Genomic DNA, 113,889 nt, shown 5'->3' on the forward strand with positions numbered 1-113,889 from the left:
CAAACGCAAAATGCCCAAATGGCACGTCAAGCGCGCCCATCACGCATCCTGGCCTCAGCCACAGCACTCACCAGACATCACCGTCCGACCACCTTAACTGAACGGTATTGGGACTAGTTCCCCAGCGCTCCCAGGCAATTGACGTGGCGATTCGGGCCACCGTTGACACCAGTCCCACCTTGTCGCTGATGGCCATCTTCACGTGCCTCCTGCATTCATGTGATTGCGTAGTGATTCGCCGGGCCCGATGTGTCACAGGTGAGGGACCCGCGGGCAACCAGAAGGTCGAGGTGGGCTGCGACCTCGAGGATCGCGGTCATTCCGTGCACCGCCCCCAGCTCGTCGACGGTGCGCTCGTGGCGCGTCCACAGCATGCGCCGGGCAACGTCGTAGGCGGTGTAGGAGCCTGCCGCTACCAGCTGGTGGACGAGGTCGAGACGCTCCCGGTGATGATCGAGCAGCTCGTCGACCCGGGCCTTGACGCTTTGTGTCACCGCACCGTGGGCGGGAAGCATCCACGCGTCCGGTAAGTCGAGGAACAGCCGAAGCGAGGAAAGATAGGACCGAAGTGGCAGCTCTTCGGGCGTTCGCTCAAGGGCGATCGAGGGTGTGATACGCGGCAGGATGTGGTCACCGGTGAACGCCAGTCCGGACCCGCGATCCTCGTAAACCATGTGGCCACGTGTGTGCCCGGGTGTCGCGCGCGCGACGATCACCGTTCCGCCGCAGTCGATTTCATCACCGTCATCGAGCCAGATGTCGGGCGGCCCGTACGGAATGTCCCGTTCGAACGGTTCGAACTCCAAGTCGGCGATCGTCTGCGCGAGTGCGGGTGCGCCTGCCCGGCGCAGCAGCCCCGCTTGCATCGGATAGGCGCCGGTGGCCTCGTCGAATGCCTCGATCGAATGGTGCTCCTGACGGCCAATCATCACTGTGGTGCCATAGCGCCGCTGCCACAGAATGGCCCGGGTGAAGTGATCCCAATGGGCGTGGGTGACGACGATGCGCCGCACGTCGGTGGGAGCGAATCCGAGCCCGCGCAGCGCGTCGATGATGACGGATTCGCTTGGCTCGTCGGCCCAACCGGAGTCCACTAACGTCACCCCGTCGTCGCCCAGGATGGCGTAGACATTCACCACGCGCAGATCCGACAGTGGAAGCGGCAGCGGGATGCGTACGACGTGCGAGGCGACGCTTTCCGCCTCGCGATCAGTGGTCAGACGACGATCCAGCATTCCAATGAGTCCCTTCGCCTCCGACGACTGCGTGCAATTTAACACGGAGTAGAAATCTGGCCGAACCGGCCAAGGGTGGCGTTTGGGGCATCGGGGTGGCCGGTTGACTCCGATCCGATCACGGCATCGAGATCAACCAACGGCCGGGGCGAGCGTGCGAGCACCTGGGCCTAGTTGAAACGCCGAGGGACTTAGTTTAATATTGATTAGAAATTGATGCCTCACACGGTCGGAGTCTGCGTTGCCCATGACTGATCCACTGCTCGCTGACCGCGTCGCCGTCGTCACCGGGGCGGGGCAAGGCATCGGGCGCGAGATCGCTCGGTCGCTGCGCGCCTACGGCGCGAACGTGGTTCTGGTCGACATCGACGAAGCTGCGGCGGAGTCTGCTGCCGCGGATGTCGACGGAATGGGGCTGGCCTGCGACGTGACGTCGGAGGAGCAGATGCGCGCGGTCGTCGCGGACACGATGGGTCAGTTCGGTCGGCTGGACGTCTTCGTCAACAATGCGGGAATCACCAGGGACGCGTCGCTGAAGAAGATGACCGTCGAGCAGTTCGACACCGTCGTGACGGTGCATCTGCGGGGGACCTGGCTAGGTGTGCGCGAGGCCTCCGCGGTGATGCGCGAGGCGAAATCAGGCAGCATCGTGAACATTTCGTCTCTGTCGGGAAAGTCCGGGAATCCCGGCCAAACCAACTACAGTGCCGCCAAGGCGGGCATCGTCGGCCTGACCAAGGCCGCCGCCAAGGAACTGGCGCATCACAACGTCAGGGTCAATGCCGTTCAGCCAGGCCTCATTCGCACCCCGATGACCGCAGCCATGCCACCCGAGGTCTTCGCCGAGCGCGAGGCGGCCGTTCCCATGAAGCGTGCCGGTGAGCCGGCCGAGGTCGCGGGCGCGGTGGTGTTCTTGGCGTCGGACTTGGCCAGCTACATCACTGGAACGGTTATCGAGGTCGGCGGGGGCCGGTACATATGACGCCGGTATCGGTCAACGCGGCTGACGGGATCGGTCGGATCACCCTCGATCGACCGGAGCAGATGAACGCCGTCAACGTCGAGATGTGCGTCGAACTCGAGCGCGCGATCCTGACACTCGGATCGGACCCGGCGGTCAACGCGATCCTCGTCCGGGGAGCGGCTGGAAACTTCTGTGCCGGCGGCGATTTCGACGAAGTCGAAAGACTACGCGCGCAGGGGCCAATCGCATTGCGAACGCTGTTCGCCGCCTTCCGGCGCGCCTGCGATGCCATCGCCGCGGTCGACGTACCCGTGGTGGCCGCAGTCGAAGGAGTCGCCGCAGCGGGTGGGTTCGAACTCATGCAGGCCGCGGACATCGTGCTCGTCAGCGACGATGCGCGGATCTCGGACAATCACATCAGGTTCGGCATGATCCCGGGTGGGGGCAGCACTCAGAGGTTGCCTCGGCTGATCGGTCGCCAACAGGCGATGGGAGTCCTGCTCAGCGGAGAGCGGCTTTCGGGCGCAGACGCCGCTCGGCTGGGTCTGGCGTACCACAGCTTTCCGCGAGCTCAGTTCGATGACGCGGTCGAGGCGTTCATGTCCGCAATGGCAGGTCGCGACCGGAGCGCACTCACGGCCATCAAGAAACTGGTGGGCTCTGGGTTGCAGCAGCCCGCTGCAGCGGGTCTCGACGACGAAATCACCGAGGTAGTACGCCACATCAGCGAGGGGGCCGGACGCAACGGCGCGTCGGCCTTCAGCGAGCGAGGAGGAAAGCGGTGACGACGATCGGATCGGCAACGCCTGTCGCACTCGACGTGGAGGGTGGGCTCGCCCGCCTTCGGCTCAACCGGCCGGAGGTCTCCAACGGGTTGAACGTGGAACTGCTCAAGGCCCTGCACGAAGCGATCCTGGCCTGTCACGCCGACCCGAGCGTGAGGGTCGTGTTGTTGACCGGGGAGGGGCGCAACTTCTGCGCAGGCGGTGACATCCACACGTTCGAGTCAAAGGGTGCAGCGCTACCGGATTACCTGCGCGAGGCGACCGCCTGGCTACAGCTGGCGTCTGCTGCGTTGATTCAGCTACGGGTCCCGGTAGTGACGGCGGTGCAGGGCTTCGCAGCCGGTGGTGGCGGTCTGGGGTTGGTGTGTGCGTCAGACATCGTGATCGCCGGCGAATCCGCGAAGTTCTTCTCCGGCGCCGTGCGTGTCGGGATGGCCCCCGATGGCGGGGTGTCGGTGACGCTGACCCAGTTGGTTGGGCTACGGCAGGCGCTGCGGATCGTGCTGACCAACCCGACGCTCACATCCGCTGAAGCGCTGAGCATCGGGCTGATCACCGAGGTAGCAGCAGACGACGAACTGCAAAGTCGCGCAGAGGAGCTGGCTCTTCAGCTTGTCGAACTACCCACGCAGGCGTTGTCGGCGACCAAGCGTTTGGTGTGGAGCGGAATCGGAGCGTCCGTAGAACAGCGGTTGGCCGAGGAGGCGCGGACGGTCTCCGAACTCTCCGGCACCGCCGATGCCCTCGAAGGCCTGCGTGCCGTCATCGAACGACGGCCGCCGAGGTTCCAGCGATGACGACGTCTGCTCAGGAGTTCCGGTCCCGGGCCACCGGCCCAGTGCTCGCCGAGAAGATCGGCGCGGTCGCGGTGGTGACCCTGAATCGCCCCGACAAGCTCAACGCGATCGACATGCCCTTGCGGTTGGCGCTCGCCGACGCCATCGAAGCCGCCGACTGCGACACGTCGGTCAGGGCCATCGTGCTGACCGGAGCAGGCAAGGCCTTCTGCTCTGGCGGCGACATCAGCTCGATGGAGCGAATGGCTCCGCAGCAAGCGCTGGAGCGAGCACAGCTGGCGCAGCGTGTGATTCGGGCGATCTGGAGCACGGAAAAGCCCGTGATCGCTGCGGTCGAGGGGGCGGCCTACGGCGCGGGCGCTGCTCTGGCCGCCGCATGTGACCGCGTGGTCGCAGCGCGCGACGCCCGGTTCGCGACCACGTTCACCGCGGTCGGGCTTGCCGGTGACATGGGAGCCTACGTCTCGTTGCCGACCCGCGTCGGCGTGGCCCGGGCCCGCCAGATGTTGATGCTGCCCAAGCCGATTCCAGCGGAGGAAGCGCTGAGCATTGGACTCGTCGATGCGCTCGCCGAGCCGGGAGCGGCGCTTGACGCTGCGCTGCAGGACGCCAGCCGGCTCGCGGCGGCGCCAGCCCAGGCGCTCGGAGTGATCAAGTCGCTACTCGCAGTGGCGCCCGGGTTGTCCCCGTTCAACGTGCTCGACCGGGAAGCCGCCCATCAGGCCGCCCTCTTCGGCAGCGACGATTTCGTCGAAGGCGTCACCGCGTTTCGAGAGAAGCGGCCCGCAGTCTTCGGCGCCACGAAAGGAGTTCGAGAATGACATCGGTCAAGCCGCCCGATCTCGGCGTCGATGGCGCAAGCCGAGTCGCACCCCTGATCAAGCAAGACAAGGTGCACGGCTCGCTGTACACCGATCCGGCCATCTTCGCCGAAGAACTTCAGAAGATCTGGTACCGCACATGGGTATTCGTCGGCCACGAAAGCGAAGTCAGCCAGCCGGGTGACTACGTGCGCAAGCGGCTCGGTCTGCAAGACGTCATCATGACCCGCGATCGCGACGGCGGTATTCACCTTCTCCTGAACAGGTGTGCTCATCGCGGAAATCAAGTCTGCGATGCCGCCAAGGGCAACTCCGCGACGTTCCGGTGTCCCCTCCACGGGTGGACGTACCGGAACACCGGCGAACTCATCGGCTTCCCGTTCTTCAAGGGCTACGGCGGCCGCAAACTTGACCTCGCGATGGGACGGGTGACACGCGTCGAGTCATACGAGGGCTTCGTGTTCGGCAGTTTCGCCGAGGAGGGACCCTCACTCGTGGAGCATCTCGGAGCCGCCGCTGGCGAGATCGACCGGCTGGTGCGGCTGTCCCCGCAGGGGCGGGTGGAACTGTCGGCGGGGTGGCTTCAGCACGAGACGAGCGCCAACTGGAAGCTGCTGGCGGAGAACGAGACCGACGGCTATCACCCTCAGTTCGTGCACGGTTCGATCTTCGGGGTGACCGGCAGCACGATCGGACCGCTCTACAGCGACGCCTCCACGGCGGTGACGCGAAACCTAGGAAACGGTCACAGCGAGAACGACCTGCGCCCGGAGTTCCGCAAGTTCGCGGAACCGATGCGGTGGTTCGGCACCACCGAACAACGGGTGCCGGACTACGTCGCGGCGATGCGCGAACGGCACGGGGAGGCCGCCGATCAGTTTCTGATCGAGGGTGCACCGCACGTGATGATCTTCCCCAACCTGTTCATCGCCGAGATCCAGGTCTTCAACATCCAGCCAGTCTCGGTCAACCAGTGCGTTCAATACTCCACGGCGGTCCAGCTCGTGGGCGCACCTGAGCTGAACAAGCGAATGGTGTCCCAGTGTGTCGGGTCGGTGGGTCCGGCCGGCATGTTGCTGGCCGACGACACCGAGATGTACGAACGCAATCAGCTGGGTATCGAGGCGCGACAGCCCGAATGGCTGGATATTCGTCGGGGCTTGCAGCGCGAGCGTACCGACGACAACGGCTTCACCATCGGGGGAGCGACCGACGAAACCGGCATGCGCGGCTTCTGGTCTCACTATGCGTCGCTGATGGAGGCAGAATGACCAGCACGATCGACAACACCGATGCGCTGACAGCGGTGCCCGACGGGTTCGACGTTCGCGACGTCGAGCAGTTCCTCTACCGCGAAGCGCGTTTCGCCGACGAAAGCGACTACGACTCGTGGGAGGCGTTGTGGACCGACGACGCGCTGTACTGGGTTCCCGCCGGGAACGACAGCGTCGACCCGATGGAATCGATGTCGGTGATCTACGACAACCGCAATCGAATCGCCACCCGACTCAAACAACTCCGCACCGGCAGGCGTTACGCCCAGGCGCCCCCGTCCAACCTGCGGCGGACGATTTCGAACGTCGAACTGCTCGGCGGCCGCGCCACCTCCGTAGGCGGCACTGACCTCGAGGTGGGCGCGAACTTCCTCGTGCTCGAGTCGCGCGCGCGAGGCAACCACCTGTGGGGTGGGCGTGTGACGTACCGGCTCCGTCGCGTGGAGGGGACGCTGCGGATGTCCTACAAGAAGGTCGTTCTGGTGGACAAGGACAAGCCCATCCCGACCATGGGGTTTCTGATCTGATGACCGTCGAATTCGGCGAGGGTGCACCCGTCAACGTGCCCGGCATCGGTCCGGTGGTCGAAAGCGAATTCGCGCAAGTCTCGGTCAACATCGACGACGAGGGCAACTCGCCGCGGCTGCGCCTGGAGGATCTGCGGACTGGTCGCGTGCGCTACCTCGACGCCCTCGAACTGGAGACCGTCATCTGGCTTCCCGCAGGCAAATTGGCTCAGCTCCTCGATCCGTCCGCAGACCGCTGGCGCGGTGACGAATGAGGCGCGCGGCAATCGTCGCCCCGGTGCGCACCGCGGTCGGCACGTTCGGAGGTAGCCTGCGGCCGTTACGCGCCGAAGATCTGGCGGCGAAGGTGGTGGCGGCGACGGTGCAGCGCAGCGGCGTCGATCCCGGCCGCATCGAGGACGTCGTCTTTGCACAGTCGTACGCGAACTCGGAAGCGCCGTGCATCGGACGCTGGGTCGCGTTGCACGCCGATCTCCCGGTTCAAGTACCCGGCTTGCAGATCGATCGCCGTTGCGGTGGGGGGCTGCAGGCCGTCATCACGGCGGCGATGACGGTGCAGACCGGCGCGGCCGACGTAGTGATCGCAGGCGGTGTCGAGTCGATGAGCAACATCGAGCACTACACGACGACCGCGCGTTGGGGTGCCAGGGCTGGCAATCAGACGCTCTACGACCGGCTCGATCGAGGTCGTGAAAGATCGCAACCCGCATGGCGTTTCGGCGAGATCAGCGGCATGATCGAAACGGCGGAGAACCTGGCCTCCGACTACGGCATCGACCGCGACGCTGCCGATGCCTTCGCCGCGCGCAGTCACCAACGGGCTGCCGCCGCCGTGCAGGCCGGGGCGTTCGACGACGAGATCGTGGCCGTCGAGGTACCCCAACGCCGAGCGGATCCGGTGATCGTCGACCGCGACGAGGGTGTGCGTCCTGACACCACGGCGGCCACGTTGGCGAAGCTGCGCACCGTGACGCCAGGTGGCACCGTCACGGCGGGTAACTCCAGTCAGCAGAACGATGCCGCTGCGGCCTGCCTGGTCGTGGCCGAGGACCGACTGGATGAGCTGGGACTGGTGCCCATCGGCTACCTCGAAGGCTGGGCCGCGGTCGGGTGCGAGCCATCGCGTATGGGAATCGGACCCGTCGGCGCGGTCGAGAAACTCTTCAGCAGAACTGGATTCGGGTTCGACGACCTGAGTCTCATCGAAATCAACGAAGCCTTCGCGGTGCAGGTACTCGCCGTCCTGTCCGGTTGGGGAGTAAAGCTCACCGACGTCGACGACCGGCTCAACGTCAACGGATCTGGAATCTCGCTCGGCCATCCCATCGGCGCCACCGGCGTTCGCATCCTCACCACGATGCTGCACGAATTGCGCAGACGGGGTGGGGGATTGGCGCTCGAGACCATGTGCATCGGCGGCGGGCAGGGCATCGCGGCAGTATTCCGGGGCGTCGCGGAATGACGGCGTCCCTGATCGCCTACGCGACGTACCTTCCCCGATATCGTCTGGCCGGGGGCGACGTCGGGCTGCGTCGCGGTGACCGGGTGGTCGCGTCCTACGACGAGGACAGCACCACCATGGCAGTCGCGGCGGCAGCACGCGCCCTCGAAGGACACCCGCTGCCCACCAACCTCTACTTCGCGACCAGCAGCCCCGCTTATGCCGACAAGACCAATGCGACGGCGATTCACGCTGCGCTCGAGCTGCCCCACGCCTCATTTGCGACGGATCTGTGCGGGACGGGGCGCAGCGGATTTGCGGCATGGCAGGCCGCTGCCGCCACCGGCGGGCTGGCGCTGACCGCGGACGTCCGGGTCGGCAGGCCCGGTTCTGCCGATGAACGCCTTGGCGGTGACGGGGCCGCAGCGCTGCTGTTCGGCGAGGGACCTGGGATCGCCGACGTCCTCGCCGCCACGTCGCACACGGCCGAATTCCTCGACCGTTGGCGATCACCCAGGTCGATCACGGGTGAGCAATGGGAAGAGCGCTTCGGTGCAGAGCGCTACGCGGCCCTGATCCGAACTGCCGTCGATCGGATACTCGACGAAACAGGGCTGGCCGAAGTCGATCACGTCGTGGTCGCGTGCCCCAACTCTGCCATCGTCAAACGCGTCGGCACGTTGGTGAAGGCGCTCAAGTCAACCCGCACTTCGCCCGTCGGGTTCTCCGGTGTCGCCGATACCGGCATCGCGCTGTCCGCAGTGCTCGACATCGCAGAGCCCGACGAGACCATCCTCGTCGTCTCGGCGTTCGACGGCTGTGATGCCGTTCTACTACGCACTACCGCCCAGTTGCCGCTCGCGCGCCAGTCAACCCCTGTCAGTCTTCAGCGGGCGGAGGGCAATGTGGTGACCCACCTGACCTATCTGTCGTGGCACGGGCTGGTCGAGCTCGAACCGCCACGTCGCCCCGAACCAGACCGACCTGCCGCGCCCCCGTCCGCACGCGCCGAGGAGTGGAAGTTCGGCTTCGCTGGGACACGTTGCCGCCAATGCGGATTCGTGCATCTGCCCCCGGTGCGGGTGTGTCGGAGCTGCGGGACCGAAGACGAGATGGACGCAGCGCCGGTTGCGACACTTCACGGCACCATCGTCACGCACACCGTGGACCACCTTGCGTATTCGCCGTCGCCGCCGATGATTCAGGCGGTCGTCGACGTCGATGGCGGCGGGCGATGCACCATCGAGGTCACCGATGCCGAACCCGAGCGTCTGCACGTCGGCGCGAGGGTCGCCTTTACCTTCCGTCGGCTGTTCACTGCCGGCGGCGTGCACGACTACTTCTGGAAGTCGCGTCTTCTGGACACCGGATCGGAGAACGATGGCAAGCCGCGGAATCACTGATCGGGTCGCGGTCGTCGGCATGGGATGTACCCGGTTCGGCGAGCGTTGGGACAGTTCCACCGAGGATCTGATCCTGGAGGCGTTCGCGGAATGCATCGGTTCGACGCCGAACATCGACAAGGGCGATATCGACGCGTACTGGCTCGGCACCCTGGGCTCGGGCCAGTCCGGCCTCACCCTGAGTCGTGCATTGGCCACCGACGACAAGCCCGTGACGCGCGTCGAGAATTATTGCGCCACAGGGTCGGAGGCCTTCCGCAACGCGTGCTACGGGGTGGCCGCAGGCGCCTACGACGTCGTGATGGCCGTGGGAGTGGAGAAGCTCAAGGATTCCGGATTCTCGGGTTTGATGCGTACCGATCCGCCGAGTGACGGAACGTCGCCGGAGTTGTCGATGACAGCGCCGGCTGCATTCTCGCTGCTCGACCCGGCGTACTGCGCCAAGCACGGGGTGCATCCCGACGAGATGCGCGAGGCCATGACCCACGTGGCGTGGAAGAACCACGACAACGGTTCGCGGAATCCCAAGGCGCAGTTCCGCTCACCCGTCTCACGCGAGACGATCGACAAGGCGGTCAAGGTCGCCGGTCGCCTCGGAGTGTTCGACTGCTCGGGCGTGTCCGACGGCGCGGCCTGCGCGCTGATCGTGCCCGCCGAGCGGGCGCTCGAGTACACCGATACTCCGATGTACGTCAAGGGACTATCCCTCGTCGCCGGATCGGCCCGGGGCTCAATGGATCCCGAGTTCGACTTCACCACCTTTCCGGAAGTGGTGAAGGCGGCGCGCGATGCCTACGGCCAGGCGGGAATCGACAACCCCAGCACGCAGTTGTCCCTTGCCGAGGTCCACGATTGCTTCACCCCGACTGAGATCGTGCTCATGGAAGATCTCGGTTTTTCGGAGGCTGGCCACGGGTGGAAGGACGTCCTCGGTGGGGACTTCGACGCGGACGGAAGGTTGCCGATCAATCCCGACGGAGGATTGAAGTCGTTCGGTCATCCGGTCGGTGCCAGTGGGCTGCGGATGCTCTACGAGGCCTGGTTGCAGTTCCGCGGCGCGGCCGGGGATCGTCAACTATCCGATCCGCACACGGCGTTGACACACAATCTGGGCGGGCGCCCGGGAGGCTGCGTGTCGTTCGTGTCGATCGTGGGGCGCGAACTCGGCCGCTGACGTCGACCTTGGGGCCCAACCCCGATTAAGCGCAGCAGCTGCCCGGTTAGTGTGAGCGGTCGAGGATGAGATCGACTGCGCGCAGCGCGATCATCATGGTGGGGGCGTTGGTGTTGCCAGAGGTGATAGCAGGTATCACTGAGGCATCGGCGACGCGCAGACCGTCGATTCCGTGCACGCGCAGATCCGGGCCGACGACCGACTGGTCATCGGTTCCCATGCGGCACGTGCCGACTGCGTGATAGATGCTGCCCTCGGCAGCTGACAGCCAATGACGCGCATCGTCTCCGGTCGGGGTCAGATTGGCACCGGTCACCCCGCGCATGGCCGGTTGAGATTCGATGAGTTCGCGGGTCAGCGCCGCGCCCGCCAACAGTTTTCGCACATCCTCGGGCCGGCCCAACCGGTCGAATTCGATATACGGTTTGGCGCCCCGGACGCTCACTCGACCGCGGCCCTCCGGATGCATCAGCACCGTGTAGGCCGTGAATGCGTCAGAGCGCTTCAAGATGGCTCGGCCGGTCACGGGATCAAGCTCGTAACGGACCGGGCTCACCGCGATCTGGAAGTCCTCGGTGAAGAGCTGAGCTTCGAATGGGGTGGTGGTCATCGGACCCTCACCGCGTGCGAAGAATTCGCGAAGCGCCTTGGCTGCGCTGACCGGACCCATGGTGTTTATCGTCGGCACCTTCGAGGCCCAGCACTGGGTGACGACGAGATGGTCGTGGAAGTTCTCGCCGACACCCGGCAGGTCGGCGACGCGCCCGCCGGCGGCGATGCCGGAGTTCATCAACAACGCGGCAGACCCAATGGTTCCGGCGCACAGCACGACTTCTTGCCGCGCCCGGATGACTTCGCCGCCGATTTCAATCCCGATAGCCCGTCCGCGCTCGACGACCACGCGAGTCACGGTCTTGCGCGTCACGACTTTTGGGCGTCGTTCACGGGGGAGGCGATGAAGGAATTCCCGGCCCGACGAACTGCGATAGCCCCGCCGCTGGTTGACCTGGCTGCGCGCCACCCCCAGTTGGTCGGCGCCGTTCGGATCCGGGTTGAGCCGATGGCCGGCGTCGGCGGCCGCCTGGATGAAGGCGTCGTCGATTTCGTGGTGATTGCCGCACCACGACACCGAAATGGGTCCGGACCCGCCGCGATGCTCGTCGGGACCTTCAACCCAACTCTCCAGCGCCTTGAAGTGCGGAAGTACGTCGCGGTAGGACCAGTCGGTTGCGCCGGCTTGCACCCATCCGTCGTAGTCGGCGCGCCGGCCTCGCACGTAGACCATTGCATTGATGGATCCGCTGCCCCCGATGATTCGCCCGCTGGCGAACGCACTCGCTTTTCCGTCCTTGCCGGGCTCGGGCGCAGTGGGGTATTTCCAGTTGGCTGTCAGGTAGAGCGTGGCGATCCCCAGCGGGAAGGCCACGTCGGGGCGTCGATCGGTGCCGCCCGCTTCCACGAGAATTACGCTCGCTCCGGCCGAAGCCAGACGACTCGCGATGATCGACCCGGCAGAACCTGCCCCGACCACGATGTAGTCCGCAACGTGAGGGTGTTTCACGTCGAACTGGCCTCCACACTTGAGTGCAGGCTCAACGAAGATGGTCGATCCTGCCAAGGGGTCGTATTGCCGGCATAACGGCGATTGTCGTTGCCTGGCATCGAAACTAAGCGGTCGCGCGTAGTTGAGCCACCATCTGGCCCGCATCCCAGAAGTCTCGGTGGTTGGTCAATTTTCCGTTCGTGCCGTAGTGGCACGCTGCGACGCCCGGGACGCTGAAGTTCTGCCCGTTGGACGGGATGACCGAGCCGTCGGCCAGGCGGAGCGCACCTTCGAAGGATCCACTCCACAGCCACTCCAGGTAGAGCACGCCGTCGCGAAGTGCCGGAGCGCAGAACTCGATGACGGAGTCCGGCGCGAACTTCAGCATCCACTGATGGAAACGCAGGATGCCGTCGTGGCCCTCGTAGGTGGTGCCCATGGCCATGTCGGTGTAGCTACCCGTCGGATCGAAGAAGTCGAGCAGGCCGACGGGATCCTTCGTCCACGCCGTGGAGTAGGCAGCGGCAAACGCGTCGAGGTCTTATGTCGGTTGGAGCGCGGTCATGATGGCGGTTGTCCTTTGGTCGGCGAGAGCGCGTTTATTCAAGATTAAAAAGAATCTAACTCACGCAACGATGGCGAACCACGCTGTTCCGTGAAATGCGTGGTCGGCGAATGCTTGTCTCGCTGTCATCGGTTCGCGAGGATCGCACTATTTCACACTAGAAAGTGAGGATCGAGCGAGTCGCAAAGTCGCTGGACTCATCACCATAGAGTGCTCTATGGTGATGGGCGTCACCAACGGCCAGATGGTCGCTTCGGCGGCAGTCATGTGAGCAAGGGAGAGTGCAATGGCAATCGATGTGGAACCTACGACCGGCGGTATCGCGCCGACTCGGGACGAAACCGTTCTGCGCGCAGACTTCCGGATGCTCCACGTGGCCACGTGGTCGGTTGTCGCTTACTGCGGGCTCGGGCTTGTCGGGTTCGCGGTGCTGGCCGGATTCTGGCCACCGCCAGCTGAGTACCTGGGCGCGGTCGACATCGCGGCCTACTTCCGCGAGCACGAGACCACCATTCGCATCGGCATGGTGATGATGGCGATGGGTGCGCCGTTCTACTTCGTGTGGAGTGCGGCCCTGTCGAAGATCATCGGCCGAATTGAGGGTCCGATGGGGGTGCTGTCCACCGTCGAACTGCTCGGCGGTCTGCTCACGGCCATCGTCACGCTTGTCCCGCCGACGATCTGGTTGACGGCGGCGCTGCGGGCGGACACGCGCACCGATGAGTCGATCCAGCTGTTTTATGACTTCGGCTGGATTTTCTTCGACCTCACGTTCATCTGCTCGGTCTTGCAGAGCGTCGCTCTGGGCTTGGCGATCCTGCGGGACCGTCGGCCAACCCCACTGTTCCCCCGGTGGGTCGCGTGGCTGGCCTTCCTCGTCGCGGCGACATACTTTCCGCTCGTCTTCGTTCCGTTCTTCCGGGATGGGCTGTTCGCGTGGCACGGGCTGATCAGTTTCTGGGCAGTGTTCGTCATGTTCTTCGTGCTAATCGCGGTCGTTACGCCGTACGCGCTCAAGGCATTACGCACCCTCGAAGCCGAGCTGACGGCGCCGCGCTGACCTGCACAGCCGCCGGTCAGGGCGGGGATGCGTAGCCGTGCACGAGGTCGATGAACTGACCGAGCAGCTCGTCGAGCCCGTGCGCGTCAAATGGAAGACTGAGTTGCTGCCAGCCGACGATGAGGCTCAGGCCGTGCCGTGCCAGGCGATCTGCCCGAACGTCGGCCACACCAGCGTTGGAGACAGCCTCGGCAATGATCGCCAACCGCTGAGTATCGACGTGACGCTGAGCGGTTGCCACCGTCGAATCTGTTGCGCTCCACATGCGCATCGCTGCCTCGGCGGCATGTGGAACAGACTTCGCAAGTAAGCGCAGGATCTCGAGGCGATCGAACGGGTCCGATGTCTGTTGAGCCTCTAGCGAGATCTCGGCGGTCTGCGTGATCCAGCTCTCCAGGAACTGCGCGACGAAGTCGTCCCAACCGGCGAAGAAGTGATAAAAGGACCCGCTGGACACCCCCAGCCGCCGATGCAGTGCGGTCATCGTCAAGTGACCGAACCCCTGGGCGGTCAAGATTTCCAGAGCGGCCGTGAAGTACCTCTCCCGGCTGGCGCTTTCCGGCACGGTGCTCCTCGACTCGAACCTGTAGACGAGGCCATCGTCGCATGCGCCGCGCGGACTCACTTTGAGGGCGGGCTCGAGTGAGGTTTCACGGTACGCCGAGCGTTGCCAGAAGTCGTAGACAGTGCTGACCAGATGTGGCCGGACGGGTCGTCCGGCGTGGAGATTGCGCACGTCGTCCTCCATGGCGCGGAAGATGATGCCCAGCAGAATCCGGGACTGTGTCTCTACCTCAGAGTGAGCGCAGTGCCGCGAAGCTGTCGTTGGCGGTGATCTGTGCGGCGACGCGTCGTGCCATCGCGCCGAACATGGCGTCGCCGCGGGCGGTGCTCTGCACGCCCATCGAAACCGGGATGGTCAACACCAGGCCGAACAGCGCATGCGCCCGATACTCCCGCCAGCACTCGTCGAACGAATAGTTCTCGACGCCGTGGGACGAGAGTTGCTGGTGGTACTCGGTCACCAAATTGCGTTCGTGCTTCTCCCGCTCCGCCTCGGTCATCGACGTGCCCAGGAAATAGGAGACGTCGATGACACCGGGCGCGGCGGCCACGCTTTGCCAGTCCACCACTGCCACCGGAACCTCGCCGCCGCGCGCGTCGAACAGTAGGTTGTCAAGTCGAAAATCCCCGTGCCACAACGTGCGATGACTTCCTAGTGTCTCCAACCACGTGCCGACCTCGACGGCCAGCCGGTTCACCGCGGAGACGTGTTCGGGGTTGAGGTATTCACCGAATCGGTCCAACCAGGGAGCTACGACCGCGGGGATGGCAGCGCCGAGCATGCCCCAGACCGACTCCGCCGGCAGCCACCGTTCCCGGAGATAGTCCTCCTGCCATGAGCTGCCATGCAGCGCAGCCGCCTGGCCCAATGCCAGCGACGCCTGATCGGCTGTGCAGCCGCCGATCTGTTCCAACGTCCTTGCTGGCCCAAGATCCTCCAGCAGGGCAACGAAACTGACGTCATTGTCGGCGATGTCGGCGTAGTAACAGTCCGGCGTGCGGGTCTGCACACGGTTGGCCAGTCGCTGGTAGAACAGCACTTCGCGACGGTAAGCGGCCGTGGCGGCCGCCATCTGTCGACTCGCCTCGTCGGTGCTGGACACCTTGGCGACCACGCTGGCCGGGGCACCGGGAACGGCTGTCGCATAACTGAGCTCGAGCCGGTAGCTGGCAGCCATCTGGCCGGTTCCGATCGGCGTCACCGTCACTTCCTCGACGGTTGCGTCGGCGAAACGGCCAGAGATCCGCAGCATTGAGGTAATGCTTTGGGGAGTCAACGACTCCACGGTGTTCTCGGCAGTGGGCAGCATGGTGTTCTCCTGGGAGCGAATCAGGGTGTCGGTATGTCGGTTTGATGCGGACTAGGCGTCCTGTGGGGCAAGATCCGGTAACTGGGCGCCCGGTGGCACGAAGATCGGGCTGGGCTCCCCGGCCGACCAGCCTCCATCGACGGCGAACTCTGCAGTTGCCTCCGACGCGGTCGGGGGACTCGAAGCAGTCGTATTCGACTCCGGGGCGTCGGCGAGGTTCTTCGCGGAGGTGAGGCCGCTGATGCCCGCACCGATGATGGCGGTCTTGGGTGTGGCGTGCATGACTCTCCATCGTTGTTGTGAGTGCGCTCACTTGGGGCGACCGTAGCAGCATTCTCTGACACGCGTCGACAATTTGACAGCAGATTTCTATCGGCGATTCATAAACAGAAAGTGCTCGTAGATGCGTGAAAATACTGCCTCTAAGGCGACTATCGGTGTGAAGGCGGCTTCATTTCGAATCATGATTCAGTTATCTTTGGTGAGGTCCGTCACGGCGTCGAGCCGACGAGGAGAACACGATGACAGCGGCATCAGCAGGGGGATTGGGCCTTCGACCCGCCCATCTGCCTGCGGACGACAGCGCAGTACTAGTCGATCTCACCGTCGGTCAGTTACTGGCGCAGCGGGCGCAGACTCACGCCGAGCAGACCGCGCTCGTCGGGGTCCGGCACGATGGCTCACCGGCCCGCCTGACCTATGCGCAGCTCTGCGACGAGGCCGCTCGGGTCGCAACGGCGTTGAGTGCGCTGACCGAGCGAGGCGGTTGCATTGCCCTGTGGGCCCCGAACGTGCTGGAGTGGAACATCATTCAGTACGGCTCTGCACTGGCCGGTATGGTGCTCGTAGCGTTGAATCCTGCCCTGAGGGCCGAGGAACTCCGCTACGCGCTCACGCACTCGCGGGCAGCGGTCCTTATCCATGCCGACACCAATCGTGACGACGACCTCGCCGCCGTTGTGGACAGCGTGGCGCCCGGACTACCGAGCCTGATCTGCATCTCGCTGTCGGAGCGAGACCGGTGGCAGGCCGCCGAGGTGAGCAGCGCCGTCCTCGACTCCGCGCCGACCGACCCCGACGATGCAATGATGTTGCAATACACCTCTGGCACAACCGGCCGGCCCAAGGGTGTCCTGCTCAAGCACAGGTCTTTGGTCAACGTCGCGAAGCTGACGCTGGAGGCGGTGGGGGTCGAGCACGGTTCGGTGTGCCTGAATCCGCTGCCGATGTTCCACACCGCGGGCTGCGTGATCGCGACCCTGGGCCCCCTGTGGATCGGCGGGACGGCGGTTGTCGTCGAACGCTTCCGGCCCGGCCCGGTACTGGAGACGCTGCGTCGCGAGCACGTATCCGTCTTGTTCTATGTGCCGACCATCCTCGGTGCGCTGCTGGAATGTCAACGCAGCTCGACCATTCTGGCGCCGACGTTGAAGGTGATCATGGGTGGTGCGTCGAACGTCCCGGCTTCGATGATCGAAGACGCTGAGAAGGTCTTCGGCGCTACCGTGCTGAACCTATTTGGTCAGACCGAACTCGCCCCCGTGCTGTCGGCGACCAGGCCCACAGACTCGCGTCAGGACCAATTGACCACAGTGGGCCGCCCTCTGCCCCACGTCGAATGCAAGATCGTCGATCCGTACTCCGGTGAAACCGTTGCCATCGGCCAACCGGGCGAGATCTGCGCGCGGGGGTATCAGCAATTCCTGGAGTACCTGCACGACCCCGATGCGACGGCCCGCACGGTTGACTCCGAGGGCTTCGTGCACACCGGCGATCTGGGCACCCTCGACGAGCGCGGATACCTCACCGTCACCGGGCGGCTCAAGGAACTGATCATCAGGGGCGGGGAGAACATCTCGCCAGCCGAGATCGAGACGGTCCTCGGCGGTCACGACGCAATCCTCGACGTGGCCGTCGTCGGTGTGCCCGACCATCGCTGGGGCGAGATCGTCGCCGCGGTGATCCGGGTCCACGACGAGGCACCGCAGCTCGACAAGGCTGAGGTCGCCGATTTCGTCGCCGCGCGCTTGGCGCCGTTCAAGGTGCCGGCTCGGTGGTTCGTCACCGACTCCTTGCCGACGACCCCGACGGGCAAGGTGCGCAAGTTCGCCTTGCGCGACGCCATTGCATGCGGACACCTGCGGGAGATCTGACATGCCCGAGCCGACGGTCGCGACGACCGAGACCATCTACCCCAGACGCCAGGCGCTGCGTGAGGCCTTCCCCGCGTGGACGCCCACCACACTGCACGGTCGGCTCGACTCCTGCGCCAGGCTTTACGGAAGTCGGCCGCTGGTCGTTGGCGACGATGCGACCCTGACCTACCGCGACGTGGCATTCGAATCACAGCGCCTGGCGGCGGGATTGCGCCAGCTGGGCATCGAGCGGGGTGATCGCGTCGGCCTGGTGATGGCCAACCATCTCGAGTTCGTGACGCTCAAATTCGCGATCTCGCGGGCGGGAGCCATCGCGGTGCCGTTCAACTTCCTCTACAAGCAAGACGAACTCGCGTACGTGCTGGGCGATTCGGGGTGCCGTGTCTTGGTGACGATGACGGGGTTCGACGGTCTGGACTACCAGGCAATGCTCGACGGGTTCGCGCCCGGTTGGGACACGACCGGTTTCGCGAACCGCCCGGGCGGGCGCAACGACGCGGTGCCCGAGCTGCGACACGTGGTGGTCCTGGACACCGACGGGCGCGCGCGCCCAGGTGTTCGGTCGGTTGCCGACTTGGCGGCACTGGGAACCCGGCATCAGGGCTACGGCCGCGGTGGCGCAGTATCGCCGGACGATCCGGCCGACATGCTGTACACCAGCGGGACTACCGGTAAGCCCAAGGGTGTGGTCACCTCCCATGACGCGGTGTTGCGGACCGCGTACGCGTCGGCTCTGACGCGCGCCTTCGAGGACGGGCGCCGAATCCTGTTCTCGCTGCCCAGTTATCACATGTTCGGGTACGTCGAAGGCCTGCTGTCCGTCCTCTACGTGGGGGGCGCGATCATTCCCCTCACCGGGTTCAGCGCCGAGCGATACTTCGCGGGTATCCAACGTCACGGCGCCACGGACATGTTGTGCGTGCCAACGATGGCCGTCGCCATGGTGGAGAGCCCGTTGAGGTCGTCCTACAACCTGTCCTCGCTCACGGCCCTGCTCTGCGGCTCCGCACCCGCACCAGTGTGGCTCTGGCCTCGTATCGCCGAGGAGTTCGGCGTCCACGAAATCGTCACCGGGTACGGAATGACGGAGTGCGGTGGCGCGATGACCCTCACGCGTCCAGAGGATCCGCTGCACCTGACCACCGAGACGGCGGGACGACCGAAAATGGCTGGCGCAGCGTCTCTTCTGGGATCCGACGCACTCGTCGTCTACAAGACGGTGGACCCGGTGACGGGGGCGGAGCTGCCGGCAGGTGAAGAAGGCGAGTTGGTCTCTCACGGGCCGACCGTGATGCGAGGCTACTGGAACCGGCCCGAGCAGACCGCGGCCGCGCTACGCGGTGAATGGCTGCACTCCGGCGACCTAGGAGTTGTGCGATCCGACGGGTACCTCCGAGTCACGGGTCGCAGCAAGGAGCTCTACAAGAGCGGTGGCGAGCTTGTGATGCCGAAGGAGATCGAGGACCTACTTGCCGGCCACGACGACATCAGCCAGGTGTTCGCCATCGGGTTGGTCGACGACCGGTGGGGTGAGATCGGCTGTGCTGTCGTGGTTCTCGTGCCTGGCGCCAGTATGACCGAGTCCGACGTCCTGGCGCTCTGCCGTGAGAACCTGGCCAAGTTCAAGGTGCCCAAACGGGTGGTGTTCTGCGCGGCCGAAGACCTGCCCAAGACACCGACGGGAAAGGTTCAGAAGTTCAAACTCGTCGAGCAGCTGGCAATCTGAGCCCGCAAGCTGCCGTCAGCCGGTGTGTTCCTTGAGCAGCGCGAGCTGTTCGACCCGCTCCGCGTGTGACTGTGCCAGCGGTTCGGCGATGAGGCAGGTGACGCCGGCCGCCCGGTAGGCCTGCACTCGCCGTTGGACGTGTTCGATCGGTCCTATGAGTGCGATCGACCGGACGAATTCGTCGGGTACGACGGCTGCAGCCTCCTGCTTCTCGCCCTGCAGATAGAGCTCCTGGATCGACTCGGCTTCATCGGCGTAGCCGTAACGGGTGAACAGGGTGTTGTAGAAGTTCTTGCCCTTGGCGCCCATCCCACCGACGTACAGCGCGACGTGGTTTCGCACGCCGTCCAACGCTGCGGCTTCGGCCTTGGCGTCGTCGGTGATCAGTAGAAAGGTCTGCACGGCGATGCCGAGCTCGTCCAACGCGGGATCGCGCTTGGCGCGACCTACCGCCAACGCCTCGCCGAAGGCGAGGTCAGCCAGTTCGGGATGGAACAGGAAGGGCTGCCACTCGTCGAAGAGTTCGGCGGCCAAGGCAACGTTCTTTGGGCCTATCGCAGCGAGCAGCATCGGAATGCGCGTAGTGGCTTATTCATCAACCGAAGTGGCTTGCCCAGTCCGCTTCCACCCGCTGCTGCAGGTAGGGGAAGCTGATAGTGCGCGCCGTGGTACTCGCTCTTGTCCCGCCGCCAGATGCTCCGACAGATTTCCACGTGCTCGCGCGCACGTCGAAGTGGGGCGTCGTACTTCACACCGTGGAAGCCCTCAACGACCTGCGGGCCGGACGCGCCCAAGCCGAGCACGCAGCGCCCGCCGCTGATGTAGTCCAGGCCGGCTGCTGTCATCGCCAGGTTGGTCGGGGTGCGTGAGTACATGGGCAGAATGCCGAATGCTAGCTCGAGCCGTTCGGTCATCGCTGCGGCGTAACCCATTTGGGTGACGGCGTCGAACCCGTACGCCTCGGGGATCATGACGCGATCGAGCCCGACCGCTTCGAAGTCGCGCAGGTTCCTGATCGTCTCGCGGAAGTCAGTCGCGTACGAGATGGGCATGCCGAGTTTCATTGCCACGCTCCTCAACCGTCGGGGCCAGCATTGGCCTCGAAATCTAACACATAATAGAAAATGTGATCATTGGGAGACCGAGCGGTCTTTGACGACGGTCGAAAATAGTCTAATCTAGATTAAATAGTGGCATCGGGTGGTGGCGTTCGTAGAAACAGGGAGGCGTGCAGTGTCGGCAGCGAGCAACCTGATGTGCGACGACACCGCAGCGGTCGCTGCATGGCTCCGAGCCCATGGAGAGGACCTCGAGGGCGGCGTGACCATCGCCCGAGTCGGTTTCGGGCAGTCCAACATCACCACCATCGTTTCCGCCGCGGACGGTCGGGAGTGGGTGTTGCGTGAGCCCCCGCCGGGCAACCACACTCAGTCAGCGCACGACGTCACGCGCGAGGCCCGCATCGTGTCGAACCTCGCGAACAGCGGTGTCCCCGTCCCACGGGTCATCGGTACGGGCGTCGCCCCAAGCGGTGCCGGATTCTTCGTGATGGAGCGAGTGCCGGGCTCGCCCCTCGAAAGCGAGGACGACGCCGCCGAGTTGAGTACGCAGCAGCGGCGCGAACTCGGCCTGCAGGTGATTCGCACGCTCGCCCGACTGCACACCCTCGATCCCGCTGCGGTCGGCCTGTCAGACCTCGGACGGCCGAGCTCCACGCCCTACCTAGAGCGGCAGCTCCGTCGGATGTCGGCTACGTGGGCTCGCGTCGGAATGGCGACCGGCCACGATGTCGTGTGGCACGAGGTGCGGACCCTGCTGGGCGACGGATTGCCCGCGCCCGCTGCGACGGTCATCATGCATGGCGACTTTCGGCTGTCGAACCTTCTGGTTGAAAGCGGTCTTATCACTGCCGTGCTGGACTGGGAACTGTGCACGCTCGGCGACCCGCTCGCCGATCTGGCCTGGCTGCTCGACGACTGGCGGCAGCCGAATGACGATGCGATCTCGATGCCGAGCCCGACGCGCGTGGGCGGCTTCCCGGACAGACCGGCAATGATCGATGAATATCGCCGGCTCACGGGATTCAGCGTCGACCGCATCACGTACTACCGCGGGTTCACGCAATGGCGAGCGGCAACTTTGTTGCAGGGCGTGGCAGCTCGTCGGCGCTCGGGCGCGCTGGGCAGCCACGGAAACCTGGATCTGGACAGTCTCGACGACTCCATCGCAACGCTCTTGGCCGCTGCCGCGTCAGACTTGGAGGTGGCGACGTGATCCTTTCCGCAACAGACGATTACACTCACCCGGTCGGTCCGGAGTCGAATTGGAATGAGTCCATGTACTTCCAGTTCCACGATCCGATCGCCGGACTGGGCGGCTTCCTGCGGCTCGCGAAACGCTTCAACGAGGGGCGGGGTGAGCGGACCGTCTGCCTCTACCTCCCCGATGGATCGGTGGCATTCGGATTCGCGCGGCCCCGTGCCGACGCCGACGAGTCGTTTCGCGGGGCCGGGCTCGGCGTCGAGGTCGTCGAACCGTTCGAACACGTGCGCGTGACCTTCGACGGGACCGTCAACCTCTTGCCCGATCCGGCTGCACTGGTCGATCCCAAGCAGGCCCTATCGAGCACAGCCGTCACGAACTGCACGGCGACCCTTGACTTCCGCGCCGCAGCAGCGCCGTACGCGGAGACCTTCGACGGTGACAACGAATCCTTCGCGCCTCATCACTACGAACAGCTGACGAAGGTCAGCGGTGCGCTTGCTCTCGGCGATGCCTCGATCGACGTCAACGGCTTCGGCTTGCGTGATCACTCGTGGGGCCCCCGGTCCTGGCAGGCGCCCTACTTCTATCGGTGGGTGCACGGATCCACCGGTGGGCTCGGGTTTATGGGCGCCTACTTCGGCGAAGCCGATGGTGCTGACCGATCGGGCGGATTCGTCTGGGATGGAGCGCATCTGCACGTATGCGACGACGTCGAGGTCTCGACCGAACGTGACGTCGAGTCCCAGCCGCGCTCGGTCACCGTCGCGTTGGCCGCAGCGCAGCGCCGTTGGGTGTTCCGCGGTGAAGTCGACGCCATCGTTCCGCTCCGTCATCGACGGGGTGATGACGACAGTGGGCTGAATGCCACGCGGATCGCCGAAGCCGCGACCGTGTGGACCGCCGAGGACGGAACGACCTTGCACGGGATGGCCGAGTACCTGGATCAAGTTCACGACGGCCAGCCGGTCGGACTGAGGGTTTGAGGAGTAGACGATGAGTACCCAGAGTGAGCACGAAACGTTGACGGTGTTCAGCGGGCTGGCGGAGTTCACGGCCGCCGAGGGCGCCGAACTGGGCCCGACCGACTGGCTGGTCATCGATCAGGCCAGGGTCGATCAGTTCGCGCAGGCGACGGATGACCACCAGTGGATTCACGTGGACCCCGAGCGGGCGGCGAGTGGCCCCTACGGCGGCACGATCGCGCACGGACTCCTGACGCTCTCGTTGCTACCGCACTTCATGCACGACCTCTATCGCGTCGACAACGTCGCGATGGCGATCAACTACGGCTTCAACAAGGTTCGGTTCATTTCTCCCGTGCCGGTGGGGTCGCGCCTGCGCGCCGCATCCAAGATCACCGCCGTCGCCGAGGTCAGTGGCGGAGTGCAGGCGACCCTGACCACGACCATCGAAGTCGAGGGGTCGGACAAGCCGGCGGCAGTCGTCGAGTCCATCGTCAGGTACGTGGCCTGACGTGAGCATTGAAACTCGGGGCGACGTCACATCGACGGCCAAGGCGCTCTATCAGGCGCTGGCGGCCGGTGACCGGGACGCGATCGCGACGCTGCTGAGCGAGGACTTCGTCGGCCACGCCGCGGAGGGATTGCCGTTGGGGATGGGTGGGGAGCATCGCGGTGCCGAGGCGATGCAGCGCAACCTCTGGTGGAAGATCGGCAAGCACTTCAAGGTGGAGGCACAACCCGACGAGTTTCGGGTTCTCGACGACGGCAGCCTCTTGGTGACCGGACACTATCGAGGTGTGGCGCGCCGCTCTGGACGACCGCTGGACGCCGAATTCACCCACGTGCTGGGATTCGACCACGACGGGCGCATCGCGTCATTGCGCCAACTGACCGACACCGCTGCCTGGATCGAGGCCCTCGGGGCCGACGCGCCCCTCGAGACCATCGAGTACTCGGTCGCCGACGGGGTCGCGACCATCTGCCTGAACAGGCCGGACGAACGCAACGCGATCGATCTGCGGATGGGGGAGGAGACTCTGATCGTCGCCCGCAGGATCGCGGCCGATGAGTCCGTCCGGGCCGTCCTCATCTGTGGAAACGGTCCCTCCCTGACCGTCGGCGGGGACATTACCTACTTCCTCGAGTCGCCAGCCGCCGAGTTCGGAAATCTATTCTCCCGCATGACGACTCCGTTTCACGAGGCGTTCCGGATTCTCAGTCGGATAGACGCACCCATCGTCACCGCTGCGCAAGGGCCGGTGGCCGGTGGCGGGCTGGGATACGTCTACGCCGCCGACATTGTGTTGGCGGCCGAAGGTACCAAGTTCGTCACGGCTTTCGCGGGCATCGGGCTCTCCGGAGACGGTGGCGGCACCTGGCATCTGCCTCGGCTGATCGGACCCGCCCGTGCCGCACGGGCCTACCTGGAGAACCGTCCGATCACAGCCGAGCAGGCGCTCGACTGGGGCATGATCAGCGAAATCGTGCCCGCCGCCGAGCTCCGTCAACGAGCCGCTGCACTGGCCGCGTCGCTTGCACAGGGCCCCACCCGTGCATTCGGCCGCATGCGCACGCTCTTGCGCGACACCTGGGACAACGATCTGTCCCAGCAACTGCTGGCAGAGACCGAGGGAATCAAGGCCACCGGCGACACCATCGACGCCGCCAATGCCATAGCCAGCTTCGCCGCGAGGCGCACACCCAAGTTCGAAGGAAGGTAAGAAATGCCGGGACTCGTTGAAGATACGCCTGAACACAAGGAGATTCGCCAAACCGTATCGGGCATCGTCTCGCGATACGGTCCGGAGTACTTCCTGGAACGTGGCCGCAGCGGCCAGGGCATCGAAGAGCTGTGGAAGGACCTGGGCGCCGCGGGTCTGCTGGGCGTACACCTGCCCGAGGAGTACGGCGGCGGGGGTGGCGGCATGGCGGAGGCCGTCATCGTCGTCGAGGAACTGGCGGCGCACGGGATGCCGATGCTGATCTGGGTGATCTCGCCGGCAATCTGCGGCAACATCCTGTCTCACCACGGCTCGGAACAGATGAAACGTGACTGGCTACCCGACCTGGCTGACGGTTCCAGGAAGATGGCCTTCGGGCTGACCGAGCCAGACGCCGGATCGAACAGCCACAAGGTCGCCACCACCGCGCGCCGTACCGCAACTGGGTGGACGCTCTCGGGTTCGAAGTACTACATCTCGGCCGTCGATCAGTGTGATGCCCTGCTCTTGGTCGCCAAGGATGTCGAGCACTCGACTCCGGAGAAGAGTGCGCTTTCGCTCTTCGTCGTTCCCACCGACAGTCCAGGCCTTCAGTTTCAGAAGATCGAGACCTCAATCGTGTCGCCCGACAGTCAGTTCACCGTGTTCCTCGATGACGTCGAGGTCGGTGACGATGCGCTGATCGGCGAGGCCGGAAACGGGCTTCGGCAGGTGTTCGCAGGCCTGAACCCCGAGCGCATCCTCGTCGGCGCCATCTGCGGCGGCGTCGGGCGCTACGCCATCGGCAAGGCCGCGGACTATGCAAAGCAGCGTCAGGTGTGGTCGACCCCGATCGGCGCCCATCAAGGAATCGCGCACCCGCTGGCCGAAGCGCACATCGCCGTCGAGTTGAGTCGGCTGGCCACCATGCGCAGTGCGGAGCTCTTCGATGCCGGCCAATCAGCCGGCGAGGCCGCCAACATCGCGAAGTTCGCCGCTTCCGAGGCCGCGCTCAAAGCGCTCGATCAGGCCATCCAGACGCACGGCGGCAACGGTCTGGCACACGAGTACGGGCTATCCGAGCTGTGGTTCATCACTCGACTGATGCGTACCGCCCCCGTCAGCCGGGAAATGGTGCTCAACTTCGTCGCCCAGACGTCGCTCGGCCTTCCGCGGTCGTACTAGTAGTAGTGAAACCTGAAGGGAAGCAATGTGACCGAGAACAAGACGCAGTTTGACGTCGTCGTCATCGGAGCCGGAGCGGGAGGGCTGTTCACCGCAGCCCGGCTCGCGCACCGCGGTTACCGAACCCTGGTCGTCGAACGCCTCGACAAGGTCGGCGGACGGGCCTCCACCGACGACATCGACGGATTCAAGGTGAACAACGGCGCCATCGTGATCGAGGTCGGTGGCATCACCCAGCAGACCTGTGAAGAAGTCGGAGCACCGTTCGACATCCGCGAACCCAGTCCGCCGATTCTGTATCGGATCGCCGGCAAGGACGTCGACGTCACCGGGGGAGGCTGGGGCTTTCTGCTCGGCAAGCTGACTCGTCAAGGCGCCAAGCTGGTCAAGGGTATCGGCGCGGCGCGGTCGGACTCCGGCCTGCCGGAGGACGAGATCACCACGGCCGAGTGGGTCTCCAAGTACACCAAGAACGAAGGCGTGCACGGGATCTTCCGCAACATGTGTGCATCGGTGTTCGCGGTCGGATCCGAGGATCTGCCGGCCCGGGTGTTCCTCACCTACTTCACCCGCAAGAGCGCGTTCAAGCGTTTCGGTTTTCATCCGAAGGGGACGATCGGCCTGTGGCAGGGGCTGGCCGACGTCGTGACCTCCCATGGTGGTGAGATCTGGTTGTCCACCGAAGTCGCGAAGATCGTCGTCGACGGCAGCAAGGTGACCGGGGTTCAGGTCGAACGTGACGGTGCGACAATCGAAATCACGTCGTCGATCGTCGTCAGCGATGTCGGCCCCGCGGCCACGGTGACTCTGATCGGCGCGGACCACGTGCCCGACGAATACAAGGAGACCGTCAGGCGGGGGGATCGTCCCACCGCGATGATATCGGTGAACTTTGCGAGCCAAGAGCGGCTCGTGGACGTGCCGGGCATGTTGAGCTTCGCCAAGTCGCGTCGCCTCGCCTACGTCGCCAACTTCACCGACATTTGCCCCGAGATGGCACCGCCCGGTTGGAACCTCTACGTAGGTACCGCCGTCCCGAAACCTTCCGTCGGCGAGTTCGACGAGCAGGCCGAGACCGAACTTCTGCTGGCCGACCTTCGGGAAGCGATCGACGGCTTCGACGAGCGCGCCAGGATCCTCAACATCGCGGTAACCCGAGATGGCTGGCCCCCCCAACGTGCCGTCGCCGGATTCGATCTGCCTCGCGAGACCCCCTTCGAGGGGCTATGGAACGTCGGTGACGCCGTCAAGGAATACGCCAACGGAGGTACCACGGCGTGCGCGGAGACGGCTCAACTGGTGGTCGACGAGATCGTGGCCACCTACGCGCTGACCAAGAGCGGATAGGTTCGGCCGCTCCGCCTCGGTCGTGCCCGTGTCATCCGCAACTTCCGCTGTTGACTGTGGTGCCCGTCATACGTACTATATTTTTTAATCAAGAATAAGTTTTGAGGCTGACGAACAAAGAGAGCGGGAACAATGGGGTTCAACAACTCTGAAGAGGTCACCAAGTACATCGGCGGAATCTTCGAAGATGCGTTCGGCGATCCGGAAATCGGGCCGAAACTGACCGAAACGGGCCTCGTCGTCGCTTTCGACTTCAGCGATCCCGCAGCGGTGGTGGTAGTCGACATGCCCAGCAAGAGGGTTAGCAGCGGGGGACCGGGTACGCCCGAGCCGTCAGCCACCATGACCATGACGGCTGATCTAGGCAACGCCTACTGGCAGGGAAAGGTCAACCTTCCGATGGCCATGGCCAAGCGAAAGGTCAAGGTCGACGGCAACGTCGCCAGCCTGCTCAAGCTTGCCCCGCTGGGCAAGAAGCTCTACGCCGGTTACATCCAGCGGCTCAAGGACGACGGCCGCGACGACCTGATCGTCTAGACACCGCCATGTATCCAGGAACCCACGCCGCGACCGCGCCCCACCGCCCCGCCGTGATCATGGCCGGGTCGGACCGCACGGTGACTTATGCCGAACTCGAGGACAACTCGGCCCGCCTCGCGGCCGCGCTGCACAAACTGGGTCTGCGGACCGGCGACGTGGTGGCAGTGCTATCCGACAACGTGCCAGAGGCCTTCGAAATCTATTGGGCGGCAATACGGTCCGGCCTCTACGTCACCTTCGTGAACTGGCACCTTTCGCCGGCCGAGGCTGCCTACATCGTGGAGGACAGCGCGGCGCGGGTGGTGCTTACCTCTGCGGGTGTCGCAGCTCTCGGCGCGGAGCTTGCCACCCTGGCACCGCAGGTCGAGCACTGGTACGCGTTTGGTGGAGCCGTTGAAGGGCACGACTCCTACGCCGAGCTGCTGGCGCAGGCGGGGCCTCGGTTGATCGATCAGCCCCGTGGATCCGAGCTGTTGTATTCCTCGGGCACGACCGGCAGACCCAAGGGCATCAAGCCGCGCCTGCTGCCCATTCAGGTCGACGAGCCGGGAGACAGCTTTACCGCCTTGCTGGCACATGGATTTGGAATCAACGCTAATGACGTCTACCTCTCACCGGCCCCCGTCTACCACGCGGCGCCGTTGAAGTGGTGCGCTACCGTGCACGCGCTCGGCGGAACGGTCGTGGTGATGGACCGATTCGACGCCGAAACCTCGCTTGCGGCCATCCAGCAGTACCAGGTCACCGCACTCCAGATGGTCCCCACCATGTTCGTGCGGCTGCTGCAACTGCCCGAGGAAGCCCGCGCGGCATATGACACCTCGTCGCTGCGGCTCGCAGTGCACGCGGCAGCGCCGTGCCCGCCCGACGTCAAGGACGCGATGATCGAGTGGTGGGGGCCGATCCTCACCGAGTACTACGGGGCCACCGAGGGGCATGGCATCACGCTGATAAGCACGCCGGAGTGGCGGACGAAGCGGGGATCGGTGGGTAAGGCCGCGCTCGGAGTCGTGCACATCTGCGCCGACGACGGCGCCGAATTGTCCAGCGGCCAGCCAGGTGTCATCTACTTCGAGCGTGACGAACCTGCATTCAGCTACCACAACGATCCCGAAAAGACCTCTGAATCAAGGCATCCCGGCCACAACAATTGGGCCACCGTCGGCGACATCGGCTATCTCGACGACGACGGTTATCTCTTCCTCACCGATCGCAAGGCGTTCATGATCATTTCTGGAGGAGTGAACATCTACCCTCAGGAAGTCGAAAACGTCCTGGCGATGCACCCGCAGATCTTCGACGTCGCCGTGATCGGAGTTCCGCACGCCGAAATGGGTCAGGAAGTGAAGGCCGTCGTGCAGATCCGCGATGGCGTGACACCGTCCGACGAGCTGGCCGCGGAGCTCATCGATTACGTCCGAGCGCGGCTTGCCCGCTTCAAGGCACCGCGCTCAGTGGACTTCATCGACGAACTGCCCCGGTCAGCCACCGGAAAGCTCGTCAAACGCAAACTGCAGGAACGATACGCGGAGGTAGCAACATGAGCGTGGAAGTGGGGCAACCTAGCCGCACCTATGATCCGGTCAGCATCTCGCCGCTGAGTTTCTGGTCCGATACCGCCGAGGGCCGGGAGAAGTCGTTCAAGATCCTGCGCGACGAGCGCCCGATCAGCTGGCACCCGCCGATAGCCGGCGCACTGATGGTCCCCGAGATCGACGGGATCTGGGCGGTGACGCGCCACGAGGACATCGCCTACGTGAGCAAGCATCCCGATCTGTTCTGTTCCGGCCAGGGTGTCCAAAGTGAAGCGGTTCCGGAGGAGATCCTCGACGCGGCCCAGTCTTTCCTCGGCATGGACGGTGCAAACCACTCGAGCTTGCGCAAGTTGGTCAGTTCGGTGTTCACTCCCCGGCAGATCGCCAAGATCGGAGACCAGGTCAAGAGCCAGGCGACCACGATCGTCGATGAACTGCTTGCCACCAAGGACGGTGATTTCGTCGAGCAAGTCTCCAAGCGCCTGCCCATGTGGACGATCTACGAAATGATGGGCCTCCCACCGGAGTTGCGAGACGAAGCGGCGCACAACGCCGACGGGATGGTGTCGTGGGCCGACGAGGACGTGGCCGCCGGGCGTGAGTCGGGCCAGGTGCTCAGCGATTCGCTCGTTGGTCTCCTCACGGCTGGTCTGGAGTTGGCCGAGCTGCGGCGCTCGCACCCGATGTCTGATCTGATGTCGCAGCTGGTGCAGGCCGAGATCGACGGCAGAAAGCTCACCGACGAAGAACTCGGCGCGTTCTTCGTGCTGTTGTCGGTAGCCGGCAACGACACGACGCGCAACACGATCAGCCTGACGACGCTGGCGCTGCAGCAGTTTCCCGAACAACGCGAACTGCTGGTACGTGACTTCGACAGTGTCATCAAACCGGCGATGGAGGAGTTCGTGCGCTGGGTGACCCCGGTGATGACCTTCCGCCGCACGGCAACCCGCGACACCATGCTGCGTGATCAGGAGATCAAGGAGGGCGAGTGGGTCATGCTGATGTACTCCTCGGCCAACCGCGACGATCGCGTGTTCACCGACCCCAACCTCTTCGACATCCAGCGAAAGCCCAACAACCACCTTGGCTTCGGTGGTGGTGGTCCGCACTTCTGCATGGGCAGCTTCCTGGCCAAGATGCAGTTGGAGGCCTTCTTCCGCGAGTTGATCTTCCGGGCGCCGAATCTGCGTGTCGGCGAACCGGAGTACCTCGTCGGCAACTTCGTGCGTGCCGTGAAGTCCCTGCCGTACACCCTCGATTAGGAGAACTGATGACTGCCTTCGAAGGAAAGCGCTTCGTCGTGACCGGTGCCGCGTCTGGCATCGGTAATGCCGTGGCCGAACGTCTCCTCGCCGCGGGCGCGGAAGTGGTCTCGTTGGACCGGAATACGCCCGTCGCGGCCGTGAGCCGCCACGTCGAAGTGGACCTCGCCAATCCCCGCAGCATCGACGCAGCCGTCGAGCAGCTCGACGGGCAGTTCGACGGCCTGATGAACGTCGCCGGGATTCCCGGCACCGCGCCGGCGGACCTGGTGCTAGCGGTCAACAGCCTCGCGGTCCGACACCTGACCGAGGCGTTCTTCGAACGGCTGAATCCCGGTGGTTCGGTGACGATCGTGTCCTCCACCGCAGGCTTCGGCTGGCCGACCCGGTTGGAGGCCATCCGCGACCTGCTTGCCACCGACACCTTCGAAGAAGGTGCGGCCTGGTTCAAGGCCAACCCGCAGCAGGGCAACGCCTACAACTTCTCCAAAGAGGTCACCACCGTCTACACGATGACGATGGGGCTGGCGGTGGTCGAGTTGGGACTGCGCATCAACGCGGTGCTTCCCGGTCCGGTCGAGACACCCATTCTCGCCGACTTTGAGGAGTCGATGGGCAAGGACAACCTCGACGGCGTCAAGGAGCTCCTGGGTCGACACGCCGATCCCGACGACATCGCCTCGGCACTGCTGTTCCTCGCCTCCGACGAGGCTCGGTGGATCAATGGCCACGCCCTGGTTGTCGACGGCGGGATCACCGGTGCCGTGCTCACCGGAGTCGTTCCGGCACCAGAGATCTGAGCCGGGACGTGACGATTCAAGCGCCCGCCGAGCATGCGGCGCAGCATGGCGATACGTCAGGGGCGTTCGACTTGGCGGAGCTTCGGCAGGTCTTCGGCACGGGTCGCACCCGTGAATTGAGTTGGCGGCTGGCGCAACTCGAGGCCATCGAGCGGCTGTGCGACGAGCGGGAAGCGGACATCGCGGCCGCCCTGCACGCCGATCTCGGCCGCCCAGCCGTCGAAGCCTGGCTCGGCGACATCGCCTCGACAAAGGGTGAGGCGACCTTTGCCCGCAAGCATCTGAAGTCATGGATGCGGCGGCGCAGACAACCGTTGCCCCTTTCTCAGCTGCCAGGGCGCAGCTGGGTGCAGTACGACCCGCTCGGCGTCGTCCTGATCATCGGGCCGTGGAACTACCCGGTCTATCTGAGCCTCGGCCCGCTGGTCGCCGCATTGGCGGCGGGCAATTGCGCCGTGCTGAAGCCATCGGAATTGGCGCCAGCCACTTCCGCGCTGCTGGCCACGTTGGTGCCGCTCTACCTGGATGCCGAGGCCATTCGCGTCGTCGAAGGGGACGGACAGACGACGCAGGATCTACTGGCACAGGGCTTCGATCACGCCCTCTTCACCGGTGGTACCGAGATCGGCAAGAAGATCATGGCCGCGGCCGCGCCCACGCTGACCCCGGTCACCCTGGAACTCGGCGGCAAGAGTCCGGTGATCGTCGCCGCCGACGCCGATCTCGACGTCACCGCCCGACGCATCGCGTGGGTCAAGCTGATGAACTCGGGCCAGACCTGCATCGCGCCGGACTACGTTCTGGCCGAGCGGTCGATCGCCAAGGATCTGACCGACAAGATCGTCGCGAACATCACGGCATTCCGGGCCGAGGACACCGGCGGGTTGCGAATCGTCAACGCCCGGCAGTTCGACCGGCTGGCCTCGCTGATCGATACCACCACCGGGAAGATCGTCGCCGGAGGTGGTTACTCGCGCGACACGTTGACTATCCAGCCGACCGTGATCCTCGATCCGGCTGCCGATGACCCCGTGATGGCGGACGAGATCTTTGGACCCGTGTTGCCGGTGATCACCGTCGAATCCACCGACGCTGCGATCGATTTCGTCAACCGCAGGCCAAAGCCGTTGGCGCTCTACGTCTTCACGGCCTCTCGGCGGTTGGCCACGGGTTTGGTGGACTCAATTCCGTCTGGGGGAGCGGTGGTGAACCACGTGGCGATGCACTGCCTCGTCCCGCAGCTGCCATTTGGCGGCGTGGGAGCCAGCGGCATGGGTGCCTATCACGGGCGGTGGGGCTTCGAGGCCTTGAGCCATCGTCGAGCGGTGTTGTCGAAGACCATCTGGCCCGACCCAATGGTGGTGTATCCGCCGTACACCGACCGGGCCATCAAGATCATGCGCAAGCTCTTCTAACGGCGCGTCAGAGCGAATGGCATTACCTCACAGCAGTTGTCAGCGAGTGACAACCTTCAAAGGGATGGGATAGAAGACATGGCAGGGCTAGACGGCAGGGTCGTCATCATCACCGGTGCGGGCGGCGGCCTGGGGCGCGAGTACGCACTGCTCGCGGCGGACGAGGGCGCCCGGATCGTGGTCAACGACCTCGGGGGAGCCCGCGACGGATCGGGAGCCGGGCAGGCGATGGCGGACACGGTCGTCGACGAGATTCGCCAGCGTGGCGGCACGGCGTTGGCCAACTACGACAACATCGCGACCCAAGACGGTGCGCAGTCGGTGGTCGATGCCGCCCTGGCGGAGTTCGGAACAGTCGACGGAATCGTCAACAATGCCGGCATCCTGCGCGACGGCGCGTTCCACAAGATGAGCTCGCAGAATTGGGACGCGGTCCTCAAGGTTCACCTCTACGGCGGTTACTACGTCACCCAGGCGGCCTGGCCGCACCTGCGCGAGAAGAAGTTCGGCAGGATCGTCATGGCCACCTCGACCAGCGGCCTGTTCGGCAATTTCGGGCAAGCCAACTACGGCGCCGCGAAACTGGGACTGGTCGGGTTGACCAACACCCTGGCCATCGAGGGCGCCAAGTACGGAATCCTGGTGAACGCCGTTGCACCGATGGCGGCCACGCGGATGACGACGGACGTCGCTCCGCCAGAGCTACTGGACAAACTGCCTGCGGCACAAGTGGCCCCCGTCGTTGGATACCTGCTGAGCGAGCAGTGCACCGATACGGCCAGTGTGTACGTCGTCGGTGGGGGCAACATCCAGCGGGTGGCGCAGTTCCAGAACAAGGGCGTGTCGTTCTCCGAGCCGCCGACCGTCGACGAACTCACCGCGCGCTGGTCGGAGATCTCCGATCTGTCGAACGTCGAACTGGGAACCAATCCAGTCGGCTAATCGGCCCACCCCACGATCGCAGGAGCGACATTGACCAAACGAATACTCACGCTTTGTGCTTGGGCCGGCCCGGCCACCGTTGTCGTCGCCCTTATCGGCTGGCTCATTGCCGGCGTGCTGCCGATACCGTTGGGCTCGGAGAGTTCGGTCGAGCAGGTCGTCGACTTCTATGGCCACACCCGAGTGCTAGTCGGATTGGTGATCTCGTCGGTTGGTATCTGTCTCGTCTTTCCCTTGATCGCCGTCATCGGCGTGCACATGGTGCGGATGGAGGGTCGGACGCCGATCCTGACGTTCCTCCAGCTGATCACGGGCGCGGCGACGGGCGTGCTCTTGCTCCTGCCGATGTTGTTGATGGCCGTGATCGCCTTTCGGCCGGACCGCAACCCGGAACTGACGGTGACGCTGAACGACATCGCATGGCTGTTGTTCATCACCCCGATCGCACCGTTCATGATTCAGAACGTTGCCATTGGGGTCGCCATCCTGAACGACAAACGCCAAACGCTGCCCCGGTGGGTGGGTTACGTCAACTTCTGGATCGCGTTCTCGTTCATACCCGACCCACTCGCGTTCTTCTTCCACAGCGGACCCTTCGCGTGGCGAGGCATCTTCATCTTCTGGTTGGCGCTGACCACGTACAGCATCTTCCTGGTCGTGATGGGTGTGATGCTGCACAAGACGGTCAAGGAGTCGGCCGATCCCGACCTCCCGGCGGTCGCGGTCTAAGCGGCATGACGCACTTGGAGGCCCGCGCGGATGCCGAGCTGCCTGAATTCCTCGGAGGCAGAAACGACGCCGATCACGTCGCAGTCCCGCTGCGGCCGGCGAAGGCTCGTCCTGGGCACATTCCAGGCGAAGCCGGGCTGTGGATATTCATCCTCGGCGACATGACGCTCTTTGCGGCGATCATGCTGGCATTCCTGTGGGATCGCCGGTCGAATCCGGGGGTCTTCAAAGACGCTGCACATCAACTGATTCAACCGATCGGCGCGGTCAACACCCTCGTTCTGCTGCTGAGCTCCTACCTGGTGGTGGGAGCGATGTGCGCGCACCGCGCCGCGCGGTACGGTCACGCGCGGCGACTGGTCGCAGGCGCGATGTGCTGTGCGGCAACGTTCGCCGGCCTGAAGGCCCTCGAGTACTACCTAGAGCTCTCCGCCGGCCACACACCGGCGTCGGGGAAGTTCTTCAACTTCTACTTCATTCTCACTGGATTGCACCTGCTGCACGTCATCGTCGGGACTGCACTCCTCACGGCGTGGCAGCTCATGTTGAAACGCCGGCGGGAATGGGCGGGCGCACAACGGGTCACCGAGGGGATCGCATCCTATTGGCACATGGTCGATTTGCTATGGGTGGCGATCTTCGCCCTGGTGTACCTGGTGAGTGCCGAGTGAATGGCGCCGTGCCTCGCCGGGCCACCGTGGTCTTCGTCGGCCTCGTCGTCGCGACGTGCATCACCTGGTGGCTGGGCAGCGAATCCTCGCTGACCGGAGGCGGTTTCGGCCTGGCCGCGACGCTCACGATTCTGATCGCCTTCGCGAAGGTCTACTTCATTGGCCGCGACTTCATGGAACTGCGGTCCGCACCAACGGGTTTGCGCACCGCATTCAATGTCTGGGTGGGCGCAGTGGCCGCCGCCGCGATCGCGCTCGTGGTCGTGTGATGGGAGCAGGAACTATGGAAGGGCAGGCCCGAGTGAAGGACCGTCGCATGGCCAGTCGCCATTACCCAGCAATGTTGGGCGTTTCACTGCTCGTTGTGCCGATCGCGTGGGCGGCTCCGGTCGCACACGCCGACAACAAGCGACTGAACGACGCTGTCGCGCAGAACGTGTACACGATTCAGCACCAAGCCGGCTGCACCACGGACTTGAAGATCAACCCTGCGCTGCAGCTCGCCGCCCAGTGGCACACCGACGACGTCCTCAACAACCGTAGCCTCGACGACGACCTCGGCTCCGATGCCTCGACACCACAGGATCGGGCCAATGCGGCGGGCTTTCACGGGAAGGTGGCCGAGACCGTGGCCATCAATCCCGCCTTGGCGATCAGCGGCGTCGAACTGATCAACCAGTGGTACTACAACCCCGCATACATGGCGATCATGCAGGACTGCGCCAACACCCTCATTGGCGTGTGGTCGGAAAGCGTTCTCGACCGGACCGTGGTCGTCGCTGTCTATGGCCAACCGGCCTGAGCTCAAGCGCGCGAAGCGATGTCGCGACCGATGATCTCTTTCATGATCTCGGTGGTGCCGCCGTAGATCGTCTGCACGCGGGTGTCGACGAACGCACGCGCGACCGGGTATTCCATCATGTAGCCGTACCCGCCGTGCAATTGAAGGCAGCGATCCACCACGCGCTTCTGCAGCTCGCTGACGAACCACTTTCCCTTGGCGGCGTCGACGTCGGTGAGTTCCCCGGCGTTGTAGGCCAGAACGGACTTGTCGACGTAGGCCTCGGCGATGTCGATCTCGGTGGCCATGTCCGCGAGTTCGAAGCGTACGTGCTGATTGGCCGCTAGCGGCTTGCCGAATGCGGTGCGGTCTCGGCAGTAGGCACAAGTCAGTTCGAAGATCGCCCTGGTAGTTGCCATGGCCTTCGCCGACACCCCCAACCGCTCCCGTGGGAGATGGCTCATCAGGTAGGGCAATCCGCGCCCCTCCTCCCCGAGGAGATTGGCCACGGGGACGACGGCGTCGTTGAAGAACAGCTCAGAGGTGTCCTGCCCCGGCAGGCCGATCTTCTCCAGCTGTCGGCCCCGCTCGAACCCCGGGGTGCCGCGTTCGACGACGAAGAGGCTGAAGCCCGCGGAGCCGCCCTCGACATTGGTGCGGGCAGCCACGACCACGAGGTCGGACATGATCCCGCTGGAGATGAACGTCTTCTGCCCGTTCAGGAGCCAGCGATCGCCGGCTTTGCGGGCCGTGGTGCGGATGCCCTTGAGGTCGCTGCCTGCGCCGGGCTCCGTCATCGCCAGTGCCCCGATGAGCTCGCCCGAGGCGAACCCGGGGAGCCAGCGTTGCTTCTGCTCGTCGTTGGTGAGGTCGAGGAGATAGTGCAGGACGAGATCGTCCTGCAGGCTGATCGTCAGCCCGAAGGAAAGTGCGTTGATGCGCGCGATCTCCTCGCTGACTACCATCCGGTAGCGATAGTCGGACTCGCCCGCTCCGCCGTACTGCTCACCGACCTGTAGCGCGTAGATGCCCGCCTTCGCTGCGCGGGCAAAGACTTCCCGGTCGATCCAATGCTGACGGTCCCACTCATCCTGGTGAGGAGCGACTTCGCGAGACAGGAACTCGCGCACCGTTTCCCGATACGCCTCGTGGTCGGGTCCGTACAGGGTGCGCTTCACGATTACAGCCGCTCGATGATCGTGACGTTGGCCTGGCCACCGCCTTCGCACATGGTCTGCAGGCCGTACCTGCCGCCCGTGCGTTCGAGTTCGTGCAGCAGTGACGTCATGAGCCGGGCGCCGGTGCAGCCGATGGGATGCCCGAGCGCGATGGCGCCACCGTTGGGGTTCACCCGCTTGGGATCCGCGCCCAGCTCAGCGAGCCATGCCAGCACCACAGGGGCGAAGGCCTCGTTGATCTCGACGGCGTCGATGTCGTCGATCGACAGACCCGTCCGCTTGAGGGCGTGCTGAGTGGCCGGTATCGGGGCGCTGAGCATCATCACCGGGTCGGCGCCGCGCACCGACATGTGATGGATCCGCGCCCGAGGAGTTAGACCGAATCGATCGACGGCGTCCTGCGATGCGATGAGCAGGGCCGCGGCTCCGTCCGAGATCTGACTCGCGACGGCAGCGGTGAGTACACCGCCTTCGGTCAGCGTTGCAAGTGTGGCCATCTTCTCCAGGGACGTGTTCGCGCGCGGCCCTTCGTCGGTGGAGATCCCTGCGTACGGCGAGATCTCGCGTTCGAAGTACCCGCTGGCGATGGCGGCGAGCGCGCGCCGGTGGCTCTCAAGGGCAAAACGTTCGTTGTCCTCGCGGCTGAGCATCCACTGGCTGGCGATCATCTCGGCACCGCGGAACTGAGAGATCTCCTGGTCCCCGAAGCGCTCCTGCCACCCGCGGCATCCCGTCCAGGGATCAGTGCTGCCGTATGGCTCGCCGGCCGCGAAGGCGCTCAGGATGGGGAACTGGCTCATCTTCTGCACGCCGCCGGCGACGATGAGGTCCGACGTCCCGCTCATGACCGCTTGCGCGGCGAAATGCACTGCCTGCTGGGCAGATCCGCACTGGCGATCGATCGTCACTCCGGGTACCGATTCTGGAAGGCCGGCAGCCAGCGCCGCGGTGCGGGCGATGTCGCCTGCTTGCGAGCCGATGTTGTCGAGACAACCGAGAATGACGTCATCGATGGCGGCGGGGTCCACGTCGTGTCGGCCGACGACGGTCTTGATGACGTGCGCGGCCATGTCGGCGGGATGTTCGGCGGCGAATCCGCCGTTTCGCTTGCCGACTGCCGTACGGACGGCGTCGACGATGAAGGCTTCAGGCATGTACTTAATTTAACATAAATTTGAAACCGGACCAAGACACTCAAACCGATCGTCGTGGTCCGTCAGACGCCCTCCGCAGGCAGATCGCCGTCGTAACCGACGGGTAGGAGCGCGCTCCGAATGAGTGTCTGTGCGGCGGACACGATTGCATCCAAGGGCGTGCGACTTGGGTCCCACCATTCAGCCGCCCAGTTGAGTGCTCCCATGACCAACATCTGGGCGATACGAGGATCGATGTCCGTGCGCAACGCGCCCGTCCGGACGGCATCATCGAAGAGTTGGCGCCAGATCGCACCGTAGCTGTTCCCCTCCTGGTCGGCGCGGATCCGCAGGCGCTCCGGAATCTGACCGCGATTGCGGATCGAAGCCGTTGTGTAATCGGAGATTTCCAGCTCATGGCGCAGATGCGTCTCGGCCGCCACCAGGATTCGGTCGATGGCAGCGGTGTCGGGCGGCAGTGCAGCCAACGTCGACTTGAGCTGCTCTCGCATATCGGCCAGGCCGCACGCCATGACCTCTTCGATCAGATCGTCGCGCGACGCGAAGTAGTAGTAGATCGCCGGGGTCTGGATGTCCGCGCGTTCGGCGACGTCGGAGAGTCGGGTGCCCGCATAGCCCTGTCGGCTCAGTACGTAAGCCGCCGCATCGAGTATCCGAGCGCGGGTACGGGCGTACTTGGTTCTGCTCTCGGTGGCTACCACTGCGTTGACCCGGGTGCTGTTGGTAGTCATTGGTCAGGAGCTCGACGCGAGAAGGGTGGGCAATTCACGGCATGGTGTATCCGCCGCTGACCGAGATCAGCTGGCCGGTCACCTGGCGTGCGGCCAGCGGCGAGGCGAACCAGAGCACCGAGCGGCCGACGTCGTCAGCGGTCGTGAGTCTGCGCATCGGAGTGTCCTTGAGCATGAATTCGATTTGTTTGGGGTTGAAGACTTCGCCTTCTCCGACAGCCCAAAGACTCGACGCGCCAATGGCATCGGGGCCGTCAGGTATGACGAGTCCCGGGCATACGACGTTCGAGCGAATGCCATGTCGGCCGTGCTCGCGAGCCGTCGTGCGCGCCAGCGCCACCATGGCGGCCTTGGATGCGCCGTAGATGCCCTGTCGGATTTGGCCGAAGGCTGCGTCGCTAGCGATGAACACGATGGATCCGCCGCCGGCATCCTTCATCGGGCCGATCGCGGACTGGGTCGCCGCGACCGCGGTGAAGAAGTTGATCTCGATGGTCCGCTGCCACTTGTCGCGGTCGGTATCGGTCGCAATGAACCCGGGCACCGACCACCCGGCGTTGTTCACCAGTACGTCGATTCCGCCCCACGAACTCACGGCCGCGCCGATCGCCTGGTCCGCCCCGTCGGAAGTGGTGAGGTCCGCGATGGCCAGTTCCACTGCAGCCGCGCCGCGTTCGAGTGCCTCGGCCCGCACCTTCTCGGCCTGGGGCTCGTCGATGTCACTGATGACAATTCGGGCACCCTCGCCCGCGAACTGGTGAACGATACCGCGCCCGATGTTGGAAGCGCCTCCGGTGACGACGACACGGGCGTTGGTCAGTCCCAGGTCCATTGGTCTTTCCTCTCGTGGCACGGAGCAACGTCGGATCCGCGTCGGGCGCTGTAAGCAATCCCTCAAAAGTTTAACGTATATTAGAAACATTGGGAATGACATTCGAGTCCCGGTGCGAGGATGGATGACCTTGACACCCATCGCGAGTTATTTTAATATCGATTAGATAATCGTAGACCGGTTCCGTGGCCGCTACGTATCCGGACTCTGGCCACCGGGGGGTTGGCTCAGCTCAAGCGAGGAGGGGCACATGAAGGTCATCGTCGATTTCGTCAAGTGCACGGGATTGGGCATCTGCGAGTCAATGGCGCCCGACATCTTCGAGGTCAATGACGACGGTGAACTCGTCCTGCTCAAGGAGGACATCACCGACGATGAACTGCAGTCCGTCGAAGAGGCGGTTGCAGGTTGTCCGACCGAAGCCCTGAGAATCGAGCGCTGAATGCGACGCCGCGGCCGGAGGAGTGGATGACCGTCCAACGGCTGGTCGTCGTCGGTGGCTCGTTGGCTGGGCTGCGTGCGGTGGAAGCCGCGCGCAAGGCGGGTTTCGAAGGGTCCATCACCCTGATCGGCGCCGAGCGGCACCTCCCATACGACCGCCCGCCGCTGTCCAAGGAGTTCCTCGACGTCACCGACCCCGGTGGCGAGGCGCCGATTCCCTTCTTCCGCGGTGACGACGTCTTCGCCGACGAACTCAGGGTCGAGTTGGTGCTCGGCGCTCCGGCAACGGGTCTGGACGTCCAGCGCAAGATCGTCTTCGTGGGCGGCCGGGAGATCGGCTACGACGCCCTGGTGATCGCGACCGGGTCGCAGCTTCGCACACTCCCAGACTCCGAACACCTCGACGGCGTCCATGGCCTACGCACGCTCGATGATTCGCTCGCCATCCGTTCGGCACTGGACTCCGGCGCACGAACTGTGGTGATCGGCGCCGGGTTCATCGGCTCGGAGGTGGCCTCGAGTGCACAGAAGCGCAGAGTCGACGTGACGGTCATCGAAGCCCTGCCGACTCCGTTGGTGCGTGCGACGGGCAACGTCATGGGTGCCGCCATCGCCTCGCTGCACGAACGCAACGGCACCACACTGCTATGCGGTACGGGAGTCAAGGCACTCGAGGGCGACGGCCACGTCGAACGCGTCGTTTTGAGCGACGACACCGTCCTTGACGCAGACCTCGTGGTGGTGGGCATCGGCGTGACTCCCTGTACGAGTTGGCTCGAGGGATCCGGGCTGACGCTCGACAACGGAATCGTCTGCGACGAGACGCTGTGGACCGGGGTGCCCGGCATCTACGCGGCAGGCGACGTCGCAAACTGGCTGAACCCGATGTTCGGCGTGCGCCAGCGCATGGAGAACTGGACCGCCGCAGCGGAACAGGGCGCAACAGCCGCGCGCAACGCATTGGACCCCGACAACGCCAAACCATACGAAACGGTGCCGTACTTCTGGTCGGATTGGTACGGGTCGAGAATCCAGTTCGTCGGGGTGCCGGAGTCAGAAGAAGTGCTCCTGGTGGATGGCGACGTCGACAACGACGACCGGTGGACCGCACTCTATCGGCAGGGCGGCCGTATCGTCGGCGCGCTCACGCTCAACGGTCAGACCGTGATCATGAAGTACCGCAGGATGATTGCGCAGAAGGCATCGTGGGGTGACGCTTTGGAGTTCGCCGAGAAGCGGAGGGCGTCGGCACTTGCCAAGGCCACCGCAAGCAATGAATAACGCCGAAGGTGATGCCTCCCTCTGAGCTGGGGTGGCCCTCGCGAGCTCACACCGGGTCGGTCACACACCGCCACGTGCGACGAGCTGGCCGGCTATGACGTTGCGCAGGATCTCATTGGTGCCTTCGCCGACGATCATCAGCGGGGCGTCGCGGAAGTAGCGTTCGACGTCGTACTCGGTGGAGTATCCGTATCCGCCGTGGATCCGGACGGCGTTGAGCGCGATCTCCATCGCAGTCTCAGAGGCGAATAGCTTGGCCATCCCGGCTTCCATGTCGCAGCGCTCTCCGCTGTCATATCGCTCGGCCGCATAGCGGGTGAGTTGCCGTGCGGCCGTGAGCTTGGTAGCCATGTCGGCCAGATAGTGGCCAACGGCCTGGTGCTTCCAAATCGGCTGACCGAAACTCTCCCGGTCTTGGGCGTAGGCGAGCGCATCCTCCAGCGCCGCTGTCGCCACGCCGAGGGCGCGAGATGCCACCTGAATGCGGCCGGTCTCAAGCCCTTTCATCATCTGAGCGAAGCCCTTGCCTGGCTCGCCGCCGAGGATGGCGGAGGCTGGGACCCGGCAGTCGTCGAATGCCAGTTCGCAGCTCTCCACGCCCTTGTAGCCCAGCTTGGGGAGATCCCTCGATACGGTGAGGCCGTCGGTTCCCTGTTCGACGAGCAGTACCGAGATGCCGCGGAATTTGGGGCTGGCGTTTGGGTCTGTCTTACAGAGCAGTGCGATCAGCCCTGATCGCCGGGCGTTGCTGATCCAGGTCTTGGCGCCGTTGATCACCAACTCGTTGCCGTCGGCGCGGGCGATCGTGGTCATGCTCTGCAGGTCCGAACCGCCGCCGGGTTCGGTCAGAGCCATCGTCGCGCGCACTTCGCCCGTGGCCATCCTCGGCAGGTACGCCCGCTTCTGCTGTTCGGTACCGAAGAGCGTGATCAGCTTCGCCACCACGGTGTGCCCGCCCATCGCGCCGGCGAGGCTCATCCAACCCCGAGACAACTCCTGGGTGACCTCGACATAGCAGGGCATCGAGACCGGAGTGCCGCCGTACTCCTCGGGGATTGCAAGCCCGTAGATGCCGATGCGCTTCATCTGCTCGATCCACGCTTCGGGGTATTCGTTGGCGTGCTCGACCTCGCGCACGGTCGGCTTGACGTCTCGATCGACGAATGCGCGCACCGTCTCGACCAGCAGGGCTTCCTCGACGTCCAAAGCTGCAGTCATGTCGGCCTTTCCTGTGCGTCTACATCGGGCACGTTGGTCTGCCGAAAGCAGTAGTGCTACGTCGAAGCGCGACGGAGCGCGGAAGGCGGCACGACCATGCGTTGATCGTTTTTAACACAAATTAAAGAACGCATCAATTCGCGGCCGCGCCGCGTCGCGCCCCGAGGGAAGCAGACCTCCGGGCTACCTGCGCCTGCTGGGTCGGACTTCGGTGAGCCCGTGGCGCACCAAGGACTGCGCGTTCGCCACCACGGCGTCGACCGATCCGCGTCGGGAATCCCACCATTCCACGGTCCAGTTCAACGCGCCAAGGACCAGCATCTGTGCGATGTAGAGGTCCAGGTCTGCGCGCAAGGCTCCAGATCGGGCCAAGTCGTTGACCAGCTTTCGCCAGATCTCGCCGTATCGCTCCTCTTCGAGAATCTGCCGCTGTCGTATCGCTTGCGGTACCTGGCCGGCATTGCGGATCGAAGCCGTTGTGTAGTCGGAGATCTCCAGCGCGTGGCGCAGGTGAGCCTCGACGGCGGCGAGAAGGCGATCGAGCGCCGACGACTTCGCCGGTAGTGCGTCGAGCACCTCGGCGACGTGCACGTTCATCTCGGCAATGCCGGCCCACATCACTTCTTCGATGAGGTCTTCGCGGGACGGAAAGTAGTAGTAGATCGCCGGAGCTTGAAGGTCGGCTTCCGCGGCTACATCGGTCAGTCGCAAACCGCCGTAGCCCTTCACGCTGAGCACGTGTGCTGCAGCGTCGAGGATGCGGCGTCGGGTCAACGCCGACTTCGAGTCGACCTCGACCTCGCCGACGGGCGAGACGGGAGTTGCGGAGATGTCTCGGGCCCGTGCCATGAACAGATGGTACCGAGCGGGCGCATGCAAGACCGTTAAGCGCGCTACGTGCGCGGTTACTTGCCGCGGCTGACGTGCCGCCGCGGTTGTGGTCCGACAGGCTGCGCACGGCGGTGCGTTCGGATACTGTCTGCGGCGTCGCCAGGTGTAGATGGTGGAAGAAATTTAACGCCGCCGCAGATCGCATATCGATCTTGAACTGGCTACTTGCCCCCAGAGATTTTTTAGTTTAATTTCAATTCTGACAAGTGGGCCACATCACGCGGGTGTCGTACGCGGGCAGAGCTCACACCAAGACGGAGGGACGGTCAGCTGTGAGATTCGCGACGTTCGTGGGCGAGGAGCAGTGACCACCAACCCCCCTGCGTCTGTCCTGCTGTCCCCGCAGCGGCGGCGAACCGTCACGGCGATGCGGAGGGCTAGGTAAGTGGTATCCACCGACGCCGTCATCAAGCCGCTCCGGGGGCTGGGTGGCTTCTTTGCGATGGCATTGGACACGTTCGTGTGCATGTTCCGGAGGCCGTTCGCGTGGCGTGAGTATCTGCTGCAGACGTGGTTCGTGGCCCGGGTGTCGTTGGTGCCGACACTGTTCTTGTCGATCCCGTTCACCGTGTTGACGGTGTTTACGTTCAACGTCCTGCTGGTCGAGTTCGGCGCGGCGGATTTCTCCGGGACCGGAGCCTCGTTGGGAACGGTCAACCAGACCGGTCCGATCGTGACGGTGTTGGTGGTCGCCGGCGCCGGGGCGACCGCGATGTGCGCCGATCTGGGGGCGCGCACGATCCGCGAGGAGCTCGATGCGTTGCGGGTGATGGGGATCAACCCGATTCAGTCGCTGGTCGTGCCGCGTGTGTTGGCGGCGACGACGGTCGCATTGTTGTTGTCCTCCTTGGTGATTCTGGTCGGGCTGGCCGGCGGTTTCGTCTTCTCCGTGTACTTTCAGCACGTCACTCCTGGTGCGTTCGTCGCGGGGATGACGCTGATCACCGGTTTGAGCGACGTCGTGGTTGCTCTGATCAAGGCAACCCTGTTCGGGCTGACCGCCGGGTTGATCGCCTGCTACATGGGAACCTCGGTGGGAGGCGGTCCGGCTGGCGTCGGCAACGCCGTCAACGAGACGGTGGTCTTCTCGTTCATTGCGTTGTTCGTGATCAACGTGATCGTGACCGCTGTGGGCTTCCAGGTGCAGCCGTGAGCGCCGCTGCCGCGCAGCGGTTTCCGCGCGTGACCAGACGGGTGCAGGTGGCGCTCGACGGCTGGTACCGGATCGGTGGGCAGGCCGAGTTCTACGGCAAGACCTTGGTGTCAGTTGGCGACGCAGTGACGCGTTACAAGGCCGAGTTGATCCGGCTGATCGCCGCGATGAGTCTGGGTACCGGCGCGTTGGTCATGATCGGCGGCACTACCGCGATCGTCGCGTTCTTGACCCTGTCCACCGGTGCTCTGGTCGCAGTGCAGGGGTACAACCAATTCTCCGACGTGGGCGTGGAAGCTCTGATCGGTTTCGCGTCGGCGTACTTCAACGTGCGACTGATCGCGCCGCTGACTGCTGGGATCGCGATGGCCGCGACGATCGGCGCCGGGGCGACCGCGCAGATCGGCGCGATGCGGATCAGCGAGGAGATCGACGCGCTCGAGGTGATGGGTATCCGCTCAGTGGCCTACCTGGCGTCGACCCGGGTGGCCGCCGGTGTGGTAGTCGTCGTCCCGGTCTACTGCGTGGCGGTGATGGCGTCGTTCTTCGCCGCGCGCTTCGGTACCACCTTCTTCTATGGGCAGTCCACCGGCGTTTACGACCATTACTTCTACACGTTCCTGTCCACGAAGGACATGTTGTGGTCGTTCTTGCTGGCGCTAGTGATGGCGGTCGTGATCATGCTGGTGCACACCTTCTACGGCTACACCGCAACGGGCGGGCCTGCAGGCGTGGGCGAGGCCGTCGGCCGGGCAGTGCGGACGTCGATGATCACATCGTCGGTGGTGGTTCTGTTCGTTTCGCTGGCCATCTACGGTCAGACCGGCCACTTCAACTTGGCGGGTTAGGGCGATGGCCAATCGAGGGCGCGAGAGCCGCGACCGCAGGGGATGGTGGGCGCTGGCGATGGTGTTGGCGGTCATCGTGTTCGTCTACGCCACCATGGGTGCGTTCAACAAGACGTTCACCACGTTCACGCCGGTGACTCTGAACTCCGATCGGGCTGGGCTGGTGATGGAGGTGGGCGCCAAGGTCAAGTTGCGGGGTGTGCAGGTCGGCGAGGTCGGCGCGGTCACTGGCGGCAAGGACCCGATTACCCTGAAGTTGAACATCTTTCGCGATCAGGCGAAGTTCATCCCGGCCAACGTGGGGGCCCGCATCGAGGCCACCACGATCTTCGGCGCGAAGTACGTGGAGCTGACGTACCCGAGCGACCCGAGCCCAAAGCGGCTGCAGGCCGGCGCGGTGCTGACGTCGGAAAACGTCAGCACCGAAGTGAACACGGTCTTCGAGAACCTGGTGGGTCTTCTCGAGCAGGTCGATCCCGCGAAGCTGAACGCGATCCTGTCCGCGCTGGCCGAAGGCGTGCGCGGCCAGGGTCAGCGGATCGGTGAGGCCACGACCGATTTGAACCAAGTGCTGTTGGAGCTGAACCCGCGCTCGGAGACCATCCGCGCCGACTTCCGCTCACTGAAGGGGTTCGCAGACGCGTATAGTGCTGCGGCGCAGAACATTCTGGCCACCCTCGATGCGGCCAGCACCACCAGCGACACCATCACCAGGCAGTCCAAACAGCTGGATTCCTTGCTGCTCAACGTGATGGGCTTCTCCAACAGTGGCGTGAATCTGTTGGCGCCCAACCAGGCTGACTTCGTCGCGGCCATCAACGACCTCGCGCCGACGACGGCACTGTTGGCGAAGTACAACCCGGAATACACATGTCTGCTGTTGGGCGCCAAGACGCTGCTCGACACCGGGTACCCCGAGATCACCGGTGGCGGCAACGGCAAGTCGCTGATCGTCGACGCCGCGCTGCTGTTCGGCAAGGACCAGTACCGCTACCCAGACAACCTGCCGATCGTCGCGGCCAAGGGCGGGACCGGCGGCAAGCCGAGCTGCGGGTCGCTGCCCGACGTGGCGAAGAACTTCCCGGTCCGCGCGCTGGTCACCGACACCGGGTGGGGCACCGGAATCGACTGGCGGCCCAACCCGGGTATCGGGCGCCCGTTCTACACCGACCTGTTCCCCGTTACCCGCGGGATACCCCAACCGCCAACGCTTCGAGGCCAGGACAGGGGCGCGGCACCCGGCCCGATTCCGTATCCGGGTGCACCGCCCTACGGAGCGCCGATGTACGCCCCCGACGGCACCCCGCTCTACCCGGGCGAACCGCCAGCGCCCGCCCCGATGTCACCGCGTGAACCCGGCCCGCCGCCGATCGGTTCCGAACCCTTCGTGGTGCCCAATCCGGCAGAGCTCCAGCCCAATCCGCCGGCTACGCCGGTGCCCGTGCCTGCGGCACCGTCGCCGTGACCGAACCGCAGCTCGCACCCCCACGACAGGAGAGGACACCGTGAGAGATAACTTGTCGGGCGCCGTCGCGCGACTGATCGTCTTCGTGGTGGTGTGCCTGCTGGGGATGTTCGCGCTGTTGGCGGTCTACGCCCAGTTCCGCTTCGACAAGGGCACGACCTATACGGCCGTCTTCAGTAACGTGAGCGGGCTGGAGAACGGCAACTTCGTGCGGGTCGCCGGTGTCGAAGTCGGCAAGGTCACCCACATCTCCGTCAACGCCGATGACACCGCGTCGGTCGAGTTCAGTGCCAATGACGCGGTAGTGCTGACCGAGGGCAGCAAGGCCGCCATCCGCTACGACAACTTGATCGGCGGGCGGTATCTGGAACTGCTGGAAGGCGCGGGCGGGACCAGGCGGCTCAACGCGGGCAGCACCATCGGATTGGATCGGACCGCCCCGGCATTGGACCTCGATGCGCTCATCGGCGGCTTCCGACCGCTGTTTCACGCGCTGGACCCCGATCAGGTCAATGCGCTGTCAGGCGAACTGATCTCGGCCTTCCAGGGCCAGGGTGACTCCATCGGATCGTTCTTGACCCAGACCGCGGCACTGACCAGCACCCTGGCCGACCGCGATCAGCTGATCGGTCAGGTCGTCGTCAACCTGAACACGGTCCTCGGCTCCCTGGCCGGGCAGGGCGACCAGTTCGCCAAGGCCGTCGACTCGTTGTCCTCACTGATAGCCGGACTGGAGAGCCGCAAGAAGGACATCAGCACCGGGCTGGCCTACGCCAACGCCGCCGCCGCGTCGGTCGGCGACCTGCTCGTCGCCGCCCGTCCTCCCCTGAAAACCACCGTGGCAGAAACCGATCGGGTGGCCTCCACCGTGCTGGCCGACCACGAGTACTTCGACGACTTGCTCAACACCTTGCCGGATGCGTACCGCGTGCTCGGACGTCAGGCGTTGACCGGGGACTACTTCAGCTTCTACATCTGCGACCTGGTGCTCAAGCTCAATGGAAAGGGCGGTCAGCCGGTGTACGTCAAGATGGCCGGTCAGGACTCGGGGAGGTGCACGCCGAAGTGAAGCCGTTCTCCGAACGAAACCCGGTCGTGCTCGGCCTGATCGGCGCCGTCGTACTGTCCGCCCTCGTCGTCGGCGCGCTGCAATTCAAGAGCCTGCCGTTCTTCTCTAGGGGAACGACGTACTCGGCGTACTTCGCCGACGCAGGCGGTCTGAAAACCGGTGCGGCGGTGCAGGTTGCGGGCTTCCGGGTCGGTGAGGTCAGCAGCATCGAGCTGCATGATTCGCATGCTCTGGTGACATTCGACGTCGCTGACGACATCCGCGTCGGAGACCGCTCCGAGGCCGCGATCAAGACCAAGGCGCTACTCGGATCCAAGGTCCTGGAGGTGACCCCGCGCGGCGACGGCCAGCAGGACGGCATCATCCCGCTGGAGCGGACTACCTCGCCGTATCAGCTGCCCGACGCCCTCGGCGATCTGTCGGCGACCATCAGCGGGCTGAATACCGACCAGCTTTCCAGTTCGCTGTCGGTACTGGCACAAACCTTCGCCGACACCCCGCCGCAGCTGCAGGCTGCCGTGGCGGGCGTGGCGCGGTTCTCCCAGACCCTCAACGAACGCGACGCCGAGCTGCGATCGCTGTTGAGCAACGCCAACAAGGCGACCGGGATTCTGGCGCAACGCAGCGACGAGGTCGTCAGCCTGATCACCAACACCAACGCACTGTTGATCCAGCTGGAAAGTCAAAGCAGCGCGCTTGACCAACTTTCCGGCAGCTTCTCGGTACTGGCGCAGCAGTTGAGGGGCCTGATCGCCGACAACCGCACGACGCTGAAACCCGCACTCGACCGGTTGAACGGCGTGCTGGCGATCGTCGACAACCGCAAGGCCAAGATCCAGGAGGCGCTCAAGGGGTTGCGGGACTACGCCACGTCGCTAGGGGAGTCGGTCGGTTCGGGACCCTTCTTCAAGGCCTACCTGGCCAACTTGTTGCCCGGCCAATTCGTGCAGCCGTTCGTCGACGCGGCGTTCTCCGACCTCGGACTGGACCCCAACACGCTGCTGCCCTCGCAGCGCGTCGATCCGCAGATCGGCCAGCCGGGGACGCCCCCACTGCCCGTGCCATACCCGCGCACCGGCCAAGGCGGCGAGCCGAATCTCACACTGCCCGACGCGATTACCGGCAACCCGGGTGACCCGGGTTGCGGACCGCCCGGATTGCCGTTGCCCGGTCCGACCGGCTGCTACCCATACCGCGAGCCCCTCCCGGCCCCGCCGCCTGGCGGCCCGCCGCCAGGTCCACCGGCGATCGTCCCGCCTGCCCCGACGCCCAGCCCGGTCTTCGAACCGGCCCCAGGTGAGGTACCGCCTGGACCTGCACCCACGGAGGCGGGCCAGTGAGAACACGCAACGGCCGGATCGTCATTGCCGCCGCCTTGGCGTTGGCGTTGATCGCCGGAATCGTGGTGGCGACCCGGAGTAGCGGCGTAGTCGGTCGCACCCACCTGGTCGCCTACTTCGACAACAGCAACGGGATCTTCGTGGGCGACGAGGTGCGCATCGTCGGCGTGCCGGTCGGCGGGATCGACAAGATCGAGCCCGAGCCGCAGCGGGTGAAGATCAGCTTCTGGCTCGACGACCAGTACAAGGTGCCCGCGGACGCAAAGGCCGTGATTCTGTCGCCCACCCTGGTGACGTCGCGGGCGATCCAACTGACGCCTGCCTACACGAGTGGGCCGGTGATGGCCGACAACACCGTCATCGGACAGGACCGCACCGCCGTTCCAATGGAATTCGACGACTTCCGCAACCAGCTCCAGAAACTCAACGACGCGCTACAACCCACCGAGCCGGGTGGGGTGAGCCCGCTCGGCGCGTTGGTCAACACCACCGCGGACAACCTGCGCGGCCAGGGCGCGACCATTCGCGACTCCATCATCAAACTCTCCCAGGCGATCTCGGCACTCGGCGACCACAGCAACGATCTGTTCACCACGCTGAAGAACCTGTCGATCCTGGTGTCGGCATTGCACGGCTCCTCGGACCTGCTGGCCCAGCTCAACCAGAATCTGGCCAACGTCACGCATCTGGTCGCCAACGATCCCAACGAGGTCGCCAACGCCGTACGTGACCTCGGCGACCTGACAGGGGAACTGAGCAGCTTCGTCAACGAGAATCGGGAATCGTTGGGCACCACGTCGGACAAGCTCGCATCGGTATCGGCGGCGCTCAAGGACAGCATCCCCGACATCAAGGAGGTCCTGCACGTCGCCCCGAGCACGCTGCAGAACTTCCTCAACATCTACCAGCCCGCCCAGGGCACGTTGACCGGCGCGTTGTCAGTCAACAACTTTCAGAATCCGATCACGTTCCTGTGCGGCGCGATTCAGGCCGCGTCACGGATGGGCGCGGAGCAATCAGCGAAGTTGTGCGTGCAGTACCTGGCGCCGATCATCAAGAACCGCCAGTACAACTTCCTCCCGCTGGGGCTCAACCCGCTCGTAGGGACCACCGCTCGGCCCAACGAGCTGACCTTCAGCGAAGACTGGATGCGTCCGGATTACATTCCGCCGCAACCGCCTGCGGCCGCCGATGCGCCGCCGGCGCCCGAAGGATCACCGACGCCGCTCGCCGCTGAGGCGCCCTTGCCGGCGGAGCAGGCCGCGGCGACCGACCCGGCCGAAGGTCTGCCCGGATTGATGGTTCCGCCAGGAGGTGGCCAATGACGATTCGAGGACTGCGACTTCGGGAGCTGCGCGGCATGATCGCCGTCGTACTCGCCCTGGTCGTGGTGGCCGGGCTGTCCGGGTGCGGCTGGCACGGCCTGAACACTCTGCCGCTACCCGGCACCGCCGGCGGCGGGCCTGGTTCCTTCACGATTCAGGCCCAGCTCCCCAATGTGACCAATTTGCAACCCAATTCACGTGTCCGGGTGAACGACGTGACGGTCGGCAACGTCACCAAGGTCGAGATGCAGGGCTGGCACGCACTGCTGACCATGACGCTCGACCGCGACGTCGACCTGCCGGCCAACTCGACGGTGAAGCTGGGCCAGACGAGCCTGTTCGGCTCGCTGCACGTCGAGCTGGCCCCACCGACCGACGCACCGCCGCAGGGCAAATTGCAGGACGGATCGCTGATCCCGCTGGCGGCCGCCGGCACCTACCCGAGCACCGAGCAGACCCTGGCGGCGATCTCGCTGGTCCTCAACGGCGGCGGGGTGGGCCAAGTGCAGGACATCACCGAAGCGCTCAGCACGGCGTTCGCCGGCCGCGCCGGCGACCTGCGCAGCCTGATCGTGCAGCTCGACAAATACGTCGGCTACCTCAATGACCAAAAAGACGACATCATCGCCGCCGCAGACAGTCTCAACAACCTCGTCGGTCAGATCGCCGCGCAGAAACCGGTCGTCGACAAGGCGCTCAAGACGATTCCGGATGCGCTGGCGGTCCTCAATGACCAACGCAAGACCATCTCCGACGCGATCACGCAGCTGGGCAAGTTCTCCGCGCTGACCGCCGATACGATCAACCAGACCAAGGGGGCGCTCGTCCAAGAGCTCACCGACGTCGGTCCGGTGCTGAAATCGTTGGCCGACGCCGGGCCCGCGTTGACCAAGGCGCTGGGTGTGCTGCCGACCTACCCGTTCCCGAAGGACACGCTCACCAAGTGGAATCGCGGCGACTACGCCAACCTCACCGCGGTCATCGACCTCACCTTGAGCCGGATCGACTCGTCGTTCTTCACCGGAACCCGGTGGGAGGGCGACCTCACCGAGCTCGAACTGCAATGGGGACGGACCATCGGGCAACTCCCCAGCCCCTACACCGTGGCGAATCCGTTGGTCGTGCCCTACACCTTCGATCAGGGGTCCTAGCATGCATCTGCCAAGGCGAGTCGTCTCGCAGATGGCGATCTTCACCGTCGGCACCCTGGTCGCGGTGTCGGTGATGGCGTTCCACTACATGCAGCTGCCGAACTACCTGTTCGGTGCTGGGCATTACCGCGTTACCTTGCAGCTGCCGACCGCTGCCGGTCTGTATTCCTCCGGCAACGTCACCTACCGCGGCACCGAAGTCGGCCGCGTCGAAAGCGTCGGGCTCACCGACAGCGGGGTCGAGGCGGTGCTGTCGCTGAACTCGGGGGTGGCCATCCCCGCCGACCTGGATGCCGAAGTGCACAGCCAGACCGCGGTCGGTGAACAGTTCGTGGCACTGCGCCCCCGCAGCGGGAACGGTCCGATGCTGAAGAACGGCGACGTCATCCCGGTCGACCGAGCATCGGTTCCCCCCGACATCAACTCGCTACTGGCGGCCACGAATCGGGGCATTCAGGCGATCCCGCACGACAACCTCAAGACCGTCATCGACGAGGGGTACACGGCCGTCGGCGGCCTGGGCCCCGAGCTGTCCCGATTGGTGAAGGGGTCGACTTCGCTGGCGATCGACGCCCGCAAGAACCTCGACTCGTTGATCACCCTGACCGACCAGTCCCAGCCGGTGCTGGATTCGCAGACCGAGACCGCAGGATCCATTGCGGCCTGGGCAGCGAACATCGCGACGGTTACCCGAGAACTCAAGACTCAGGACCCCGCCGCGTCGCGGGTGCTCGACGATGGTCCTGCAGCGGCCGACGAGACACGGGCGCTACTGGACCGGCTACAGCCGTCGCTGCCGATCCTGATGGCCAATCTGGCCAGTCTGGACCAAGTCGGCATCACCTACCGAAACGATCTCGAGCAACTCCTCGTCCTTCTGCCACCGGGCATCGCGATCCTCCAAGGTGCCGGGCTGGCCAACCGAAACACCAAGCAGGCCTACAAGGGTGGATACCTCAGCTTCAATCTGAACCTCAATCTGCCGCCGGCCTGCACTACCGGATTCCTGCCACCCCAGCAGCAGCGCGTGCCCACCGACGTGGACTACCCGCCGCGCCCGCCCGGCAACGTGTACTGCAGGGTGCCCCAGGACGCGCCGTTCAACGTCCGTGGCGCCCGCAACATCCCGTGTGAAACCAAACCCGGCAAGCGCGCCCCGAGTGCGGCGATGTGCGAAAGCGACGAGAACTACGTCCCGCTCAACGACGGGTACAACTGGAAGGGCGATTCGAACGCCACTCTGTCCGGCCAGGCCATCCCGCAATTGCCGCCGGGCACACCAGGTTCCACCGCATTACCGCCTGCGCCGCTCGCGGTAGCCGAGTATGACCCCGCCACCGGCACCTACATCGGTCCCGACGGCAAGACCTACACCCAGGCCAACCTGGCGCGCGATGCCGACCAACACCAATCCTGGCGGGACATGTTGCTGCCACCGAAGGGACAGTGACCCCTTTGCCGACCAACACCCGCCCAACGATTGGAGTTCGCACATGGATCCCAACCCCGACTACGACGCGAGCGACGAGCTCGAGTACTTCTTCAACTGGTTCCCGTGGGCGTTGCGGGGGGTCTACCCACCTCCCGCGTACCCGCCCGTCTAGTCCGCGGTGTCACCTAGCGCCATGAGCATGGTTCGCGTTCTTCGCACCCCAAGGATTCACCAATGAAGCTTGGCATCAACGTGTTACGCGTCGCGCTCGTCGCGTTATCGGGGATGTGCCTATGGACGGCAGCGGAGGCGCGGGGTGAGAGCATCGAGTACTTGGTGGTGCCGTTGGACGCGCTCAACGCCACGCCGGCAGATGATCCGTGCCCGCTGGCGATGTCGTTCCTGTGCGGGTTCTTGCCCATCGCGCCCGATCTGGATGGCGACGTCGATTTGACCAAGCAGCTTCCCCCGGCCGATCCCACCGCACCGGCGCCGGACTCGCTGCCACCGCCGATTTCTGCGCCGGCGGCTGTGTCTGGCAGAACCACCGAATGAAAGCATGATCGACGAGGGGATGACGCGTGGGCATCGGTATTCAGGTTGAGATTCCCGCTGGCGAGGTCAGCGTGCTGCTGGGCCCGATGTGACGACGCTGGCCGATGGCGTTGCGACGCCGGTGGACATCGAAGCCGAGTTCGACAGATTCGCGGCTGTCATGACTTCGTTGGCCACACGACAAGCGGATGGGCGTGGGCGCCGCGCTCCCAGCGATGGAACGCGACGCGGTCCTCAACCGTCGATCTCGGCGGAGACCATCTACGAGCACACGCTCGGGCTCCTTGATGCGGAGGGTGCACGGGCGGTGACCGTGCGACGTCTCGCCGCGGACCTCAAGATCTCGACACGGACTCTATACAAGCGGATCGGCAACCGCGACAATCTGATTCGTAACGTCGTCGAACTCCACTTGGCCAAGCTGAATCTGAACTTCCGTGAATGCGGCTCATGGGAGTCGACCGCGTCGAACTGGTGTCTTGGACTGCATGGGACGTTGTGTGCTCATCCCCACCTCACCGATCTGATGACCGATGACGACGTGCTGATCCTTGGCGACTATGTTCACGCCCTCATCAAAGCCACAGTTCAGGAAGGCATTTCACAAGATACCGCGGCCGAGTGCTGTCTTGCGCTGGCCAACGTCACCATCAGCGACGCCATCAGGGAGGTCCGCGCGACGCGTCACTCCAGTGGTGCCCCGCAGGCTGATTCGAAGGCGCTGGCGTCTTCGCGGAGCTTCCGTGAATCTGTCAGGCTGATACTCACCGGCGTCCGCGCAGAGGCATCAGATCGCTTCCACGGAACCGGTCGGTGAGCGCAGGCGTGCTTCAAGGCGTTCCGTCCATCGGGTGAGTTCAGCGGGCAGGTCGAAGCCGGGCTCGACGATCCACCAGTAGGCGTAACCGATGGCGGTCGAGAGGATCTCCCGGGTCTCGGTATCGGCGTCGAGTTCAGGGGCAATGCTCGCGTCGGACTGACCGGCTCGGACTGCCTCGACGATCCCGCCGAGGAACTGATCGAGCCATTGCCGGATGCGTGTGCGCAGCTGATTGTCGGCTTGGGCTGCTTCGAAATTCAGTACGAGCATGGCTCGAAGCAGCTGGCCGTCTTCCTCGGCGAAGCGACGCATCCTGGCGATTCGGCCGAGCACGCGGTCGAGCCCGGATTCGCTGGGGTCATCCGGGGTGTCGAGTCGGCTCTCGTACTGGGAGGTGAGGATCGTATCGACCAATGCCTCCTTGGTGCCGAACCGCACGCGGACCATGTCGCGGCTGTAGCCGGCGCGCAGCCCGATCTCCTGCGCGGTGGTCGCGGCATAGCCTTGCTCGGCGATCAGCGCGATCGCGGCTTCGGCCAGCCGGCGCGATGACTCCCCGACGCGTTCTCGCTGTGTGCGGCGCGGCTTATCGGTCACCAGAACACGATAGGCGCGCACTACCCGTCGGTGACGGAGAGCGCGCCGGTGTCCTCGATGATGGCGAACGCCCGCTCCATCAGCGCGTGCAGCAGTTCGCGCGCGCGGTCGGTGAGGGTGTCCCACGACAACATTGCCGAGAGCGGGAAGGTGATCTGGGCCAAGGCCGCGGCCCGGAACTGTGGCCAGGCTTCCGCGAAGGAGTAGCCGTGCACGCCGTGCGCGACAAGGGCATCGACGTAACGCTGCACGAGCTGTTTCTCGCGACCATCCCGCTCGGCCGGCGTCATGCCCTGCCCGACGAGGTAGGCGACGTCCCAGATCCCGGCGCCCCGCATCACGAGTTGAAAGTCGACCACCACCGGCTTGTCATCAGCATCGAAGAACAGGTTGTCCGCCCGTAGATCACCGTTGAGCAGCGTTGGCGGATCGCTCACCCCGGCGAGCAGGCGGGGGAGATGCCGAGGGAAGTCCGCCATGAATTCCGCGAGTCCCTCGGGGGCACAAGCCCTTCCATGAATCTGATGTGTGGACCAGCCAGCTGCCACACCCATCGTGTAGAGCCCGACCGTCACGGGATCGGCAAGCGCAGGGAACACCGACGCGCGCGTCGCATCGGGACGCAGGTTCCACGCCCAGGCGTGAAATTCCGCGAAGGCGTCGATGACCCGCTCGACCCGCTCGAAGGTCAGTCCGTCCAAGTGATCAGCCGCGTCGAGTGCGCCGAGGTCGTCGAGGAGCAGCACGAAATCAGTCGTCCCCTCCGTCTGTCGTGCGACGTGCGCCCGAGGGGCCGTCAACGGCGCAGTGGGTGCGACGTCGGCATAGAAACGCACCTCACGGCCGTACGCCCCAGTCTCTTCGGCAAGCAGACGATAGGCGGTATCGGTCGGAAGTTTGGCCACCAGCGTCGATGGCCCGGGCCCATCGAGATCGAGGTGAAGTCGGTAGACGTAGGACAAGAAGCCCACTCCTTCGGCGATCCGTTCGGCGCGTACCGCTCGGACGGACGTCGCCGCGTCGATGGTGGCGGAGTCTCGAAGCGCAACGGTCAGCCAGTCGGCGGTGAGCGCGTCCACGGTCGTCGGGATGGTCTGCGATGAAGCGGTCATGAACACTGATGCTACTTGTTTGTTTGGACACAAACAAGTAAAGTAGTGACCGTGCTCACGTCACTGCGGTTCGCCGCTTCTGCTTGGACCACCGGAGACGGCCAACGGCCAGGCCGGAGCGGATCATGAGGATTGCCGGCTCCCGAGTGCTCATCACCGGGGCGAGCCGCGGCATCGGTGCCGAGCTCGCCCGGGGCTTTCGCGCCGCTGGCGCCGAGGTCGCACTCGTCGCTCGCGGTGCCGATTCGTTACGCGCTCTCGCCGAGCAGATCGGTGGCCGGGCATATCCCACGGATCTCACCAACAGGGCGGAGCTCCGCGAGCTTCTCGACCGAGTCGAGGCGGACGGGCCGGTCGACATCGTCGTGAACAACGCAGGGGACGAGAAGATTGGGCCGTTCGCCGAGATGGACGCCGACACCCTTGAGTTCATCGTTGCGCTCAATGTCGTCGCCGTCGCCGAGCTTCAGCGCCAGGCGATACCACGGATGATCGCTCGCGGGCGGGGGCACATCGTGAACGTGTCGTCGTTCGCGGGTGTGATCTGCCCGCCGAACTTGGCCACCTACGCCGCGACGAAGGCGTTCATCACTCACCACACCGTCAACCTCGCCGAGGAGCTCAGGCACACTCCGGTGGGCTTCACGAAGGTCGAGATCGGCGAGGTCGCCGACACCGGCTTGATGGACAAGGGACGCACGGACCCGACCTTCTCGGCGCTGGTGCATCGCCTTTACCGCCTGCATCTGAGCAGACTCATCACGCCACAGGAGATCACCAAGCACACGCTCGCCGCGATCGAGCATGAACGTCTGTCGGTGCGTCTACCGCGACGCCTCGGGCTGAGTTCCTATCTCGTCGACGCTCCCCGCACCCTCAGCGCGCTTGCCGCGCGGGACTTGCGGCGGCGCGGCGCACGACAGGGGGTGGCGTGAGTATCACGCGGAACGTCGTCGAGCGGTACAACCTGGAACTCTGGAACCACCGCCGGTTCGAGCTAGGGCAGGAACTCCTGGGCGAACAGGTCATCCGTCACGGGCCCGCTGGGCGGGACGTACTCAGCCGGGAAGAAGCGATTTCGCGGGTTGAAAAGCTTTGGAGCACAGTCGAGCACGTCGAGTTCACGCTTGTGCACACCGTCGTCGACGGCGAATTCTGCGCCATCGTCTACCAGGCCGAGATGTGCTTGCCCGGGGGAGTCAACGACGCCATCGCATCCATCGAAGTGTTCCGCGTTGTCGACGGTCGGATCGTCGAGGTGTGGAACAACGAGCATCAGCATGGCCGATGGCCCGAACTGGACGAAGGAGTCTCGGAGTGAGCACCACCACGGAGTTGTCCGAGTTGGGCTTCTACACACTCGGAGGGCAGCCGGACCGGCCACGCGAACTGATCGATGAAGTGCGCCAGGCCGAGGCGATGGGTTTGGGGCACACCTTCATCTCGGAGCGCTTCAACACGAAGGAAGCCGCCACACTCTGCGGAGCAGCGGCTGCCGTCTCCGAGCGCATCGGCATCGCGACGGGCGCCACCAACCACAACACCCGCCACCCAATCCTCTCGGCCTCCTACGCGTTGACCATGCACCGCCTCACGGGTGGTCGTTTCACTCTTGGCATCGGCCGCGGCGTCCGGGTACTGCAGGACGCCTTCGGAATGGCTCCCGTTACGACCGCGCAGATGGAGGACTTCGCCGGAGTCATGCGGCGACTGTTCCGAGGCGAGACCATCGTTGGACATGACGGGCCGATTGGGCGGTATCCCGCGCTGAGGCTCGGCAAGGAATTTGCAGCGGACATTCCGCTGGGGCTGGTGGCGTTCGGGCCGGACTCGCTGGCGCTCGGTGGCCGGGCGTTCGACCAGATCGTGCTGCACACCTTCTTCACCGATGAGACGCTCGCGCGCTGCGTGCGCACGGTCAAACGCGCGGCCGAGCAGGCGGGTCGTGACCCGGCGCAGGTCAAGGTGTGGTCGTGTTTCGCAACCATTGGGGATCATCTGACCGAGGAGCTGCGGCTGCGAAAGACGGTTGGCCGACTCGCTACCTACCTTCAGGCATATGGCGACTTGATGGTGCGGACGAACGCTTGGGATCCCCAAGTGCTGCAACGGTTCCGGGCCGACGCAGTGGTGCAGAGTTTCCACCAGGGCGGATTGACCGTCATCGACAGTCCCCATACCACGGTCGATCAACTCGAGCACATCGCCACCCTGCTGCCCGACGAATGGTTGGCTCCGTCAGCCACTGGGACACCTGAGCAGTGCGCCGCGGCGGTTCACGGCCAGCTCGACCTTGGCGCGGATGGCGTCATCCTCCACGGTGCCACCCCCAACGAGTTGGTTCCGATCGTCGACGCGTACCGCCTGCAGTTGGCCGAACCTGGACTGCAATCATGAGCGCCGCGGTTTTCGATCGGTGGGTAATCGACGCCGACACGCTGGGCGCGAGCAAGCGCATGCAGACCGTCATGTCGGAAACCATGGTGCCCTACTCGGTCGACGAGCAGCCCGTCGAACGGATCCGCCGTTCGCCGTGCATCGTCCGGCGTGCCCAGTTCGATGGTCTGTCGATACTCGACTGCGATGTGCCGGACGTGTTTTCGGGGCAGACCCACCCGCCCGACGGAGCCAAGTCGGACCTGCTGGTCGTCACCTTGGTCACGGCCGGCCAGGAAGTCGTCGGACAGGATGGCCGCCAGGCGACCCTGGAACCCGGTGACATCTTCATCGTCGACGCGGCCCTGCCCGGCACGTGCCACATCCCCAGTCGCATCCACACCGTCACCCTGGTCGTCCCGAAGCCACTCGTATCGTTGCGTGGCCCGCTACCGGACAAGCTCCCGGCTCGGTCGCCGATGGCGCGATTGCTCGGCGACTACATGAGCCTGTTGGTGCGCGAACTCGCGACGTTGCCCGCTGCGGCGGTGAGCATTGCTGCCACGGCCACCTTGGAATTGGTCCAACTGATCACTGCAACCGACAGTCCGCCGCTCGACTCGACACCGCTACGTGTCGCCTTGCTGCCCCAGGTTCGTCGATATATCGAACGGTCTCTGCACGATCCCGAGTTGACGCCGTCGAGAATCGCTGAAGCCAACGCGATCTCGGTGCGGACACTTCACGCGATGTTCGCAGCCACCGGCGAATCGGTGAGCGACTACGTCCGGCGGCATCGGCTGGCGCGTAGCCGCGAGGCGCTCATCTCCGCGCCGGACGCGATCATCGATGTTTCGCGCCGCTGGGGATTCAAGAACGCGAGTCATTTCGCGCGAGCGTTCAAGGCCGAGTACGGGATGGCACCGCAGGACCTTCGTCGCGCGCTGAGCGACGCTGGGATCGGCGGCGATCACGCGCCGCCGACCTGAACCGCGTCATCTGTCGCCCAGTAGCGGGCCCGAAGACTGCGGCGAAGCACCTTGCCGAGAGCCGACTTCGGTAGCGCGTCGACGAAGTCGACGCGCGTGACCTTCTTGACCGATCCCACGGCTTGACGGGACACCTCGATGAGCTCGTCGGCGGTGGCGAGGCCGTCGGCGACGAGAACCACTACAGCGATCGGAGTTTCACCCCACCGGTCGTGCGGTGCTGCGACCACGCTCACCTCGGCAACGGCTGGATGCTGCAACAACGCCTGCTCGAGCTGTGCCGGCCAGATGTTGAAGCCACCCGAGATGATCATGTCGTCCTTGCGATCGACGACGAACAGGAAGCCCGCGTCGTCGAGGAAGCCGACGTCGCGGGTGAGCACGCTGCCGTCTGGTAGAAACCGGCTGGCCGTTCCTTCCGGGTCGTTCCACAACCCGAGCATTGCACTCGGCGAATGCGCTGCGATCTCGCCGATCTCGCCGCGCGGCAGCGCATTTCCATCGTCATCGACGATGGTGACTTGAGTGTTTGGCGTGGGCCTGCCCACCGATCGGGCTCGGCTGCGCTCGCCGTCCGTGCCGGTCGCTGCATGCTGATGCGGCAGGAGCATGGTGATGGGCACTACCTCGCTCTGCGCGTACATGTGGAACAAGGCGTCACCGAACACTTCAACCGCTCGGTCGAGGGTGGCGGGTGCGATGGGGGATGCCGCATAGTTCAGGCACCGCAGTGACGATAGGTCTCGCTTCGCCACGTCGGGATGGTCGACGAGCGCCTGAATCATCGTCGGAACTGCAAGTGTCACTGAGACTCTCTGCTGTTCGATGATCTCCAAGGTAAGGCCGGGCTCGAACGCGGGCATGATCACCACGCGCCCGCCGACTTGCAATATGGGCCAGAAGAACACGATCGCGGCGTGCGTCAGCTGACCTACCGCGAGATAGACGTCGCGATCGTCGAGCATTGGGGTGACCCAACGGTATTGATCGCCGATCGCCAGCCAACCGCCCACGGTGTGCACGATGCCCTTCGGGCGACCCGTCGTACCGGCGGAGAAGCGGATGACGTGGATGTCATCGGGGGACTGGACCAACATCGGGTCGGAGGCCGGTTGGGCTGGCAGCCAGTTCTCGTAGACGAGCGTCGACTGCACTGGGTCAGTTCCGCCGTAGACGATGACGTGCTCGAGACAGTCGATGTCATCGAGTGCGTGTGACAGCGATGCATAGGATTCGGCGTGGACGATGAGCACCCGCGCGCCAACGTGACCGATCAGATACGCATTCACTTCGGCTGACTCGTGTCCATACAAGCTGGCCCGGACGAATCCACCCAACGCAAGTCCCGCGATCTGCTCCGCGGTGTGAAAGTTGTTGGGTCCGAGCGTCGCAACACGGTCACCGGGTCTTAGCCCTAGGAAGTGAAGGCCCTGCGCGAGTTGACGGGCACGGCCATACAGTTCTGCATAGGTCTGCTCGCGTTCCTCACAGGACACTGCTACCGAGTCGGGGTGCGTTCGCGCAGCGTTGCGCAGAATCATTCCGAAGTCCACGAAACCAATTCCTTCCATTGTTCAGCCCAGTACGAACGGAATGCGCGTGTCACGCTGAGCTGATCCCGCCGTTGATGCTGATCGCTTGGCCGGTGATGCGGTGTCCATGGGGGCCCGCTAGGTAGACCATCAGTGCGGCCTGGTCATCCGGCGTGCTGACGCCGAGATTGGCCAGTGCGCGCGCCTTGCCGAAGAGACGGGCGCTGAATTCATCTGCGAACAGTCGTTCCGCGGTGCCGGTTCCTTCGACGAGCGACGGTGTCAGCACGTTGACTCTGACACCGTCGCGCTTGGCTTCCATAGCCGCTGTTCGAGAGAAGACGACGATCGCCGCCATGGCGGCGCCGATGACGGATTCGCCTGGGGTGGCCACCTTTGCAGCGTCGGAGGCGACGTTGATGATGCACCCCGAGGATTGCGCGCGCATCAATGGCAGCACGGCTCGCGTCATCAGGAGCGGGGGCAGAGCTATGTCGGTGAGGATTCCGGGGAGGGTTTCAATTGGGCTGTTGTGCAGCAGTGTGGGCAGGTGCGTGCCCGCCGCCGCGTTGATCAACACGTCGATCCGGTGCAGATGGCGCTGGGCCTCCGTCGCCACTAGTAGCGCACCTTCGACGTCTGTGACATCGGCGGCGACGAAGTGCACCTCACACTCTGACTGCGCGCTGAGCTCGTCGCGAACGGCCGCGCCCCGCTCGCGATCACGCCCAACCAGGACCAGTCGGGGCGCACCTTCGGCGATGAACGCCCGCGCAGCGGCGCGTCCGATACCGGATGTGCCGCCCACGATGAGCACCCCGGAGTCCGATATGGCCTGGGGGCGTTCAGATTGCACGGACGCCATAGCGAATCAGCCTATGGACGGTCGGCGACTGATCCCCACGATCTTGGACACCGTGCACGCGCTGGCAAGGGTTCGTGCGCGCTCAGATGCGCTCGGGGCCGCCCTCCAGCGTTAGCTTCGGAACACAGCCCTAGCACTATCTTGGAGGACGGACCGATGGCACCTAGAGACATCGCCGAGACGATCAGCGCCGCAGACAAACTACTTGAGACCACCGAGAACCCGCTTCATCGAGCGATCCTGGAGAACTATCGCCGTCACGCCATCCTCGAGATCTGCGGCGAGTGGGAAGGGATCTTCGCGCCCGACATGATGGTCGAGGAACCCGTCTACTACTTCAGCATTACCGGGTTCGATGGCGTGGTAGTCGACGGTGCGGATGCCGTGAAGGACGTCTACCGCAACCTTGCCGAAACCCTCACGTGTGTGATGTTGGTGGAGAACGAACATCTATGGGTCGACGACTGGGGATTCGCATCCGATTCCAACTTCGTCACCTATCAGCGTGGCCACAACCTGATCGAAAAGGGGTTTGAGGTCGAGGACCCGTCCGGCTATTACCGCGAGATCCAACACTTCGTCATGGTCTGGCCGTACGACGAGCGGGCCCGGCTGATCGGCGAGCGCGTCTATGAAGACAAGTCACTGCACCGCATCGAACAGATTGCACAGGAGGACTTCATCAGCATCGATGATGCGCGCGAACGCCTGTTACCCCTACTGCGGCCGCTTCCCGAACTCGCTTCCGCGGCAACCTCGTGACGACCACCGAAGATGCGGCGGTTGCCGTCGGGGACACACGACTCGACGGCCGAGTTGCCTTGGTCACCGGGGCGGCGGGCAATATCGGATCGACCATGATTAGAGCGCTCGCTGCGGCGGGAGCAGACGTCGCAGTCGCCTATCGCAGCGACCGTGAAGCCGCAGAACAGATCGCCGCGGACAGTCGCGCCGCGGGACGGCGGGCGATTGCAGTGCAGGCAGACCTAAGCGATCCAGGAGACGTCGAACGGCTTGTCGACACCGTCGTCGAAAACCTAGGAGCCGTCGACATTCTCGTCGCCAATGCTGGCACTGGTGTGGCTAGGTCGTGGGAGCAGGTCGGTGCTGCCGAGTTCGACGAGGCACTGGCTGTCAACCTGCGTGCTCCGTATCTGATGGCTAGACGTGCACTGCCGAAGATGATCGAACGATCGTGGGGCCGAATACTTTTCGTCTCGTCGTTGGCGGCGTGGGTGGGTGGGCCGTTCGGGCCGGACTATTCGGCAAGCAAGGCCGCCCTGCACGGCCTCACTCACTACTTTGCCGGACAGGTAGCCCGCCACGGGGTGACCGTCAACGTGCTTGCTCCGGCGCTGGTCGGCGAGCACAGCGTGGCGATGATGGATGAGGAAACGGCACGCGCCTACACCGCCGCGATTCCGGTCGGCCGCCTCGGAACCACTGACGAGTTGGCGGCTTTCGCCGTGTCGATCCTCGAAAACGGCTACCTAACAAACAAAGTATTGACGATCGATGGCGGCATGCTTCCGCGTTGACTCGACGCTAGTGCGTGATTTCGGCAAGTTGATTCGCGATTGAGAGGCGCTATTCATGAGTAGATTCTTCGGCGGTATCCGCCAGAACGGGTACGTCGTCGACGACCTTGATGCGGCCATCCGACACTGGACAACCGTTGTCGGAGTCGGACCGTTCTATCGAGTCGATCACGTTCCGCTGGAATACTTCTCCTACCAGGGCGAGCCGTCGGCTCCCGACCTCAACATCGCACTCGCGAACAGTGGTGACCTGCAGATCGAACTCATCCACCAGCTCAACGACGCACCGTCGCCGTATCGGAACTTTGCCCTGGCGAAAGGGGCGGGCCTGCACCACGTGTCAGGTTGGACGCAGACCTACGACTCCGACCTGAAGAAACTCGACGAATTGGGTTTCGTTCCCACATGTGAGGGCTCGATCGCGGGTGCGGCCCGCTTTGCTTACTACCGCGCAGACAACCTGGACGGCACGGCGATCGAGGTCGCCGATCTCGCATCGCCGGAGTTTCAACAGCTCTTCGCACACATCCACCGAACGGCGGCCACGTGGAACGGTGACGATCCCGTTCGCGACCTCTTTGGTGCGCTTGCCGAGCTACAGAACCAATGACAAACCCGCACATCGTCTATCACCCAGCCTGCGACACCAAAGGACTTTGACATGAAGCTTGACATCGGACTCAACGCCGCCGCACACGACCGGCTTTTGGAGACCCTCGACAACCCACGCCACCGTCGAATCGTGGCGAACTATCGCCGTCACGCGCTGCTCGAGGTCGCGGGCGAGTGGGAGCCCATCTTCGCACCCGACATGACGATCGAGATCCCCGTGTACATCCTCGAATTCGGAGGGACCGGTGGACAGATCCTTCGTGGCAATGAAGTCCGCGACATGTACCGCCAAATGAAGGCCGTGGGCGCCAACGTCATCGTCGTCACCGACGAGCAGATCGCAGTCAACGATTCAGGTTTCGGGCAGGAGGCATACTTCCATCAGTTCCTGCGCGGCGACGTCATGCGGGCAATGGGGGACGACGTCGACGACCTCGACGCGTGGTATCGGAAGACCACGATGGTGGCGAGCTTCTGGCCCTATGACGAGCGGGCTCGACTCATTGGCGAGCACGGCGGCAAGATCGGGCCGGTCGAAATCACGCAGATCCCGGAGAGCGAAGTCATCACCCAGGCGGAGGCCCGCGAGAAGCTGCTTCCGATCGTCAACCCCCTACCCGACTACGATCCCGCGCTTGCTCTCTGAGCTCGACCTTGCGCACCTTTCCGGTGACCGTCATAGGAAACTCGTCGACGACCTCGACATAGCGCGGCACCTTGAAATGGGCGATCTTGCCCGCGCAGAACGCCCGGATCGATTCCACGGTGGGTGCGTCGGCACCTGGCTTGATCCGGAGGAAGGCCATGAGTTCCTCGCCGTACCGAGCATCGGGGACCCCGATGACGGCAGCGTCGACGATGTCGGGATGTGAGTAGAGGAGCTCTTCGACCTCTCGTGGGTAGACGTTCTCACCACCGCGAATCACCATGTCCTTGATCCGCCCGGTGACACTGAGGTAGCCGTCGTGGTCCATGACCGCGATGTCTCCGGTGTGCATCCATCCCGCGTCGTCGATGGCTTCGGCCGTCTTCTCCGGTTGATTCCAGTAGCCCGTCATGACGCTGTAGCCACGGGTGCACAACTCGCCAGGGGTATCGCGTGGAACCTGCTCACCCGTGCTGGGATCGATGATCTGGACCTCCAGATGTGGCCCGACACGCCCCACCGTGCCGACCCTGCGCTCGAGTGAATCGTCGGGCTGGGTTTGAGTCGACACAGGCGACGTCTCGGTCATCCCGTAGCAGATGCCGACACCGGTCATATTCATGCGGTCGATGGCTGCGAGCATGACCTGCTCGGGGCAGGGCGAGCCCGCCATGATCCCGGTGCGCAGCGAGCTGAGGTCGAAGTCTTCGAAGTTGGGCAGCTCGAGCTCGGCGATGAACATGGTCGGCACGCCGTATAGCGATGTGCACCTGTGATTCTCGACGGCGCGTAGGGTCGCCTCCGGATCAAAGCCCTGCGCTGGGATGACCATCGTCGAGCCGTGGCTCGTGCATGCGAGATTGCCCATCACCATGCCGAAGCAGTGGTAGAACGGCACGGGTATGCACACTCGATCGTGTTCGGTGTATCCCAACCCCTGGCCGACGAAGTACCCGTTGTTGAGGATGTTGGTGTGGTTCAACGTCGCGCCTTTGGGCGATCCGGTGGTTCCCGACGTGTACTGAATGCACACCGGATCCGACGGCCTCAAACCGCTCGCGATGCGGCGCAAGGTCGCATGATCCGCGCGGGTGTCTGCGATTTCCTGCCAGCCGGCACCGCCGATGATGACGACTCCGCGCAGGGCCGGGCAGCGGTCTCGCACCTCGTCGAGCATGGCGACGTAGTTCGACGTCTTGAACGAGGACGCCGCGAAGACGTAGGAGATGCTGGACTGGGTCAGGGCGAATTCAAGTTCCTGAACGCGGTACGCCGGATTGATGGTGACCAGCATGGCGCCGATCTCGGCGGTCGCGTACTGAAGCAGCGTCCATTCCGGGGTATTTGGCGACCAGATGCCCACCCGGTCACCGGGCTCGATGCCGAGCTGGACGAGGGCCGACGCAATCGCATCGACATCGTCCTGGAATTCGGCGTAGGTCCACGTTCGCCCAGTGGGCGCATCGACGAGCGCTTGGCGATCGGCGAACCGAGATACCGTCCGCCGCAAATTCGCCTCGATCGTCTCGTCGAGCAGACCGGGCAGCGTGGGCCCGTGTGCATGCGACAGCGTCATGGCATCAGACATCCTTCCCTCGGCTCCGTCTTCGGTCGGTCAACTACACGGTCGAAGAGCTCGTCGAATGGAATATGGTGCGTCAGAACATCTTCCAGAGAGTTTCCTTCATCCGTGTAGGGACAAGTGGAACCTATCTGGGCGTGGCACTGCGGGCGCGCCTGCGCGCGCACCGAACGTTGCCCATACGTGCACGGTGGCGACGGCTACGCGACCGACCGACGCACCGTCAATCGGTTCATTCCCAGTGGCATCCGCGCAGTGTCAACGGCCCCAGTCCACATCGGACTCCGGCATGCTGATCAAACGGTAGATGGAGAGGTAGGCAAGGTGGCGCGAGTCAAGGATGATCCAAACGGATTTCAGTTGTTTCAGGTTGCGTTCAACACCTGCGATCTGGCAGCAGAACCTGTTTCGGCTGGCGAGGCAATTTTGCCGATTTACTGGTCGAGGAACATGACCGACATCGCGATGGCCTACCCGCGGGCCATCTTGACCCCGTTCGCCGGACGAATGGTCAAGCTGCACAGAACAACTGGGTGAGAAGTAGAGCGGGGCGTAGGACGTTTCGGCATCCGATAGCTGGCCGACAAACGCCGCGAGACTGACCTCTGACCAGTGATCGACGATCTCGCCACCGTCGACAACGTCGATAGAGATGGCAGTCGCCATGGCGGACCTTCCCTTTGGCGGGATGCCCATGAACTCAGCTTTCTGGTTGGCCGCCGTAAGGGTCCAGCGTGAAGCGACCTTGGGGCCCTCGCGTGCCTCGTCGTGCACTTCGATTAACGCAGGGTCGCACCAGCAGCCACCGCTGTGTTCGGACTGTAAAACTAGCCGGACTCGTTCACCGGTGAACCAGCCAAGTGCGCCCCTCAGACGTCACGGCGTACCGTGATGCGATGTCGACATCCTCGGCACAGACAGTGACCTTTTCCTTCGACGACGGCGTGCGGCAGTTGCGGCTGGGCGAGACCACGGCCGAAACGGCGGCCGAGCGGTTGATCGCGCAGTTGACTGACAAGGAACTGCTCTGGCTACTCGACGGTGATACCCCGATACGGGCCCTGCCATCGATGGTCAAGAAGATCAGCATCATGGCGCTGAGCGGGGGAGCGCTACCGCGGCTAGGCATCCCGGGCATTCGATTCAGCGACGGTCCACGTGGTGTCGTCATCGGCCATTCGACGGCCTTCCCCGTGACCATCGCCCGCGCCGCGACGTGGGAGCCCGACCTCGAAGAGCGCGTCGGGCAGGCGATGGGCGTCGAGGCTCGCGCTGCTGGGGCCAACTACTCGGGCGCGGTCTGCGTCAACCTGTTGAGGCATCCGGCCTGGGGGCGCGCGCAGGAGTGCTACGGCGAGGACCCGGTCCTGACCGGTCGGATGGGGGCGGGACTGACCCGCGGGTTGCGGCGCAACGTCATGGCGTGCGTCAAGCACTTCGCGCTGAACTCGATGGAGAACGCGCGTTTCACCGTCGACGTCACCGTCGACGACCAAGCGCTGCACGAGGTGTATCTGCCGCACTTCAAGACGGTGATCGAGGCAGGCGCCGACTCGGTGATGAGTTCCTACAACTCCGTCAACGGCGACTTCCTCGACGTCAACAAGATCCTGCTCACCGACGTCTTGCGCGACGAGTGGGGATTCGATGGATTCGTCAGCAGCGATTGGGTTTTCGGCATTCACGATGCGGTCAGGAGCCTGGAGGCGGGCATGGACGTGGAGATGCCATTGCGACTGTTGCGGGCCCGGGCACTGCCGGAAGCCTTCGCGCGCGGTCAGTTGGCTCGCGAAACGGTGCTGACGTCGGCGCGACGCATTCTGACCACCACCCTGCGGCACTACGCCATTCGCGACGAAGGCGAACCACCAGCATCGGTCATCGCCAAGGCGGAGCACCGGGTACTCGCCCGTCACGTAGCCGCACGCGGGTCGGTGCTACTGAAGAACGAACCCGTCGGCGGCGCCGCCGTGTTGCCGCTGGCCGCCACGATCCGCCGGCTCGCGGTGATCGGGGCGCTGGCCACCGAGGCGAACCTCGGCGACCACGGCTCGTCGCGAGTGCGCCCGCCCGCAGTGTCCTCGCCATTGGACGGGCTGCGCGAGGCGCTTCCGCACACTCAGATCATGCACCTCGACGGCAGCGACCCGGCCGCCGCGGCACGTGCGGCCACCGACGCCGACGTCGCCATCGTCGTGGCTGGCATGACGTGGGACGACGAAGGCGAATTCATCGCCAACACCGACATGGACAGTCTCAACGTGCTCGGCTTCCCCTTCAACTCAAGGGTTTTGCAGTTCATCGGAGGAAAGCTCGCGACATTTGGCAAGCAGTTCGCCAAGGGCGGTGACCGCGAGGTGTTGACCTTGCACGGTTCCGACGAGGCACTCATCTCCACCGTGGTCGCAGCCAACCCGCGGACCGCGGTCGTCGTGATCGGCGGTAGTGCGATCATCATGGAAGCTTGGCGGCATCAAGTCGCGGCCATTCTGATGGCGTGGTACCCGGGCATGGAAGGCGGCCGGGCCGTCGCCGATGTCCTCATCGGGGCGCAGGAGCCGGGTGGGCGGCTACCCGTGGCGATTCCCACCGATGCGCGTCATCTGCCCTTCTTCGACGCCCACGCGAAGTCGATCGTCTACGACTCCTGGTGGGGCCAGCGCAAACTCGACCGTGACGGGAACGCTGCCGCGTACCCGTTCGGCTTTGGACTGGGGTACACCACATTCGACATGGAGCTCATCGACCATGCAGTCTCTGACCAAGAGGCCGTTGCCACCGTCCGAGTCATGAACACGGGTCGACGCGCCGGCTCGACCGTCGCGCAGGTGTACGCCCTCAGCGACGCCGCCGACGCGGTGCCACAGCTGGTCGGGTTTCGCAGGGTCGAACTGCCCGCCGGTGGCGAGGAGACCGTCGAGATCAGCCTCGACCTGACTCCGACCAAGCAGCGCGACCCCGAGACCGGAACGTGGTCGCGGCGGCCGGGGGAGTGGGGCATCGTCGTATCATCTTGCAGCCCAACGACGCCAACGAACGTGCGACCACTCCTGGTGGACAGCGATGCGTGATGACGACTAGCCGTAGCGTTGCGCCAGTCGCTGCCGGTGTACGGCGGGGGAGTCGAACAGCGCGCGATTGAGCGCGGCTCGCTTGAGGTAGACGTGCACGCCGCTTTCCCAGGTGTAGCCGATGCCGCCGTGCAACTGCATCGCCTTGCCGACGACGTCCACTGCCGCCGCGCATGCGTACGACTTGGCCATCGACGCCGCGACCGACGAGTCGGTGCCATCGGCCACCTGCGCGACAGCTGCATCGACAAGCTGTCGTGCCACGGACGTCTGCACCAGCATGTCGGCGCACGCGTGCTTGACGGCCTGGAACGAGCCGATCGGGCGCCCGAATTGCTGGCGTACCTTCACGTAGTCGACGGTGGCCGCCAGCATCGCCTCGGCGACTCCGAGGCTGTCGCACGCGACCGCGACCGCCGCACGGTCGCGCAACGCTTCAGGAGCTGCTGCCAGTGGCCATGATTCGGCGACCGCGGCGCCATCGGCCGTCACGACCGCGAGGGTGCGGGTTTCGTCGAGCACGGGCTGCGCGGTGATGGACAACTCGGATGACGTGACGACGACGGGTGTGCCGTCCTCGTCGGCGAGCAAGAGCATGAGCTCGGCGCTGTTGGCGTCTGGCACGAACTCGGCGCGGCCCGACACCACGCCGTCGGTCACGGTGAAGCCCGACGCGAACGCGGCGGTCGCGCCGGAACCGATGCGCTCGAGCAGCGCGTCGCGGGAGTCATTGGGCGACAATGCCGTCAGCGCTCCGACGGCTAGCGTCGTGCCGAGGAATGGCGCCCGAGCCCCCGCCCGGCCCAACTCCTCGAGCACGATCGCAGTCTCGACGAACGACGCACCCGCACCGCCCAGTGGCTCCGGCACCTCGAGCCCTGGCCACCCCGCATCCGAGACCTGGCGCCAGTCGACGTCGTCGCCAGCCTTGCCGAGCAGGTCGCGCGCGACCGCCCGCATTTCGTCGTGGAACTCCCGCAACTCGGACATCACGCGGTCGCCGGTTCCCGCGGAAGGCCGAGCCCGCGCTCCCCAATGATGGTGCGCTGAATCTCGCTGGCCCCACCCGGAATCGTCCACTCCCAAGAGCCGATGAAGTCCAGCATCCAGGCGCCCGACTCCCATCCGCTCGACATCGGCTTGGTCAGCACGGTGTGCGCGGCCAAGCCAGTGACGTCGGTGCCGAAGTCCGTCATCCGTTGCAGGAGTTCGCTGTAGAACAACTTGACGATCGACGGATCCGCCGGACCGACGCCCCCGACCTCGTGGCCTTCGACGACGTTGCGGCACAGCCCGCGCAGCCCGGTGAGCTCGATCTCGAACTGCGCCAGCCGATCCCGCACCGACGCGTCGTCGAGCGGCCGGGTGCCGTCGGCGCGCACGCGGGCGCAGTCGTCGATCAACCAGCGAAATCCGGCGTTGCTCAGCCGCTCGGCCAACTCGAGCATCGTCATGCCGCGCTCGGCACCTAGCGTGGCCTGCGCGACCTGCCAACCCTGGTGCTCGGCGCCGATGAGGTTGGCGGCCGGGATCGCGACGTCATTGAGGAACACCTCGCAAAAGTGCGAGTCGCCGATGGCGTTGCGGATTGGGCGCACGTCGATGCCCGGCGTCGTCATGTCCATCAGGAAGTAGGAGATGCCCTTGCGCTTCGGTGCATCGGGATCGGTGCGCGCCAGCAGCAGGCACCAGTCGGCGTGCAATCCGCCACTGGCCCAGAGTTTCTGGCCGTTGACGATGAACTGATCGCCGTCGCGACGGGCCGTGGTGCGCAGCGAGGCCAGGTCGGAACCCGCCTCCGGCTCGGAGAAGCCCTGCACCCAGATCTCGCCGTCGAGAATGGCGGGCAGATGCCGCTGGCGCTGTTCATCGGTGCCCGCGACGAGCAACGTCGACGCGGCGTGGTGAATCCCCACGAATGCCAGCACGAGCCGGGGTGCGTCGTGGGCGGCCAACTCCTGATACAACACGATCTGCTCGCCGACCGACATGCCGCCACCCCACTCGCGCGGCCAGTGCGGCACGGCGAAGCCGGCCTGGTGAAGTTCGGCAAACCACGCCTTCTGGAACGCCACGAACTCGGCGTCGCTCACACCGGTCTGTGCGGCGCGCCAATCGGCGGGCACGTGGTCGGCGCACCACTGGCGTACGTGCGCCCGGAAATCGGCGAGTTCGGTCACGATACGACTGCCCGGTCGGCGCCGAACAACCCGGTGAGCCCGTCGCGGCCGATCCGGCGCGTCAGCACGTCGCGGGTGGCCGATAGCCCAAGGGGTAAGCGGCGCAACGGTTGGCTGTACCGCGACAGCCAGGACAGCGTGGTCTCGTCGCAGAATCCGACGGCGCCATGCAGCTGGTGCGTCACGCGGAACACCACCTCGGCGGCCTCCAGCGCTGCCATCCTGAGGGCGAGTGCGTCGTCGACGGCGTCGGCGTGACCTGCGCCTACGCTCCAGAGCGCGTACTTGGCCAGCATCTCCAGCCCGGCGCGCTCCACCTCGCCGTCGGTCAGCTGGAACTGCACGCTCTGGAATCCCGACAGCGGCTGCCCGAACTGATGCCGTGACTGAACGTGCGCAATGGTGAGTTCCATTGCGCGGTCGAGCATTCCGAGCAAGGTCCAGCACGGGAGTACCAGCGCCAGGGCTACGTCTGCGCGTCCGTCGCCGTCGATGGGGGTGAGGTCCAGCTGCGCGACGAACGCCGGTTCCTCGCCGACGAGTCCGGTCACCTCGCTGCGTCGCCCGTCCAACGTGACTGCCGCCCAACGGACGTCGATGCCCCGGATCGCTGCCGCCGGCCGGTTGTCGGCGACGACGAGCAAACCGTCGGCGTCGAGGTCCGTCGACCTGGACAGCCGCTCGGCGACGGGATAGGGCAACGCCCAGTAGCCTGCGCTGCGGCACAGCGCCGCGGCGGCCTCCAGCGAGTCGGGGTCCTCACGCGGTTCGAGATCCCAGGCGCCGAGATCGGCCAGCACCTGGCCAGCCAGGGCGTCGCGCGTCGTGGGGTCGGCCTCGGCGCGCTGCACCAACTCGTCGCCGCCGGCAGCTTCGAACGCCCGAAGTGCCTGCCGCCCAAACTCCTTGGCCTCCGCGGAGAGTTCGGTGATCATCGCGTCGCCAACATCGAACGCGACAGCAGGATGCGTTGCATCTCGATGCTGCCAGAGGACACGGTCGCGGCCTGCGAATAGCGCCAATGGTCGTCGACCTCCCTGCGGAACAACCCCGCGGTCGGCCCGGTGTCGGAGTCGGGGACCTCGGCGGCCAGTTCCATCAGCACCTCGGCACTGTCCTGGTCCAGCTTGGTGACGGCGATTCGATAGGCCGCGACGTCGGTGGGCTTCACCTGGCCCTCGCTCTGCAGTGAAACCAGCCGGTACGCGAGCAGCCGTGCGCGGCGGCAGTGCGTCAGCATCCGCGTCCAGCGCCCGCGAAGTTCGGTGGGCACGTCATCCCAGCGCTCGCCGAGCACGGTGGGCGCCATCTGAAGCAGTCGCTCACACCGCGCGTACCGGGCGATGCCAAGGCGCTCGAACGACAACACATCCGCAACGATCGACCACCCGTCGTCGACGGTGCCGAGCACGTCGGCCTCGGTCACGCGAAGGTCGTCGAAGAACACCTCGTTGAGATGATGCGGGCCCATCATGCAGCGGATCGGCCGCACGGTAATCGCGGGGTCGGACATCGGGACCAGGAAGATCGTCAGGCCCCGTTGCTTCTTCTCGCCCTTCGTGGTTCGGGCGAGCAGGAAGCACCACTGTGCCATCGTGGCGTAGGACGTCCAGATCTTCTGGCCGTTGATGAGCCAGCCGTCGTCGTCGCGGGTGGCCGTGGTGCGCAGCGACGCGAGGTCGGACCCGGCTTCCGGCTCACTGAACCCCTGACACCAGATCACCTCACCGCGGGCGATCGGCGGCAGGTGCATGCGCTGCTGTGCTTCGGTGCCGTGCCGCATGATCGTTGGGCCGACCCAGTTGACGCCCATGTACTGCGCGCCGCGCGGCTCGTGGTGCGCCCACATCTCCTCGCGCACGACGGTCTGTTCCCACACCGACGACCCGCGGCCACCGAACTCCTCCGGCCACGACATGCAGAGCAGGCCCTGTTCGGCGAGCAGTCGGCAGAACGACTGCGCCAACTCGAGGTCGGCCGGATTGTCGGTGAAGGCGCCTAGGAAGTCCTCGGGCACGTGCGTCTTCACCAGGTCGCGAAGTTCCTGGCGCAACGACGTGGCCTCTTTGCCCATCTCGAAGTCCACGGGGCAATCCTAGAACAATCCTTATAAGGATTGCTAGTATTCATTCATGACCGCGGGGCTGGGACGCACGCCGCAGCGCCGCATCGCCGAGACCGTCGCCGCCGAACTGCGTCAGCGCATCTTGGTGGGTCCCGCCATGGATCAACTGCCTACCCAGGACCAGCTGGTCCGCGAGTTCGGCGTCAGCTATCCGTCGGTCCGTGAAGCGCTGCGCATTCTGGAGACCGAGGGGCTGGTGACTGTGCGTCGCGGCAGTGTCGGCGGCGCGGCAGTGCACCGGCCCGATCGATCGTCGGGCGCGTACCACCTCGGCCTGGTGCTTCAAGGCGCGGGCGTCACGCTCGGCGACCTCGCCGAGGGGCTGCTCCAACTGGAACCGCTCTGCGCGGGCGAAGTGGCTCGCCGCGCCGACCGGATGACGGCCGTCGTCCCCGCGCTGACCGCCAACGTGGACTCCTCCTCCGAGGCGGTGTCCGACGGCGTCGAGTTCACGCGCATCGCTCGCGAGTTCCACGACCTCGTCGTCGGTTTCACCCCGAACGACACCATCCGGCACGTCGTGCGCAGCCTCGTCGCGCTCTGGTCGGCGCAGGAGCAGCAGTGGGCCGCGGCGGTCAGCAAGCGCGGGGAGTACCCGTCGGCCGCGGAGGCTCGGGGCTCGGTGCGCACCCACCGGCGGCTCGTCGACGAGATCGCAGCGGGCAACTCCGACGAGGCACACCGCATCGCACGGCGCCACCTCGCCGCCACGCAGGCCTTGCTGCTGGAACGCTTCACCGACGACGTGGTCAACGCCTCGTCCGCGCGGAACAGGCGTCCCCATAGCGCGATTTAGGTCCAACATCTGACTGAAGTTCTTGGCAGCCTTGGCTGCTTATAGGGGAGCCGCGTGGCTGACCGTGATTGGGGTGAGATGGCCCTAGTCAGGCGAGCCGAATTTGAGTAAGGCCGTGGTCGATACTCGTTTGTATTGAACACTAGGGTGGATTAACGCCAACCGGCTACGAGCGCCGAAGGGGGTTCGGTGTCAGATTGGGACTTCTTCGTTGCGCATAAAGACATCGACTCGCCTGTTGCAGAGTCGCTAGCCGCACTCATCGCACCTCAGGCGCGGGTTTTCGAGGACTCGATGCTCGCGCCAGGAGTCGATTGGGACGTTGTTGGGCGTTACCAACGTTCGTCGCGCATCACCGTCGTGTTGGTCACCGCGAGCAACCAGCCGGGGTTCTTTTATCGCGAAGAGATCGTAACGGGCGTGCGGCTCGCACAGAGGGATCCTGAAAATCATCGCGTCGTGCCAGTTGTCCTCGATGCGTTGACCGATGTCGACATGCCCTACGGGTTGATGATTAAGAACGCCGTTGTCGCTAAGAGGTCCGAGTTGGACGTCGTTGCTCGTCGACTGCTTCAGGCACTGGCTGACATGCCTTCGCCGCGGCAACCGGGTCCAGCCGAATCTGCCGCGGCGACAATCGAATTGCTCTCTGCTGTCGACGACCACTTCCAGGGCATTCGATCGGAGGTTGGGGATGTCGTCGAAACGTTACTCGCCGAACTCGGAGACGTGAATTTCCGGCGGCAATCAGAACGGCATGGGTTGAATCCGGCAGTGTTGCTGACCGCTTCCCGCGAACACCCAAACGCTCTTCGGCAATGGCAGCGTGGTGACGATGGTGCGGCATCAACGCACATCAGTCGGTTTTCGGAGCTACTGGCGACCGCAATCAGCGCAGGATTGACTGATGTACCCGGAGCGGTTGCGCCAGCGGTCGCGTCTGCACTCAGCGGACATCTCACTCCAGACATGCTGGAGAACCTCGACTTGATGCTTGTTCCCGCACGCTCGACGTCGCAGGAGGTCGTGGTGTTCGACAGACGAGGGTCAGGTGACGTTGCCGTCGGCAGTCGAACGTCGCTTGTCGCCCGACGGATGGCTAGCCTGCCCGTGATCGAACGGCGATTCGGCGGCCGTGACGGGATCCTGGGCGATCTGGTAGCGAGCGAGGTCATGTGGATTTCGGGCAGGCCCGGCGTGGGGAAGTCGGCACTGGCCGTGCACTGGGCGCATCGGGTCAAGTCGGAATATGACGAGGTCCTCTATATCGACATGCACGGGTTGAACCAATCCGCTCGACGAACCTCACGTGGCGCTGCACGCATATTGCTTGATGCGATGTATCATCCAATCGGATCGAATCTGAAGGACGATGACGCGCTGTTTGACCACTTGGCCGCGGTGCTAGCTCGCGCAAGATGTCTCTTGATTCTCGACAATGCTCGCGACGCCGAACAGGTTTCGCCAATCGTCAGGGCTGGAGGAGCGGCATGCATCGTAATCACGTCTCGTCAACGACTGCAATCGTTTACCGAAGCGTGTCTGGATGTCCCACCGCTGTCTCGAAGTGCATCCACTGATTTGCTGTCGCAGGACGCGCCGTCAGCTGACGGCGCAGTACTCGATCGAATCAGCGAGTTGTGCGATGACCTTCCCCTGGCGTTGCGCCTGGTGGCTGCGAGGCTGCGTCGCCAGGACATGCCCGCCACTGAGTTGGCACGGCTGCTCGACGCAGAGCACACTAGGTTGGATTATCTGGACGTCGGAGATCGCGCCGTTCGAAGCGCGGTCTTGACGAGTTACGACGACATGTCGGCATCGTCGCGGCACGCGGCCAGATACCTCTCGGTTGCATTCGGTGCGGCCGCGGATGCAGATGAGATGGCCGTCGGATTGGCAACTGACCGTCACACGACGGCGCTGGCCCTGCATCGACTGGTGGACGCAAGCTTTGCCCAGTGCGCGACTGCGGCGACTGCGGCCGGCCAGTTTGAGCTTGCTCCCCTCGTCAGACTGGTTGCAGCGGAGAGATCCGAGGCCGAGGACGATCCGGAATCAGTTGCAGAGTTCAGGCGGCGAATGGCGCGGAACCTTGCTGACCGACTGATATCGCCCAACAAGACGGGGGTTAGTGGATACGCAGAACTTGCGTTGGAGGTGGACCCCACGCGTGCAGAGGCCGCATTGAGCGCCGCTGTTGAAAGCCACTGGTGGGATATCGCCGAGGCCTTGGCGCCGGAGTTACGGGCGCTGTACTCGGTGCAATTCGACTTGGCCGCCATGGCAAACGTGGTTGACCTCCTTGTCACGACCTATCTGGAAACGAATCGACCGGATAGGGCCGTCCTCGCGGCCACGCAACTCGCAGACGACATGAAGGCAAGCGAACAATTCAGAGAGCCCGCGTTGGGTTGGTCACGTCGAGCGGTTCAGCTTGCGGACGACAATGACCTAGCCGAACTCGGCGTCAAGGCCGCAATGTTGAGCTCTGAGATAGCGGTGGACTTGGCGGACTTCGATGCGGCCATCGAGTCGTCACACAAAGCGGTCGCCCTTGCGGAGCGGAATCCACTGCCTGCCATCTTGATTCATCCTCTGCTGAATCTCGGTCGGCTCCTCGGCGAGAAGGCGAACTCTGCGGAGGCGCTGCCGTACCTAAAACGGGCGACTGAACTCGCTGACAAGTTCGGAGTGTTGGGAACGCGCGCGTTCGCGCATTCCTTCCTCGGGGATACGCTTGCCGAACTCGGCCGACTGCGAAAGGCGCGGAAGCAGCACGATCTTGCGGCTCAGCTGTTCGCGGCGGACTCTCAGCCACGAAACGCAGCGATTTGTACCGAGAATTCCGCTTATTGGTGCGAGTCCACCAAAGAGCAATTGACGGTACAACTCCGCGCGATCGACCACTGGAGTCGCGACGGTGATGAGCGTCAGCTCGCGCGGTCGCTTTGTGAGATGGCCACAACTCATCTCGTACTGGAACAGCCTGACGAGGCAATCGCGGCGTTCGACCGAGCCGAAGCCATCGTGGCGAGCGCTGCCGCGACGTTGCCCGCAGATCAGTCACCGCTAGTTGATCTGGAAGTACGTATTCGACGCGCAGCAGCGCGATCGTTGTTGCGACTTGACTTCGACGTCCCGGACCTCGGCGGTGCGACGATCGACGGTGTTCTCGGGATGGTGTCCGCGGAATTGAATCGAAACGAACGGGATGCACACCTCTTCATCAAGTTGCTCACGACGCGCTTCATCAATCGCGTTCCGGATCAATTCTGGCTGTTCAAAGAACCAGCGGACGCTGCCGTGGCAAAAGAACGTCTCAGCCGAGGTACGTCTGCACCTCTTGGCGTCTCCAGTTCAAAATGAAACCGCGAAGTCGTCAACGCCGTGTCCGCGTGAACCGGGCGGACACCTGGCGTGAGTTCTTTGGCGCGGAGGGACTTCGCGATGCGAGTGGGGCGACGTGCACCGTTGAGACGATGTAGGGCATTGCCGTCGCGTCGTACCAACACAGCCGCCACCTGGCGCGCTCGTCGACGTTCCGCTAGGTCCGAGATCTCGCTCAGATCTAGTCGCTAGCGGGAAGTGGCTTGGCTTCCTTGATCTGCAGTGGGATCGCCCCAATGGACAGGGAGCCCTTGCCGGCCTTGGTGACCAGGACTTCGGCGCCGGCGTCGTCGACGTAGCGCTTGCCCATCAGGGTGCCGCCGGAGTGTTCGGAGTCGAGTTCGAGACTCGCATCGACCCCGTCGCCGATGGGCACCATGGGTGCGCCGCCGGCACGCAGGTCATCGAGGGACTCGGCGCTGCGCACCACGATGACCTGGGTGTCGCAAACCTGGCTTTGCAGGCGGGTGCCGTTCTTGATCATGCTGACTCCTTTGCCGCGTTGAGTTCGTCGACGAGTTCGCGGCGCAGCACCTTGCCGGTCGCGTTGGTGGGCAGTTCGTCGCGGAACACCACCCGGTCGGGGGTGCGGGACCCACGCAGCTGTCCGCGCACGAAGCCACGGAGGTCTTCGGCGTCGGGGGCGGCGCCGGGTGCGGGTACGACGACGGCGACGATGATCTGGCCCCATTCGGGGTCGTCGGCTCCGACGACTGCGCAGTCGTGCACGTGCGGGTGTTCGACGAGTACGTCTTCGATCTCGGCCGGTGCGATGTTCTCGCCGCCGCGGATGATGGTGTCGTCCGAGCGGCCGCCGATGTAGAGGTAGCCCTCGTCGTCGAGGTAGGCCACGTCCTTGGTGGGGAACCAGCCGTGGGCGTCGAGTACCGACCCGATGCCTGTGTAGCGGCCCGAGACCTGCTCGCCGCGGACGAACAGTTCGCCGGTTTCGCCGGCGCCGAGCACGGTGCCGTCCTCGGCGCGGATCTGGACCTCGATGCTGGGCACCGGCTGGCCCACCGAGCCGAGCCGGCGGGCGACGGAGTCGTCGTCTGAGCCCAGCGCGATCCGGTGGTCGTCGGGGGTGAGCACGGCGATGGTGGAGCTGGTCTCGGTGAGCCCGTAGGCGTTGACGAACCCCACGTCGGGCAGCAGCGACAATGCCTTGCGCACCAACGGGAGTGCGACTTTCGAGCCGCCGTAGGCGAGCGTACGCAAGCTCGGCAGTGCGGCGGCCTGCTCTTCGAGCACCGTGACGATGCGGTCGAGCATCGTCGGTACGACGGTCGCCGAGGAGACGGCCTCGTCACCAACCAGCCGCACCCACTCGCGCGCGTCGAAGCTGGTCAGGTACACCATCTTTCGGCCCGCGTACAGGTTCGACAGCGCCGCGCCGACGCCGGCGATGTGATACGGCGGAACGCAGATCAGCGCGGCGTCGCCGGGGGCGGCGGAGTCGAACTCCACGGTGCCGGTGACGTAGCTGGTCAGATTGTTGTGCGTCAGCTCAACGGCTTTCGGCGCCGACGTGGTTCCGGAGGTGAACAGCACCACCGCCACCGCGTCCGGGTCGGCGAACTCCGCAGCGGGCTCGGCCGTCTTGGCCGCCTCGACGAACTCGCGGGAGCCGATGACTTGCTTGCCCGCGTCGCCCACCATGTCCCGGTATTCGTCGTCCACGACGACGAGGGGTTCGGGCAGTCGCTCGATCAGCGTGCGCAGTCCGTCGGCGCTCAACCGGTAGTTCAGCGGGGTGACCGCGACGTCGGCGCGCGCCGACGAGAACAGCAGCAGCGGTAACATCGCGCCGCCGGCGCCGACGTACGCGACATGCTTGGCACCCGACGCGGCGATGACGCCCGCCCCGCCGTCGGCCAGCGTGCTCAATTCGGCTGCGGAAAGCCGCAGCTCGCCGGACACGATGGCGGTGCGGTCGGGGTTGGCCGACGACGCCATTTCAAGAAGTAACGAGATGCTCATGATTTGTCGACGAAGATATCCCACATCGGGTCGTCGCCACCGCCGTAGCGCGACAGGTCGGTGACGCCCGCGGCGATCAGCACGTCGGAGTCGATGTAGGTCTGGCCGTTGGCCTCGGCGGCGGGCTTGGTCAGGATCTCGACCGCGGCGTCGGCCATGATGTCGGTGCTGCGCGACCTGGCCGCCAGCTCGTCACCGGCGGACAGGTTGGTCACCGCCGACGTCGCGATGTAGGTCTGCGGCCACAGGCAGCTGAATCCGATTCCGGCATCGGCGTACTCGGCGGCCCACCCGAGCGACAGCAGCGTCATCCCGTACTTGGACAACGTGTACGACGGGTGCGCGCCCAACCAGTAGGGGCTCAAGTTCAGCGGCGGGGCCAGGGTGACGACGTGTGCGTTGGGGGACTTGCGGAGGTACGGCAGCGCCGCCTTGGTGAGCAGGAACGTGCCGCGCACGTTGATGTCCATCATCAGGTCGAACTTCTTGGCCGACAGTTGCTCGGTCGGATCGGTCGAGATGGCGCTGGCGTTGTTCACGACGATGTCGACGCCGCCGAAGCGCTCGACGGCCGATTCGACCGCGCGTGCCACGTCCTCTTCCTTGCGGACGTCGCCGACGACCGCAAGGCCCTTGCCGCCCGCGGCCTCCACCTCGTCAACTGCGGTGTGCACGGTGCCGGGCAGCTTCGGGTGCGGCTCGCTGGTCTTGGCGAGCAGCACGACGTTGGCGCCGAGCTTGGCAGCGCCGAGCGCGATGGCGAGGCCGATGCCCCGGCTACCACCCGACACGACCATCGTCTGGTCGGCGAGCGACTGCTGCGTGGTCATGGGCCTCCTAGGTTCCGTGGCTGTCGATGGTAGCCCAGCGGTAGCGGCGTTCTCATTTTACGCGAACCTCATGCTCCCATACGCTGGCGGCGCCCTGGCATGGGGGAATGCCATCGGAGTCCGGCCACCCCCTGACGTGCAGCGGGGAGCCGTGCTCGTCCGGCATTTCCGCGTCGCGGTATTGGCATTCTCATTTTTTGCAAGTACGTTATCCTCGATGAGCGACCTCGTGCAGACCCCGTCGGGTATCCCGCTGGAACCGGTGTATGGACCGGGTGATCGGGCGGTTGATCCGCCTGCCCCTGGTGTGTACCCGTTCACGCGGGGCAACTTCGCGTCCGGCTATCGGGGCAAGACCTGGACCTTCCGCCAGTATTCGGGTTTCGGCACCGCCGAGGAGTCCAACCAGCGGTATCGGTATCTCCTGGGTCAGGGTGGCACCGGGCTCTCGGTGGCGCTGGATCTGCCCACCCAGTGCGGGTACGACTCCGACGACGCCGAGTTCGGCGAGGAGGTCGGCCGCGTCGGGGTGGCCGTGGACACGCTGGCCGACGCCGAGATCCTGTTCGACGGCATCCCGCTGGACAAGATCTCCACCAGCTTCACCATCAACGGCACCGCAGCGATTCTGCTCGCGCTCTACGTCGCCGCCGCCGAGAAGAAGGGCGTGCCGCGCGAGAAGCTCACCGGCACGATCCAGAACGACATCCTCAAGGAGTATGCGTCGCGCGGCACTTGGATCTGGCCGCCGGAGCCGTCGCTGCGGCTGATCGCCGACACCATCGAGTTCTGCGCCGCCGAGGTACCGCGGTTCAACGCGATCTCGGTGGCGGGTGCGCACTTCCGCGACGCTGGCGCCAATGCGGTTCAGGAGATGGCGTTCACGTTGGCCGACGGTGTCACGTACTGCGACACCGTCGTCGAACGCGGGCGGATGACCATCGACAAGTTCGCGCCGCAGATCTCCTTCTTCTTCTATACCCACGGCGACTTCTTCGAGGAGATCGCCAAGTACCGCGCCGGACGACGGCGCTGGGCCACCATCGTGCGGGAGCGCTACGGCGCCACCACCGACAAGGCGTCGATGTTCCGCTTCGGCTGCGTCGCGGGCGGCGCGTCGCTGTACGCGCCGCAGGCGCAGAACAACCTCGTTCGCGTCGCGTACGAGTCGCTGGCCGCGGTGCTCGGCGGCGTGCAGTCGATGTTCACCGCCGCATGGGACGAGCCGTTCGCCCTGCCCAGCGAGGAATCCGCGACGCTGGCACTGCGCACCCAGCAGATCCTCGCCTACGAGACCGGGGTGACCAAGGTGGCCGATCCGCTCGGAGGCTCGTACTTCGTGGAGGCGCTCACCGATGCCACCGAGGCCAAGATCATCGAGATCATGGATGACCTCGAGGCGCACGGCGGGATGGTGCGCTGCATCGAGGATGGCTACCTGCAGGGGCTCATTGCCGACGAGGCCTTCAAGATTCATCACGAGGTCGAGTCGGGTGAGCGGGCGGTGGTAGGGGTGAACAGGTTCGTCACCGACGAGCCGGCACCCGACATCGACACCTACGAACTGAACGCAGAAGGCCGCGATCTGCAGCTCAAGCGGCTGGCGAAGGTGAAGGCCGAGCGCGACCCGGTTGCGGTCAAGGAAGCTTTGGCGGCGCTCGCGAAATCAGCGGAGGGCACCGACAATCTCATGCACAAGCTGGTCGACTGCGCCAATGCGTACTGCACGGTGGGGGAGATGGTGTCCACGTTGAAGAACGTGTGGGGCGAGTTCCAGCAGCCGGTGGTGTTCTGATGAGCGCTTGCGCGAAGAAGCGAGGGCACTGATGGCGACTCGCGTACTGGTGGCCAAGCCCGGCCTCGACGGACATGACAAGGGTGCCAAGATCGTCGCGCGCACGTTGCGCGACGCAGGCTTCGAAGTGATCTACACCGGGATCCGTCAGCGCATCGAGGACATCGTGTCGATCGCGCTGCAGGAAGACGTTGCCCTGGTGGGACTTTCGATCCTTTCGGGCGCGCACGTCGCGCTGACGACCCGCACCGTGGACGCGTTGCGCGCCGCCGACGCCGGTGACATCGCCGTCGTCGTGGGCGGCACGATCCCCGAGTCCGACGTGCAGAAGCTCTTGGACGCCGGCGCGGCCGCGGTGTTCCCGACGGGCACCTCACTCGAGACGCTCGTCCGCGACGTGCGGGCACTCACCGACAAGGCAGGGGAGTCATGAGACTCGGCGTGATGATCGGGGCCGAGCGCGGCGACATGGCCCGCAAGGTCTCCAAGCTAGTGGCCGACGTCGAGTGGGCCGAGTCCGCGGGACTGCACACCGCGTGGATGCCGCAGGTGCCCGACGACTTCGACTGCCTGACCATGGTGGCGCTGATGGCGGCGCACTCCTCACGCATCGAGCTGGGTACCGCCGTAGTGCCGCTGCAGGCCCAGCATCCGATCGCCCTTGCCCGCCAAGCACTCTCGGTGCAGGCGATGGCCGAGGGTCGGTTGGCGCTTGGCGTCGGCCCGTCGCACCACTGGATCATCCAGGACATGCTCGGGCTGCCCTACGAGAAGCCGGCGGGCTACACGCGCGACTATCTCGAGGTGCTCAACGCCGCCATCGCGGGCCCCGGCCCGGTCGACGTGCAGAACCACTCGTTCACGGTGCACAACCCCACCGCACTCGGTGCCGCGTCGCCGATGCCGGTGCTGGTCGCCGCACTCGGCCCGGTGATGCTGCAGATCGCGGGCGAGCACGCCGACGGCACGGTGCTGTGGATGGCCGACGAGAAGGCGATCGGTGACCACATCGCCCCGAAGATCAACAAGGCCGCGGCCGAGGCGGGCCGGCCTGCGCCGCGCATCGTCGCGGGCATCCCGGTGTGCCTGTGTGCGAACTCCGAGATCGACGCCGCCAAGGACCGCGCCAACCGGATCCTGTCTGAGGCCGAGACGTCGCCCAACTACCAGCGGCTGCTGGACCGCGGCGACGCACGCAACGTCGGTGACCTGTGTGCCGCGGGCGACGAGGAGTCAATCCTGGCGCGGTTCAAGCAATTCGCCGATGCCGGTGTCACCGACCTGTCCGTGCGACTGCTGCCGATCGGCGACACCCGCGACGAACTCGTCGCGTCCAAGTACCGCACGCGCGAGGTGATTGCGGAGTTGGCCAAGGCCGTGCAGTGAAGGGTCCGCTGGACGGCATCCGCATCCTGGAGGTCGGCGTCATGCTCGCCGGCCCGTACGCGACGATGCTGCTGGCCGACCTCGGTGCCGAAGTGGTCAAGATCGAGCCGCCGGGCGGTGAGATCTCGCGTCAGGTCAGCGACAGCTACTTCGCGAGCCTGAACCGCAACAAGCGCAGCGTGTGCCTGGATCTGACCTCCGAGCAGGGGCGGGCGAAGCTAGGCGAGCTCGCCGCCAATTCGCATGCGCTGCTGGTGAACATGAAGCCGTCGGTGATCCGGAAACTCGGCCTCACCTACGAGGCGCTGTCCCGCTTCAACCCGCGGATCGTCTGCGTGGCGCTCACCGGCTACGGGCTCGACGGCGGCGACGACCCTGCGTTCGACTACGTGGTGCAGGCCGCCACCGGCGTCGCGGCGATGACCGGCGATCCGGAGGGCCCGCCGACACTGCCCGGGTACTCGTCGGCCGACAACTCGACGGGGCTCACCGCCGCACTCGGGTTGCTCGCCCAGATCGTGTCCGGCCGAGGCGGTCAAGTGGACGTGTCGCTGCGCGACGTGATGCTGTCGCAGTTGAACTACCGGGCCTCGGCCTGGCTCAACGACGGGACCGAGCCGCATCGGCACCCGTTCGGAGCGCACTCGTACTACGTTCCGGCACAGTTGTTTCCGACCGCCGACGGGTACCTGGCGCTCTTCATCACGCACGACGGCTTCTGGCGATCGTTCGCCGCGGAGGCGGGCGTTGGCGGGTTCGAGACCATGGCCGAGCGCGCCGCGCGCCGTGACGAGGTGCTTGATCTGGTGACAGCGGTGCTGGCGACGGACACGGCCAAGGGGTGGGAGGCGCGGTTGCGCCCACTCGGCATTCCGGCGGCCGCAGTGCGTTCGTTGCCGGACGCGCTGGAGGCCACGCCGGAGGCGATCGTGACCGCAGGAGACTTCCGACTCATCGGAGGGGCGATCAAGGTCGCGGGGTACTCGCCCGAGTACCGGCCCGCGCCCGCACTGGACGAGTTCTCCGAAGACGCTCAGTCGTCGTAGGAGACCTTGACGTTGGGCGTGTCCGGAATGGCCTGACACGTGAGCACGTAACCGTCGGCGACTTCGTCGTCCTCGAGGGCGTCGTTCACCCGCATCGTCGCCTTGCCTTCAATCAGCTTGGCCATGCAGGTGCCGCAGTTGCCGGCCTCGCAGGAGAACGGGGGACCCATGCCTGCTCGCCTGGCGGATTCCAGGAGGGTCTCGCCGGCCCTCATCGCCACGGACGCCGTCCTCCGATCGAGGACGATCGTCACCTCGCCACCGGCCTCCTCGGTCGGTACGGGGTCTGCGCTCATCTGGCTCGCTCCTGACATTGAGATTCTGTCTATCCGAGAATACCATTCTCTATAATCGATAGGATATTCTCAACCGCAATCGTACGACGATGACCAGCCGGGAGGGGCGTGACGTGACTGAGTCGGTCCTGCTCGCCTTCGGAGACCGTCAGTACACCCGATCCGAGCTAAATGCGCTGACCAGCGGCATGGCGGCGGTGCTCGAGCAGCGCGGCGTGCGCACCGGTGACCGCGTCGCGTTGATGTCCTCCAACCGCCCCGAGTTCGTCGTCGCGATGCGTGCGATCTGGAGTCTGGGCGGCGCCGTCGTCCTGCTGAGCCCGGCGTGGAAGCGGGCCGAGGTCGAGCACGCCCTTGCCCTGACCGCCCCGGCGCATGCGGTCGGCGACCATCCGGTGCTGGCCGAGGTGATGCCGATGCTGCACCTCGACGACGCCGTCGCGCCACGTGCGCGCGCACTCGCCACGCCCGACCCCGACACCGACGCACTGTTCGTGTTCAGTTCGGGCACGACGGGCATGCCGAAGGCCGCGCGGCACACTCACCGCGCCTTTGCCGTCGCCGTCGCGCACTGGCGGGCGGCCCTCGACCTGTCCTCGACCGACCGCATGCAGATCATGACGCCGCCGTCGCACATCCTCGGCCTGCTGAACATCGCGACGGCGCTCGACGCGGGCGCGTGGATCCGGCTGCATCCCCGGTTCGACGTCGACACGATGCTGCGCCACATCGAATCCGACCGGATCACCGTCGAAATGGCCGTCGCGCCCATCGCGCTGGCGATCGCGGCGCACCCCGACCTCGAGTCCCACGACCTCTCGTCGTTGCGCTACGTCATGTGGTGCGCCACCCCCGTCACGCAGAGCGTCGCCGAAGCGATAACGCAGCGAGTCGGGGTGCGGTGGGTAACCGCCTATGGGGCAAGCGAACTGCCCGTCATTTCGTGCAATCCGATCGAGGACGCACGGCTCGACACCGTGGGGCGGCCGGTGCCAGGAGTCGACGTGCGGGTGGTGTCGTTGGACGACGGAGCGCTACTGGGGCCAGGAGAAGACGGTGAGATCCAGGTCCGCTCCGGTTCGGCGATGGCCGGCTACCTACCCGACTCGGCGACGCCCGGCGCGTTCAGCGACGGCTACTACCGCACGGGCGATGTCGGCAACCTCGATGCCGACGGCTTCCTGCGGATCACCGATCGCTCCAAGGAGATGATCAAGGTGCGGGGGTTTCAGGTGGCGCCCGCCGAGGTCGAAGCCGTACTGCACGGGCATCCGGCCGTCGCGGACTGCGCGGTCTTCGGGGTGCCGGATGCGGCCGATGGCGAGGCGATCGTCGCCGCTGTGATGCGCTCGGGGGCCGTCGAGGCGGCCGAGTTGGTCGCGTTGATCGGGGCTCGGCTGGCGTCGTACAAACGGCCCAGTCGGGTCGTATTCGTGGAGGAGATCCCAAGGCTCCCTTCTGGAAAGGTGTTGCGTCGAGTGTTGAAGGAGCGGCTGTGGACGTCCGTCTAACCGCGGAACAACGAGAACTGCGAGAGGCCGCCGCCAAGCTGGCCGACGACCTCGGACCGGGGTCGGTCGCCGACCTGGACGACGACGGCCGCATCGCGCGGCTGGAGAAGACGGTCGAGGCCACCGGATTCCGGACGCTGCGCTCCGACGAGGCGTCGGGCGTCGAGGTGGCCATCGTCGCCGAGGAATTCGCCCGCGGGCTCGTCGACGTGCCGTTCCTCGGCCCGGTGCTCGCCGACGACCTTGCCCGCCGCATCGGCCGGACGGCGCCCGCGGTCGCTGAGCCAGACACCATCGACCTGACGCGTTGCCTTGCGGGAGTGGCCGAGTCACCTTCGGAGCTCGCCGAGCTCTCGGAGCAGGACGCGGGCCGCTGGTACGCACTGGCGCTCACCGCCACCACGGCCGACCTGGTCGGCTCGGCGCGGGGCACGTTGGCGCTGGCAGCGGAGTACGCCAAGGTGCGCGAGCAGTACGGCGCGACGATCGGCTCCTACCAGGCGGTCGGGCACCTGCTCGCGGAGAGCCTGGCGTTGATCGAGGGATGTATCAGCGTGCTGCGCCATGCGGCGTGGGCCGTCGACGAGCTTCCCGTCGTCGAAGCCGTCGAGGCGGCCCGGGTCGCCAAGATCTACTGTGCGCGTTCGGCACTGACCGTCTGCGAGACGTCGATCCAGGTGCACGGCGGCATCGGCAACACCTGGGAATGCCTTGCGCATGTCTACCTGCGTCGGGTACTGGCCGCCACCGAGCGCTGGCCGGTCAAGTTGGAGGAGTTGACCATTGGACTTTCGTGATTCCCCGGAGGAAGCCGCATTTCGGGACCGGCTGCGCGGCTGGCTGACCGAACAGAAGGGCAAGTTCCCCACCTCGGGTGACGAGTACTGGGCCAAGGCGGGTGAGTGGCACGTCGCGCTGTACGAGGCGGGTTTCTTCGGCACGTCGTGGCCGAAGGCGTACGGCGGACAGGAACTGCCGCCCGTGTACGACGTCATCGTGGACGAGGAGATCGCGAAGGCGGGTGCGCCCGCTCGACCCGGGCTGGGCTACCTCGTCGTCGGGTTGAGTCATCACGCCGACGAGGAACTGCGACAACGCTTTCTGCCCGGGATGATCAACGGCACCGAGCGCTGGTGCCAGGGCTTCAGCGAGCCCGGCGCTGGTTCCGACCTCGCGTCGCTGACCACCACCGCCACGCGCGAGGGCGACGAGTACGTCATCAGTGGCCACAAGATCTGGACCAGCTACTCCGACGTCGCCGACTGGTGCCTGGTGCTGGCCCGTACCGACAAGGACGTGCCCAAGCACAAGGGCATCTCGGCGTTCATCGTCTCGATGCACCAACCCGGAATCGTGCAGCGCCCGCTGAAGATGATCAGCGGCGTCACGAAGGAGTTCGGCCAGGTCGAGTTCGACGGGGCACGGGTTCCGGTCGAGAACATGGTTGGCGCGCCGGGCGACGGCTGGAAGCTTGCCATGACGGTGGTGAGCCACGAGCGCGAACCGTCCACGCTGGGTTTCTCGGCTCGGTACGGAAAACTGGTGCGCCAGTTGAACTCCCGGGTCGACGGCGACGCACCGGAGGAACTGTCCTGGGCCTGGGTGCAGACCGAGATGCTGCGGCTGCACGTGCGTAGGCGGCTGTCGGAACAGCTGGACGGCCTTACCCACGGCCCGCAGGGCTCGCTGGACAAGCTGCTGATGACGTGGGTCGAGCAGTCGGTCGGCCACGCCGCGTTGGCCACCGTCGGCACTTCCGATCCCGAACTGTTCGGGGCCTACATGTACAGCCGCGCGCAGAGCGTGATGGGCGGCACCTCACAGATTCAGAAGAACATCATCGCTCAGCGGATTCTTGGATTGGGGAACTGAAATGTATGACATGCCAGCCGAAATCGACGTCAAGGCCGACGGCGGTCTGCGCATCATCACGCTCAACCGGCCCGATGAGCTCAATGCGGTCAACGATGCGCTGCACGTGGGGCTGGCGAAGATCTGGGAAGCGCTCAACGAGGACGTCGGCGCGCGAGCGGCCGTGATCACCGGTGCGGGCCGGGCGTTTTCAGCCGGCGGCGACTTCAACTACCTCGACGAGTTGCGCAACGACGAAGCCCTGCGCCAGAAGACGATCAAGCACGGCCGTGACCTCGTCATCGGCATGGTGCGGTGCCGCATCCCGGTTGTCGCCGCGGTCAACGGTCCTGCCGTCGGGCTGGGCTGCAGCTTGGCGGCGCTCTCTGACATCGTCTACATGGCCGAGACCGCGTTCTTCGCCGACCCACACGTGTCGATCGGACTGGTGGCCGCGGACGGCGGCCCCCTGGTGTGGCCGTCGCAGATCAGCTTGTTGCAGGCGAAGGAGTTCGCGTTCACTGGCATCCGGATCAAGGCCGCGCGAGCGCTCGAACTAGGGATGGCCAATCACGTGGTGGCCGACCCGCTGGCCGAGGCCATCGTGTGCGCGAAGAAGATCATGGAACTGCCGCAACAGGCGCTCGAAGCCACCAAGCGGCTGATGAACATCCAACTCGAGAAGTCCGTGATGGCGTCGCTGGACTACGCCAACCTGTCCGAGTACGTGTCCTTCGGGACCGCCGACTTCAACAAGATCGTGGACGGCCTGATCGCCAAGAAGTAGCCCCTGCTCGCGCGAGAGAGCTTCGGTGCTCCCGCGCTACTCGTCGTCGGCCTTAGGTGCAGGCTTCGCAGAGTCGTCAGAGGCCGGCTTCGCGGCCGCTCCGGTGTCCGGCTTCGCCGCGGCGTCCTTGTCGGCCTCGTCGTCCTTGTCGTCGGGGGTCGCCGCCTTCTTCGGTGGCTCCGTCGGGTCCGCTGCTTCGTGTGCGACTTCGCTTAGCGGTGAAACCTCGGGCCCGGCAGGCGCTTCCGGTGGATCGGCCTCGGCGGTGGCCCCCACGTCGGTCACGCCGGTCGGCTCCTCCCGCTGCGCCGGGACTTCGTCGACGACGGGTGTGGGCGTGCCGTCGGCCTCGAGCGTGTCGGCACTAGAACCCCGCGCGAGGCTGAACGTGGTGTCGGTCGAGAGGGTGCGCATCGCTGAGACGTCCGCGACGAACGGCGACGGCGGTGGGGGTGTCGCCAGCGCCGTTGCGATGCCGAGCTGTGCGGCCTCGATCCCGGCGACGATCGCGCCGGCGCCGTCGCCGAGGGCGACGAAGAAGTTCCTCGTTCCGTCGACGGCCGCGTCGATGATGTTGCCGAGGTTCAAGGTGAGGATGGCGGCGACGAGGTCCTGCGTGCCCACGATCAGCGAGGTCGTGACGATGTTCCCCGCCTGCAGGAAGCCGTTGGTCACGTCGATGAACGCCTGCGGCGTCGCGGCGTACAGCGCGGTCTGCACCGCGGCGGCCTTCTGATTGCGCCAGATGATCGAATCGAGCAGCGGTTGTCCCACCGCAATCACCGAATCGCGAACCGCGGTGGTGAGGGTCTCGAAGGCGCCGACGAAGTTGAGTGCCAGCACCTCCTGGATGACCTCGACGGTCACGCCAGGGATCGACAGCAGCGACTGCGCCAGGCCGATGCCGGCTTGACCGAGCCCAGCCAGGTAGACCGCCCAGTTCTCGGCCCAGTTGCGAATCTGTTGCCGAACAATCGGCAACGTCAGGATGTACGGGATGTCGAGGGCGGTGAGGTCGAACTCAGCCGTAACAGCCGCGGCCGCGGCCCGCACGTCTGCCGCAGGCGACGACGGCGTGATCGGATTGATCGGTGCCATTGCAATGGCGCTGGCGCCGACGAGTGCAACTCCCGTGGTGAACCACGGTCGTAGTGAAGCCTCCATGTCATCCCCCGATCCTGAGCATTTACTGCGAATCAGGCGAACGCTAATCCGCACCGCGTCGGGGCGCTGAGATATGAGCAATTAATTATCCGCAGCGGCAATTAATGGCGTCGAAATTGGCCCCGTGTCCGACGGAATGCAATTTCGCGACAGGAGGCGACGAGCCGCTAGGACGGGCGGGTGAAACCTATGTCGTCGCGGATGACGGTGGCAGGACCGACGGGCAAGACTTCGGGGTCCGGCCCTGGGACGGGTACGACTTGCGCGTCAGCACCGCCAACCTTCACGAACTCCAGTTTGTCCCTCGAGGTCTTTCGAAGCAGATCCTCGAAGGCCATGATCGTGAGTTGCTCACCGGGGCAGCGTCGATAGCCAAAGCCGAAGGGGGCGAAACCGGCGTAGTCGCAAACCGGGAGCGGCTTGTCGTCGGCGACTCCGAACACCGTTCCGAACGCGCTGTTGTGCAGCGCTGCGTTACGCCCGTCCTTGACGTCGAACGTGGTCGGGGTGAACGGACAGTTCGCGAGTCCCATCTGCCGGATCTTTGCCTCATCGATGTCCTGGCTGGTGGGTGCGTGTTGGTATCGCGAAGGGTCGAAGTCGTCGGGATTCACCCACTGGACCGGGTCGTGGCTCGTCGAAGTGTGTGGGCTCATGATGTAGCCGTGCCGCTCGAAAGCGGGCGGCCGCGTTTCCTCCATCGCCGAGATACTTCCGCCGTTCGGCGAGATCGTGCGGAAGAGTTCCATCACCATGCGTTCGAGAGGCGGAAACGCTGAGCCGTCCGGAGCGTCGTAGGCGCCGGCCATCGTCTTGTTGAACCAATCCTTGGCTTGGACGTCACCGCCGTCCCTGCGCAACTTGGCCATCACGTTGTACAGGCTGTTGCCCCACTGACTGAAGGCCACGAAGTTGTGGAAGCACTCGAAGACCACGTCCTTGTGATTGAAGTATTCGCTGTCCGCACCGTTCTGAAGCCAATACCACGCGAAGGTCTTCTTGGGTTCCGGCGTCTTGCCGGACGTGATGTCCGCGAGTCTGTCGTCGATCCAGGACTTCAGGAATCCGAGGTTCTTCCTGACGGTCATGTAATTGTCGTACACGACCTTCTGGGTGGGGTCCGGAATGCGAGGACGGCGTTGAAGCTTGCGCCGATCTGTCGTACTTCTGCCGGAAGGTCGGGGCCCTTGACGCCAAGATGCAAATCCCAGTAGAGATCCCAGAAGGTATCCAGATAGATCCGCATCAGCGGCTTGCCCGCGTTTGCGGGGCTGAACAGCTGGTCGAAGAATCCGACGACCTTCGCCTGGTACATCTCCCGGTAGAGATCGGGCGTGACCGCCGACATGTAGATCCTCTTGCGACGGTTGTCCGGGCCGCGTTTCTCGAGACCTTGAAGGAAGACCGTGACACCGTCCTGCGGAGCGGGCTTCCAGCTCTCGCTGAGCAGTCCCCACAGGTGGTAGGGGAGGGCATTCTCCTTGGTCAGCGCGACGTCGATCATCGGTAATACGGGCCGCTGGCCGTCGAACATGCTGTTCATGAAACTGGGCACGATGACGTTGTCGACATATTCGGCATCGAAGTCAGCAACGTATTGTGCGCGAAGCTTCGCCACCGCTTCTGGTAGACCTTCAGTCGAAGCCGGTGGGCTGTCCACGGGTGAGGAGCAGGCAATCATCGATTGAGTGGACAAGGCCGCGACAGCGCCCGCTCCGCCAGCAAGAAAACTACGACGCCTCATTGGCAAACTCCTATTGTCCGAACGGGGTTGACCCATCCACATCGGAACCATACGAGGGAATGCGTTGGCGCCCGGCAGTATTGACTACTCTGCCTCCTTCGTGAGGAGGAGTGGCAGGGGCCGGCCGTGTCCTGGTCGATTGGTCATGCCAAGATCAGCGCCGAACAGCGTCAGGAGGCGAAGAGCTCTTCGGAGCGCTGGATCGTTCCGGTGATGCCACTTGCGTTCTGGCCGGCTAGTAGCACCGCGGCATTGCCCATCGCCTCGGGCGGCTCGACCAGCTCGGGCGGTATCTCGAAGCCGCCGCCACCGGCCTGCCAGCCTTCGGTGAGCACCACTCGCGACGGGCTGAGGCATTTGACGGCGACGTTGTCGGGCTTGAGGTCACCTTGCCCTGCTCGTCGGAGCGCGCGGCGACGGCAACGGCACACGACGGCGCTCATCCTTGAGGATCTCGATCGCGACTTCGGCTGACTTCCTCGGGGCCGACTGCGGTGCCCAACAACGCCAACTGCAGTTCGACCAGGTGGCTGTCGACGTCATGGCCGAGCGCGTTGCGAGCACGTTCCAGGCGGTAGCGCACCGTGTTCTTGTGGACGCCGAGAGCCGCGGCGGTGGCATCGCGGTTACGTCCGCACGCGATATACGTGCGAAGCGTCTCCCGCAGTCGTCCGGCCGTATCGTCGGCGGCGGTCAATCCGCTCAAGGTGCGCGACTGGAACGCGGCGTACGCCTGTGCGTCGGCTGTGACGAGATATTGCAGTTCGACGTCGCGGTAGCACGTGAACGATCCGGTGGGTTGGCTTGTTGTAGTGGAAATTTGGTATGCCGCGACGGCCTCGTGGTGACTGCGGATGAAGCCGGAGATTCTGTGCCCGGTGATGCCGATTCCGGCCCGTACACCGCGGACTTCACGGCTCTGGGCCAGAGCTCCCAGTTCTGCCAGCTCCAGCGGGCGGTCGCTTCCGAGCCACGCCCAAACGCCGTGCGCACCTGATTGCGTGGTCAGGACCGTCGATGCTCCGAGGTGGTCGCCTACCGTGTGAGCCAATGCGACCAGCCGGCGATCGATGTCGGTACCGGTGCGGTCGTCGGTGCTGATCACCACCGCGGTGTGATGGCCGCGCAGCGGATAACCCAATACCCCCGAGGCGGATTCGACGCTCACCGGTTCGCCGAGCAGTATCGAACGCACTACCTCGGCGCGGCGTGCGAGGACGCCGGCGAACAGCCGCTCCCGCTCCTCGCGGTAGGTCTGGGTCAGCACGTTCAGTGACGTACTCAGCCACGACAGCCCACGATCGATGAACAGCACGAGCAACGAGACTTGTTCTTCTCGCTCGGGTAGCCGACCGGTCTGCTCGATGAGGTAGCGCAGTTGTGCGTGTTGAGTCGCGCGATGAATCTCGGTAAGGACATCGGCATCGAGGCCCCGCCGGGCCAGCGTCTGTGCCAGGGCGTGGGCCTGCACCGGAATGACTGGTTCTCCAGCGGCGCCGTACGTCATCCAGACGATGAAGGCGCGCACCTGCGCGCGGGTGCTGGCGGTGAGGTCACGCGACAGTTCGGGATCCTCCGCCAACGCCGGCAGTGCATCTGTGATGGCGGCGAGGAACATGGCGGCCAGCTCGTCGATCTCCGCATCGCTGTTCGGCGTTATCCACGCCAGCGCCTCTTGTGGGGCTGATTCCATCCCACCCGCCCTCCACAACTTGTATCTGGAGCACAAAAATACCACTGAACTTGGCAATCCTGGCCAAGCGCTGCGCGGCGACCCCGCGACATGATCGCCGTGCCGCTCATCGATGAGCAGTGCAGTTTAGGAGGTCGGTGGCCGTGGACACCGCGCGAAGGTTGACCGCGGCGGCGCGCGAGCGGCGCCAAGTGCTGGCGGTCTGCGCCAACCTCGATGACCGCCAGTGGGATGCCCCCAGCCGTGCTGACGGCTGGCGCGTTCGCGATGTGATCGCGCACCTCGGCGCCACTACGGGGCTGATGCTCGGAGTGGGCGCCCATCAGATGTGGGGCAGGGGTGCCGAAGAACTCAACGACGTCCTCGTCGCGCGCCGTCGCTCCTGGACCCCGCCACGCGTCCTCGCCGAGTTCGAGCGGTACAGCGGCCGCGCGATGACCGCGCTCAAGATCGTCGCCCGAGCACCACTGGGCAGCCTGCGGCTTCCGGTCGCCGAACTCGGCCATTACCCGCTGCGGCTGACTCCGTCTCTGCTGCTGTTCGACTGGCACGTCCATCTGCGCCACGACATCGCACCCGCGATCGGCTTACCCGCCCCACCCACCGACGTGGACCGCATGAGCGGGGTACTGGAATGGATGTTGGCCGGAATGGAACAGATGAATCGCACGACCATGACGTGGATGGACCGCCCCCTCAATCTGCAGTTGACCGGTTTGGCCGGCGGCCGGTGGCACATCGCGCCGGGCACTGGCGGCCGGTTGCACGTTACTCAGCGTGCCAGCAGCTCCGCGCGGGCTGAAATCGTCGGCAGGACCGACGAATTCCCGTCCTGGGCGACCACGCGCACACCGTGGCGCGCCAGCGATGTTTCCCTGCGCGGCGACACCGACTATGCCGAGCGCTTCCTCGACGCCCTCAACATCATCTGAAAGGTCCATCGATGCAAGGCTTCAACAACAAGGTGGTCGCGATCACCGGCGCAGGCGCGGGAATCGGACGCGCGCTCGCCGAGAGTTTTGCCGTGCGCGGCGCGCGGCTGGCATTGTCGGACGTCGACGCTGAGGCCGCCAAGCAAACCGCCGTGTACTGCGCGGCACGTGGCGCCGAAGCGCAGGCGTATCAGCTCGACGTGTCGGACCGGTCTGCCTTCATGGCCCACGCCGAGGAGGTGACCGCCCACTTCGGGGGCATCAACGTCGCGATCAACAACGCCGGGGTCGCGCTCATCGGTGAGCTCACCGAAGTCACGTGGGACCAGCTCGATTGGATCAAAGGCATCAATATCGACGGAGTTCTCAACGGCAGCAAGATCTTTCTTCCGCATCTGATCGCCTCCGGTGACGGACACCTCGTCAACATGTCGAGCCTGTGGGGGCTGGTCGGCGCCCCGCTGGACTCGCACTACTGCGCTTCCAAATTCTTCGTTCGCGGTCTCACCGAGTCGTTGCGTCAGGAGATGCGCCGGGCAGGTCACCGAGTCGGTGTAACCGCGGTACATCCCGGATTCGTCAAGACGGACTTGGTGCGCTCGGGGCAGCACGCCGACAGCCGAGCTCATCAACTGTCCGTCAACTACGTGGAGCGCAAGGTCCGGGTCACCGCCAAGAAGGTTGCCGAAAAAGTCATCCACGGTGTCGCGAACGATCGTGCCCGTGTCCTCATCGGGGCCGATGCCTACGCCGGGGACATACTCGCCCGGGCCTTGGGGCCGCGGTACCAGCACATCATGCTGCGCTTCGCGGATCGACTCGGCTAGCCACCGTGCCAACCTCCCGTCGGCTGGTCTGTCGCAGCCGACTTCTTCTGTGACCACCTCGGGTGGCCTTCCATGTGGATCAACTAGGAGCAACATGAACAGCATTGCAGTGCAATCAATGTCGCCATCGACGCGGCGATCCAACCCAACGACAGGAGCGAACGGATTCGACACCGGCTACGGCAGCTACATCGGGCGCGTGGGAGTGCTTGCGGTGGCGCTGGGTATCGGTTTGGCGGTCACCCATAGTCCGGCGGTGGCCAACGCCGACACCACCGATTCGACGTCGTCGTCTGCCGATGCGTCGAGTGCCGCTGCGAAAACGGACTCGTCGTCACCGTCGGGGTCTGCCTCGACGTCCTCGAGTGGGGCTTCGGAGCCAGAGGCGAAGGTGTCGGCCTCGGGTGGCGCAAACACCTCCACTACTGGCACAACCACCACCGGCTCATCGTCATCGGGGTCGACGCCCACATCGTCTGGCGCGACTACCTCGAATACGGGCCTGACCACGGCCGGCTCATCGGCGTCGGAATCAACGCCAAGCACCGAATCACCTTCGGACACTGCAACTTCGGGTGCTTCGATCCTGCCGGATGAGGCGCCGGTAGAGTCTGCACCGACCACCTCGGCATCCACCGAAAAGAACGACAACCCGCCCGCGGCCGAGCAGACGACGGTGATGCCGGTTGGACACAACGCCAGCGCTCCCTGGGCAGCGTCGACGCCGACCTCGACCTCGGCATCGACCGCCGATGCGAGCGTGGCTCAAGCGAAGACCGCCACGCCGGCTACCGATGTGAGCGTGGCCGGACTGTCGAAGGCGGGCGCGTCGGCTCCGTCTTCGACAGCTGCTTCCTCCAGTAGTGTCGCGTCGGCGCTGGCCGCACCCGCCCCGGCTGCAGTGCCGACTCCGCCCGGCGGGCCGCTGTTCAATGTGGTGACCACGGTGCTGTCGTGGGTGGGGCTCAACCCGTATGCCACCAATTCGCCTGTGGTTCCGCCAGAGTCACCGACGTTGTGGGCGCTGTTGGGGTGGGCGCGCCGCCAGACGCAATACACATTCTTCAATAGAACGCCCACCACCCACTACAATTCGACGCTGACCTCCGAGACCTTCGGCGGGGCGATGTTGGGCAACCTCAACGCCAGCGACGCCGACGGCGATCAGCTGACCTATACGGTGACCAGCGGCCCCACCAAAGGCACCGTGGTGGTGGCCTCCGACGGCAGCTTCGTCTACACCCCGACCGACACCACCGCGGTGTACACCACCGGTCTGACAGACACGTTCACGGTCAAAGTCGATGACTCCGTTGGTAATCCGTTCCATCTGCATGGCTTGGCCACGCTGTTCTCCCCCGACGGCGGGGCAAGCACCCAAACCACGGTGTCGGTGACGGTCAAGCCGGTCAGCACCCTGGCCACCCCTGATCAGCTGCGGCTCGAACAGCTCGCGATGCAGATCGTCAATACCCCGGCTGTTCAGCAAGCCAAGGCCACCATCCGCGCCCAATGGATCACCCAGGCCCAACAGAGCTTCGGCCTCATCGGCGGCCCGGATGCGAAGAGCATGGCCCTGCTCGACCAAGCCGTCGACGAGTACGCCTACGCGCTGGCCCAGCAGGTCGCAATGAATGATCCGACCCGGCCGGCGGTGCTGGCGATGCTGATGCCTCCACATCAGTGGTTCGGCACCGACGTCGACGGAGGACGCTTCAACCCGGACAACCCCGACACCATCTACCGCGGTATCGCGGTCAACAGCGCGTCGTCCTATGTGATCACCGGCCAGTTCTACGGAGCCCGGCCGGTGGACGTGAACTTCGGCGTGTACGCCGACATCAGCGCGGCCGTACCGATCAGCAACCTGTCCGGCAACGATCTCGTGGTCAATCCCGATGGCAGCTTCACCATCACAGTGGACTCTCTGCCATCAGCCCCGGGGCAGACCAACCACCTGCAACTCACCGCCGGTGCCCAACAGATCTTCATCCGCGACACCATGTCGGACGTGACGACGCAGACCCCGGCGGCGCTGCAGGTCGTGCGGATCAGCGGCCCCACGCCCACCACCCCGCGAACCCTCGACGAAATGGCTGCCCAGACAGCCCAACTCACCGTCGCGGCAAGCAACGCGCTACATGTCTTGGGTACCAGACTGATGACGTTGAACCTGGCAACCGGGGCGCTCAAACCACCCAATACACTCACGCCCGCCCTGCAATTCCCGGGCGCCCTGCTGACCCAGAGGCAGAGCCTCGGGTACTTCAGCCTGACCGACGATCAGGCCATGGTCATCACCATCGATCCCGGCACCGCCAAGTACTTCATCGTTCCGGTCTCCAATATCTGGCTGACCACTGACAACTACTGGGATGCCCAAACCAGCCTGAACAACGCCGAAGCCACCCCCAACCCGGACGGCACGTACACCCTGGTGCTCTCTCCGACAGATCCCGGCGTCGCGAACTGGATCGACACCGGGGGCTTGAACCAAGGCGTATTGCCGATCCGGTTCCAAAACCTGGACCCCAACGCGACGACCCTGCCCACCTTGAGCTTCCAGACCGTCTCACTCGATCAGCTCACCAGCGTCTTGCCGGCCACCACCAAGTACGTGACCCCCGAAGAACGGGCCGCCCAACTCGCCGCACGCAACGACGCATACGAACGCCGCTACGACCCATTCCCGCAGGGCTAGCTAGAAGAGATCGGTCACCGATGACCGCTTTTGCTCGATCTACACTAATCTGGCGGAGTGACCAAGCCCGTCTCACGCGCTCGACGATCGCAGGTCAGTCGACGGGCTAGCAGCCACGCGCTGATCTTGGACGCAGCCGTTGAGCTTCTGGTCGAACGCGGCTACAGCGGCACGACGACGGTCGCGATCCAGGACCGTGCCGGTGTTACCCGCGGCAGGCTCCTGCATCACTTCCCTTCGCGTGAGGCCTTACTCGTCGCCGCGGCACACCATCTGGCGGACGAACGAATCTCCGACATGGAGCAGTGGTTTGAGCGCATTAAAGACTCCGCTCCTGGCGGAGGCGCCAGAGTGGATCGCGCTATCGCTCTGCTGTGGAGCACCTTTCGCCAACCCTACTTCTGGGCCGCCATGGAACTCTGGTCAGCTGCACGTACCGACGAGAAACTGCGTAGCGAACTTGCCGGGGCCGAACACCGTTTGGGCCGAGCCATCCAGCATGTCGTCGCCACGATGTTTGGCCCCGTCCATAGCAGCCACCCGGAGTTCGACGACCTACGCGAGTTGCTATTCAGCAGCATGCGCGGAGTGGCCCTCACTTACTCGATCATTTCGCGCGAACCGGAGACGGACCCGCATCTGACCATTTGGCGAACAGCCGCGCGTCGAACGCTGGGTGTTGCGCTTGATGGAGCATAAACCAGTCAAAACTGACTGGTATTGTGCAAAAATGTCTTCAGAACCGCCGATGACCATTGCTGACACCACCCGGGCGGCACCCGTCGTACCGCGGACTCAGGAGCGGATGACACACGACGTGTGGCTACCTGCAGAGATCGTTGAACTGCGCGCCCAGGCCCGTGCCGCCGTCGAGAGCCGACTCGTCCCATACGCGCGCGAGATCGGCCAGCGTGAGGAGTCCCTCGATAGCTTTCCCTGGGAAGCATTTCGAGGCCTCGCCGACGAGGGCCTGTTCGCCGTTCCCTTCGGCGCGGATTACGGTCGGGGACTAGAGCATCCGATGCTCGGCACGTGCACCGTCACCGAGGAGATCGCCTACCACTCGTCGTCGATGGCGGGCGTCTACGACGGACAGTGCATCCTCGTCCCTCAGACGCTGACTTTCGCCACCAAGGAGATGCGGGCCCGGCTCATTCCGGAGTTGATCAGCGGACGGACGGCATTCTCATTCGCCACCACCGAGCCGGATACCAGCTCTGATCTGACGGCAGAGCGCATGCAGACCATCGCAGAAGAGACGCCCGACGGCTTCGTGGTCAATGGGCGGAAGCGTTGGATCACCAACAGCGTTGTGGCTGGCTGGGTCTCGGTGTTGGTGCGCTCGGGCGCTGGTAGCAATCGGGCGACGATGCTGTTGGTCGACCTGTCTTCGCCGGGTGTCCGGATCGGCGCACCGGATCTGAAGATGGGGCATCGTGGACAGATCACCGCCGACATCGTGTTCACCGACGTCTTGGTTCCCCACGAAAATCTGTTGGGCACAGCGGGGAACGGCCTGAGCGTCGCCTTATCGGCGCTGGTACGCGGACGAGTCGGAATCGGCGCTGCCGGTGTGGGTGTCGCCCAGGCAGCCTTGGACCTCGCGGTCGAACGGTTGCGCACACGCCATGTCTTCGGCGGCCCCCTGGGTGCCATGCAGCACTGGCAGTTCACGATGGCGCAGCGGGCCACGGAGATCGAGTGTGCCCGAACCCTCTATCAGAAGGCCGCTACGTTGCTCGATCGTGGTGATCGCAGTGCAGAGCCCGAGGCGGCGATGGCCAAAGCGTATGGCACGCGGTTGGCGAATGACCTCGTACGCGAAGCCATCCAGATTCATGGCGCGCTGGGTTTCGCCCGTCAGGTGTCCGAAAGCGGCGAGTCGGTGAGGTTGGAAGAGATGTACCGCGATGCGAAGATCCTCGAGATCTTCGAAGGCGCCAATGAACTGCAGCAGTGGATCATCGCCCGCCAGCTGATCGGGCGCGACGTCACCGGGTAGCGCTCCAACACGAAGACATTGGATTGGATGTCGGCAATGCGCGACGAACGATTGGAGGTGTTGCGAGTATGCGCCGGTCGTAGCGACGACGACTGGATTGGCCCCATCTCTGCGAGTACCTGGCGGGTGGAAGACGGGTTGACTCACCCGGCACAGTCGCCGTCGACGATACTACGGATGTCTTCATTACATCACCTACCTTCGAACTCAACGGTCGATTAGTGCTGTCCCGCAAGGGCACTAGGTAGCGCGGCCCGCCAGCGGCGAATCGAGACCAGGACCGTCGGTGGGGAACGGCAAGGCGGTGACGGTGTCGTCGGCGCGAATCAGCAGCGGGTCGTAGCGGCGGTGGCTGATGAGCCACGTGCCCGCCTCCCGCACGTACTCGTCGTGGTACACACCCGAAACCGTCAAGTTGGCTCCTCCGGAGCGTTGGCCCGTCTCCTCGACGAACCAACGTCCTGTGGCGTGGTCGGGATCTGCCGCGTCCAGGACGACGACGCCCGACAGAAGCCCCTGGATGAATGCATTCCAGTCCTCGAGCATCGTGGTGAAAAAGGATGCGACCGCATCGCGTCCCTGGTGGTTGCCCATTGCAGGGGAATGCCATTCGCCGTCGGAGGTCAACGTGCTTGCGACGCCGGCGGGATCCCGACGCGACGACGCGTCGGCGTAGCGGTGCACGACGCCGCGGATCTCCATTTCATCGGCCAGCTGGTCGTGGGTCTGTCGCACGGCCTCCGTCATCGGTGATCCTCCTTCGTTGGGCCGGTCCTCGTGGCTGCGCGGTCCCATGCCGATTGCTCCGTGCAGAGCGTATCAGAGAAATAGTTGACTAGGTCGCCTGTCTGAGGTTAGCGTCTGCGCGGAACGCTGATTCGCGACGGAAGCGTCGAAGTGAGGATTTGAGACCATGAGACGAACCGACGGCGAGTTGATCCTGTTCTGGACCTTGCCCGCGATGGCGGCCATCTGGATCTCGGCGTTCTTCTTGTTCCCGGGCTTCGTCCATCCGATGTCACCGACGATGTCAGCGGAGGAAGTCGCTGCGTTCTATCGCGACAACACCGGGCGCATCCGCTTTTCCATGATCCTGTTCAACTGGTTCTGCGTCTGCCTCATCCCGGTGCTCATGCTGCTCGTGGTCCAGATGCGCAGGATGGCCCACCGCACACCGATCTTTTCCTACTGCATGCTTGCCTGCGCGGCCGGCGGCCCCACAATCTTTCTCCTCGCCAACCTCTTCTGGCTCCTGGCCGCCTTCCGGCCGGAACGCGCGCCAGCGCTGACTCAGATGTACAACGACCTCGCGTGGGTGACCTTCAGTATTCAGGTGCCGTACCTCATCATGCAGAGCGTCCTGCTCGCACTAGCGATCTACTGCGACCGCCAGGAACGCCCGGTATTCAAGCCGTGGGTCGCATATTTCAATCTTCTCGTCGCGGCCGCGCTGGCGCCCGCTGCCTTCACCGGACTCGCGTTGGGGGGACCCATGGCCTGGGACGGGTTACTGCCGTTCTGGGTCAAGAACATCACCATTGGCGTCTGGATCGCCGTCATGGGAGTGGTTATCGGCCAAACCATTCGGCGTCAGCGTGTCGAGGATGAGGTGACGGTATGAGCGCACCCTCGGCAGAATCGGTAGCACCACTCGAGCGGCCTTCGGGCTCGCCGATCGCGCGGTTCGGCTGGCATTGCCGCAACAATCCGAAGCGCGAGTTGTGGTTCGCCTGGTGGGCGACGGTCGTCTTCTACAACTTTTTCACCGTGTCGTTCTTCATCCTCAGCCGCACTCAGCCGCCGGCCAACCCCGCGTTGGACGCCGAGGGTGCTGCACAGTGGTTCCGCGACAACCACTACGGCATCCTCGTCGGCTTCGGCATCATGTTCCTGGTAACCGGCATGACGGCACCGCAGAACGCCCTCATCGCCTATTCGATGCGGCGCATGTCGATCACGCCGGCCTTCGGGTATTCGTATCTTGTGCTCTACGCGCTCAGCGCGGTTCCCGGCATGCTGCTGCTGTGCATCGTGCTCACCGTCGGCGCCATGCGGCCCAACCGCGATCCTGAGCTTCAACAGTGGCTGTTTGACCTGGCGTTCCTGTCCTACGTCGGGACCATGGGTGTGTTTCTTATCGGCTCACTGGTCTGGATGGTCGCCATCCTCATCGATAAGAATCGCGTATTCCCGAAGTGGTTTGGCTATCTCAACCTGTGCAATGCGCTCACGGAGGTCGTCGTTTCGCCGGCGTGGATCTTCCACAACGGCGTCTTCGCCTGGAACGGCCTAATCGCGTGGTGGATCGACATGGTCGTATTCGGTATCTACACAGGCGTTTTCATCACTCTGCTCAGACAAATGATCAGGCGCGAGGACTTCGGCACCGGACCGTTGCCAGATCTCGCGCCGAAACAGAAGGCCGATGAGATTCTGGCGGCGGCGCGATGACGAACCTTGCAGGTGCCGGCTCCACAGCACACCAAGTCGACGCGCAGCCCGCATCAACGGACGTGGAGAAAGCGGGCAAGTTCGTGCCGGGGCAACCCGACATGTGGGCCTTTGTTCTCTTCGAAACGCTCGTTTTCACAAGTTATTTCGTCGTCTACCTGCTCTTCCGCACTCACGACCACCAGGCGTTTCTGGAATCCCAGCAGGATCTGGACCTGCGGATCGGGGTGTTCAACACCATCGCTCTGCTCACCAGTTCCTGGGCGGTAGCCCGATGCGTCCAAGCGTCCCGTGAGGGGCGTTACCGGGCTGCCTTGACGAATGCCTTCCTCACCATGTTTTTCGGTGTCGTGTTCTTCGTGTCGAAGGTGCTCGAATGGGTCAACGAGATCCGAATGGGCAACGGATTCACCACAAGCGAGTTCTTCCAACACTATTTCTTCCTGACCTCGATCCACTGCCTGCACGTGTTGATCGGATTCGTCGTACTGGGTGTCGTCGTCTACCAGCTGTGGAGTCCCAAGCGGCGATCCCAGGAACTCGTCGAGACTGGGGCCACCTACTGGCACACCGTCGATTTTCTTTGGGTTCTCATCTTTGCACTGCTCTACGTCGTGAGGTGATTGTGAACGCCGCTGTCAACAAGAGACTGCTGATCGTGTGGGTGATCCTGTCGTCGATGACGCTCCTCTATCTGTGGCTGGACCGCTCTGTCGATCTCGACGGGGTACTGAGCCCAAGTGCGGCGGTTACGACCAGTGTGATCGTGATCGCGCTGATAAAGGTACGCATCATCTTTCGGGAGTTCATGGAGGTGAGGCACGCCCCCGCCTTGCTGTGTCGTCTCACCGACGCGTGGGTCGTCCTCATGGGCGCGTGCCTGCTGGGCGCCTACTTCATCGGTTTAGCAAGTTCTAGTTGAGTGTTAATCCCAGAAGGGTCAAGGAAACTCACAATGCCTGACAAGAACCAGGCTCCCGTGGCCGTCGTCACCGGCGCAAGCCGGGGAGTCGGTCGCGGAGTCGCGATTGCGCTGGGCAGCCACGGCTGCACGGTTTACATTACCGGTCGTTCGCAGAAGACAGGCCAGACCGAGAACCTCCCCGGCACCATCTACGAGACTGCGGAGGCGGTGACCGCTGCCGGCGGTATGGGAATCGCCATTGCCTGCGATCACGCCGACGACGCCCAGACTAAGGCCGTTTTCGACCAGGTTGAGCGAGAGCAAGGCCGACTCGACATCCTGGTGAACAATGCGGCCAAGGTGAGTGATCTCATCACCGAGCCGGGCGGGTTCTGGGAGAAGCCGCTGGATCTCGTCGACCTGCTCGATGTCGGCCTCCGCAGCGCCTACGTCTGCAGCTATTACGCCGCTCCGATGATGGTCCGTCAAAAGCACGGGCTGATGATTTTCACTGGAAGTCAGGGCGGTGTCTGCTATTTCATGGGGCCGGCCTACGGCGCACACAAGGCGGGCGAGGACAAGTTCGCCGCAGATATGGGGTATGAGCTCAAGGACCACGGCGTGGCGGCGATCTGCATCTGGTGCGGTGGAGTCCTCACCGACAGGCTGAAAAGGATCCTGGGCTCGGCCCCTGATGCCTTCGCAGGTGTTGCGGAGATGTGTGAGACGCCGGAGTTCACCGGGCATGTCATTTGGGCGCTCTACGACGACCCGAAACTCATGGAGCGAAGCGGTCAGTCGTGGATCGGCGCGGAGTTGGCCATGGAGTACGGCATCAAAGACGAGGGTGACCGTCAGCCACCGAACATGCGCGAGATGCTTGGTGTCGCGCCGCGCCAACAGCCGTGGCCTACGTCATGAGACTCAAGGACCGCGTCGCCGTCATCACCGGCGGTGCCAGCGGAATTGGATTCGCGTCAGCACTGCGTTTCCTTCAGGAAGACGCAGCTGTCGTCATCGCCGACTACAACGCCGCGACCGGTGAAGCTGCCGAATCCTTGGCGCGTCGCCAAGGATTCCATCGCGTTGACTTCATTCGCACGGACGTGTCGAAGGAAGCCGACGTTGAGGCGATGATCGCCAGAGCCGTGGATCACTTCGGTGGTGTCGACATCGTGTTCAACAATGCTGGCATCACGGGAGCGATCGGTCCACTGACCGAAACAACGGTCGAGGACTGGGATTTCACATTCGACATCATCGTCAAAGGTGTGTTCCTCGGCATCAAGCATGCCGCACGGGTCATGCGGGCTCGCGGCACCGGGGGCGTGATCATCAATACGTCGTCGATCGGTGGGTTCAGCGGAGACGCCGGTCCCTTGGCCTACTCCGCGGCGAAAGCCGCCGTTATCAATCTCACCCGATCCGCCGCGGTCGAGCTGGCACCCGATCGCATTCGCGTCAACGCGATCTGCCCTGGCTTCATCGCGACGCCGTTGGCGGCCGGCGGTGCCGATATCTCTACCGTCGAAGGTGAATTCGCTACCAAGCAGCCCTGGCCCGAGGCCGGCCTCGGCGATCACGTCGCCGGTGCTGCATTGTTTCTCGCAAGTGATGACGCCACATTCGTCACCGGAGAGAGCCTGGTCGTCGACGGTGGCCTGCTCGCCTCGGGCCCTGGTGTGTCTCGGGAGATTCCGGAGGTCGCTGGCAGGAATCTGAAAATTGCTGGCGTGCACAAGGGATCAATCGGCGAGGAACATGAACTGCGAGTGTTGGAAGCGTGAGGCTGCGTCGGGTCGACTCGGCGGTGAAGCGGACGTTGATGACTTTGGATCAGTAATCACTCGACCGGGCGCGGTTGGTAGCGCCGCATAACATCCTCTGTTGCCAGTCGAGCGCTCGTCACCGATGCTGGCGAACCAAACCAGCCGAGGGGTGCGGAGGTATCTCCCACCTGGTACAGCCCCTCAACGGGTGTCTTTAGCGGCAGGCCGTAGCCCGAGTGGGTTCCGTACTCGGGCCAATCGCCGTGAAACGTATCGACACGCAGAATCTCGGCACGCTCCTCGAAACCGGGGATGAAATCGGCCAGATCCTGCAAGCACAGTTTTATGTCGTCTTCGAAGTCAAAGGGCGGATAGGCGGACGCGGGGAAGGCGAATCCCGCCAGCAGGTGCTTCCCTTTCGGGGCGATATGCGGATTGTTGTTGCTGGGAGTCCAGACCAGAAGCATCCGGCGAGCCTCGGTCAGAAGCCGAACCTGCGAATTCTCCATCAAGGGTTCGTCGCTCGTAGCCGCGACGCGAATGATCGGCACGGACTTGAGGTCCTCCACCTCCTTGACATACCCCGTCGAAAGATTCTCCTTGCCTACCAGCTCTACGGTCTGCCGCGGTCCCGCATTACTGATGACGGCCTGGGCTTGAATCTCGCATTCTTTCCCGCGCCTCATGACAACCGCGCCTGTTGCTTTCCCGTTGTCGACGTTGATCCGGGCCGCCGGACAATTTCTCCACACCTCACCGCCACGCGCCCTGATGGCTTTCACCAAGGCATCGCTCACGGATCCGCCGCCGTGCACCGGAAATCCGCTCGTCTTCAGGCCTGCCTTCTCCGTCTCCGCGACCATGCGGAAATACGCTCCTGCGGGAATCTCACCGAGCCGCAATCCGAAGATCGACGTCACCAGACATTGGAAGACTGCCAGCAGGTCGGGGTTGTCCGTATATTGCAGGATCCAGTCGAGGAAGGACATCGAGCTCGATGGTTCAGCCCATGTGACGGCGTTCATCATCGCCTGAAAGACGCGACCCATTTCCGCCTCGTCTCGACTGGCTTCACTGATCAGCGCAACCATGCCTTCGGCACTGGCAAACGGATACTCCTTGCCCTTGTAATGGACCACGAGCAGCGGATCGACGGCACGGAACTCGAAGTCGACGCCGACTTCGCGGCACAAAGCGCCGTGAACTTCGTCCACCACTAGCGATACGCCGGTATCGATCTTGTAACCCTGAAAATCGAGCGTGGCGCATCTGCCACCGAAGAACGGCAGCTTCTCAGCGACAATGACGCGATAGCCCGCGTGGCTCAACAGGGCGCCTGCGGCAAGTCCCCCGATGCCACTGCCGATGATTGCCATATTGTACTTATATTGCTGCACTGTTAATTTCCATCGCTGCTGGGGATATGGCATTTACCGGACATCCGTGCACGCATTTCATGCAATCTATGCACGTGTCCGCGACCTGAATTTCGTTGAAGCCCGTGAGGCAATCATCCACAGGGCAAAGGCAAACGCAAATGCCACAGCCGACACACTTTTCTTCGCTGATTTCAATCATGTCCCGAGCGCACCTCGTTTCGGTTGGTCGTCGGCTAGGACGGTTCGAGGTCTGTCAGCCTGTTCAGCAGTCCGTGTATGCGAGTGTGGTGCGGAGGAACGAGTGTCGCGAGGTGGCGCTGAAGCGGACTGGGCGCGAAAGAAGTCGAGTAGAACGCGCTCAACGGTGCACTCTGAAGCCACAGGTATAAAATAGTTGACTAGGTCGAGTGTATCAACTGTTGGACAGATTCGGTGGGCATGGTGGGTGGAGCTCGCGACGACTTGCACGCCGCCTGGCCAACATCTACGCCGCCGGTGCACGCGGCCGATCGATCAACGTCGCGTAGGCCTACTGCGCGGAAGTCAATCCATCAGCTCCCGCAGCAGCCGTTGACCGAACTCCGAATCCTCCATGAGGGCGTTGACTTTCAAGCACTCTGCCCAGACTTCGCTTGCACGAGCGGAATCGTGTTCGGATGCGGCCACGACAAATTGAGCGAAGAGACGCTGAATCTTCCGATTGGTCTTGTGCACCCAAGGCAGGTCCTTCACGTCTGCGATGACGGCCGATTCAACACCGACACGTATCCAGTGCAGGATCTCGGCGATCACGGTGAGGGCTGGATTCCTGACGGCAGAAAAGGCCATGCCTTCGGCCTCCCGCCATGTCGTGACGAACCGCGGGGTGTCCTCAGTCGAGACGGCCAACTTAGCGTTCATGGCGTGCAGCGCGTCGAGCTGCTTCGCATTGATGCGGGAGGCGATCAATCCGATGATGGAGGGCTCGATCAGCCGCAGCGCGCGGAAACAGTCGGACACTGTGATTTTGCGAGATTCGAGGACGGTGCCAGACAACTGGGCGGCGATTTGAGTAGACGGCGTGCGGATGGAGGCTCCGCTCCGATCGCCAGTCCGGAGGTCGAGAAGAAATTCCATTTCCAGGATTCGCAGGGCTTCACGCAAGGTCGGTCGCGAGATGCCGAACTCGTCGGCCAGTTCCGGTAGCGGCGGCAGCCGGTCACCATCGTTCAGGCAGCCCTCGGCGATGCGTGCACGAATCTCGGCGGCGACAACCACTGCCCGTCGGGGTGCCGGCTCCGTGCCGGCCCGTCCGGCCTGTGCTCTCCAGAGCGGTGCCATGTCGATCGGTTTACGACTAATATTGCGGCTCACCAGCATCCGGCCTGTGGTGAAGAGGTAGTCGCTCCATGCCGTCTGAGCGAGGGAGGCATCGCCGCGCCGGGCGGCGTCCAGGAAAGCGCTGTGGCTGACGATCACTCGGCGGGCGATCTGCGCTGCCGACCCGTCCTCGTTCGCATCGATTGCCGCGTACACCTGTCCGGCGTAGATGTCACGGAAGACGCCGGCGATGACCGCGAGCGTCTGGTTGCCGGACAGCTCAGTGACGGCTTGATCGAACGCCGACATGGCAGTGACGAACGCGAACGGATCTTCCTGGGCGGCGCGCTCGGCGTCATGTAACTCGACGAGGATCTCCAGATCTTCGGAACTGACGCGTTTCGCGAGCTGTGCGGCGGCCGGAGGTTCGATCACCGATCGAACCTCTTCGAGGTGCGCCAGCGTGGTCTTGCGCAGCTGCAACAGCAGCGCAACATACCGACCGACCGCCTCCAAACCAGGTCGACGGACAACGGCGCCGCCGCCCCGCCCGCGCTTGATCTCGACGAGTTGCTGGGATTCGAGAATGCGCAGCGCTTCACGCAGCGTCTCGCGGGATATCTGCAGCTGTGCGGTCAGGTCCGCCTCTGGGGGCAACTGCTGGTCGGTGGCCAAATGACCGTCGAGAATCTGCCGTCGAAGGTCGGCCGCAAGCAGGTGCGAGACCTTCTGAGTGTTTCGGCGGGCGATAGGTCCCAGAACAAAGGAAGGTGGGTCGGCTTCAACGTTCGACTGCGTCACAGCCCTCCTTCAGCGGCGCGCCCACTACCTTATCTGGTGAGCTAGCCAGGCTTAGCCGATGACAGCACCGAACGTCGTTCGCTCCTGGAATTCCTCAAGCCCGACGACGACTACCACTTCTGAGTCCTGCCGACGGAGTTCACGCCTGCCGTCGTCAGGCGGGCGTGAACTCAATGTGCAGTTCCTTGAGCCCGCGGGCGAAGAAGGCCGGTTCATATGAGTAGCGGCGATCGCCGACCGGTCCGTGGTGCTTCTCGGAAATCCTGATGTCGGCGATCCGGGCCAGCACGCGTTCGATCGTGACGCGGCCTTCGACACGGGCCAACGACGCGCCGGGGCAGGAGTGGATGCCGCGCCCAAAGGCGACATGCTCGCGGATGCTTGGGCGGTCGATGCGAAACTCGTCCGGCTCGTCGAAACGGGCCGGGTCGCGGTTGAATGCCCCCAGCAGCAGCATGACCGTGCGGCCCGCGGGCATCGGCACGCCGCCGATGGTCGTGGTCTTGCTCGCCAGCCGGAATTGACTCTTGATCGGGCTTTCCATCCGAAGCGTTTCCTCGAGGAAATTCGGGATAAGGCTGGTGTCGTTGCGAAGCTGCTCCTGAAGCTGCGGGCGCTCGGCAAGTGCGCGCACTGCAAAGGCGAGCATGTGGGTGGTGGTTTCCTGTCCTGCGGCGAACAGGAAGGTGGCTAGGTGGACGACGTCAATGACCTCTGGAGTTGACTCGTCTGGATACTTCGCCTGGGCGAGTGAGGTCAGCACATCGTTGCGAGGGCTGCGTCGGCGGTCCTCGACGTAGTCGGCGAAGCTCTGTTCAAGGAATTCCAACGGATTGTGGGCAATCTCCTGGGCGTGCCCCGCTTCGCTACGCGACGCGGCAAGATTCTCACGGAACGTGTCGTGGTCCTCGGCCGGAACGCCGAGAAGGTCCGCGATGACGAGCATCGAGACGGATCTTGCGTACTCGCCCAGGAAGTCGCCTTTGCCGGGCGGAACGAACTGGTCCAATTGGCGGTCGGCGAGCGACCACATGAACTCCTCGTTCTCCTTCATGCGCCGCGGCGTCATCAGCCTGCTGAGCAAGCCGCGAACGTTGGTGTGGCGGGGAGGATCGAGGGTCGCCAGATAACCGCTGAAGGGCATCTCATCGCGGTGTTGCGCGATCTGCTTGGTGATGTCATCGCCGGTGGGTTCGAATGGAAGTGGAGTGAACGGGCCGAGCACCGTGTTGCAGGCCGAGAACCCGGCGACGTCCTTGTAGACCGACATCGCCGCCTCATAGCCGGTGACCGCCATGATGCCGCTCTCTGGGTCGACGCTCACCGGGCACTGTGAGCGTTGCGCGGCGTAATAGCCGTATGGGTCGTCGATCAGGGCTTCGTTGGTGAAGAAGTCACTGGAATCGAACTCGCTCACAGGAGTACCTCCGGGCTGTTACAAGAATCCGCTTAGCTGCGGAATCATTAAATAGTTGACTAGGTCCAGCATATCAGCTTGCACCTATCGGATAGGCCTGATGAGGTAGCCGATGCATCGAGGTAGTCATGCGAGGTGACGGCGTTCGGGCCCCCCTTCGTCGGCTGGGGCTAACGCCAGAGAAGCCTTTGCGAGTCTCGCAGTATCGACTGTGCCCAGCCGAGATCCCGCCGCGGCGACGATCGCGCTAAGGCGCAGAAGCGCGATCGTCGGTTATCGGCGGACTGCTCGCGCTTAGGAGACGAGCTCTTCTGAACGCTGGATGGTGCCGGTGATGCCGGAGCCATCCTGTTGGGCCAGCAAGACCGCAGCATTACCCATCGCCTCGGGTGGTTCGACCATCTCCGGCGGGATCTCGAAGCCACCGCCGCCGGCCTGCCAGCCCTCGGTGAGCACCACCCGCGACGGGCTGAGGCAGTTGACGGCGATGTTGTCGGGCCTGAGGTCGGCGGCCAGTCCGAGGTACAGCCGCTCGGCCGCGGCCTTGGACACCCAGTAGGCGTTGGCGCCTTGATCGGTCATCGTGACGCCGGTGGTGGTGATCGCCATCAGCGAGCCGCCGCCACGTGCTCGCACGTGGGGGATGACGGCCTTGGTTACTAGGAAGACGCCGGTGAGGTTCACGTCGAGGCACAGCTTCCAACGCTTGAGTGGCGTGGATTCGATTGGGCCGAGCCACAATACGCCGGCATTCGCGACGAGGATGTCGATGCCGCCGAACTCCGCGACCGTCGCCTCCACCGCGGCGTTGACGGAGTCCTCGCTGGTGACGTCGCACGGCACGGGGATGGCGCGCCCGCCCGCCGCGACGATCCCGTCGGCGACCGATCCGATGGTGCCAGGCAGCTTGCCCTGCTCTTCGGAGCGCGCGGCGACGGCGACGGCGGCACCCGCGGCGGCCAGTGACTTCGCGATCGTCGCGCCGATGCCACGGCTGGCACCGGCGACGAATGCCACCTTCCCGTCGAGTGGTCGAGTCACTTGGGAGGGAACCGCAGCGCGCCGTCGAGGCGGATGATCTCGCCGTTGAGGTAGTCGTTCTCGATGATGCTCTGCGCCAGTTGGGCGTATTCGCCTGAGCGGCCCATGCGCTTCGGGAACGGAACCTGCGGACCCCAGTACTGCTCGAGCTGATCGCCCGCCTTGCCGTACGCCGGGGTGTTGATGGTGCCGGGGGCGATGGTGACGACGCGGATGCCCAACGGCGACAGGTCGCGCGCCGCGACGAGGGTCATACCGAGCACGCCGCCCTTGGCTGCCGAGTAGGGGAGTTGGCCGATCTGCCCTTCGTATCCGGCGATCGACGCGGTGTTGACGATGACGCCGCGGGCGCCCTCCTCCAGCGGTTCGGACTTGGCGATGGCCGCCGCCGAAAGCCGCATCACGTTGAACACCGCGGTCAGGTAGAACTCGATGGTCTTCTTGAAGCCGTCGAGATCCAGTGGAGAGCCGTCCTTGCCGATCAGCCGACCGCCGCTGGCGGGGCCGCCGTGGGTGTCGACGGAAATGCGCAGCGGCGCAAGCGAAACCGCCTCCGCGATCGCGGCGTTGACGGACTCCTCGGACGTCGCGTCGGTGGGCACATAGCGCACGCCGAGCTCGCTCTCGAGAGCCTTGCCCTTCTCGTCGGCTAGGTCGGCGACGACGACCTTGGCACCTGCGTCGTGCAGGCGGCGCACGGTCGCCTCTCCCAAGCCGCCCGCGCCGCCGACGACGATCGCAGAACTCCCGGCGATTTGCATGTGGTTCCCCTTCTTGCAACTGACGCTCTCAAACTGAGAGAATAGCATTCTCATTCATGGTCGAAATGGAGTCCGCACATGCCTGAAGCTGTCATGGGTTCGGCGACCGTCATCGACGTGTCCGCTGCGTAGACTCACCCGCACCTGATGACCATCGAAGAGCTCATCGCAGCGGCGCGCAACGGTTCCACCAGGGCGGCCGGTCGGCTGCTGAGCCTGGTCGAGAGTGCGCGTCGCGACGAAGTACTGGCCGCCATCGGTCACCACACTGCGCGCGTCATCGGGATCACCGGCCCGCCGGGTGCCGGGAAGTCGACGACGATCGCCGTGCTGGTCGCCGCGTATCGCGCGCGGGGGCTGCGGGTCGCCGTGCTCGCCGTCGACCCGTCGTCGCCCTACAGCGGCGGCGCACTGCTCGGCGACCGCATCCGGATGGCTGCCCACATCAACGACAGCGACGTGCTCATCCGCTCGGTCGCGACCCGCGGTCACCTCGGAGGCTTGGCGGAGGCGGTACCCGCCGCGATCGGCGTGCTCGCGGCGCTGGCGTACGACCTGGTCGTAATCGAGACGGTCGGGGTGGGCCAGTCCGAGATCGAGGTCGCCGCGGTGGCCAATCCGACCGTCGTCGTGCTCAATCCCGGTGCGGGCGATGCGGTCCAAGCGGCCAAGGCGGGTCTGCTGGAGGTCGCCGACATCGTGGTGATCAACAAGGCGGATCGCGAGGGCGCCGATCAGACGGTGCGTGACCTGCACGCCGAGACCAGCGCGCCCATCTTGAAGATCGTCGCAGCCAAGAACGAGGGCATCGCCGAGTTGGTCGACGCCATCGACGCCCATCTCCGTTCCGACAGTCCCGAGCGTCGGGCGGCCCGCGCCCGCGCCCAGATCCTGTCGCTGGCGCAGAGCGCGCTGCGCAGGCGGCCCGAGTTGGACGCGCTCGCGGCCGAGGTCGCCGAGGGCCGGGTGGACGTCTACACGGCGGCGACATCGCTGTTCACCAGCGCAGATGCAGATGAGAATCAGCTTTCCACTATGCAGGAATGATGTTGTACGATTCCGTGAACGTATTCTTGCGCCCGATTTTCGTCCCGTGAGGAGCCCTACATGCAGAAGGCAATCGACCCCGGAATCTCCACGTGGCCGGAGGAGAACCCTCAGCTGATCGGCAGCGGGTGCGGCGCGTGCGGGGCCACGGTGTTCCCACGCCAGTCGCACTGCCCGAAGTGCAGCAAGGCCGACATGAGTGACGTGCTGTTGCCGCGCCGCGGCACGGTGATCGCGTGGACCACCCAGGGCTTCCCGCCAGGGGCCCCTTACGCCGGGCCCACCGGCAAGGACTTCGTCCCGTTCGGGGTCGGTCTCGTGCAACTGGGTGACGTGGTGCGCGTCGAGGGTCGGCTCACGGAGAACGACCCGGAGAAGCTGACGTTCGGCATGGAGGTCGAGTTGACCATGGTGCCCTTCGCCACCGACGCCGACGGCAACGAGATCGTCACCTTCGCGTTCCAGCCGGTCTAAGGGAGTACTGACATGACCAACGACGTAGCCATCATCGGGGTCGGACTTCACCCGTTCGGCCGGTTCGACAAGACCGCCGTCGAAATGGGCGCCGAGGCAATCCACCTCGCGCTGGCCGACGCCGGACTCGGTTGGGAGGACATCCAATTCGGGTTCGGTGGCAGCTACGAGGTGTCGAACCCGGACTCGGTGACGCGGCTCGTCGGACTCACGGGCATCACGTTCAC

110 protein-coding genes and 5 pseudogenes (1 of these 115 only partly in view) are annotated in these 113,889 nt (G+C 64.6%); 75 read left to right on the forward strand and 40 right to left on the reverse strand.

Annotated features, from left to right (window positions below; all coding sequences use genetic code 11):
- Positions 1-215 precede the first annotated feature (215 nt).
- Positions 216-1,235 carry an MBL fold metallo-hydrolase gene (locus tag SLQ33_RS21575; RefSeq protein ID WP_319455931.1) on the reverse strand — a complete coding sequence of 340 codons (1,020 nt, stop codon included), beginning with the start codon at positions 1,233-1,235 and terminating at the stop codon, positions 216-218.
- Between the two features lie 247 nt (positions 1,236-1,482).
- Here SLQ33_RS21575 and fabG point away from each other — a divergent pair, with 247 nt between their 5' ends.
- From fabG to SLQ33_RS21625, 10 genes are read left to right on the forward strand one after another with little or no spacing between them, the layout of a single operon-like run.
- Positions 1,483-2,217, forward strand: coding sequence for a 3-oxoacyl-ACP reductase FabG (gene fabG, locus SLQ33_RS21580; protein ID WP_319455932.1), 735 nt, complete (start codon positions 1,483-1,485; stop codon positions 2,215-2,217).
- Entirely contained in the window at positions 2,214-2,984 is a 771-nt protein-coding gene (locus SLQ33_RS21585; RefSeq protein WP_319455933.1) for an enoyl-CoA hydratase/isomerase family protein, read from the forward strand. The genes fabG and SLQ33_RS21585 overlap by 4 nt, the downstream gene beginning before the upstream one ends.
- On the forward strand, positions 2,981-3,781 hold the full coding sequence (locus tag SLQ33_RS21590) for an enoyl-CoA hydratase/isomerase family protein (protein ID WP_319455934.1): 801 nt from the start codon (positions 2,981-2,983) through the stop codon (positions 3,779-3,781). The genes SLQ33_RS21585 and SLQ33_RS21590 overlap by 4 nt, the downstream gene beginning before the upstream one ends.
- Positions 3,778-4,602 (forward strand): enoyl-CoA hydratase/isomerase family protein, encoded by an 825-nt coding sequence (locus SLQ33_RS21595; RefSeq protein WP_319455935.1) that lies wholly within the window; start codon positions 3,778-3,780, stop codon positions 4,600-4,602. The genes SLQ33_RS21590 and SLQ33_RS21595 overlap by 4 nt, the downstream gene beginning before the upstream one ends.
- Positions 4,599-5,873 carry an aromatic ring-hydroxylating dioxygenase subunit alpha gene (locus tag SLQ33_RS21600; RefSeq protein ID WP_319455936.1) on the forward strand — a complete coding sequence of 425 codons (1,275 nt, stop codon included), beginning with the start codon at positions 4,599-4,601 and terminating at the stop codon, positions 5,871-5,873. Before SLQ33_RS21595 ends, SLQ33_RS21600 begins: the two co-directional genes overlap by 4 nt.
- A complete protein-coding gene (locus SLQ33_RS21605) occupies positions 5,870-6,403 on the forward strand; it encodes an aromatic-ring-hydroxylating dioxygenase subunit beta (protein ID WP_319455937.1) in 534 nt (177 codons plus the stop codon). The genes SLQ33_RS21600 and SLQ33_RS21605 overlap by 4 nt, the downstream gene beginning before the upstream one ends.
- On the forward strand, positions 6,403-6,657 hold the full coding sequence (locus tag SLQ33_RS21610; RefSeq protein ID WP_319455938.1) for a hypothetical protein: 255 nt from the start codon (positions 6,403-6,405) through the stop codon (positions 6,655-6,657). Before SLQ33_RS21605 ends, SLQ33_RS21610 begins: the two co-directional genes overlap by 1 nt.
- Positions 6,654-7,865, forward strand: a complete 1,212-nt coding sequence (locus SLQ33_RS21615; RefSeq protein WP_319455939.1) for an acetyl-CoA C-acetyltransferase — start codon at positions 6,654-6,656, stop codon at positions 7,863-7,865. Before SLQ33_RS21610 ends, SLQ33_RS21615 begins: the two co-directional genes overlap by 4 nt.
- Complete coding sequence (locus SLQ33_RS21620) at positions 7,862-9,247, forward strand: OB-fold domain-containing protein (RefSeq protein ID WP_319455940.1); 1,386 nt, start codon at positions 7,862-7,864, stop codon at positions 9,245-9,247. The genes SLQ33_RS21615 and SLQ33_RS21620 overlap by 4 nt, the downstream gene beginning before the upstream one ends.
- On the forward strand, positions 9,225-10,421 hold the full coding sequence (locus SLQ33_RS21625) for an acetyl-CoA acetyltransferase (RefSeq protein ID WP_319455941.1): 1,197 nt from the start codon (positions 9,225-9,227) through the stop codon (positions 10,419-10,421). The genes SLQ33_RS21620 and SLQ33_RS21625 overlap by 23 nt, the downstream gene beginning before the upstream one ends.
- 46 nt (positions 10,422-10,467) lie before the next feature.
- On the opposite strand, the gene SLQ33_RS21630 is transcribed toward SLQ33_RS21625, so the two are convergent.
- Positions 10,468-11,982 (reverse strand): GMC family oxidoreductase, encoded by a 1,515-nt coding sequence (locus SLQ33_RS21630; protein WP_319455942.1) that lies wholly within the window; start codon positions 11,980-11,982, stop codon positions 10,468-10,470.
- 106 nt (positions 11,983-12,088) lie between these two features.
- Positions 12,089-12,475, reverse strand: a pseudogene (locus tag SLQ33_RS21635) (nuclear transport factor 2 family protein); the annotation flags it as partial.
- Positions 12,476-12,815: 340 nt separating this feature from the next.
- Between SLQ33_RS21635 and SLQ33_RS21640 the strand changes: the two are divergent.
- Entirely contained in the window at positions 12,816-13,589 is a 774-nt protein-coding gene (locus SLQ33_RS21640) for a hypothetical protein (protein ID WP_319455943.1), read from the forward strand.
- 16 nt (positions 13,590-13,605) lie between these two features.
- On the opposite strand, the gene SLQ33_RS21645 is transcribed toward SLQ33_RS21640, so the two are convergent.
- From SLQ33_RS21645 to SLQ33_RS33635, 3 genes and pseudogenes are all read right to left on the reverse strand, one after another.
- Positions 13,606-14,337 (reverse strand): TetR/AcrR family transcriptional regulator, encoded by a 732-nt coding sequence (locus SLQ33_RS21645; protein WP_319455944.1) that lies wholly within the window; start codon positions 14,335-14,337, stop codon positions 13,606-13,608.
- Between the two features lie 46 nt (positions 14,338-14,383).
- On the reverse strand, positions 14,384-15,463 hold the full coding sequence (locus SLQ33_RS21650) for an oxidoreductase family protein (RefSeq protein ID WP_319455945.1): 1,080 nt from the start codon (positions 15,461-15,463) through the stop codon (positions 14,384-14,386).
- A 154-nt stretch (positions 15,464-15,617) separates the two neighbouring features.
- Positions 15,618-15,745, reverse strand: a pseudogene (locus SLQ33_RS33635) (NAD(P)-binding protein); the annotation flags it as partial.
- Between the two features lie 239 nt (positions 15,746-15,984).
- Here SLQ33_RS33635 and SLQ33_RS21660 point away from each other — a divergent pair.
- Both SLQ33_RS21660 and SLQ33_RS21665 read left to right on the forward strand, forming a co-directional pair.
- Positions 15,985-17,616: a class I adenylate-forming enzyme family protein gene (locus tag SLQ33_RS21660; RefSeq protein ID WP_319455947.1), complete on the forward strand. Its 1,632-nt coding sequence runs from the start codon at positions 15,985-15,987 to the stop codon at positions 17,614-17,616.
- Position 17,617: 1 nt separating this feature from the next.
- Entirely contained in the window at positions 17,618-19,345 is a 1,728-nt protein-coding gene (locus SLQ33_RS21665; RefSeq protein WP_319455948.1) for a class I adenylate-forming enzyme family protein, read from the forward strand.
- Positions 19,346-19,360: 15 nt separating this feature from the next.
- On the opposite strand, the pseudogene SLQ33_RS21670 reads toward SLQ33_RS21665, so the two are convergent.
- Positions 19,361-20,409 (reverse strand): annotated as a pseudogene (locus SLQ33_RS21670) (LLM class F420-dependent oxidoreductase).
- Positions 20,410-20,578: 169 nt separating this feature from the next.
- Between SLQ33_RS21670 and SLQ33_RS21675 the strand changes: the two are divergent.
- The 16 genes from SLQ33_RS21675 to SLQ33_RS21750 all read left to right on the forward strand — a co-directional run bounded on the left by SLQ33_RS21675 (position 20,579) and on the right by SLQ33_RS21750 (position 35,503).
- A complete protein-coding gene (locus tag SLQ33_RS21675) occupies positions 20,579-21,619 on the forward strand; it encodes a phosphotransferase family protein (protein ID WP_319455949.1) in 1,041 nt (346 codons plus the stop codon).
- 62 nt (positions 21,620-21,681) lie between these two features.
- Positions 21,682-22,593, forward strand: coding sequence for a hypothetical protein (locus SLQ33_RS21680; RefSeq protein WP_319455950.1), 912 nt, complete (start codon positions 21,682-21,684; stop codon positions 22,591-22,593).
- Positions 22,594-22,630: 37 nt separating this feature from the next.
- Positions 22,631-23,083 carry a MaoC family dehydratase gene (locus tag SLQ33_RS21685; protein WP_319456234.1) on the forward strand — a complete coding sequence of 151 codons (453 nt, stop codon included), beginning with the start codon at positions 22,631-22,633 and terminating at the stop codon, positions 23,081-23,083.
- 1 nt (position 23,084) lies between these two features.
- Positions 23,085-24,293 carry an enoyl-CoA hydratase-related protein gene (locus tag SLQ33_RS21690; protein WP_319455951.1) on the forward strand — a complete coding sequence of 403 codons (1,209 nt, stop codon included), beginning with the start codon at positions 23,085-23,087 and terminating at the stop codon, positions 24,291-24,293.
- 3 nt (positions 24,294-24,296) lie between these two features.
- Entirely contained in the window at positions 24,297-25,457 is a 1,161-nt protein-coding gene (locus SLQ33_RS21695; RefSeq protein ID WP_319455952.1) for an acyl-CoA dehydrogenase family protein, read from the forward strand.
- A gap of 27 nt (positions 25,458-25,484) precedes the next feature.
- Positions 25,485-26,804, forward strand: a complete 1,320-nt coding sequence (locus SLQ33_RS21700; protein WP_319455953.1) for an NAD(P)/FAD-dependent oxidoreductase — start codon at positions 25,485-25,487, stop codon at positions 26,802-26,804.
- 132 nt (positions 26,805-26,936) lie between these two features.
- The gene (locus tag SLQ33_RS21705) at positions 26,937-27,341 is read left to right on the forward strand and encodes an SCP2 sterol-binding domain-containing protein (protein WP_319455954.1); all 405 of its coding nucleotides are present in this window, start codon (positions 26,937-26,939) and stop codon (positions 27,339-27,341) included.
- 8 nt (positions 27,342-27,349) lie between these two features.
- Complete coding sequence (locus tag SLQ33_RS21710; RefSeq protein ID WP_319455955.1) at positions 27,350-28,888, forward strand: acyl-CoA synthetase; 1,539 nt, start codon at positions 27,350-27,352, stop codon at positions 28,886-28,888.
- Entirely contained in the window at positions 28,885-30,144 is a 1,260-nt protein-coding gene (locus SLQ33_RS21715) for a cytochrome P450 (RefSeq protein WP_319455956.1), read from the forward strand. Before SLQ33_RS21710 ends, SLQ33_RS21715 begins: the two co-directional genes overlap by 4 nt.
- Before the next feature lie 8 nt (positions 30,145-30,152).
- Complete coding sequence (locus SLQ33_RS21720; RefSeq protein ID WP_319455957.1) at positions 30,153-30,944, forward strand: coniferyl-alcohol dehydrogenase; 792 nt, start codon at positions 30,153-30,155, stop codon at positions 30,942-30,944.
- A gap of 14 nt (positions 30,945-30,958) precedes the next feature.
- The gene (locus SLQ33_RS21725; protein ID WP_319456235.1) at positions 30,959-32,359 is read left to right on the forward strand and encodes an aldehyde dehydrogenase family protein; all 1,401 of its coding nucleotides are present in this window, start codon (positions 30,959-30,961) and stop codon (positions 32,357-32,359) included.
- Between the two features lie 78 nt (positions 32,360-32,437).
- Entirely contained in the window at positions 32,438-33,301 is an 864-nt protein-coding gene (locus SLQ33_RS21730) for an SDR family oxidoreductase (RefSeq protein WP_319455958.1), read from the forward strand.
- 30 nt (positions 33,302-33,331) lie between these two features.
- Positions 33,332-34,030, forward strand: a complete 699-nt coding sequence (locus tag SLQ33_RS21735; RefSeq protein WP_319455959.1) for a hypothetical protein — start codon at positions 33,332-33,334, stop codon at positions 34,028-34,030.
- A 5-nt stretch (positions 34,031-34,035) separates the two neighbouring features.
- Entirely contained in the window at positions 34,036-34,701 is a 666-nt protein-coding gene (locus tag SLQ33_RS21740; RefSeq protein WP_319455960.1) for a cytochrome c oxidase subunit 3, read from the forward strand.
- Positions 34,698-34,970, forward strand: coding sequence for a cytochrome C oxidase subunit IV family protein (locus SLQ33_RS21745; RefSeq protein ID WP_319455961.1), 273 nt, complete (start codon positions 34,698-34,700; stop codon positions 34,968-34,970). The genes SLQ33_RS21740 and SLQ33_RS21745 overlap by 4 nt, the downstream gene beginning before the upstream one ends.
- Before the next feature lie 71 nt (positions 34,971-35,041).
- Positions 35,042-35,503 carry a CAP domain-containing protein gene (locus SLQ33_RS21750; protein ID WP_319456236.1) on the forward strand — a complete coding sequence of 154 codons (462 nt, stop codon included), beginning with the start codon at positions 35,042-35,044 and terminating at the stop codon, positions 35,501-35,503.
- A 2-nt stretch (positions 35,504-35,505) separates the two neighbouring features.
- Here SLQ33_RS21750 and SLQ33_RS21755 read toward each other — a convergent pair whose 3' ends face one another.
- The 4 genes from SLQ33_RS21755 to SLQ33_RS21770 all read right to left on the reverse strand — a co-directional run bounded on the left by SLQ33_RS21755 (position 35,506) and on the right by SLQ33_RS21770 (position 39,377).
- Positions 35,506-36,660, reverse strand: a complete 1,155-nt coding sequence (locus SLQ33_RS21755) for an acyl-CoA dehydrogenase family protein (RefSeq protein ID WP_319455962.1) — start codon at positions 36,658-36,660, stop codon at positions 35,506-35,508.
- 2 nt (positions 36,661-36,662) lie between these two features.
- Entirely contained in the window at positions 36,663-37,814 is a 1,152-nt protein-coding gene (locus tag SLQ33_RS21760) for an acetyl-CoA C-acetyltransferase (RefSeq protein ID WP_319455963.1), read from the reverse strand.
- A 62-nt stretch (positions 37,815-37,876) separates the two neighbouring features.
- Complete coding sequence (locus SLQ33_RS21765; protein ID WP_319455964.1) at positions 37,877-38,545, reverse strand: TetR/AcrR family transcriptional regulator; 669 nt, start codon at positions 38,543-38,545, stop codon at positions 37,877-37,879.
- 34 nt (positions 38,546-38,579) lie between these two features.
- Positions 38,580-39,377 (reverse strand): SDR family oxidoreductase, encoded by a 798-nt coding sequence (locus tag SLQ33_RS21770; RefSeq protein WP_319455965.1) that lies wholly within the window; start codon positions 39,375-39,377, stop codon positions 38,580-38,582.
- Between the two features lie 250 nt (positions 39,378-39,627).
- On the opposite strand from SLQ33_RS21770, the gene SLQ33_RS21775 reads away from it, so the two are divergent.
- Entirely contained in the window at positions 39,628-39,819 is a 192-nt protein-coding gene (locus SLQ33_RS21775; RefSeq protein ID WP_319455966.1) for a ferredoxin, read from the forward strand.
- A gap of 26 nt (positions 39,820-39,845) precedes the next feature.
- Complete coding sequence (locus tag SLQ33_RS21780; RefSeq protein WP_319455967.1) at positions 39,846-41,099, forward strand: NAD(P)/FAD-dependent oxidoreductase; 1,254 nt, start codon at positions 39,846-39,848, stop codon at positions 41,097-41,099.
- 60 nt (positions 41,100-41,159) lie between these two features.
- Here the strand turns inward: SLQ33_RS21780 and SLQ33_RS21785 are convergent, their stop codons facing one another.
- On the reverse strand, positions 41,160-42,317 hold the full coding sequence (locus SLQ33_RS21785; RefSeq protein WP_319455968.1) for an acyl-CoA dehydrogenase family protein: 1,158 nt from the start codon (positions 42,315-42,317) through the stop codon (positions 41,160-41,162).
- 183 nt (positions 42,318-42,500) lie between these two features.
- The gene (locus tag SLQ33_RS21790; RefSeq protein WP_319455969.1) at positions 42,501-43,166 is read right to left on the reverse strand and encodes a TetR/AcrR family transcriptional regulator; all 666 of its coding nucleotides are present in this window, start codon (positions 43,164-43,166) and stop codon (positions 42,501-42,503) included.
- 484 nt (positions 43,167-43,650) lie between these two features.
- Between SLQ33_RS21790 and SLQ33_RS21795 the strand changes: the two genes are divergently transcribed.
- The 11 genes and pseudogenes from SLQ33_RS21795 (at position 43,651) to SLQ33_RS21845 (ending at position 54,363) form a co-directional block, all read left to right on the forward strand.
- On the forward strand, positions 43,651-44,361 hold the full coding sequence (locus SLQ33_RS21795; RefSeq protein WP_319456237.1) for an ABC transporter permease: 711 nt from the start codon (positions 43,651-43,653) through the stop codon (positions 44,359-44,361).
- On the forward strand, positions 44,358-45,209 hold the full coding sequence (locus SLQ33_RS21800) for an ABC transporter permease (protein WP_319455970.1): 852 nt from the start codon (positions 44,358-44,360) through the stop codon (positions 45,207-45,209). The genes SLQ33_RS21795 and SLQ33_RS21800 overlap by 4 nt, the downstream gene beginning before the upstream one ends.
- Before the next feature lie 4 nt (positions 45,210-45,213).
- Positions 45,214-46,674, forward strand: a complete 1,461-nt coding sequence (locus SLQ33_RS21805; protein WP_319455971.1) for an MCE family protein — start codon at positions 45,214-45,216, stop codon at positions 46,672-46,674.
- A 40-nt stretch (positions 46,675-46,714) separates the two neighbouring features.
- Positions 46,715-47,743 carry an MCE family protein gene (locus SLQ33_RS21810; protein ID WP_319455972.1) on the forward strand — a complete coding sequence of 343 codons (1,029 nt, stop codon included), beginning with the start codon at positions 46,715-46,717 and terminating at the stop codon, positions 47,741-47,743.
- Entirely contained in the window at positions 47,740-49,083 is a 1,344-nt protein-coding gene (locus SLQ33_RS21815; protein ID WP_319456238.1) for an MCE family protein, read from the forward strand. The genes SLQ33_RS21810 and SLQ33_RS21815 overlap by 4 nt, the downstream gene beginning before the upstream one ends.
- On the forward strand, positions 49,080-50,408 hold the full coding sequence (locus SLQ33_RS21820; RefSeq protein WP_319455973.1) for an MCE family protein: 1,329 nt from the start codon (positions 49,080-49,082) through the stop codon (positions 50,406-50,408). The genes SLQ33_RS21815 and SLQ33_RS21820 overlap by 4 nt, the downstream gene beginning before the upstream one ends.
- A gap of 35 nt (positions 50,409-50,443) precedes the next feature.
- A complete protein-coding gene (locus tag SLQ33_RS21825) occupies positions 50,444-51,559 on the forward strand; it encodes a virulence factor Mce family protein (protein ID WP_413467703.1) in 1,116 nt (371 codons plus the stop codon).
- Between the two features lies 1 nt (position 51,560).
- Positions 51,561-53,009 (forward strand): MlaD family protein, encoded by a 1,449-nt coding sequence (locus tag SLQ33_RS21830; protein ID WP_319455975.1) that lies wholly within the window; start codon positions 51,561-51,563, stop codon positions 53,007-53,009.
- A gap of 43 nt (positions 53,010-53,052) precedes the next feature.
- Positions 53,053-53,163 (forward strand): annotated as a pseudogene (locus tag SLQ33_RS21835) (CAP domain-containing protein); the annotation flags it as partial.
- Positions 53,164-53,225: 62 nt separating this feature from the next.
- A complete protein-coding gene (locus SLQ33_RS21840) occupies positions 53,226-53,546 on the forward strand; it encodes a fibronectin-binding protein (RefSeq protein WP_319455976.1) in 321 nt (106 codons plus the stop codon).
- Positions 53,547-53,634: 88 nt separating this feature from the next.
- Positions 53,635-54,363, forward strand: a complete 729-nt coding sequence (locus SLQ33_RS21845) for a hypothetical protein (protein WP_319455977.1) — start codon at positions 53,635-53,637, stop codon at positions 54,361-54,363.
- Here the strand turns inward: SLQ33_RS21845 and SLQ33_RS21850 are convergent.
- Together SLQ33_RS21850 and SLQ33_RS21855 are read right to left on the reverse strand one after the other, a co-directional pair.
- Complete coding sequence (locus tag SLQ33_RS21850) at positions 54,334-54,963, reverse strand: TetR/AcrR family transcriptional regulator (RefSeq protein WP_319455978.1); 630 nt, start codon at positions 54,961-54,963, stop codon at positions 54,334-54,336. The two genes, SLQ33_RS21845 and SLQ33_RS21850, sit on opposite strands and share 30 nt — an antisense overlap.
- A 20-nt stretch (positions 54,964-54,983) precedes the next feature.
- Positions 54,984-56,075: a phosphotransferase gene (locus SLQ33_RS21855; protein WP_319455979.1), complete on the reverse strand. Its 1,092-nt coding sequence runs from the start codon at positions 56,073-56,075 to the stop codon at positions 54,984-54,986.
- A gap of 125 nt (positions 56,076-56,200) precedes the next feature.
- Between SLQ33_RS21855 and SLQ33_RS21860 the strand changes: the two genes are divergently transcribed.
- The 4 genes from SLQ33_RS21860 to SLQ33_RS21875 are packed head-to-tail and all read left to right on the forward strand — an operon-like array spanning position 56,201 to position 59,440.
- Entirely contained in the window at positions 56,201-57,010 is an 810-nt protein-coding gene (locus tag SLQ33_RS21860) for an SDR family NAD(P)-dependent oxidoreductase (protein ID WP_319455980.1), read from the forward strand.
- Complete coding sequence (locus SLQ33_RS21865) at positions 57,007-57,396, forward strand: nuclear transport factor 2 family protein (RefSeq protein ID WP_319455981.1); 390 nt, start codon at positions 57,007-57,009, stop codon at positions 57,394-57,396. The genes SLQ33_RS21860 and SLQ33_RS21865 overlap by 4 nt, the downstream gene beginning before the upstream one ends.
- Positions 57,393-58,472, forward strand: a complete 1,080-nt coding sequence (locus tag SLQ33_RS21870) for a TIGR03857 family LLM class F420-dependent oxidoreductase (protein ID WP_319455982.1) — start codon at positions 57,393-57,395, stop codon at positions 58,470-58,472. The genes SLQ33_RS21865 and SLQ33_RS21870 overlap by 4 nt, the downstream gene beginning before the upstream one ends.
- On the forward strand, positions 58,469-59,440 hold the full coding sequence (locus SLQ33_RS21875; RefSeq protein WP_319455983.1) for a helix-turn-helix domain-containing protein: 972 nt from the start codon (positions 58,469-58,471) through the stop codon (positions 59,438-59,440). Before SLQ33_RS21870 ends, SLQ33_RS21875 begins: the two co-directional genes overlap by 4 nt.
- Here SLQ33_RS21875 and SLQ33_RS21880 read toward each other — a convergent pair.
- Positions 59,422-60,993: a class I adenylate-forming enzyme family protein gene (locus SLQ33_RS21880; protein ID WP_319455984.1), complete on the reverse strand. Its 1,572-nt coding sequence runs from the start codon at positions 60,991-60,993 to the stop codon at positions 59,422-59,424. The genes SLQ33_RS21875 and SLQ33_RS21880 overlap by 19 nt on opposite strands.
- A gap of 49 nt (positions 60,994-61,042) precedes the next feature.
- The gene (locus tag SLQ33_RS21885; RefSeq protein WP_319455985.1) at positions 61,043-61,837 is read right to left on the reverse strand and encodes an SDR family oxidoreductase; all 795 of its coding nucleotides are present in this window, start codon (positions 61,835-61,837) and stop codon (positions 61,043-61,045) included.
- 156 nt (positions 61,838-61,993) lie between these two features.
- Here SLQ33_RS21885 and SLQ33_RS21890 point away from each other — a divergent pair, with 156 nt between their 5' ends.
- From SLQ33_RS21890 to SLQ33_RS21905, 4 genes are read left to right on the forward strand one after another with little or no spacing between them, the layout of a single operon-like run.
- The gene (locus SLQ33_RS21890; RefSeq protein ID WP_319455986.1) at positions 61,994-62,599 is read left to right on the forward strand and encodes a hypothetical protein; all 606 of its coding nucleotides are present in this window, start codon (positions 61,994-61,996) and stop codon (positions 62,597-62,599) included.
- Positions 62,596-63,375, forward strand: coding sequence for an SDR family NAD(P)-dependent oxidoreductase (locus tag SLQ33_RS21895; RefSeq protein ID WP_319455987.1), 780 nt, complete (start codon positions 62,596-62,598; stop codon positions 63,373-63,375). Before SLQ33_RS21890 ends, SLQ33_RS21895 begins: the two co-directional genes overlap by 4 nt.
- Before the next feature lie 55 nt (positions 63,376-63,430).
- A complete protein-coding gene (locus SLQ33_RS21900) occupies positions 63,431-63,985 on the forward strand; it encodes a VOC family protein (RefSeq protein ID WP_319455988.1) in 555 nt (184 codons plus the stop codon).
- 51 nt (positions 63,986-64,036) lie between these two features.
- Complete coding sequence (locus SLQ33_RS21905; RefSeq protein ID WP_319455989.1) at positions 64,037-64,633, forward strand: hypothetical protein; 597 nt, start codon at positions 64,037-64,039, stop codon at positions 64,631-64,633.
- Here SLQ33_RS21905 and SLQ33_RS21910 read toward each other — a convergent pair.
- Complete coding sequence (locus SLQ33_RS21910; protein ID WP_319455990.1) at positions 64,593-66,209, reverse strand: AMP-binding protein; 1,617 nt, start codon at positions 66,207-66,209, stop codon at positions 64,593-64,595. The genes SLQ33_RS21905 and SLQ33_RS21910 overlap by 41 nt on opposite strands.
- A 264-nt stretch (positions 66,210-66,473) precedes the next feature.
- Complete coding sequence (locus tag SLQ33_RS21915) at positions 66,474-66,989, reverse strand: ester cyclase (RefSeq protein WP_319455991.1); 516 nt, start codon at positions 66,987-66,989, stop codon at positions 66,474-66,476.
- Positions 66,990-67,111: 122 nt separating this feature from the next.
- Here SLQ33_RS21915 and SLQ33_RS21920 point away from each other — a divergent pair, with 122 nt between their 5' ends.
- Positions 67,112-69,286, forward strand: a complete 2,175-nt coding sequence (locus SLQ33_RS21920) for a beta-glucosidase family protein (RefSeq protein WP_319455992.1) — start codon at positions 67,112-67,114, stop codon at positions 69,284-69,286.
- Positions 69,287-69,292: 6 nt separating this feature from the next.
- Here the strand turns inward: SLQ33_RS21920 and SLQ33_RS21925 are convergent, their stop codons facing one another.
- Genes SLQ33_RS21925 through SLQ33_RS21940 form a run of 4 tightly spaced genes read right to left on the reverse strand, consistent with a single transcriptional unit; the run spans position 69,293 to position 73,540 of the window.
- Positions 69,293-70,276 carry an acyl-CoA dehydrogenase family protein gene (locus SLQ33_RS21925; protein ID WP_319455993.1) on the reverse strand — a complete coding sequence of 328 codons (984 nt, stop codon included), beginning with the start codon at positions 70,274-70,276 and terminating at the stop codon, positions 69,293-69,295.
- Positions 70,276-71,466 carry an acyl-CoA dehydrogenase family protein gene (locus SLQ33_RS21930; protein ID WP_319455994.1) on the reverse strand — a complete coding sequence of 397 codons (1,191 nt, stop codon included), beginning with the start codon at positions 71,464-71,466 and terminating at the stop codon, positions 70,276-70,278. Before SLQ33_RS21930 ends, SLQ33_RS21925 begins: the two co-directional genes overlap by 1 nt.
- Entirely contained in the window at positions 71,463-72,401 is a 939-nt protein-coding gene (locus tag SLQ33_RS21935; RefSeq protein ID WP_319455995.1) for an acyl-CoA dehydrogenase family protein, read from the reverse strand. Before SLQ33_RS21935 ends, SLQ33_RS21930 begins: the two co-directional genes overlap by 4 nt.
- Positions 72,398-73,540 carry an acyl-CoA dehydrogenase family protein gene (locus SLQ33_RS21940; protein WP_319456239.1) on the reverse strand — a complete coding sequence of 381 codons (1,143 nt, stop codon included), beginning with the start codon at positions 73,538-73,540 and terminating at the stop codon, positions 72,398-72,400. The genes SLQ33_RS21935 and SLQ33_RS21940 overlap by 4 nt, the downstream gene beginning before the upstream one ends.
- A gap of 58 nt (positions 73,541-73,598) precedes the next feature.
- On the opposite strand from SLQ33_RS21940, the gene SLQ33_RS21945 reads away from it, so the two are divergent.
- Positions 73,599-74,387: a FadR/GntR family transcriptional regulator gene (locus SLQ33_RS21945; RefSeq protein WP_319455996.1), complete on the forward strand. Its 789-nt coding sequence runs from the start codon at positions 73,599-73,601 to the stop codon at positions 74,385-74,387.
- Positions 74,388-74,576: 189 nt separating this feature from the next.
- Positions 74,577-77,753 carry an NB-ARC domain-containing protein gene (locus SLQ33_RS21950; protein ID WP_319455997.1) on the forward strand — a complete coding sequence of 1,059 codons (3,177 nt, stop codon included), beginning with the start codon at positions 74,577-74,579 and terminating at the stop codon, positions 77,751-77,753.
- A 202-nt stretch (positions 77,754-77,955) separates the two neighbouring features.
- Here the strand turns inward: SLQ33_RS21950 and SLQ33_RS21955 are convergent, their stop codons facing one another.
- From SLQ33_RS21955 to SLQ33_RS21965, 3 genes are read right to left on the reverse strand one after another with little or no spacing between them, the layout of a single operon-like run.
- Positions 77,956-78,258, reverse strand: a complete 303-nt coding sequence (locus SLQ33_RS21955; RefSeq protein WP_319455998.1) for a hypothetical protein — start codon at positions 78,256-78,258, stop codon at positions 77,956-77,958.
- Positions 78,255-79,754: a fatty acid--CoA ligase family protein gene (locus SLQ33_RS21960; RefSeq protein ID WP_319455999.1), complete on the reverse strand. Its 1,500-nt coding sequence runs from the start codon at positions 79,752-79,754 to the stop codon at positions 78,255-78,257. The genes SLQ33_RS21955 and SLQ33_RS21960 overlap by 4 nt, the downstream gene beginning before the upstream one ends.
- On the reverse strand, positions 79,751-80,584 hold the full coding sequence (locus SLQ33_RS21965) for an NAD(P)-dependent oxidoreductase (RefSeq protein WP_319456000.1): 834 nt from the start codon (positions 80,582-80,584) through the stop codon (positions 79,751-79,753). Before SLQ33_RS21965 ends, SLQ33_RS21960 begins: the two co-directional genes overlap by 4 nt.
- 217 nt (positions 80,585-80,801) lie before the next feature.
- On the opposite strand from SLQ33_RS21965, the gene SLQ33_RS21970 reads away from it, so the two are divergent.
- The 4 genes from SLQ33_RS21970 to SLQ33_RS21985 are packed head-to-tail and all read left to right on the forward strand — an operon-like array spanning position 80,802 to position 84,811.
- Positions 80,802-82,379: a methylmalonyl-CoA mutase family protein gene (locus tag SLQ33_RS21970; protein WP_319456001.1), complete on the forward strand. Its 1,578-nt coding sequence runs from the start codon at positions 80,802-80,804 to the stop codon at positions 82,377-82,379.
- A 31-nt stretch (positions 82,380-82,410) separates the two neighbouring features.
- Positions 82,411-82,812, forward strand: a complete 402-nt coding sequence (locus SLQ33_RS21975) for a cobalamin B12-binding domain-containing protein (protein WP_319456002.1) — start codon at positions 82,411-82,413, stop codon at positions 82,810-82,812.
- The gene (locus SLQ33_RS21980; protein WP_319456003.1) at positions 82,809-83,765 is read left to right on the forward strand and encodes an LLM class F420-dependent oxidoreductase; all 957 of its coding nucleotides are present in this window, start codon (positions 82,809-82,811) and stop codon (positions 83,763-83,765) included. Before SLQ33_RS21975 ends, SLQ33_RS21980 begins: the two co-directional genes overlap by 4 nt.
- Positions 83,762-84,811, forward strand: a complete 1,050-nt coding sequence (locus SLQ33_RS21985; protein ID WP_319456004.1) for a CoA transferase — start codon at positions 83,762-83,764, stop codon at positions 84,809-84,811. The genes SLQ33_RS21980 and SLQ33_RS21985 overlap by 4 nt, the downstream gene beginning before the upstream one ends.
- On the opposite strand, the gene SLQ33_RS21990 is transcribed toward SLQ33_RS21985, so the two are convergent.
- Positions 84,799-85,107, reverse strand: a complete 309-nt coding sequence (locus SLQ33_RS21990) for a 2Fe-2S iron-sulfur cluster-binding protein (protein WP_319456005.1) — start codon at positions 85,105-85,107, stop codon at positions 84,799-84,801. The genes SLQ33_RS21985 and SLQ33_RS21990 overlap by 13 nt on opposite strands.
- A gap of 89 nt (positions 85,108-85,196) precedes the next feature.
- Here SLQ33_RS21990 and SLQ33_RS21995 point away from each other — a divergent pair, with 89 nt between their 5' ends.
- The 4 genes from SLQ33_RS21995 to SLQ33_RS22010 are packed head-to-tail and all read left to right on the forward strand — an operon-like array spanning position 85,197 to position 89,256.
- Positions 85,197-86,618, forward strand: coding sequence for a class I adenylate-forming enzyme family protein (locus SLQ33_RS21995; protein ID WP_413467694.1), 1,422 nt, complete (start codon positions 85,197-85,199; stop codon positions 86,616-86,618).
- Positions 86,603-87,415 (forward strand): acyl-CoA dehydrogenase family protein, encoded by an 813-nt coding sequence (locus SLQ33_RS22000; RefSeq protein WP_319456007.1) that lies wholly within the window; start codon positions 86,603-86,605, stop codon positions 87,413-87,415. Before SLQ33_RS21995 ends, SLQ33_RS22000 begins: the two co-directional genes overlap by 16 nt.
- Positions 87,402-88,490 (forward strand): acyl-CoA dehydrogenase family protein, encoded by a 1,089-nt coding sequence (locus tag SLQ33_RS22005; protein WP_319456008.1) that lies wholly within the window; start codon positions 87,402-87,404, stop codon positions 88,488-88,490. Before SLQ33_RS22000 ends, SLQ33_RS22005 begins: the two co-directional genes overlap by 14 nt.
- A 1-nt stretch (position 88,491) precedes the next feature.
- Positions 88,492-89,256, forward strand: a complete 765-nt coding sequence (locus SLQ33_RS22010) for an enoyl-CoA hydratase/isomerase family protein (RefSeq protein WP_319456009.1) — start codon at positions 88,492-88,494, stop codon at positions 89,254-89,256.
- 36 nt (positions 89,257-89,292) lie between these two features.
- Here the strand turns inward: SLQ33_RS22010 and SLQ33_RS22015 are convergent, their stop codons facing one another.
- From SLQ33_RS22015 to SLQ33_RS22035, 5 genes and pseudogenes are all read right to left on the reverse strand, one after another.
- Positions 89,293-90,420 (reverse strand): hypothetical protein, encoded by a 1,128-nt coding sequence (locus SLQ33_RS22015; RefSeq protein ID WP_319456010.1) that lies wholly within the window; start codon positions 90,418-90,420, stop codon positions 89,293-89,295.
- A gap of 167 nt (positions 90,421-90,587) precedes the next feature.
- Positions 90,588-91,508: a hypothetical protein gene (locus SLQ33_RS22020; RefSeq protein WP_319456011.1), complete on the reverse strand. Its 921-nt coding sequence runs from the start codon at positions 91,506-91,508 to the stop codon at positions 90,588-90,590.
- A complete protein-coding gene (locus SLQ33_RS22025; RefSeq protein WP_319456012.1) occupies positions 91,505-92,164 on the reverse strand; it encodes a hypothetical protein in 660 nt (219 codons plus the stop codon). Before SLQ33_RS22025 ends, SLQ33_RS22020 begins: the two co-directional genes overlap by 4 nt.
- A 170-nt stretch (positions 92,165-92,334) precedes the next feature.
- A pseudogene (locus SLQ33_RS22030) lies at positions 92,335-92,550 on the reverse strand (short-chain dehydrogenase); the annotation flags it as partial.
- A gap of 53 nt (positions 92,551-92,603) precedes the next feature.
- Positions 92,604-93,857, reverse strand: coding sequence for a PucR family transcriptional regulator (locus SLQ33_RS22035; protein WP_319456013.1), 1,254 nt, complete (start codon positions 93,855-93,857; stop codon positions 92,604-92,606).
- A 137-nt stretch (positions 93,858-93,994) separates the two neighbouring features.
- Between SLQ33_RS22035 and SLQ33_RS22040 the strand changes: the two genes are divergently transcribed.
- Positions 93,995-94,789: a maleylpyruvate isomerase family mycothiol-dependent enzyme gene (locus SLQ33_RS22040; RefSeq protein ID WP_319456014.1), complete on the forward strand. Its 795-nt coding sequence runs from the start codon at positions 93,995-93,997 to the stop codon at positions 94,787-94,789.
- An 11-nt stretch (positions 94,790-94,800) separates the two neighbouring features.
- On the forward strand, positions 94,801-95,616 hold the full coding sequence (locus tag SLQ33_RS22045; protein ID WP_319456015.1) for an SDR family NAD(P)-dependent oxidoreductase: 816 nt from the start codon (positions 94,801-94,803) through the stop codon (positions 95,614-95,616).
- Positions 95,617-95,802: 186 nt separating this feature from the next.
- Here SLQ33_RS22045 and SLQ33_RS22050 read toward each other — a convergent pair whose 3' ends face one another.
- Positions 95,803-96,312 (reverse strand): hypothetical protein, encoded by a 510-nt coding sequence (locus SLQ33_RS22050; RefSeq protein ID WP_319456016.1) that lies wholly within the window; start codon positions 96,310-96,312, stop codon positions 95,803-95,805.
- Positions 96,313-96,376: 64 nt separating this feature from the next.
- Between SLQ33_RS22050 and SLQ33_RS22055 the strand changes: the two genes are divergently transcribed.
- From SLQ33_RS22055 to SLQ33_RS22065, 3 genes are all read left to right on the forward strand, one after another.
- Positions 96,377-98,317 carry an Ig-like domain-containing protein gene (locus SLQ33_RS22055; protein ID WP_319456017.1) on the forward strand — a complete coding sequence of 647 codons (1,941 nt, stop codon included), beginning with the start codon at positions 96,377-96,379 and terminating at the stop codon, positions 98,315-98,317.
- 57 nt (positions 98,318-98,374) lie between these two features.
- On the forward strand, positions 98,375-99,016 hold the full coding sequence (locus tag SLQ33_RS22060; RefSeq protein ID WP_319456018.1) for a helix-turn-helix domain-containing protein: 642 nt from the start codon (positions 98,375-98,377) through the stop codon (positions 99,014-99,016).
- A gap of 106 nt (positions 99,017-99,122) precedes the next feature.
- Positions 99,123-100,319, forward strand: a complete 1,197-nt coding sequence (locus tag SLQ33_RS22065; protein WP_319456240.1) for an acyl-CoA dehydrogenase family protein — start codon at positions 99,123-99,125, stop codon at positions 100,317-100,319.
- A 240-nt stretch (positions 100,320-100,559) separates the two neighbouring features.
- On the opposite strand, the gene SLQ33_RS22070 is transcribed toward SLQ33_RS22065, so the two are convergent.
- The gene (locus tag SLQ33_RS22070; protein ID WP_319456019.1) at positions 100,560-101,066 is read right to left on the reverse strand and encodes a nuclear transport factor 2 family protein; all 507 of its coding nucleotides are present in this window, start codon (positions 101,064-101,066) and stop codon (positions 100,560-100,562) included.
- A gap of 166 nt (positions 101,067-101,232) precedes the next feature.
- On the opposite strand from SLQ33_RS22070, the gene SLQ33_RS22075 reads away from it, so the two are divergent.
- The 6 genes from SLQ33_RS22075 to SLQ33_RS22100 are packed head-to-tail and all read left to right on the forward strand — an operon-like array spanning position 101,233 to position 105,461.
- Positions 101,233-101,940: a hypothetical protein gene (locus SLQ33_RS22075; RefSeq protein WP_319456020.1), complete on the forward strand. Its 708-nt coding sequence runs from the start codon at positions 101,233-101,235 to the stop codon at positions 101,938-101,940.
- Positions 101,937-102,770, forward strand: a complete 834-nt coding sequence (locus tag SLQ33_RS22080) for a hypothetical protein (protein ID WP_319456021.1) — start codon at positions 101,937-101,939, stop codon at positions 102,768-102,770. The genes SLQ33_RS22075 and SLQ33_RS22080 overlap by 4 nt, the downstream gene beginning before the upstream one ends.
- Positions 102,767-103,393 carry a heme-copper oxidase subunit III gene (locus SLQ33_RS22085; RefSeq protein ID WP_413467695.1) on the forward strand — a complete coding sequence of 209 codons (627 nt, stop codon included), beginning with the start codon at positions 102,767-102,769 and terminating at the stop codon, positions 103,391-103,393. The genes SLQ33_RS22080 and SLQ33_RS22085 overlap by 4 nt, the downstream gene beginning before the upstream one ends.
- Before the next feature lie 2 nt (positions 103,394-103,395).
- Positions 103,396-103,692, forward strand: a complete 297-nt coding sequence (locus SLQ33_RS22090) for a cytochrome C oxidase subunit IV family protein (protein WP_319456022.1) — start codon at positions 103,396-103,398, stop codon at positions 103,690-103,692.
- 33 nt (positions 103,693-103,725) lie between these two features.
- A complete protein-coding gene (locus tag SLQ33_RS22095) occupies positions 103,726-104,595 on the forward strand; it encodes an SDR family NAD(P)-dependent oxidoreductase (RefSeq protein WP_319456023.1) in 870 nt (289 codons plus the stop codon).
- Complete coding sequence (locus SLQ33_RS22100; RefSeq protein WP_319456024.1) at positions 104,592-105,461, forward strand: SDR family oxidoreductase; 870 nt, start codon at positions 104,592-104,594, stop codon at positions 105,459-105,461. Before SLQ33_RS22095 ends, SLQ33_RS22100 begins: the two co-directional genes overlap by 4 nt.
- A 56-nt stretch (positions 105,462-105,517) precedes the next feature.
- Here the strand turns inward: SLQ33_RS22100 and SLQ33_RS22105 are convergent, their stop codons facing one another.
- From SLQ33_RS22105 to SLQ33_RS22125, 6 genes are all read right to left on the reverse strand, one after another.
- Positions 105,518-106,819 (reverse strand): NAD(P)/FAD-dependent oxidoreductase, encoded by a 1,302-nt coding sequence (locus tag SLQ33_RS22105; RefSeq protein WP_319456025.1) that lies wholly within the window; start codon positions 106,817-106,819, stop codon positions 105,518-105,520.
- A gap of 7 nt (positions 106,820-106,826) precedes the next feature.
- Entirely contained in the window at positions 106,827-107,021 is a 195-nt protein-coding gene (locus SLQ33_RS33640) for a 4Fe-4S binding protein (RefSeq protein ID WP_413467696.1), read from the reverse strand.
- 344 nt (positions 107,022-107,365) lie between these two features.
- Entirely contained in the window at positions 107,366-108,922 is a 1,557-nt protein-coding gene (locus SLQ33_RS22110) for a FadR/GntR family transcriptional regulator (RefSeq protein WP_319456026.1), read from the reverse strand.
- A gap of 154 nt (positions 108,923-109,076) precedes the next feature.
- On the reverse strand, positions 109,077-110,339 hold the full coding sequence (locus tag SLQ33_RS22115; RefSeq protein WP_319456027.1) for a cytochrome P450: 1,263 nt from the start codon (positions 110,337-110,339) through the stop codon (positions 109,077-109,079).
- Between the two features lie 294 nt (positions 110,340-110,633).
- The gene (locus SLQ33_RS22120) at positions 110,634-111,380 is read right to left on the reverse strand and encodes an SDR family NAD(P)-dependent oxidoreductase (RefSeq protein WP_319456028.1); all 747 of its coding nucleotides are present in this window, start codon (positions 111,378-111,380) and stop codon (positions 110,634-110,636) included.
- Positions 111,377-112,141, reverse strand: a complete 765-nt coding sequence (locus SLQ33_RS22125) for an SDR family NAD(P)-dependent oxidoreductase (RefSeq protein WP_319456029.1) — start codon at positions 112,139-112,141, stop codon at positions 111,377-111,379. Before SLQ33_RS22125 ends, SLQ33_RS22120 begins: the two co-directional genes overlap by 4 nt.
- A gap of 147 nt (positions 112,142-112,288) precedes the next feature.
- On the opposite strand from SLQ33_RS22125, the gene SLQ33_RS22130 reads away from it, so the two are divergent.
- The 3 genes in view from SLQ33_RS22130 to SLQ33_RS22140 are tightly spaced (at most 60 nt apart) and all read left to right on the forward strand, a layout consistent with a single transcriptional unit that may run on beyond the window.
- Positions 112,289-113,188 (forward strand): ArgK/MeaB family GTPase, encoded by a 900-nt coding sequence (locus SLQ33_RS22130; protein ID WP_319456030.1) that lies wholly within the window; start codon positions 112,289-112,291, stop codon positions 113,186-113,188.
- A gap of 60 nt (positions 113,189-113,248) precedes the next feature.
- On the forward strand, positions 113,249-113,662 hold the full coding sequence (locus SLQ33_RS22135; RefSeq protein WP_319456031.1) for a Zn-ribbon domain-containing OB-fold protein: 414 nt from the start codon (positions 113,249-113,251) through the stop codon (positions 113,660-113,662).
- 12 nt (positions 113,663-113,674) lie between these two features.
- Positions 113,675-113,889, forward strand: partial view of a thiolase family protein gene (locus tag SLQ33_RS22140; RefSeq protein ID WP_319456032.1) — the beginning only. 931 nt of this gene lie beyond the right edge of the window; only the first 215 of its 1,146 coding nucleotides appear in the window; its start codon is at positions 113,675-113,677; the stop codon falls past the right edge of the window.

The organism is Mycobacterium sp. RTGN6 (assembly GCF_033804605.1).
In the GTDB taxonomy this organism is placed as follows: Bacteria; Actinomycetota; Actinomycetes; order Mycobacteriales; family Mycobacteriaceae; genus Mycobacterium.

Coding starts and splice junctions, on each gene's coding strand:
- SLQ33_RS21715 (WP_319455956.1), top strand. CDS start 28,885: ATGAGCGTGGAAGTGGGGCAACCTAGCCGCACCTATGATCCGGTCAGC.
- SLQ33_RS21585 (WP_319455933.1), top strand. CDS start 2,214: ATGACGCCGGTATCGGTCAACGCGGCTGACGGGATCGGTCGGATCACC.
- SLQ33_RS22125 (WP_319456029.1), bottom strand. CDS start 112,141: ATGCAAATCGCCGGGAGTTCTGCGATCGTCGTCGGCGGCGCGGGCGGC.
- SLQ33_RS21620 (WP_319455940.1), top strand. CDS start 7,862: ATGACGGCGTCCCTGATCGCCTACGCGACGTACCTTCCCCGATATCGT.
- SLQ33_RS21840 (WP_319455976.1), top strand. CDS start 53,226: ATGAAGCTTGGCATCAACGTGTTACGCGTCGCGCTCGTCGCGTTATCG.
- SLQ33_RS21995 (WP_413467694.1), top strand. CDS start 85,197: ATGACCAGCCGGGAGGGGCGTGACGTGACTGAGTCGGTCCTGCTCGCC.
- SLQ33_RS22135 (WP_319456031.1), top strand. CDS start 113,249: ATGCAGAAGGCAATCGACCCCGGAATCTCCACGTGGCCGGAGGAGAAC.
- SLQ33_RS22085 (WP_413467695.1), top strand. CDS start 102,767: ATGACGAACCTTGCAGGTGCCGGCTCCACAGCACACCAAGTCGACGCG.
- SLQ33_RS21660 (WP_319455947.1), top strand. CDS start 15,985: ATGACAGCGGCATCAGCAGGGGGATTGGGCCTTCGACCCGCCCATCTG.
- SLQ33_RS22080 (WP_319456021.1), top strand. CDS start 101,937: ATGAGCGCACCCTCGGCAGAATCGGTAGCACCACTCGAGCGGCCTTCG.
- SLQ33_RS21855 (WP_319455979.1), bottom strand. CDS start 56,075: ATGACCGCTTCATCGCAGACCATCCCGACGACCGTGGACGCGCTCACC.
- SLQ33_RS21695 (WP_319455952.1), top strand. CDS start 24,297: ATGCCGGGACTCGTTGAAGATACGCCTGAACACAAGGAGATTCGCCAA.
- SLQ33_RS21825 (WP_413467703.1), top strand. CDS start 50,444: ATGATCGCCGTCGTACTCGCCCTGGTCGTGGTGGCCGGGCTGTCCGGG.
- SLQ33_RS21935 (WP_319455995.1), bottom strand. CDS start 72,401: ATGATCACCGAACTCTCCGCGGAGGCCAAGGAGTTTGGGCGGCAGGCA.
- SLQ33_RS21775 (WP_319455966.1), top strand. CDS start 39,628: ATGAAGGTCATCGTCGATTTCGTCAAGTGCACGGGATTGGGCATCTGC.
- SLQ33_RS22020 (WP_319456011.1), bottom strand. CDS start 91,508: ATGACCGTCAGGAAGAACCTCGGATTCCTGAAGTCCTGGATCGACGAC.
- SLQ33_RS21795 (WP_319456237.1), top strand. CDS start 43,651: ATGGCATTGGACACGTTCGTGTGCATGTTCCGGAGGCCGTTCGCGTGG.
- SLQ33_RS21790 (WP_319455969.1), bottom strand. CDS start 43,166: ATGGCACGGGCCCGAGACATCTCCGCAACTCCCGTCTCGCCCGTCGGC.
- SLQ33_RS21910 (WP_319455990.1), bottom strand. CDS start 66,209: ATGACGCTGTCGCATGCACACGGGCCCACGCTGCCCGGTCTGCTCGAC.
- SLQ33_RS21830 (WP_319455975.1), top strand. CDS start 51,561: ATGCATCTGCCAAGGCGAGTCGTCTCGCAGATGGCGATCTTCACCGTC.
- SLQ33_RS21925 (WP_319455993.1), bottom strand. CDS start 70,276: ATGTCCGAGTTGCGGGAGTTCCACGACGAAATGCGGGCGGTCGCGCGC.
- SLQ33_RS22045 (WP_319456015.1), top strand. CDS start 94,801: ATGCAAGGCTTCAACAACAAGGTGGTCGCGATCACCGGCGCAGGCGCG.
- SLQ33_RS22025 (WP_319456012.1), bottom strand. CDS start 92,164: ATGAGGCGTCGTAGTTTTCTTGCTGGCGGAGCGGGCGCTGTCGCGGCC.
- fabG (WP_319455932.1), top strand. CDS start 1,483: ATGACTGATCCACTGCTCGCTGACCGCGTCGCCGTCGTCACCGGGGCG.
- SLQ33_RS21970 (WP_319456001.1), top strand. CDS start 80,802: ATGAGCGACCTCGTGCAGACCCCGTCGGGTATCCCGCTGGAACCGGTG.
- SLQ33_RS21920 (WP_319455992.1), top strand. CDS start 67,112: ATGTCGACATCCTCGGCACAGACAGTGACCTTTTCCTTCGACGACGGC.
- SLQ33_RS22105 (WP_319456025.1), bottom strand. CDS start 106,819: ATGGCAATCATCGGCAGTGGCATCGGGGGACTTGCCGCAGGCGCCCTG.
- SLQ33_RS21615 (WP_319455939.1), top strand. CDS start 6,654: ATGAGGCGCGCGGCAATCGTCGCCCCGGTGCGCACCGCGGTCGGCACG.
- SLQ33_RS21975 (WP_319456002.1), top strand. CDS start 82,411: ATGGCGACTCGCGTACTGGTGGCCAAGCCCGGCCTCGACGGACATGAC.
- SLQ33_RS22015 (WP_319456010.1), bottom strand. CDS start 90,420: ATGGAGGCTTCACTACGACCGTGGTTCACCACGGGAGTTGCACTCGTC.
- SLQ33_RS21575 (WP_319455931.1), bottom strand. CDS start 1,235: ATGCTGGATCGTCGTCTGACCACTGATCGCGAGGCGGAAAGCGTCGCC.
- SLQ33_RS21890 (WP_319455986.1), top strand. CDS start 61,994: ATGGCACCTAGAGACATCGCCGAGACGATCAGCGCCGCAGACAAACTA.
- SLQ33_RS21600 (WP_319455936.1), top strand. CDS start 4,599: ATGACATCGGTCAAGCCGCCCGATCTCGGCGTCGATGGCGCAAGCCGA.
- SLQ33_RS21900 (WP_319455988.1), top strand. CDS start 63,431: ATGAGTAGATTCTTCGGCGGTATCCGCCAGAACGGGTACGTCGTCGAC.
- SLQ33_RS33640 (WP_413467696.1), bottom strand. CDS start 107,021: ATGATTGAAATCAGCGAAGAAAAGTGTGTCGGCTGTGGCATTTGCGTT.
- SLQ33_RS21785 (WP_319455968.1), bottom strand. CDS start 42,317: ATGACTGCAGCTTTGGACGTCGAGGAAGCCCTGCTGGTCGAGACGGTG.
- SLQ33_RS21960 (WP_319455999.1), bottom strand. CDS start 79,754: ATGAGCATCTCGTTACTTCTTGAAATGGCGTCGTCGGCCAACCCCGAC.
- SLQ33_RS21645 (WP_319455944.1), bottom strand. CDS start 14,337: ATGGAGGACGACGTGCGCAATCTCCACGCCGGACGACCCGTCCGGCCA.
- SLQ33_RS21940 (WP_319456239.1), bottom strand. CDS start 73,540: ATGGGCAAAGAGGCCACGTCGTTGCGCCAGGAACTTCGCGACCTGGTG.
- SLQ33_RS21740 (WP_319455960.1), top strand. CDS start 34,036: ATGACGCACTTGGAGGCCCGCGCGGATGCCGAGCTGCCTGAATTCCTC.
- SLQ33_RS21650 (WP_319455945.1), bottom strand. CDS start 15,463: ATGCTGCCCACTGCCGAGAACACCGTGGAGTCGTTGACTCCCCAAAGC.
- SLQ33_RS22065 (WP_319456240.1), top strand. CDS start 99,123: ATGACACACGACGTGTGGCTACCTGCAGAGATCGTTGAACTGCGCGCC.
- SLQ33_RS21710 (WP_319455955.1), top strand. CDS start 27,350: ATGTATCCAGGAACCCACGCCGCGACCGCGCCCCACCGCCCCGCCGTG.
- SLQ33_RS21780 (WP_319455967.1), top strand. CDS start 39,846: ATGACCGTCCAACGGCTGGTCGTCGTCGGTGGCTCGTTGGCTGGGCTG.
- SLQ33_RS21955 (WP_319455998.1), bottom strand. CDS start 78,258: ATGATCAAGAACGGCACCCGCCTGCAAAGCCAGGTTTGCGACACCCAG.
- SLQ33_RS21640 (WP_319455943.1), top strand. CDS start 12,816: ATGGCAATCGATGTGGAACCTACGACCGGCGGTATCGCGCCGACTCGG.
- SLQ33_RS21945 (WP_319455996.1), top strand. CDS start 73,599: ATGACCGCGGGGCTGGGACGCACGCCGCAGCGCCGCATCGCCGAGACC.
- SLQ33_RS22010 (WP_319456009.1), top strand. CDS start 88,492: ATGTATGACATGCCAGCCGAAATCGACGTCAAGGCCGACGGCGGTCTG.
- SLQ33_RS21750 (WP_319456236.1), top strand. CDS start 35,042: ATGTTGGGCGTTTCACTGCTCGTTGTGCCGATCGCGTGGGCGGCTCCG.
- SLQ33_RS22075 (WP_319456020.1), top strand. CDS start 101,233: ATGAGACGAACCGACGGCGAGTTGATCCTGTTCTGGACCTTGCCCGCG.
- SLQ33_RS21730 (WP_319455958.1), top strand. CDS start 32,438: ATGGCAGGGCTAGACGGCAGGGTCGTCATCATCACCGGTGCGGGCGGC.
- SLQ33_RS21875 (WP_319455983.1), top strand. CDS start 58,469: ATGAGCGCCGCGGTTTTCGATCGGTGGGTAATCGACGCCGACACGCTG.
- SLQ33_RS21885 (WP_319455985.1), bottom strand. CDS start 61,837: ATGGCGTCCGTGCAATCTGAACGCCCCCAGGCCATATCGGACTCCGGG.
- SLQ33_RS21680 (WP_319455950.1), top strand. CDS start 21,682: ATGTACTTCCAGTTCCACGATCCGATCGCCGGACTGGGCGGCTTCCTG.
- SLQ33_RS21805 (WP_319455971.1), top strand. CDS start 45,214: ATGGCCAATCGAGGGCGCGAGAGCCGCGACCGCAGGGGATGGTGGGCG.
- SLQ33_RS21605 (WP_319455937.1), top strand. CDS start 5,870: ATGACCAGCACGATCGACAACACCGATGCGCTGACAGCGGTGCCCGAC.
- SLQ33_RS21610 (WP_319455938.1), top strand. CDS start 6,403: ATGACCGTCGAATTCGGCGAGGGTGCACCCGTCAACGTGCCCGGCATC.
- SLQ33_RS21860 (WP_319455980.1), top strand. CDS start 56,201: ATGAGGATTGCCGGCTCCCGAGTGCTCATCACCGGGGCGAGCCGCGGC.
- SLQ33_RS21990 (WP_319456005.1), bottom strand. CDS start 85,107: ATGAGCGCAGACCCCGTACCGACCGAGGAGGCCGGTGGCGAGGTGACG.
- SLQ33_RS22100 (WP_319456024.1), top strand. CDS start 104,592: ATGAGACTCAAGGACCGCGTCGCCGTCATCACCGGCGGTGCCAGCGGA.
- SLQ33_RS21965 (WP_319456000.1), bottom strand. CDS start 80,584: ATGACCACGCAGCAGTCGCTCGCCGACCAGACGATGGTCGTGTCGGGT.
- SLQ33_RS21625 (WP_319455941.1), top strand. CDS start 9,225: ATGGCAAGCCGCGGAATCACTGATCGGGTCGCGGTCGTCGGCATGGGA.
- SLQ33_RS21980 (WP_319456003.1), top strand. CDS start 82,809: ATGAGACTCGGCGTGATGATCGGGGCCGAGCGCGGCGACATGGCCCGC.
- SLQ33_RS21905 (WP_319455989.1), top strand. CDS start 64,037: ATGAAGCTTGACATCGGACTCAACGCCGCCGCACACGACCGGCTTTTG.
- SLQ33_RS21595 (WP_319455935.1), top strand. CDS start 3,778: ATGACGACGTCTGCTCAGGAGTTCCGGTCCCGGGCCACCGGCCCAGTG.
- SLQ33_RS21705 (WP_319455954.1), top strand. CDS start 26,937: ATGGGGTTCAACAACTCTGAAGAGGTCACCAAGTACATCGGCGGAATC.
- SLQ33_RS22130 (WP_319456030.1), top strand. CDS start 112,289: ATGACCATCGAAGAGCTCATCGCAGCGGCGCGCAACGGTTCCACCAGG.
- SLQ33_RS21720 (WP_319455957.1), top strand. CDS start 30,153: ATGACTGCCTTCGAAGGAAAGCGCTTCGTCGTGACCGGTGCCGCGTCT.
- SLQ33_RS22035 (WP_319456013.1), bottom strand. CDS start 93,857: ATGGAATCAGCCCCACAAGAGGCGCTGGCGTGGATAACGCCGAACAGC.
- SLQ33_RS22095 (WP_319456023.1), top strand. CDS start 103,726: ATGCCTGACAAGAACCAGGCTCCCGTGGCCGTCGTCACCGGCGCAAGC.
- SLQ33_RS21665 (WP_319455948.1), top strand. CDS start 17,618: ATGCCCGAGCCGACGGTCGCGACGACCGAGACCATCTACCCCAGACGC.
- SLQ33_RS21770 (WP_319455965.1), bottom strand. CDS start 39,377: ATGGACCTGGGACTGACCAACGCCCGTGTCGTCGTCACCGGAGGCGCT.
- SLQ33_RS22070 (WP_319456019.1), bottom strand. CDS start 101,066: ATGACGGAGGCCGTGCGACAGACCCACGACCAGCTGGCCGATGAAATG.
- SLQ33_RS21760 (WP_319455963.1), bottom strand. CDS start 37,814: ATGCCTGAAGCCTTCATCGTCGACGCCGTCCGTACGGCAGTCGGCAAG.
- SLQ33_RS21765 (WP_319455964.1), bottom strand. CDS start 38,545: ATGACTACCAACAGCACCCGGGTCAACGCAGTGGTAGCCACCGAGAGC.